Genomic DNA, 115,343 nt, shown 5'->3' on the forward strand with positions numbered 1-115,343 from the left:
GATCGACGTGCGCTTCCTGCCCAACCCATTCTACGACCCCGCGATGCGCGCGCTCACGGGCAATGACGAGACCGTGCGGGACTTCGTGCTGGGCAATGACGTGACAAAGGACTTCATGAAGGCCTGGGAGCGCCTGCTCGATGTTGTGATGCCTGGCTACGTTGCCGAGGGCAAGTCACAGCTCTCCATTGCTGTGGGTTGCACGGGCGGGCAGCATCGCTCGGTGGCCATCGCAAACGCGACGGCGGACTACCTTAAGGGACAGGGTTATCGCACCGTCACGTCCCACCGTGACCTTGAGTTGGCAAGGGGGTAGGGAAGAGTGTCGTTTACCGCCCGGGTAAAGGATGAGCTCTCGCGCATAGATGGTTCCTGCGACGAGTGCGCCTACGTCGAGCTCTCGGCCATCATGCGCATCTGTGGGACCCTGTCTCTCCAGGGCGATGGCACGTACTTCATGCGCATGTCCACCGAGAGGGGCGCGGTCGCGCGCGTCATGATCAAGCTCATTCACGGGCTCTTTGGCCTCGATACGCCTATGAACATGCGACGCACGAACTTGCAGAAAACCAGAAACTATCTCATCGATATTCCCGACCAGGGCAGGCTCGAGGGAGTTCTCTCTCGCTTGGGTATCATCGTGCCGGGTCACGGTCAACAGACGGGGATTCCTGTCCAACTCATGTCCAGACGCTGCTGCCGGCAGGCGTTCGTGCGCGGTGCCTTCATGGCGGGGGGCTTTATCGCCGACCCCACGCGCGATTTCCACCTCGAGATTGCCCTCACGGAGGAGGGGCTTGCACAAGGCATCGCGGACCTTCTCGTCCCCTTTGGCATCGATGCCCGCATCAACCATAGGCGTGGCTCCTCGGTTCTCTATATCAAGAGCTTCGATGAGATCGTCTCGTTGCTACGTCTGATGGGGGCTGAGCTCTCTGTGCGAACCGTCGAGAGCGCCCGGCGGATGAAGTCGCTCAAAAACGAAGTCAATCGTCGCGTCAACGCCGAGCTTGCGAACCAGGCCCGTTCGATTGGTGCTGCAGCTGACCAGCTTAGGCTCATTGAAGACGCCGAGCGTCTCGTGGGGTTCAGAAACCTGCCCAACGCTCTCAAGGAGTTCTGCCTCACGCGCAGACGCAATCCCACCATCTCCCTGGCCCAGCTGGGCAGGCTCTTTGACCCACCCGCATCGAAGTCCGCGATGTACCATCGCGCACTCAGACTCGAGCGTCTCGTGGACGAGGCACTTGACGAGACACACTCCCAAACGCGTGGCGACGTCCGGCCTGGCGACCTCTCGCGCCCCTGACGCGACCCTTCGCAGACGATTATCCCTTTTTGCGTGCGAAGTGGCGAAACTGTGCCCAAAAAAGGTGTAGACTATAGGACAGCAAAGTGCATGGCCAGTCAGGGGACAGGCCCCTCGATGGTCTCACGAAAGGAGATAGTATGGCAGTCAAGGTTGCTATTAACGGCTTCGGCCGCATCGGTCGTCTGGCGTTCCGTCAGATGTTCTCGCATGAGGGCACCGACATCGTCGCCATCAACGACCTCACCTCCCCCGAGATGCTCGCGTACCTCCTGAAGTACGACTCCACTCAGGGCAACTACGCACGCAATCACAAGGTCGAGGCCGGCGAGGACAACATCGTCGTCGACGGCAAGAAGATCACCATCTACAAGGAGGCAGACGCCAACAAGCTGCCGTGGGGCAAGCTCGGCGTCGACGTCGTCCTCGAGTGCACCGGCTTCTACACTTCCAAGGCAAAGGCGCAGGCCCATGTCAACGCCGGAGCCAAGAAGGTCGTCATCTCCGCCCCTGCTGGCAATGACCTGCCCACCATCGTCTATAACGTCAACCACGAGATACTGACCGCCGATGACAACATCATCTCGGCGGCCTCCTGCACCACCAACTGCCTGGCCCCGATGGCCAAGGGCCTCAACGACTTCGCCCCCATCGTCTCGGGCATCATGACCACCATCCATGCCTTCACCGGTGACCAGATGGTCCTCGACGGCCCGCAGCGTAAGGGCAACTTCCGTCGTTCCCGCGCGGCCTCCGAGAACATCGTCCCCAACTCCACCGGTGCCGCCAAGGCCATCGGCCTTGTTCTTCCCGAGCTCAACGGCAAGCTGATCGGTGCCGCCCAGCGCGTTCCCACGCCCACCGGCTCCATCACCAACCTCTATGCCGTCGTCGACAAGAAGGTCAGCGTCGATGAGATCAACGCCGCGATGAAGGCTTACGCTGCGTCCATCCCCGAGACCTATGCCTACAATGAGGACCAGATCGTTTCTCGCGACATCGTCGGCGAGACCCACGGCTCCATCTTCGACGCCACCCAGACCATGGCCCAGGATCTTGGCGATGGCAAGAGCCTCGTTCAAGTCACCTCGTGGTATGACAACGAGAACTCCTACACCTCCCAGATGGTTCGCACCATCAAGTACTTCGAGAAGTTCGTTGCCTAGGCAGCGCCTTTCTGCCAGGTAGGGGAGGGGTGCGGTCGCAGGTCCTATGGCCTGGGGCCGTGCCCCTCCTTCGTGCTACGCGCGCTTTGCAGCTCACGAGTCAGAAGGAGACAACATGGCATTTACCAAGAAGACCGTTCGTGACGTCGACGTCGACGGCAAGCGCGTCCTCGTGCGAGTCGACTTCAACGTGCCCCTGAAGGATGGCGTCGTCACCGACGACACACGTGTTCGTGCGGCCATCCCCACCATCACGTACCTCAAGGAGCACAACGCGGCAATCATCCTGATGAGCCACCTCGGCCGTCCCAAGGGTGATGGCCTCGAGCCCGAGCTCTCACTCAAGCCTGCGGCGGACAAGCTCGCCGAGCTCACGGGTTACGACGTCAAGTTCGTCGATGACACCTATGGCGAGAAGGCTGAGGCTGCCGTGAAGGCCCTGAAGCCCGGCGAGATTCTCGTCCTCGAGAATGTCCGCTTCCTTAAGGCCGAGAAGAAGAACGACCCCGAGGTTGCCAAGAAGCTCGCCTCCTACGGAGACATCTTTGTCCTTGACGCCTTTGGCACCGCCCACCGTGCTCAAGGTTCCGTCGTGGGTCCGGCAGCCTACATCCCCGCCGTCGCGGGCTTCCTGCTCGAGAAGGAGGTCGACACCCTCACGGGCATCTTCGCGGATCCTGCGCGTCCCTTCGTCGCCATCGTCGGCGGCTCCAAGGTCTCCAGCAAGATCGGCGTCCTCGATCACCTCATTGACTCCGCTGACACCCTGATCATCGGCGGTGGCATGGCCTACACCTTCTTCCTGGCCCAAGGCCACAGCGTCGGTAGCTCTCTCAAGGAGGAGGATTGGGTCGAGCGCGCGGGCGAGATGCTCAAGAAGGCTAAGGCAAAGGGCTGCAAGATCCTGCTGCCCATAGATAACGTCGTTGCGGATCACTTTGGCGAGGATGCCACCGGCGAGGTCGTGGACTCCGACAACATCCCCGATGACCGCATGGGCATGGACATTGGCCCCAAGACCATCGAGCTGTATTGCGACGCCGTCAAGGGCGCTAAGACCGTTTTTTGGAACGGCCCCATGGGCGTCTTCGAGATCGACCAGTTCGCGAAGGGCACCGAGGCCGTCGCCCGTGCGATTGCGGACTCTGATTGCACGTCCATCATCGGCGGCGGCGACTCCGTCGCGGCCATCAACAAGTTTGGCCTGGCCAGCAAGATGAGCTGGATCTCCACCGGCGGTGGGGCGTCCATGGAGCTCGTCGAGGGCAAGGCCCTCCCCGGAGTGGAGGCGCTTCTCGATGCGTAAGAGGATGATTGCCGGCAACTGGAAGATGAACGAGACCTTTACCGAGGGCGTCGTCCTCGCGCAGGGGCTTGCCAAGGAGCTTGCGGGCGGCACAGGCGACGTGGACGTCGTCATCTGCCCGCCCGCCGTGGACCTTAAGGGCGTCTCCGAGGTCATCGAGCAGGAGGGTGCCCCCTTCGCCCTCGGTGCACAGAATGTGTACTGGGAGGAGAAAGGTGCCTACACGGGCGAGACCGCCCCTGAAATGCTCTCCAACGTGGGCGCCACCTACTGCATCATCGGTCACTCTGAGCGTCGTGGCTACTTTGGCGAGACCGACGAGGACATCAATAAGAAGGCCAAGGCGCTCATGGCCCATGGCATCGTGCCCATCAGCTGCTGTGGCGAGTCGCTCGAGGTTCGTGAGGCTGGCAAACAGGTGGAGTTCGTGGTCGACCAGATCAAGAAGGACACCGCAGGCCTTACGATCGATGACCCCTCCAAGTACGTGATCGCCTACGAGCCCATCTGGGCCATCGGCACCGGTAAGACCGCGACGGCCGATGACGCCCAAGAGGTCTGCGGCGCCATCCGGGCGACGCTGACCGAGATCTTCGGGAAGGCGACCGCAGACGGCATACGCGTGCTGTATGGCGGCTCTGCCAAGCCTGACAACGTGGCAGGCTTCCTTACGAAGGAGGACGTCGACGGGGCGCTCGTCGGCGGCGCGTCGCTTAAGGCCGACTCCTTCGCGGCCATGGTCAAGGCGGCCATGTAGGAAGGCTAGCTGCGGCGTTGTAAGCTCACTGGCAGATGTTTGATGGCGCGGGCGGGCACAGGGCCTGCCCGCGCTTTTTTGCACCAGCGCCTCACAGAAAGGTGCGCTCTGTAGCGATCGTAATAGGCGGCTTTTCGGGGGTTTGTGTGGGTTGACGCCTCGGCGAAGACGCCAAGCTAGCGGCGGCGCCACTCGCGCGACCCTCGGGGCACAACAGTGTACACGAATGCCCCCAGAACGGCGAAAATGGGCTCTCGGCGCAACCACCGCTCGCATGCAGAGAGTGCAGAGTGCGCCCTTTGGTGAGGCCCACACGCAAAGTGCGCTTTTCCGTGACGCCGCGGCGCCCGGGAGGTGTGGGGCAACCCCCCCGCCAGGCTGCGGGGCACTATGGAGAATGCCTCAACTGGGCAAATGCGCTCGAGCAACCCCCCCCGCCAGGCTGCGGGGCGGGTTGCGCGAGGGTTCGCAGATCTCGGCTTGGAGTCTGGCCTCACGGAAAGGTGCGCTCTGCCCAACCGGTGGGCTTCAGAGTGCGCCTTTCCGTGAGGGCCCGCGCGCAGAATGCGCTTTTCCGTAGAGTGCGCTTTTCCTCACCTGCGCAAACGTGGAGCCACCTCACGCAAAGGCGCATTCTGCGCAGACGGCCTCACGCAAAAGCGCATTCTGCACCCGCCACCTCACGGAAAGGCGCACTCCGCGCAACCGCTCGCATGCAGAGTGCGCCCTTTGGTGAGGCCCACACGCAGAATGCGCTTTTCCGTCACGTCGCGGCGCCCGGGAGGTGTGGGGCAACCCCCCCGCCAGGCTGCGGGGCACTATGGAGAATGCCTCAACTGGGCAAATGCACTCGAGCAACCCCCCGCCAGGCTGCGGGGCGGGTTGCGCGAGGGTCCGCAGGTCTCGGCTTGGAGTCTGGCCTCACGGAAAGGTGCACTCTGCCCAACCGGTGGGCTTCAGACTGCGCCTTTCCGTGAGGGCCCGCGCGCAGAATGCGCTTTTCCGTAGAGTGCGCTTTTCCTCGCCTGCGCAAACGTGGAGCCACCTCACGCAAAGGCGCATTCTGTGCAGACGGCCTCACGCAAAAGCGCAGTCTGCACCCGCCACCTCACGGAAAGGCGCACTCCGCGCGACCGCTCGCATGCAGAGTGCGCCCTTTGGTGAGGCCCACACGCAGAATGCGCTTTTCCGTCACGTCGCGGCGCCCGGGAGGTGTGGGGCAACCCCCCCGCCAGGCTGCGGGGCACTATGGAGAATGGCCCAACTGGGCAAATGCGCTCGAGCAACCCCCCGCCAGGCTGCGGGGTGGGTTGCGCGGGGGTTCGCAGATCTCGGCTTGGAGTCTGGCCTCACGGAAAGGTGCACTCTGCCCAACCGGTGGGCTTCAGAATGCGCTTTTCCGTGACCCCGGCCTTCCAGAATGCGCCTTTCCGTAAAGTGCGCTTTTCCTCGCCTGCGCAAACGTGGAGCCACCTCACGCAAAGGCGCATTCTGCGCAGAAGGTCTCACGCAAAAGCGCAGTCTGCACCCGCCACCTCACGGAAAGGAGCACTCCGCGCGACCGCCCGCATGCAGAGGCAAGGTACAGGTTGCCGTGTAAAAGGGGAGCAAGCAGACGCCCCGGCGCATTTCTGTGCTAAGGTATTCCCTATGCAAAATGCGGGGTGGCGACGCATGATTGTCGCTACCCTCCCGTCAAAGGAGTCTGGGTGGGTATTCTCAATACTGTCGTGCTCGTCATCATGTTCATCTCCGCGCTGCTCACGATCATCCTCGTCCTCATGCACTCGGGCAAGGGAACCGGTGTCTCCGACATGATCGCCGCCTCGCTCTACAATGCGAGTGCCGGCTCGGGCATCCTCGAGCGCAACCTCGACCGTCTGACCATCATCACCTCGGTCAGCTTTGTGATCTGTCTTCTCATCCTCGCCATCACCTTCCCAAACGGAAGCATAGCGGGCGTGTGAGGGGTCCGCACGGCCAAATTGCATGGAGTGCTGCAGTAGTAGTAAAATAGATTGTTGTCTGTAAAGCATCTGTCCTGTCGCGGTGACCCTGCGCACTCTCGTGTGCGCTTCCTGTGAGGAGCGTCTATGGTGCGGTTCGTGTTGTACATAGCCAAGAGGATCCTGCTCTACGTCGCGATGATCTTCGTAGCGACGTCGCTCACGTACTTCTTGGCGTCGGCCTTCATGAGTCCTCGCTCCAACTATGAGTCGCGTACCCCGCGACCTCCTCAGGAGTCTATCGAGAAGTCGCTCAATGACGCCAACCTCAATGACAAGACGCCCATCTTGGAGCGATACGCGATCTGGCTCACCCGTGTCACGACCAGGTTCGACTGGGGGTTGACACCGACCGGAGACTCGGTGAACCGGGAGATCTCCTCGCGTGTGATGGCGTCCATCGAGCTCATGACGCTCTCGACCATCATCTCCATCGTCGTGGGCGTGGGCCTTGGCGTCTACACGGCACAGCGACAGTACCAGCTGCCCGATCGCGTCTGGAGCGGCATCGCCTCGGTGTTCATGGTCATCCCGACGGTCGTTTTGGCCATCCTCGTCGTGTTCTTTGCGATCGAGATAAACATGGCGACGGGTTACCGAATCTTCTACGTTACGGGTCTCTCGAGCTACGATGGCGAGAACGTCCTGCTTGCGCTCGTCGACTTCCTGCAGCACATATTCCTGCCCACCGTGGTGCTCACGATCATCAGTGCCGTGGGCTACCACCTCACCCAGCGCACCTACCTTTTGGACGAGATGCACGCAGACTACGTGCGCACCGCTCGTGCAAAGGGTCTCACCCGCAAGCAGGCGATACGCAGGCATGCCCTACGCGCGTCGCTCATCCCGACGGCTGTGAGCGTCGCCTTCTCGATCGCGGGCATCTTCACCGGTGCCGTCATGACCGAGAAGATCTTTGCCATCCACGGCTTGGGCGAGTACTTTGTCAACTGTATCAACGGCAACAACGTTCACGGGGCGGTTGCGGTCGCCGCCTTCTCGGGCGCCTGTACGCTGGTGGGAGCCCTGCTCGCGGACCTCTTTGCCGCAGCCATCGACCCCCGCATCAAGATGATGGGCTAAGGGAGGGTGTGATGTCAAAGGAAGACGGACAGAGCGGGTCGAGCGTCACTGTGCCACCCAAGGATGGCGGGACTTCCGGCCAAGACGTTGGCGAGGACAAGAGGGTCCTCACCAACGCGGAACTCGAGCTTGAGGCGGATGCCCGTGGCGGCTCCGGAGGCGAGGTGAGACGCATCGGCTACTTCGCGCTACTGGTCAGGCGCTTCGTGCGCCAGAGGAGCGCGATGGTCGGTCTGGGCATCCTGCTCGCGCTCATCCTCTTGGCCATCGTGGGTCCCCTGATCGCGCCGTTCGACTACACGGATCCCGACTTCACGGCACTCAACGTGGCGCCAAACTCGGTGCATTGGTTTGGTACCGACGGGGGTGGCTTCGACCTCTTCGCAAGCGTCGTGCATGGCCTTGGCCGCTCGCTCACCATTGGCATCATCTATGCCATCGCGACGACGATCATCGCGGCAATCATCGGTACGGCGATCGCCTACTCTCGGGGTATCGTTGAGAAGGTCGGCATGTGGTTTCTCGACATGCTGCTTGTCATCCCAAGCTTTTTGCTTGTAGCCATGATAGTGCGCAGCTCGAGCGGGGCCACGGGCTGGGTCGTGCTCATCGTCGGGCTTGCAGCCTTCGGCTGGATAGGCTACGCTCGCACGCTTCGCACCGTAGCGCTGTCGCTGCGCGAGCGCGACTACGTGCGCGCAGCCAGGTACATGGGCGTCTCGCCCTTCAAGACCATCCTGCGCCACCTGATTCCCAACCTGGGTTCCATCCTCATCATTGACGCCGTCCTCAGTGTCATCGCGGGCATTAACTCCGAGACGGCATACAGCTTCCTCGGTCTGGGCATCAAGGCGCCCGACACCTCCCTCGGTTACCTGCTGAGCCAGGGTTCCTCCGCGATGCTCTCGTCCCCGTGGGTCATTCTCATCCCATCTGTCGTCCTTATCGTCCTCTGCGTGAGCATGCAGATGATCGGCGATGGGCTGCGCGATGCCCTTGACCCGTACTCCCGCGCCACGGGCTCGGTCGAGGATGATGAGGGCGAGCAGGACGAGAAGGACGGCGTGGCTGGCATCCCAGAGGGGCACGATCTTCTGACCAAGCCACGAGCCTAACAATTCCAAGGCAGCTTCCCACGTAGATCCGACAGTAACGGAGAGGACATGGCCGACAAGGCACAGGACAGCAAGACCAGCACCTCCAGCGCCTCCAGCGAGGCGACCCAGGCAGAGGGGGCATCATGGGTCCTCAAGGACGAGACTCTCGCAAATGAGCTCCTTGAGGGCAATGGCCCCAAGGGGGTGCCCACGGGCGACCCCATCATGAGCGTGCGTAACCTCAAAGTCTCGTTCAACACGGAGGCGGGTAGGGTCGATGCCGTCCGCAGCGTCAACTTCGACCTATGGCGCGGCCGCACGCTTGGCATCGTGGGTGAGTCGGGCTCGGGCAAGTCTGTCACCGCGCTTTCCCTCATCGGACTTCTGGATGACAACGCGCATGTGACGGGTTCTGTGAAGTTCGCTGGGGAGGAGCTCATTGGCAAGACTGACGAGGAGATGGCGAACTTTCGCGGCAAGTCCATCTCGATGGTCTTCCAGGATCCGCTGTCCGCGCTCACTCCCATGTTTTCCATAGGCGACCAGCTCGCTGAGGCGCTACTCATCCACAACCCCACCATGGGCAAGAGCGAGGTGCGCGAGCGCTGCGTCGAGCTACTTCGCACGGTTGGCATCACGAAACCCGAGGAGCGCCTTGATGCCTACCCGCATGAGTTCTCGGGTGGCATGCGCCAGCGTGTGGTCATCGCCATCGCCATCGCGAACGATCCCGACGTCATCATCGCGGACGAGCCGACGACCGCGCTTGACGTGACAATCCAGGCCCAGATACTGGACGTTCTCGCCGTCGCCCAGAAGGAGACGGGCGCAGCCGTCGTGCTCATCACACACGACCTTGGCGTCATCGCAGGAACCGTCGATGACGTTATGGTCATGTACGCCGGCAGGGCCGTGGAGCGCGCGAGCATCGACTCGCTCTTTGAGCGTCCCTCGCATCCCTATACGATGGGCCTCCTCGGCGCCGTGCCTAAGCCGCACGTGGCCGCCGAGCATCGCCTTGTACCCATCAGGGGCAACCCTCCCTCACTCGCTGCCATCCCGTCGGGCTGCCCCTTCTCGCCCCGCTGCCCGATGGCCATTGACGTCTGCCACAAGACAGAGCCGCTCCTCGAGGCCTTTGACGCAACTGAGGGTCATCTCGTGAGCTGTCACAGGCTTGACACGATACGCGAGCGGCATCTCAGCTTCCAGGAGGTCTACCCCGCACTCGAGCCCCTGCCCGCCAAGTGGGCGGAGGTGCCCCGCGACCAGCGGCCTGTCGTGCTTGAGGTCAAGGACCTCGTGAAGACCTTCCCCATACAGGGCAAGGGCCTGATACGCAGGAACAGGGGCACCATGACCGCCGTCGACCACGCCTCGTTCACGATCCACGAGGGCGAGACACTTGCCCTGGTCGGCGAGTCCGGTTCCGGCAAGTCGACGACGCTCATGCAGATCATGGACCTCGTGAAGCCGGAGAGCGGCAGCATCTCGGTCCTTGGCACGGACGTCGCCTCGCTCAGGAACAACCGCGAGCGTCGCGCGCTCAGGCGTGACATGCAGATCATCTTCCAGGATCCCATGAGCTCGCTTGATCCACGCATGCCCATCTACGACGTGCTCGCCGAGCCGATGAGGGCACAGAGGATGTCGTCCAAGGACATCAACAGCCGCATCGGCGAGCTGATGCACCTCGTGGGCATCAATCCCGACTACGTCGACCGCTTTCCTCCCCAGTTCTCGGGAGGCCAGCGCCAGCGCATCGCCATCGCCCGCGCTCTGGCCACACGCCCCAAGATCCTGTTGCTCGACGAGCCCATCGCCTCCCTGGACGTCTCGATCCAGGCAGGCATCATAAACCTGCTCGAGGACCTGCAGGTGCAGCTCAAGGTCTCGTACCTGTTTGTCGCCCACGACCTCGCGGTCATCAGGCACATCTCTGACAGTGTCGCCGTCATGCACCTGGGAAGGATAGTCGACCAGGGCGACACCGAGGAGGTGTTCTCTAACCCCCAGGATCCCTATACCAAGGCCCTGCTCTCTGCTATCCCGATTCCCGATCCCAAGGTGGAACGGACGCGCGAGCGGCTCGTCTACCAGGATGGTGCCCTCATTCCCGCGAAGTCACTGCTTCCCACCCTGGACAAGAGCTAACGTAACCGACTGTCACATGCTGCGAGCGTGCCGCAGGTCCTCTGCGCACACGGTCCTCGGCTCATCCCATGAACATGGAGGAACATATATGGACAAGCACGAGTTTCCCAGCTTCGAGAGGCGTGAGGAGGTCCCTGAGCGCTACCGGTGGGACACTACCAGACTGTTTGAGAACGATGAGGCCTTCGTGTGTGCGCTTTCGGAGGCCAAGGACCTTGAGGAGGAGTATGAGATCTGGGAGCCGACGGCCATGAGTTCTGGCGCGGGGCTTCTCGGCTACCTGCGCTTCGACGACGACGCCACGCTCGAGCTCGAGCGCCTCTTTAACTACGTCTCTCGCCGTGCCGACGAGGACACGCGCGTGGGCAAATACCAGGACCTGAAGGCCCAGCTGCGCGCACTCATCGCCCGCGTCGGTGCGGCGTCCGCCTGGTTTGTCCCCAGGCTTTTGGCACTCTCTGACGAGACGCTCGACGGGTGGTATGCGGACACGCCCGGCCTTAACCTCTATCGCCGCGCCATCGACAGGATGCGCGCCCTCAAAGACCATGTCCTTACCCCTTCCGAGGAGGCGCTCCTCGCCCAGGCGAGCGAGATGGCCGCCCAGCCCGAGGCCATCTTCTCCATGCTCAACGATGCCGACATGAGCTTCGAGGATGCGGTGGACTCAAAGGGTCACAGTCATGCGGTCACGCACGGCAGCTACTTCCCGCTCATGCAAAGTGGTGACCGGTCGCTTCGCGAGAGCGCCTACCACAGCATCTATGGCGCCTATGGCAGGATCAAGAACACGAGCGCCGCCCTTCTCGGCTCTCAGACAAAGCAGCTGCAGTTCTTCGCACGCGCACGTCGCTACGCCGACACGCTCGAGGCTGCGCTCGCACCCACAGAGGTACCCGTCTCGGTGTACCAGGGCCTCATCGATGCCGTCCATAAAAACGTCTCCGCCCTACACCGCTACATGGAGCTGCGTCGTCGCGTGCTGGGGCTCGACGCGCTGCGCTATTGGGACCTCTATGTGCCCCTCACCAAGGAGGATGACAGGCGCTACAGCTTCGACGAGGCCTGCGACCTCATGCTCAGGGCCCTGGCGCCCCTTGGCGAGGACTATCTGGGCGTCGTGCGCCGCGCCATCGACGAGCGCTGGTATGACGTGTACGAGACGCCGGGCAAGGCGAGCGGCGCGTACTCCTCGGGCGGACGCGGGCTGACGCCGCTCATCCTGCTCAACTACCAGGGCACGCTAGACGACATCTTCACGCTCGTCCACGAGACCGGCCACTCCCTGCACACCCACCTCGCAAGTGAGGCGCAGCCTGGCCGCTACGCGCAGTACGAGATGTTCGTGGCGGAGGTCGCCTCCACGACCAACGAGTGCCTGCTTCTGCGCTACCTTTTGGACAACGCCCAAGATACAGCCGAGCGTGCGCACCTTTTGAACCACCTCTGTGAGCAGTTCAGGGGCACGCTCTTTCGTCAGACGCTCTTCGCGGAGTTCGAGCGCGATGTCAACAAGGCGAGCGCCAGGGGGGAGGGTATGGGCGCCGATGCGCTCTCTGAGCGCTACGCGCAGCTCAACGAGCTCTATTATGGGTCTGCCGTCACGCTCGACGACGAGATAGCGCATGAGTGGGAGCGCATCCCCCACTTCTACTACAACTACTACGTCTACGTCTATGCCACGAGCTTTGCCGCCGCAGTCGCGCTCTCAAAGCGCATACTCACCGGTGACGCGACAGCCCGCGATCGCTATCTCGCCTTCCTTTCGGGTGGTAGCTCAAAGCCGCCCATCGAGCTGCTTGCCGGCGCCGGAGTCGACATGGCCTCGGGGGCGGTCGTGGACGAGGCGCTCGACACGTTCTCGCAGACGGTGGACGAGCTGGAGGGACTGCTCTAGGGCCTGTCGCCGACGCGCGGCGGACCTGAAAGGACAGGTGGGCTTGTGCGTGGGCTCACAGTTCCTGTATCATATAAGACTGGTTTGTGACCGACAGTCCCAAGGAAAGGAAACGAATGGCATACTCAGTCTCTCGTAGGACGTTTCTGGGAGTTGCTGGAGGAGCTGCCGCCGCGCTGGCAGGCCTCGGGCTTGCGGGATGCGCGAAGGAGGGCGGCTCTGGCGGTGCTGGCTCAGCCACCGGCGCCTCGCCTCAAAACGGCGTCCCCGCGACCACACCCCTCAACCAGCTGCCGCTTCCCGAGAAGGGCAAGACCTACAACAATCCCAAGAGTCGCGATCAGATCAAGGACGGCGGTACCGCGACGTTCCCCGTGGCTGAGGTGGGTCCCGACTTCAACTACTTCAGCGTCAATGGCAGCACCGTCTATATAAAGTGGTTCTGGCTCTGCTACAACTCGGCGGTAGTTCCCTTCCGCTGCAATGCCACGGCCAGCAAGTTTGAGCCCGATCCCAATTTCATCGATTCCTCCTCCGTCAAGGAGGTCGATGGCAAGGAGGTCGTGACCATCAACATCGCCGAGAAGGCAACCTTCAACGATGGCACGCCCATAGACTGGCGTGCGGTCGAGGCCGCGTGGACGGTCAACAATGGCAAGAATTCGGATTACACCCCCGCATCCACCGATGGGTGGAGTCAGGTGGAGAGTGTTACCAAGGGCGATAATGACAAGCAGGCTATCATCACCTTCTCTCAGCCCTACTACCCGTATGAGGCCTTGGTCGGCTTTTTGCATCCCAGCGCCGCCACTCCCGAGGTCTTCAACAATGGCTGGAAGATGAACCCCCACAACGAGTGGGGCTGTGGCCCCTTTGTCGTGGACTCCGTAGATGAGGCCCAGATCACCTTCAAGCGCAACCCCAAGTGGTGGGGCGACGTGGCCAAGCTCGAGTCGATCACCTTCAAGCAGATGGAGGCCCAGGCCGAGTTCAATGCCTTCAAGAACGGCGAGATCGACGCCACCGAGCTTGGCCAGCAAGGCACGGGCGAGATGCTCTCGAACTTCCAGGGCATGGATAAGGTCGAGATCCGGCGCTCTGACAGCAAGTCCATCACCTGCCTGGAGGTCAACACCACCCGTGACGTCCTCGTGGATATCGAGGTGCGCAAGGCCTTCATGCAGTGCATCAACACCGAGACCATCCTAGGCATCGTGTACCAGGGCGTGAACTGGAAGGAGGATCGCCTGAGTTCCCTCAGCATCTTGCCGTGGATGGACGGTTACGAGGACAACCTGCCTCAGGATGTCTCGGCCAACGCCACCGCCGATGCCCAGATTGCGGCGGCAAAGAAGACCCTCGAGGACGCCGGCTACGAGCTAGGTTCGGATGGCTACTATGCCAAGGAGGGCAAGCAGGTGGCCTTTGGCTTCACGACCATTGGCGACTCTAACGTCACCAAGAACCGTGCCGCCGCCATCCAGAAGATGGCCAAGGATGCCGGAATGAACATCACGATCGATAACAAGCCCAGCTCCGACTTCTCCAAGACGCTTGTCGGCGGTCAATGGGACGTCTTCCTCCTTGGCTGGAGCGTCAGCAGTGCCACGTACAACAACGGTGGCCAGCTCTTTGGCAGCACGTCTGAGTCCAACTTCACGCATGCGGGCAGCAAGGAGCTTGACGCCAAGTTCCTTGCCGTCACGGGCATTGAGGACCATGCCAAGCAGATGAAGGCCTTCAACGAGGCCGAGAAGGAGGCCCTGAAGTCCTATGCCTTCATCCCCCTGTACAGTGGCGCGGACGTCATCGTCTGCAAGAAGGGGCTTGCCAACTGGGGTCCGGCCCTGCTGCTGGATATCGTTGCCGAAAACGTAGGCTGGGAGAAGGAGTAGTCGCCTCTGCCTCAACGGTCCTTTGGGGCCGTGACAGGTTGAAGGGAGCCTTCGGGCTCCCTTCTTGGTCTTTGGCGTAGCATGTTCCGGGCGTCAGCGGTGTTACGGTCTTGTTCAGAACAACTCTTTCTGGAGTATTTCTCCTATACTCTGACCATATGTGTACGCGCCTGACATTTGGAGGAGACCATGGCACACACCCTCTCACGCCGCAACTTCCTCGGCATCGCAGGAGGGACCGCTGCGCTGGCGGGCCTCGGGCTTGCCGCCTGCGCTGGCCCCACTACGGGAGGCCCGGCCGGCGTCGAGCCCCAGAACGGTACGCCTGCGACCACCGACCTGTCTAGGCTGCCGCTTCCCGAGCGAGGCAAGACCTACAACAATCCCAAGGGTCGTGATGAGGTTAGAGACGGCGGCACCCTGGTCCTTCCGGCAGGTGAGGTAGGTCCTAACTGGAACTACCTCAGCGTCGAGGGTAACACGTCGGAAATGAGTACTTTCTGGTCGTACTACATGCCAACGGTGCTCACCATGGTGGACGCCACGGCCTCCAGCATCAGTCCCAATCCCGACTTCGTCACCAGCATCGAGTCAAGTGAGGAGAGCGGCAGGCAGGTCATCACCTATACCCTCAACGACGCGGCACGTTTCAATGACGGTACGCCACTCGACTGGCGCGCCGTCCAAGCCGCCTGGCAGATCCTCAGCGGCAAGGATGGCTCGTTTGCGCCGGCGGCCACCGACGGCTGGGACAAGATGGTGAGTGTTGAGCCAGGAGCGAGCGACAAGCAAGCGATCATCACCCTCTCCGAGCCCGTCTACCCGGCGGAGATGCTCGTGAACGTCCTCGTGCACCCCGCCGCCGTCAACGCCGACACCTTCGCCAATGGCTGGAACTCCAACCCCCACAGCGAGTGGGGGGCGGGTCCCTACACCATCGACTCCGTCAATGACATGCAGGTCACCTTCGTTCCCAACCCCACGTGGTGGGGCGAGCGCGCCAAACTCGACTCCATCACCTACAAGCAGATGGACGCCCAGGCCCTCTTTAACGCGTTCAAGAACGGCGAGATCGATGCGACGGGATCGAGCTCGTCTGGCTCTGCCGAGATGCTCTCCAATTTCAGCTCCATGGCCGATGCCGAGGTCCGTCGCGGTGACGGACTCTCCCTCGTGTGCATCGAGGTCAACAGCACCCGTGAGGGCCTATCCGACAGAGCGGTGCGCAAGGCCTTCTGCCAGTGCCTGGATGCCGCAACGCTGCGTGACATCGTCTTTCAGGGCGTCAACTGGAAGGAGGAGACCCCAGGCTCCATCCTCATCCCGGCATGGCGGGACGGCTACGAAAACAACATGCCGGCCGACGTGACGGGCCTCACATCGGCGGATGACAAGATCGCCGCCGCGAAGAGGACCCTCGAGGACGCAGGCTACAGCTTGGACGCGAACGGCCACTACGCCAAGGACGGTCGAGGCGTGGAGTTCAACCTCGTCGTCTTTGGCGACTCCAACGTCACCAAGAACCGCGCCGCCGCCATCCAGAAGATGGCTAAGGACGCCGGCATCAAGCTCGAGCTGCAGAACAAGGCCGCCTCCGAGTTCTCCTCGACGCTCACCGGCGGCGAATGGGACACGATCCTGACGAGCTGGGGCTTTGTGGTGACCGCAATGTGGTACGGCAAGATGATCTTTGGCTCACACTCCGTGTCAAACTATACGCAGTGGGGCACGCCCGAGCTCGACGCCGAATTCGATCGTATCAACTCCATCAAGGATAGCGCAGACCAGCTCAAGGCCTACAACGCCGCAGAGAAGAAGGCCCTGGAGTCCTACTGCTTCATCCCGCTCTACGCAGGTCCCGACGTGGTCGTCACCAAGAAGGGGCTCGCCAACTTTGGCCCTGCCCTCTTCCAGACCGTTCTGCCGCAGGATGTCGGGTGGGAGAAGACAGCGTCGTAGCTCGTTCCCTGGGCGAGCGTAGATCGGTCACCCTAGCTACGAAGGTTGCCGTTTGGTAAAAGTCGAGGGGAAAAGGTATGTGATCCATCTGCCCTCATGTAAAATTCCCATGTATTGCGCTGTCATCGCTCGGCGGTGAGGCGTAGCCGGCGTTGTCAGCAACAGGATAAACAGGAGGAACGTATGGCTCATGATCACGCGCTCAGTCGTCGCGGATTCGTCGCGGGAGGGCTCGCGGCAAGCGCGCTTGCCGCCCTCGCCGGTTGCGGAAAGAAGAGCGGCAGCTCAGGTGGTGCGGGTGCCTCTGGGACGGCCGCAGGTGGTACCCTCAAGTACTACATCAACAATCCCGTCGCCATCGATCCCTACAACACTCAGGAGGATCAGGGTACGCAAGTCGAGCACATCCTCTTCGACGCACTGACCGACTACGACTGGGACAAGGAGAAGGTCGTGGGTAAGGCGGCCGAGAGCTGGGAGGCCAATGGTGACAACACCGTCTTCACCTTCCATCTGATGAAGGGCGCTAAGTTCCATAATGGGGACAGCGTGGATGCCGCCTCCTTCAAACGTGGCTGGGAGCGTATCGTCAACCCCAAGATGGCTACCCCGTCAGAGATCAACTACCATCTGTCGCCGGTCAAGGGCTATGATGAGTTCCTTGCGGGGAGTGCGACCGAGCTCACGGGGCTCAGGGCCGTTGACGAGAGCACCTTCGAGGTGACCCTCAAGTCGCCCATGGCCGACTTCCCGACCGTCTGCTCGCATCCCGCGCTTGCGCCCGTGCCCCAGGCCGCCCTCGATGACCCCGACTCCTTCCTCGTCGCTCCCATTGGCAACGGTCCCTTCAAGATGGATGGCAAGTGGGTTGCCGACCAGTACATCAACGTCGTGCGCTTCGATGACTACTATGGCACCAAGGCACGGCTCGATGGCATCAACTTCTCCATCCAGAAGGACCCCGACACCGCGTTTCGCGAGTTCGAGGCTGGTAACCTCGATATGGCGATGATTCCCACCGGTCGCTTCAACGAGAGCATCGAGAAGTACGGCAAGTCCGACGACGGCTACACGGTGACGCCTGACCACCAGGTTCTGACCGGTGCCGAGCTCTCTGTCTACTATCTTGCCATCAACGTCGAGAAGATGCCCAACAAGACGCTGCGCCACGCCATCTCGCTGGCCATCAACCGCCAGAGCATCTGTGATACCCTCTTCGAGGGCACGCGCATCCCAGCGGACAATGTCATTCCCAAGGTCTTGGACCTTGGCCAGAGCAACGCCTGGGCCGACTGTAAGTACGACAAGGACGCGGCCAAGAAGCTCATCGACGAGAACAACTTGGCTGGTACGGAGGTTGTCCTCTCCTATAACTCGGGTGGCGGCCATGAGGACATCATGTCCATGGTCCAGAGTGACCTTCAGGCCGTTGGCCTGAAGGTCACGCAGGAGTCGCAGGAGTGGGCCTCCTACCTCCAGAAGCTCAAGGGTGGCGACTACACGATGGGCCGCTTGGGCTGGATAGCTGACTATCCGACGCTCGACAACATGCTCTATCCCAACTTCTACAGCACTGCCGACAACAACTACTCCAAGTACAACAATCCCAAGGTTGACAAGGGCATCGATGAGGCTCGCCAGGTTGCCGACGAGGAGCAGCGCAAGGCAAGGTTCCGCGAGGTGAACCAGCTCATCGGCGAGGACATGCCCATCGTCCCCCTGATGTTCTATGCCCACAACTGGGTCGGTGGCAAGAGGGTTGCGAGCCTGTATCTGGATCCCCAGACCAAGGCCGAGCTCGCGACGGCGACGCTCAAGGCGTAGGTTGCAGCGTCTGATGTACGTACGTTTGTCTCAAGGGTGGGCATCAGAGGCGATGCCCTCCCTTTGCGTTTGGCCCCTTTTGCCCCGAGGCCATCGGGATGACTTGCCAGGGACGCTCAGAAGGACAGTGGTACTCTTGGAAACCCTGCCTGATGTCACGGGAAGGCAAATGGGAGGGACGTCGCAACTTTGGCGGACGGGTCTGCTCGAGGGGGAAGCTCTACATGGGTAGATACATCGTAAAGCGCGTTCTGCAGTTCATCCCAGTCTTTCTGGGCGTTACGCTCATCCTGTTTTTGCTGCAAAATGTCGTTCCAGGAGATCCCATCAAGCTGATGGCGGGCGAGAAGAGGCTCGATCCGGTGACCGAGGACAACCTGCGTGCCACCTACCACCTCATCGAGACCGATGCTGACGGCAGCATCGTTCGTGACGAAGCCGGAAACACCATCGAGACGCCGCTGTGGAAGCGCTACACACTCTATGTGACGGGGCTGTTCCATGGGGACTTGGGTGTCTCGTATCAGCAGTCCGGCAAAGCCGTCTCGCAGATCCTCGCCGAGAAGTACCCCTACACCATCAGGTTAGCGGCTGTGGCCATAGTGATAGAGGCGCTCATAGGCATACTTGCGGGCATGGTGTCGGCGATACGACGCTACTCGTTCTGGGACGTTCTCGTGACGCTCTCGACGTCTATCCTCGTCGCCATGCCCGCGTTCTGGCTGGGCATGCTCTTGCAGCTCTTCTTTGGCATCATCTTAAAGGATGCGACGGGCGAGGCGTTCTACCTCCCCATCTCTGGTGCGGGTGGGCCGCACGCAGAGTTCGACAGCGGCATGTACTACATCCTGCCCGCCATCACGCTGGCTTCGGTCTCGACGGCCTACACGGCACGCATCATGCGTTCGCAGCTGCTTGAGGTCATGAACCAGGACTACATCCGCACGGCTCGTGCGAAGGGTCTTTCGCGCCGCGCGACCATCCTGCACCATGCCCTCAAAAACGCGCTCATCCCGGTCGTCACCTACATTGGCATAGACTTCGGTGCCATGCTCGCTGGCGCGATCCTGACCGAGACGGTCTTTAACTGGCCAGGTGTCGGCTACGAGACCTATCGCGCCATCACCCAGCGTGACTGGCCCATCGTACTCGGATCGGTGACGGTGATCGTCCTGGTGGTCATGGTCATCAATCTCATCGTTGACATCAGCTACGCCTTCCTTGATCCCCGTATCAGGTATGGCGGTCCCAAGAGCCAGGGCTAGGGGGTAGGTATGACGTCACGCCTGTGTTTCTGGAAGAAGGACGAGCCCGTTGGCATCGAGACGCCCGAGGATGAGCGTAAGGCGGCGCCGGCAGAGGGCAGCGAGCCCGATATGGGTGCCCCCTCACGTACCCTCTGGGGTGATGCCTGGGCGCGGCTCAGAAAGAACAGGCTCGCCATCGTCGCGGCTGTCTGGATAGTCCTCATCGTCGTCGTGGCGCTCACGGCGGACCTCTGGGTGCCGCAGGCCCTGGGCAGCCCGACGGAGCAGCTCTTTGATGCGCGCCTTCCGATGAGTGTCGAGCACCCCTTTGGTACCGACCAGGTGGGTCGCGACGTGCTCTCGCGCGTCATCTACGGGGCTCGCATATCGCTGGCGGTCGGTGTGCTCGCGACTGCCATCTCGACGGTCATCGGCCTCGTGATGGGCGCGCTTGCCGCCTACTACGGGGGCATCTGGGACACAATCATCATGCGCCTGGCTGACATCTTCTTGGCCTTTCCCTACACCCTCTTTGTGATCGCCATGCTGGCGGTTTTGGGCTCGGGCATCCAGAACGTCTTCATAGCCATCGGTGTCCTTGGCTGGCCGTCCATAGCTCGCGTGTTTCGCTCGGCCATCCTCTCCGTCAAGGAGAACGACTACGTGGACGCAGCCCGCTCCATGGGCGCCTCTGACGCGCGCATCATCATGCGCCACATCTTTCCCAACTCCGTGGCCTCCATCGTCGTCTACGCGACGATGAACATCGGCGGCGCCATCCTGACCGAAGCCGCCCTGTCCTTTCTGGGTATGGGCGTCGTCCCGCCTGACCCCTCCTGGGGCATCCTCATCGAGAACGGGCAGAAGTTCCTTGCCACCCAACCATGGCTCATGATCATGCCCGGCCTCGCCATCCTACTTACCGTGCTCGCCTTCACGCTGCTCGGTGACGGCCTGCGCGACGCCCTCGACGTCAAGATGAAGGACGCATGATGCTGTTCAGAAAGAGGCACGACACCAACTACCGCGACCTCAAGGAGGCGCCGGTCCCCGAAGGCCAGCACCTGCTCGAGGTCGATGACCTCAAGATGTACTTCCATACGCAAGATGGCGTGGTCAAGGCCGTCAACGGCGTCTCGTATACCCTTGACAGGGGGGAGACCCTCGGCGTTGTGGGGGAGTCTGGCTCGGGAAAGTCGGTCACGTCGCTTGCCATCATGGGGCTCATCGACATGCCCCCAGGCCGCATTGAGGGCGGTGACATCCGCTACCATGGCGAGTCGCTGCTCAAGATGAGCGATGAGCAGATGGGGCACATCCGTGGCAACGGCATCGCGATGATCTTTCAGGACCCCATGACATCGCTCAACCCGGTCTACACCATCGGACGCCAGCTCGGCGAGGGCCTGAGGCTGCACCGCGGCTACTCGAGGAAGAGGGCCCTAGAGCGCTCGATCGAGCTGCTGCGTATGGTGGGCATACCCAACCCCGAGCAGCGCGTCAAGGACTACCCACACGAGTTCTCGGGTGGCATGCGCCAGCGCGTCATGATCGCCATGGCGCTCGCCTGCGACCCAGACATACTCATCGCCGATGAGCCCACGACTGCCCTCGACGTCACGATCCAGGCGCAGATCATCGAGCTTATGCAGGAGATGCAGGAAAAGAGCGGCAACGCCATCATCATGATCACGCATGACCTGGGCGTCGTCGCGGACGTCGCGGACAAGATCATGGTCATGTACGCCGGCCAGCCCGTGGAGTTCGGAAGCGCCGAGGAGATCTTCTATGGCTCCCTGCATCCCTACACCTGGGGTCTCACGCGCTCCATCCCCGATCCCGCCATCGATGAGAAGCGACCGCTCACGCCCATCAAGGGTAACCCACCCTCGCTCGTGCATACACCCTTGGGCTGCTCGTTCTCGCCACGCTGCCCCTATGCGAGCGACCTCTGCAGGTCCCAGGAGCCCACGCTCTATGTGAGCGAGACGGGCCATTACTCTCGCTGCCACTACTCGCACGAGGCCGATTTCATCGCGAAAAATGCTCCTGAGACTTCCAGGTCACGCAGGGAGACGACTGCTACGGTAGACATTCGTGCGCAGGAGACCCAGGCGGCAGGGGAAGGTGAGGGGCAGGATGTGTAAGGAGAAGGCCGCACGTGGGGAGCCGCTGCTTCGCGTGGAGCACCTCACGAAGGAGTTTCCCGTCGAGTCGGGCGTAATCTCCTCAAGGCGCAGGGGTGCGCGGAAGGTTCACGCCGTCGAGGACGTGAGCTTCGAGATCTACCCCGGAGAGACCTTTGGACTCGTCGGCGAGTCAGGCTGCGGCAAGTCAACGACGGGTCGCACCATCATGCGCCTCACCACGCCCACGTCAGGCAGGGTCATCTTCGACGGTAGGGACGTCGCCGAGATGGGCACGGGCGAGTTCAAGGCCCTGCATCGTGACATCCAGTACATATTCCAGGACCCGTATGCATCACTGAACCCTCGCATGACCATAGGGGAGATCATCTCTGAGCCGCTGCTGATTCACAAGACCCTGCCCGACCGGGCCGAGCGCACGAGGTACGTGCGGCAGCTCCTGGATGTCGTGGGCCTGAACCCCGAGCACATCAACCGCTATCCCCACGAGTTCTCCGGTGGACAGCGCCAGCGGGTGGGCATAGCCCGTGCCTTCGCCATCCGTCCCAAGCTCATCATCTGCGACGAGCCGGTCTCGGCGCTAGACGTCTCCATTCAGGCTCAGGTCCTGAACCTCCTCTCCGATCTGCAAAAGGAGTATAAGACCGCATATCTCTTCATCGCGCATGACCTCTCGGTGGTGCAGCACATATCGGACCGCGTGGCCGTCATGTACCTGGGCCACCTGATGGAGCACTCGGACTGGAGGTCCCTCTACGCCGAGCCCTACCACCCCTATACCCAGTCGCTGCTCTCCGCCGCCCCCGTGCCCGACCCAGACATCCAGCACAGGCGCAGGCGCATCATCCTCGCAGGCGACGTGCCCTCGCCCATCGACCCGCCCTCGGGGTGTCCCTTCCACACGCGCTGCCCCATAGCGCATAAGCGCTGCATCAAGGAGGTCCCCACGCTGCGCGAGGTTGCGGGCGATCACTACTGTGCCTGCCACTTCGCAGAGCCCAACCCCATCAAGGAGAGCTCGGTCAAGCTCTCGTGACGAGACCTTTCGTGACAAGACATGAGAAGGGATCTGACGCAGAGGGGCCTGACGCCCCAATGGCACCAGCCCGTAGTGCCCCAGAGTCTGCGGGGCACATTCGCAAGGACGTTTGCCCAGTTGACGTCCGTCTCACGGTACCTTAGGATCTGCGGGGCACGTTCTCAGATCGTCATATACGACAGCCGTGCGGCACGAGGCTCCCAACGAGCAGATTAGATTGGTTAGTGCATGCAGATTGATACCTTAGCCTTCATCGCCGTCGCCCTGGTGGCCGTTGCGGCAGCCGTTCTCTCAATCGTTGGCTGGCTCCGTGCGGGTTCCTCCTCGTCGGTCCCCGCGCTCATGGAGGGCAAGATCGACTCAGAGCTGAGGCATACGAGGGAGCAGTCCCAGCTGGTCGTCAATGTGCTCGACCGACGACTCGTCGAGATGGCAGGCAAGGTCGGCGATCTGGAGCGCGGGTTGGCGAATTTCCGGATGAGCACGGTCAAGGAGCTCAATGATGTGCGAGTCGCTCAGGAAAGGGGCCACGCCGCCATGCAGACCGCTATTGGCAACACGCTGAGGGGTGTCCAGGACAGCGTGTCGCAACAGCTCGTCGCGATCCGTGATGACAACAACCGGAACCTCGAACAGATCCGCTCCACGGTAGATGAGAAGCTTCAAAAGACACTGAACGATCGCATCAACGACTCGTTTAGGCTCGTTAATGAGCAGCTTGACTCCGTGTCAAAAGGCCTCGGCGAGATGCGCGGAATGGCACAAAGCGTCGGCGACCTGCGCAAGGTACTCTCCAATGTCAAGACCAGAGGCATCGTCGGAGAAGTGCAGCTTGCGGCGATTCTGAAGGAGGTGCTCTCGCCGGAGCAGTACGAGACCAACGTGGCAACCGTCCCAGACAGTCTCAACCGTGTGGAATTTGCAGTCAGGATTCCCGGCAAGGGCGACGAGTTCGTGTACCTCCCAATCGATGCAAAGTTTCCCGCAGAGGCCTACGGACATCTGGAGGATGCCAAGGACGCAGGGGATGACGTGGCCATTCGCGCAGCGTGGAAGGAGCTGGAGACCCGTCTGAAAAATGAGGCAAAGGACATTCATGAGAAGTACGTCGCCCCACCGGCAACAACACCGTTTGCCGTCCTGTTTCTACCCTTCGAGGGCCTGTATGCCGAGGTGGTCAATCGCACCGGACTGGTCGAGAGGATCCAGCGCGAGTGGCACGTGAGCGTAGCGGGACCGTCCACCATGGCGGCGCTGCTCAATGCGCTGCAAATGGGGTTTCAGACGGTGGCTATCCAGAAGAGGGCGGACGAGATACAGAAGGTGCTGGCAGCCGTGAAAGCAGAGCTGCCCAAATACCGTATGGAGCTTGAGAAGGCCCAACGACAACTGAATACCGCCTCAAAGACCATTGACGGCCTTGTGGGGAGGCGTACGCGGGCGATGGAGAGAACCCTCAGTGGCGTGACGGCGACAGCTTCGCTGGGTGAGGCTGACGAGCTGCTTGGCATTGAGGTCCAAGGCGCAGCGCTGCGGCCATAGGGATCACAGGATCCCACTGTGGCCTGGCACGTGACCGGGGTCCCAAGGCGAAGTTCTGATAAGTGCGAGATTCTCAAAAAAGTACTTGCAGCATCCGATTTGTTTGATACTATAGGTTCTGCTGCAGCGCACGCAGCCCATGTCGGAGTGGCGGAATTGGCAGACGCGCTAGCTTGAGGTGCTAGTGACCAACATAACGGTCATGCGGGTTCAAGTCCCGCCTCCGACACCATAGGAAAGAGCAGAGGGCCTCCTTCGGGAGGTTCTCTTTTTCGTCAAGACGGCCGTCTCGCGTCAGCGTCTGGCCATAGCGTGCCGACCGGTAGAAGGAGGGCTGATGGCGCAGGGGATCGTTCGCAGGATCGACGGCATAGGCAAGAGAGACGTCAATGCCGCACTTGACAGCCTCCTCTCCCTAACGAGTGACGCCATGCTTGTCTTTGACGGATCCGGGCGCATCCTTGTGGCAAACGATGTTGCGAACAGGCTCTTCACGCGTAGTGGAAGCCTTGCCGGGCTGGATGTACGCGCGCTCTTCTCACCGAGGGTCGTCACGTTGCCAGACTCCCCCTTCGCGTTCTCTGCCCTTCCCTTTGCTACGGACGGCAGTCCCTCGACGCTCACCTGCACGCGCGCCAACGGAACCTCCGTCGAGCTCTCCATACGTTCCGAGCGAGTGGGTGTTGCGAAAGAGACCTGCATCCTCGTTGCTCACGAGCTCGATGCCAGCCAGTTTGCCCAAAGGGAGCGAGACAGGCTCGTGGGCGAGCTCTCCCGCGTGAACCGCCGTCTTTCCGGGACGCTCAACATCGTGCTCGATACGCTGGGCACCAAGGACGTCTCGCTGCTCTTCGAGAGGGTCATCGAGGAGATCACAGAGACGATGGAGGCCTCAGGAACGGTCTTCTTTGTCGCGGAGGGGGATGGCTATCACCTGAAGGGCAAAAGCGTCTCGCTCGCCAATGTCAAGATACCCCGTTTCGTGGCTTCTGGGCGCATGATAGAGAGGCTCACTACCAGTGCGGGCCACGCCCTGAGGCTGCGGGTGCTCGCCCCAACGCGTGACGCTCTCAGGCAGGGAAGGCTGACGAGGCGAGAGGTGCTCGACGAGGCGACGCACGAGATCCATCGTGTGAGGGCGTCGACCCTGCCACCCTTCGTGAGCTTCATTGCCGTACCCGTCTGGTTTGGCGGGCACGTCATAGCGCTCATCGAGGTGGGTTGGGATCAGGTTCACCCAACGCGTCGCGAGGATGCGGAGCTTCTGGATGCCGTTGCGCAGTACCTCTCCGTGCAGCTCGTGGGCGTCTTCTCGACCCTACGTCAGCGTAAGGCGAGCCATCTGGACAATGTGGCCTCCGAACTGAGGGAGTCACTCATGAAGACTGGGGGCGCAAACAGGACACAGGTTGCGTCATGTCTCGCGAGCGCCTGTGAGGAGCTGGGAGCGAGCATCTATGCCATACATGCCCCGATCCCGGGATCCATTATCCCCACAGTTGAGTTGCCGGGAGGGGAGGAACCCTTGACCGTGAGCCTTGGCCTTTCGGTGCCCATGCAGGCTTGTGGGCGAGACGACATCACCGAGTCGGGGGTACGCGCCATACCCGACGAGGATGAGCTTGCCGAGTGGCTCGAGGGATTAGGCGCGCCGTCCGTGGGTGCCGTCCTCGACCTGGGATGCCTCTGGGGAGAGAGATGTACCTACCTTGTGCTGCGTGAGGCGGGTGCGGAGCCTCTCGATGAGATCGAGCTCTCCTTCCTGCGAGCTGTCGCCCATGACATACGCGAGCTCGTCTTGGGAGATGAGGCTCGCAACCAGGACAAGCGCATCGCGCAGGCACTGCAGACCGGTATGAGAAACGAGCTTCAGAGTGTCGAGGGCATCTCCACACAAGGCATCTACTCGTCCGCAACGGCCGCAGCGGTCATTGGTGGTGACTTTTACGACCTTATACGACTTCCTCACAAGAGGGCGTGCGTCATCATGGGCGACGTCTCGGGCAAGGGCGTCGAGGCCGCCTCAGTCTCGGCTGCGGTGCGCACGGCTCTTGGTGCCTACTCATGGCAGGGCCTTGAGCCGGCACGCATGGTACGCCTGCTCAATGACTTCTTACTCGGCTTCTCTCGTCTGGAGACCTTTGCCACGCTCTTCGTGGGAATTGTCGACAGGCAATCGAGCACACTCACATACTGCTCAGCAGGCCATCCCCCCTCGCTTTTGATTCGTGCTTCCGGGGAGGTAGAGAGCTTGGACGTTCAGTCCGGCGTCGTGGGAGCCTTTCATGAGATGAGGTATAGGAATGGATACGTGAGACTCTCTGAGGGCGACATGCTGCTTCTGTATACCGACGGCACCACTGAGGCCCGCTCGCCCACAGGGGACTTCTTTGGTGACGAGGGGCTTCGCGACGCCATCATGATGCAGGTTCCTCGAGGCTTCGAGGGTTTTCTCGATCGCATGCTCAACGTGCTTGACAACTTCACCGAGCGGAGACTGGAGGATGATGTCGCGATGGTTCTCTTGCGCTTTGATGAGCTTGACGATAGGGACGAGGGCGAAGGGCCCAACGTATCCAACGACTAGCGAGCCATTCTTTGGGGAACATATGAGGCATGGAAATTTGCCCTAACATCGCTGTGGTCCGCCTGGATGGCGACCTTGACGTCACGAGCGTCCCGCGCGTGAAGCGGTTCGTCGAGAAGCTTATCGACGACGGCTGCCGCCGCATCATACTCAATATGTCTCAGGTAGCTGTGATCGACTCTGCTGGCATGGGGCTTGTCTTGTGCGAGGTGCGTCGTATGAGGAGCGTCGGCGGACTGCTCTCGATCACCGATGCCAACGAGCGAGTGCTGAGAGTGATGAGGCTCTCGCGGCTCGTGGACTTCGCTCCTGTCTCAGCCGCGAGGTGTACGCGGCAGGTACAGGAACTCGACCCCTCTGCCGTGCCGCTTTGGCGTTGCATCGTGCGCGTGAACCCCTGTGATCTTGCGAGTGCTCGGGCGTGCATGGAGCGGCGATTGCGCGTTGTGAGGATGACGCCCGACCAACTTTTTGACCTGATCCTAGCCGTGGGGGAAGCCATCGGCAACGCCATCGACCATACGGAAGGCGAGTGCGCACTGGTGGTGCTTGCGTGCTACCGGGATCGCGTGGTGGTGGACGTCACCGACTGCGGCTGTGGGTTCGAGCTGGGACCTAACGAAGACACGCCGCAGGTGGACGAGGCTGCCGAGCGCGGCCGTGGCATCAAGCTCATGCGCCTTTTGGTCGACTCTGTGACCATCGGGCGCAAGCCAACAGGCCAAGGGACTCGGGTGCGTATGGTCAAGCTGCTGGAATGAGGCCATGAGAAGGCGAGATGGGCAGGGACGTGAAGTCCAGGGGGCATCGCAGGCATCATGCGAGCGGGTGTCATTCACCGAAAGAAACCACTAGGAAGCAAAGAGGGGCGACCGCCCTGCGACCGCCCCTTGCTTTCTCTGGAGGCGAGACCCGGATTCGAACCGAGGATAAAGGCTTTGCAGGCCTCTGCCTTAGCCACTTGGCCATCTCGCCCTATGAAACAGGCCGAACTCGTTCGGCCCTTCTTTCAAATGGAGCGGGCTACGGGGTTCGAACCCGCGACCTCCACCTTGGCAAGGTGGCGCGCTACCAACTGCGCCAAGCCCGCGAACGAACAGATACTATACGTGACCCCGTCGCTCGATGCAAGCATGATTTTGAAAAAGCTTGGCTGTCGTGGAGCACTGGTGGACGATCTGCCGACGATGGGTCACCAGGATGTCTGGCGACAATTTCCTGTTGCGTCCAGCCGCTACCCCTGTCGCGCCCAGCTCCCGTCTTCCTTCAGCCCTCCTCAAACCCTGTGCCCCAGTCGCGCAGATGCAAGCGGGCCGACACGGCCTGTCATGCGAGGTTCCCCACTCTGGGCCGGCATGGGGTATGCTCTTCTCGCCTTGCCAGCTCGTCTCGTGCGCAGTATGGAGTCCCATGCTTACCAGTATCCTCACGCTCTTCCTTCTGTTCCTCCTTGTTCGAGCCGTCCTCTTTCTGACACGGGCCTTCTGGCTGTGGCTCGGTCGAGGTAAGGACCTTGAGCGTGCCATCGACCATAAGCAGCTCACACAAGCGACTATAGACTCCCATCTCAGGGGAGTCCGTCTAACGCGCGGGCAGCGCCAAGAGGTGCGCCGCGCCCATGCCGCAGCTCGCGAAAAGTACCTTACTATCATGCACTATGGCTGGTACCAAGGCGTGTTCATCTTCACAATCGGCTCCGTGGCCGGCCTCTTGCTTGAGGAGGCTTGGATGTTCGTGAGCGCGGGCATCATGCAAAGTCGCGTGGGCCTCGTCTGGGGTCCTTTCTCGCCTCTCTATGGCTTGGGTGCGCTTGTCCTTACCAGTGTGGGCTTTCTCCTGCGACGTCGCCACGTGAGCAGCTCGCGGGTGTTCGTGTGCATGGCCTGCGTCGGCGGTTGTCTGGAGCAGCTCGCGGGGTGGGCCATGTTCACGCTCTTTCGCGCGCAATCGTGGACGTACCTGGGTCTTTTCGACCACATTACGCAGTGGGTAGCGTGGCGCACATTGGTGATCTGGGGCATCCTGGGGTTGCTCTGGGTTAGGGTGGTGATGCCCGAGCTGCTCTATCGCATTGGTGAGCCCACGACGAGAAGGCAGGTCACCTTTGCGTTGCTCATTGCTGTCTATCTGGGTCTTGACATCTTCATGACGGTTTCGGCTTTCTACATGCGTGCGAAGCGCACGCTGGGCAAAGGACCCGCGAACGCCTTCGAGGTGCTGATAGACGAGCACTACACCAATGAGTGGATGGCCACGCGTTTCCAGAACATGGTCGTGGGCGAGCAGCTTCCCGACCAGGGCCTACCTGGCGTCAACGGCGACATGAGCCATCACTAGGCTGTGCCATGGATGAGCCAAGCGCCATGGAGGCCTACCTGGACTATGGGGCCGCGACGCCCATGGACCCACGTGTCGTGGACGCGATGAGGCCCTATCTGTCAGAGAGATTTTGGAACCCGTCGGCACCCTATGCTCGTGCCCGCGAGGCCAAGCACGCGCTTGAGGAAGCCCATGTAAGGTTGGCGCGTGTAATCGGTGCCCGTGCGGACGGCATCACGCTAACTGCGGGCGCGACCGAGGCAAACAACCTAGCCTTTGCGGTAACTGACGGCGCCGTTGTGGTCGATGCCATCGAGCACGAGAGCGTGCTCGCCTGCGCGGGGGTGCGCCCGCATGTTGTGGTCGGAGTCGACGCCTGCGGTCGTGTCGACCCCACTGCTGTGGCTGTGGCCCTTACGCCTGAGGTGGGACTTGTCTCGATAGGGCTCGCGAACGGCGAGATTGGCACGGTGCAGCCCGTGCGGGAGATTGCTCGCGTTGTGGCAAGGGAGCGCAGGCGCCGTCTCGAGGTGAGCGAGAGGCGTCCACTCTGGCTGCACGTGGATGCCTCACAGGCCGCCGGTTATCTCTCCGTGAACGTGAGCTCGCTGGGCGCGGACCTCCTGACCCTCTCGGCCGCTAAGGTCTACGGACCCAAGCAGGTGGGACTGCTTTGGGCGGCGGACGGGGTCGAGCTGAGGCCGCTCGTTTTGGGTGGCGGCCAAGAGGGAGGCCTGCGCTCGGGGACCGAGAACGTCGCCGGGGCAGTCGCCTTCGCGTGTGCTCTTGAGCTTGCCGAGAAGATGAGGGGCCAAGAGTCACGTCGCCTCTGCGACCTACGTGACCGCATGCAGGGCAGGCTCTGCGCCGCCTTCCCGTGGGCATGGGTGTCTGGTCCTCGAACGGGCAGGTGGCGTCTGCCAGGACTCTTGCACCTGAGCTTTCCTCTGCTTGACGCGAGGAGGCTCGTGATCCTGCTCGAACGTCGTGGCGTGAGCGTGGGGACGGGGTCGGCTTGCGCGGCGAGCAAGATGCGTGTGAGCCACGTGCTACGCGCGATTGGCATGCCCGACGAGGTCGCTGCGGGAAGCCTGCGCGTCACGCTGGGCAGACCGACGACTGCGGAGGAGGTTGCCTACGCGACGGAGGCTATCGAGGCAGTGGTACGTGAGGAGATGGAGCGCCTGTGCCTCTCGGACAAGCACATGGTAGAGGTGTCGGCGCAGCTTCGTGCGCATGTCCCCTCAAAGGGACGTCAGGCAGGGCTGCCATGAGGCACCGGGTCTTTCTGGGCATGAGCGGTGGGGTTGACTCGGCGCTTGCGGCGGCGCTCCTCGTTGAGTGGGGTTACGACGTGCATGCCGTCTACATGCGCAACTGGAGTCGCGACTTGCCGGGATTTAAGTGTCGCTGGGCAGATGACTTGGCGGATGCCGAGCGCGTCGCCGTGAGCTTGGGCATAGGCCTTGACGTCTGGGACTGCGAGCTCGAGTATAAGAGGACCGTGGTCGACTACCTCGTCTCTGCCTACGCGCATGGCTACACGCCCAACCCTGACGTTATGTGCAACCAGACGATCAAGTTCGGGACCTTTGCCGACCGCGCGTTCGCGGAGGGTGCGGACTACATCGCGACGGGCCACTATGCCCGAGTCGAGAGGGACGCAGACGGCGTAACGCGTCTTCTACGCGCCTGTGATGAGCACAAGGACCAGACCTACTTCCTCTGGCGTGTGGGTGCCAAGGTTCTTGCTCGCACGCTCTTTCCGGTGGGTGACATCGAGAGCAAGGCCGAAGTGCGACGCATGTGCGCCGCGCGCAACCTTGGCGTAGAGGCAAAGCCCGACTCGGACGGCATCTGCTTTGTGGGCGAGGTGGGTATCAGGAGCTTCTTGCTTGATGTGCTGGAACGTCGTCCCGGCGATATCGTTGAGTGGGAGACAGGCGCGGTGCTGGGACAGCATGATGGCGCCTTCCTCTTCACGGTGGGCCAGCGCAGAGGGCTCGACCTCGGAGGAGGGCCTCGCCGCTATGTGGTGTCGACGGATGTGGGCGCAAACGTCGTCTACGTGAGCGCCGATCACGACAGTCCCGCCCTCATGTGTGATGAGCTTGAGCTCGATGATGCACGCTGGATCCTTGGCACGGCGCCTCCCGCAGGCAACTATCTCGTGCGAAGCCGTCACACCGGTCGTCTTACCTTGGCATACGTCCAACCACACTCGGCAGACGACACGCACGAGCTCCCGTGGGCGTATGTGCGTTTTGCCCAGACGCAGCGCCGTGTTGCTCCGGGCCAGAGCGTCGTCATCTACGATGGACAGTGTTGCTTGGGAGGTGGCTTCGTCGCCTCCCCAGCGATGTGACGTCCATCGGCCCCGCTTGAGAGTGGGGTGTGTACTGGCCAGCGGCTTTTCGTCCCCAGGCGAGCGAGGCGCGCCAGGGGTCCACAGGTGGGATACATGCGGATGATGGCGTCGGCATGTGTCTTCGAGTCCCGGTATGGGTATTGCGAAAGTGCAGATTCCGCGTCTTAGACAGGTGGCGAGGCGGCGGGTCCATCTGTTGCGATGCAGGGAGTGGGTACCATCAGGAGGTGCGTAGGACCTGACGTTGCTTCTTGGGACTTGGAGGCATCGAGATCGAGTCGTGGGACCATATGGGGGAGGCGGGGGAGGCGAGCGCTGTATGGCAAAAAAGAGCGTGGACAATAGGCAGAGTTCGCCCACGCGGCCGAAGGGACCAAAGATCAAGGTGGCCGCCAGCGCGTCGGTCTCCAAAAATCAGGCGAAGACCGAACGCGAAAGCCTCTCCAGCGTACGGAACAGCGTCGTCTTCCTCGCTGCGGTCGCTGTCGCATATACGCTCTACCTCGTGCTCTCTGGGCAGATGGGTGAGTTTCTCTTGTCTTTGGGCGGCGTGCAGAAGCGTTGGGTCCTAGCCGGCGTGCTCGTCTACGTGGTCTACTATGTTCTTGGAGTGTCGGCCTATGTCGTTGCGGTCGTCACGGACAAGGAGTCACCGGTAGGCATTCGTGACCTCATGAGCGTCGAGGCCTCGGGGATATTCTTCTCTAACCTCACGCCCAACGGGACGGGCGGCACGCCCGCACAGGTTTTTCGCCTGACGCGAGCGGGGCTTTCTGTGGGAGGGGCCGGAGCGCTGCAGTACACCCGCTTCATCGTTTACGAGGCGGGCGAGGGAATCTTTGCGGCACTCATGCTCCTGCTTCGCTATGACTATTTTGTGGGCACCTATGGCAACGTGTTTGTGATAGGCGCCCTGCTCTTCGGCTTCAAGATAATTGAGGTTGCAGGCCTCGTGGCGGTCTGCCTGTTTCCCAAGTTGGCCATAGCGGTGGGAAACACGGGACTCTCCTTACTGAGGCGCCTCGGTTTCGTCAAGCGCTACGATCACTGGCATGAAGTCGTAAACACACAAATTCTGGAATTCTCGACGGGTTTCAAGGCGGCCTCGACCAATCTAGGTGGCATGCTACTGACGACGTGCATCACACTCGTACAGCTCGGCTGTCTCTATGCACTACCGTTCTTCGTGCTCAACGCCTTTGGAAAGGAGGCTGACCTCCTCACCTGCCTGGCCTGTGGGTCGATGCTCGAGCTTCTGACATCGGCGATCCCGCTGCCTGGGGGCACGGGTGGCGCGGAGGGCGGCTTCGCCTTTCTGTTTGGTGGCATGTTTGGCTCTGAGATCGCCGCAGGCTATGTTATATGGCGTATGCTCGAGTACTTCCTGCCGATCCTTGCCGCCGTGCCACTTCTGGGGTTGCGCTCCTATGGGAACGGGACGCTCCATGTGCGTTGGCAGAGGACTAAGAGGCGCCTGCGGCGTTTTGCGAACAGGGGTCTTGATCGTCTCAGGTGGGGCACCAAGGGCAGCGGCAAAGGTGGTGGGGGCAGCGCGGATGTCGGCCAAGCGCATGCTGGGGAGATACGTATCCCGATGGGTCACAAGAAGGGACGCAGGTAGCGCGAAAGATTGTCTCCATCGCTCGCTCGCACTTCTTTTGGCAAGCCTCTACCGTGAGGAGGACTGTCACCAATGACTCGTTCGTCTCACAGGACCGCCGTTACTCGTGATTCGTGCAAAGCGGGGACTGACCGGGGTAAAGTCTGTTCGAAAGCCAGGTGACAGCCCCATGGGACGTTCTTGTGGAGTAGGGGAGAGTTTCCCTTGCGCCTGTCGCCTGCATCGTTTATAGTAGCTACCGTTGCGCAGCGAAGCGCACATATTCGGGCGTTTAGCTCAGGGGGAGAGCGCTTCCCTGACACGGAAGAGGTCAGAAGTTCAAATCTTCTAACGCCCACCACGAATGCAAGGCCAGAGGGCGTGTCCTCTGGCCTGTTTTGTAGGTCGCGCTCAAAGCTGCGCCGCCGCTCACAGTTATGCCAGAGTCTCACCTAAGGTGGGAATGCTCGGGATGCTCGCGCTCTCCATGCAGAGTGCGTCTTTTGGTGAGGTGCGCAGACAGAATGCGCTTTTCCGTGAGGCAGTGGGCACAGAATGCGCTTTTACGTGAGGCACCGGTTGCAGAATGCGCTTTTACGTGAGGTGGCTCGACGTTTGCCCAGGTGAGGAAAAGCGCATTCTACGGAAAAGCGCATTCTGCGGTCGCGGTGCGACGGAAAGGTGCAGTCTGGGTGACCGCTCGCACGTAGAATGCACTTTTCCGTAAGGGAAGGGCTGATGGGAATACACCGCACCGCCTACATAGACCCTTCTCCCGGCCTTGGCTTCGGCTTGCCTGTCGCGTCAATCCCAGGTTCCGCGAACGAGAGCTACGAGATCCCCCGCGCAGAACTCTCAGCCCCGTGGCTTCTGAACCTCCTATTAACGTGCCTGCCCCTCGCGCCAGCGACGTATCCACGTCTGCTCCGTGCTGACGTCGCGACGCCTCTTGCTGTGCTCCAGCTCGCCCGGCACCTCGGTGGGGTGATATCGCCAGTGCGGTACCTTAGGCCGTTTTGCAGTCTCGAAAAGGTGGGGAAGGGGCTGATGAAAAGGGCCAACAACATCCCTCCGGCCCCTCACAGCCGTTCTCAGATTCTCAGACGCCTCTATTCGGCGAGTAGGGCCTCGACGAGCAGTGCGCGGGCGTAGTTGCTGGTCGAAGTCCCGCGCCTCTTCGCCTCGCTCGCAATCGCCTGCTTCATGGCCACCGGGACCTTTATCGAGAGAGTGACCGTTCCGTCGACGCTCAGCGGGGGCTTCCCGTAGACGATCTCGCTCCGGCTCTTCCAGCCCTCGGGCCACTCATCGCGGTCGAGCGCCTCGCACCAGCCGTCAATCATCTCATCCGTGACCACGGAACCGTCCGCCGCCTTGAATCTCGCCAATTCCGCTCACCCTCTCGCCATGCCGAGTTCCCGCTTGAATTTCTTGGTGGGCGGAACCATCGCATGGAACACGTGCCATCGCCCTTGGCTGTCTTCGAGCGCCACCAGCTCGGCCATGCGTCCGTCGGGAAGCACACCTATCGCGAACCAGGTTGGCGGGTCACATTCCCCGCCGCGCTGCCTACACGCTATCGGCGTACACAAGCGTGGCGGACCTCCTCCTCACTCAGGCCGTGCTTGAGCGCGTGGGGGTCAACTACCACCTCGTCCATCAGACCTCCGTCCAGCGTCTTACAAACGAGTATACCTATTCGCATGCCTTTTTAACAGCAAGATTGTGCTAACCCTATCCTAATACGGCGTGGTAGGCCTTCGGTCGAACTCCGACACCGACTGCCCGAAGAGCCCGTCCTCGAATTCATGCTCCGGGGGGTTCCAAGGCTCAAGCATCTCGCGCATCTTCTCGAGCGTCTCATGCGGCGCAGGTTGCACTTTCTGGCGAGGCCCCTCGGAGCGATCAAAAGGCGCACTCTGTCCTTGGCGTCTCACGTAAAGACGCACTCTGGCTGTGGACACTCACGGGGTCTGTCACCATAGTGCGGGGGAGCCTCCCAGAGGCGGGCTCGCGTGATAGCGCTGCCAAGATGACGATGGCGACGGTGCTTGACGGGCTTGTCAAAGTGGCGTAGGTTAAAAGTCAGATCTGTCAGTAATGCTCCCCAATGTGGTGAGCTTGAGCGCATCGACAAGCTCTGCGTGGCTCCCTGTCTGAGACAGCGCTTGGTATTTTGTCGATGGCGGCTCGCAGATGGATAGGTCCGGTTGTCGTATGGAGGGCCGCATGCCATGGACGTTGACAAACTTCTTTCCGGCGAATCCCAGACGGTTGAGTACAAGGCCCAACGCTCACCTCGTTCCAAGAGCTATGCGAAAACCGTCGTCGCCTTCGCCAACGCACGCGGCGGCACGCTCGTGTTTGGCGCGGATGACAAGACGCGCGAGCTTGTAGGTATTCCTGACGGGCAGGTCTTCCAGGAGATGGATGCCATCACGAACGCCATCATGGACTCGGTTGAGCCCCAGATAATTCCTGAGGTCACGCTGAGATCCGTGCATGGCAAGAGCCTCATCCTCGTTGGGGTACCCGTCGGCAGACAGTGTCCCTATTTTCTCAAGTCCGAAGGACTTGAGAAAGGCGTGTACGTTCGCGTTGGGGCAAGCACGAGGCACGCCGACCTCGAGTGGATTCGTGAGCTTACCCAAGAGTGCGCTCCAGGCGGATTTGACAGGCTTGTGCGTAGGGGCTTCAGCGTGAGTGGTGACGATATCGCTCGGCTGTGTGATCGCATGTACGAAGTCGCCCTATCGCGTTCTATGGGGCCTGAAGTGGCAAACATCCGCAGAGTTACCAAAAGTCAGCTCCTCTCTTGGGGTGTGTTGGTCAACCATGAGGGGGAGACACTGCCCACCAATGCGTTCCTGATTCTGACCGGCAACGACGAGGCGGTGAGGCCTCTGCAGTGCGCCATCTTCAAGGATGACTCTCGCGCCGTGTTTCTCGATAGGCGTGACATCACGGGCGACATCATGACCCAGATAGAGGGCTCCTACCACTACGTGCTTGAGAAGATGAATATGGGTGCCGATCTGGGCGGTGTCGTTCGACGTGACGTGTACGAGCTGCCCACGTGGTCGGTCCGGGAGGTCATCACCAATGCGGTACTCCACCGCTCCTACGTCGAGCGCTCTTCCGTACAGGTGGCGCTTCACTCCGACCGGCTCGAGGTCAGTTCTCCTGGTGGCATCGTGCGTGGCTTCTCACTGGATAGGGCAATGTCCGGCGAGTCTAGGCCAAGGAACGAGGCGCTTGCCCAGGCGTTTCTCTACATGAGGCTCATCGAGGGCTGGGGCAGCGGCATTCCGCGCGTGAGTAGGGAGTTTGAGGAGCGTGGGATGCGGGCACCCAAATTCCAAGACAACGACGGTAAATTTCGGGTGAGCCTCTGGCGCCCGAGTCCCGATGGGTTCGCCTCCTACCTCAGAGATGGGATGTCACGCGCAGACAATAGGGGAGTTAGGCCAGGTTCATTCGATGGACGACCGATGGAAGCTGGTGGCCAGACCATGCCAGTCGATAGACAAGCGACAAGAGTCGATAGAAAGTTGATGGAAGTCGATAGAAGCGCCCTTGTCCTTTCCTACCTACAAGGGCATGGGCCTGTGAGAGCCGCTGATGTCTCGGAGTTTCTTGGCTTGAGCAGGAGCCATACGCGCACCATCTTGCGCGGGATGGCGCAGCAGGGTCTCATCCAGAAGCTTGGCGATAAGCGCTACGCCCGCTACGTGCCTGCGCTGTGATCGATGCTCGCAACAGACACGGCAACCCTTCGCACGCCATGTTGGGCTTCACAGGGCTCGCGACCTTGGTGTACACGTAGGGTTCGCGGAGGTGCCGAAACCTGTGCGCGTGTGGTAGGTCTTGCCCTCGACCACGCCTGTGTCACTCGTAAGCTCGTAGGCGGCGGCGTGCTTCTGGTAGCCGAAGCCGTCGTCCCCGCCGCTGAGCAGGTCGGTGGCCGTGTAGAACCTTACCTGCGGCACCTCCGCCACGCGTGAGGACCACTCCATCACGCGGTTGAAGCGGCTCGGGTTCGCGTAGGAAAAGTCGTCGAGCACGCCCTTGAACGTCGGCGTGATGAACAGGATGCGGCTGCCCGTGGACACCTGGTCCTCGTCCATCGCGGAGATCACGCTGCGCAGGTCCTCGAGGACGTCCTCGGCATCTGCGGAGGCGTAGCTCTCGGATGCTACGGTCACGCCCGTGTGCCCCGCGATCTCTGCGATTGTGACCGGTGCGGACGATGCGCCGCCCGCTGGTTAGGCACCCCGACACGCTCGCATGCTGATAGGCGGTGTCGAGGATAGGTGTGTAGTTCTGCGTGTAGGGCAATCGAGTTGGGCATAGCATTGCCTCCTTACTCTTCGTCTGTGTCGTCCAGACCGGCAATCCTGCGCCAGCGCCTCATGGTCTTGCCCTCGTCGGAGCTCGTGCCCGCGTTGGGCAGCCCCGTCTTCCCGCTCTGCTGCTTGCCGATGGTGTCAAAGAAGAGCCACGGCTTGGCTTCCCTGGGCACGGCCACGTCGCTGCCGTGGTCCGAGAGGATGGCCTTTGCCACCTTCACGTTGCAAACGCCCGCGAGTCGAAGCTCGAACTCGACGCGCTGCTCCTCGCCCTGCGTCTTGAGCTCGGCAATTTCACCCCGAAGGGCCTCAGCAGCCTCGGCGGTCTTGACGGCCTCAGCCACCTGCGCCTTGAGTTCGGCGATGCGACTGTCGCCCCCCTTGACGGCAGACTGACAGCCCGTGCCCTCTGCCTGCACGTCTTCCTGCGCCTGCTGGTTCCCGTCCTCCGGAGCTTGCGTGACTTGCGTCTCTTCTACGCCATAGTTCTCACCAGCCATTCCAAACCTACCTTAGGTTGGACGGCCGACAAGAAACGGCCGCATCCTCAGTACAGCCAGAGAATACGGCCGTGTCACAGGGTGGAAGTCAGCCATGCAGTCATTGCTCCTTCACAATATGTTCGTGCACTATCCCTGATAGATTCAGAGTATGCTATTTGAGCATGCCAACAGCTTCCAGAACTGCCCGCGCCGCGATTCAACGGCATCAAGGCGGTGACATGCGGGTATTATCCCTTATTAGGACAAGAAGATGGAAGAGGCGTCAAGCAATGTTGTTTCCCCCTACGCAACGGGTCATTTACCACGAGAATCCCCTCGTAGAGGTGGTATGTCAGTTCCGCTTCCCCACCATCCTCAAGATAGACGCCGAGATTCCCGTTGCATTTCAAGAGGCAGTTCGGTCGACCTTCCCAGACTATACGCCCACGGTTGAACATGCCCACAACGTCGAATTGACCGACACCAACGGACAGACCGACACGCACACCAGCCATACAACGACTAATCATGCATTCATCTCGGCTGACAGAAGATGGCGGGTCAATCTTACGTCTGGCTTTATCGCACTCTCGACGCTCAATTACAAGCGGTGGGAAGAGTTTCGCGATATGCTTGACGCGCCCCTGCAAGCCCTGATGTCAATCTACGCCCCATCCCATTTCAACAGGGTTGGACTTCGTTACACAGACGCGATAGACAGGATTGGCCTTGGGCTCGGTACCTGCAGATGGACAGATCTCGTAAAACCCGAGATGCTCGGTATGCTCGCATCCGCCACTCTTCCGGAATCCGTCATCACACACGCGACGCAGGTCAGCGAGCTCAGGCTCGATGACGAAACGGCCATGGTCATCAATGCCGGCTTAGGCAGTGTGGAAGGCAAGAGCAATCCGTGCCTCATCGTAGATACTGACACGTTTACCACTGCCACCCATACTGCAACCACAGAGGCCGCACTTGAGGTCCTTGACGGCCTCCATGCCCCCATCAGCAATTACTTTCAGTGGGCCATCCAACCAAAACTGCATGCCGCACTGAGACCCGAAGATATCAAGGAGGTATAGAGGATGCCGCCAGTTGCGTTAACAGACACCAGAACAACTAGCTTCTCTACCCCTTCTAGCTTTACGGGCCTCGGTGACTATTTTAGTCTCTACAGAAACGACCTCTCACGGTTGCTCGTTGGAAAGCAGTATGGTATTTGGTTGCCCAATGGTGGACAGACGTCTCCCATTAGGGAGGATTCACAATCTGTACCGGGTGTTGAGATTCCCCTAGACGCGGTCAGAAAGCGCGTATGTGCAGAAGCCTTTCGCGTCATCGAGAATCTGAAAGCATCAGACGACGCCACGACAATGCGCCAAATACATCTCGCACACTCACTGTTGACGAGTCTCCAGACACAGATTCTTGACGTGCCAAGCTCATATACTCAGTTCAGCACGGTGCGTCTCGGCATCATGGGTGACGGCGAACTTGTCCTCGAATGGTTCTTCGATAGGGGCAGGATTCAGTTCTTCATTGATGCAGAGCTAGAAGATTCGATGGCGGTCTTCCTTGATGGGAGAAATGAAGCACCGCTACCCACTATCGAGAATATGCCGATATCGGCAGCTGACATAGACTCGGTCACTCAGCGCGCCGTCGACTTGGCAATGGAACTCGCATGATGCCCTTTCCAGAATCTGGAGCGTATCATGGTATAGCATCTACCGGGGACTTCGAGAACCTCGAGCGGCGACGCTTGAGTTCGACGGCGTTTATTTTCAACGCCAACCGCGATTCTGAAGACCAGACTATTGAGGAATGCTCGATTAGCTGGGCCGATAGTGATGAAGCTCTGTATATGCTTGCCGATCAGGTTAAGTATGACAAGAAAATCGAGGCTCTTCGGGGGTTCGTGTGGGTTGACGCCTTGGCGAAGATGCCAACCTGGCAGCGGCGCCACTCGCTCAGAGCCTGTCTTCCCGACCGAGCGAGAGGGGCCAGCGAGGGGGCGCCGCCGGCACGCCGTGGCGGTTGAGGCGCTCGTGCCACCTGACGCAGCTCGCGTCGCGATTCGTATCGCGACGCGCGTCGCAACAGTGTACACAAATGCCCCAAAATGGCCCCGAGAGGCCGTTTTCGGCGATCTGTGTACACTATTGCGTCCTCGCATCTGTCCACAACAGCACAACAGTGTACACGAATGCCCCGAAACGGCGCGGAGAGGCCCAATCTTCCCATTTGTGTACACTGTTGCGATCCCAAGGCCACTCACAACCCAAGCTCACGGCGCAACAGTGTACACAAATGCCCCAAAACGGCGCCGAGAGGCCATTTCCACCGATTTGTGTACACTCCTGCGTCGTCGCCCTGGCGGTGAGGCCCACGCCGTCGGGGCGGTGACGCAACCACCCACCCACACGAACTCACGAAGCCTCAAAATCGATGGCCTTAGACCTCAGTTTCTTGGCGGCGTATGTCGAATTCCGCTTGCTAGTCTCGAGAGCCTGAGAGAAACATATTCCGAATGCTTCGACTATAATCGCGACCCCATGAGCTACCAAGGTCGTGCAGGCACGCGTGAGAATAGTCATCACGGAAACCTTCTCATCCTGAATGCACCTGAGGTGTGAGCGTACGCTGGTCGAGAGCCTCGTGGGCTAACGCCACGACGATGGCCCACCTCGCCACGCTGGAAGTAGCGCACGCACGTTAGTCGATGCGCTATACGTTAGGCGCACCCACAGACAGATTCGTGTCACCGTTGTGTCCAGAGGGGGGGTGGAGAGGGTGTTCCGAGATACGAAAACAGGCCAGAAACAATGCTCTGACCTGCGGATTTCTGGTAGCCCGTACCAGATTCGAACTGGTGATCTCCGCCTTGAGAGGGCGGCGTCCTAAACCGCTAGACGAACGGGCCGTTTGACGGATGGTAGCCCGTACCAGATTCGAACTGGTGATCTCCGCCTTGAGAGGGCGGCGTCCTAAACCGCTAGACGAACGGGCCGTATCCGCTTCTCCTGGAATACATGGCTGAGCCGGAGAGAATCGAACTCCCACTGACGGAACCAGAATCCGCTGTCCTACCGTTAGACGACGGCTCAATGTATTCCCCTGCACATATGCGCAGAGACAAACTATACGGGAAACGGCCAGTTAGCGCAAGGAGGAACCACGATTATCTTTTGTCCACAATTCCTTCGTCGTCCTTTGGGCTCTATGCGTGGACGTCGAGGGCTTTGGGGGGTACACTTTGCTGGGTGAGTGCCTTTGGGTGGCCTTGGCCAACGCCGCAGATGATTGAGGTTTCATGTCCAACAAGAGAGACGAGTCGTCGAGACCAAAGGTTGCCGTTAAGGTGTCGGCCCCTCACGTTTCTTCCGGCGAGAGTGCCGAGGCTGTCGCGGATAACAAGGAAAGGGATGCAAGGGCTCGAAAGGGTGCCCTGTTCCTAACCGCCGTTGTTGGTCTGTATGTGGTCTACCTCGTGTTCTCCGGGCAGATGGCGACCTTTTTGGAAGCGCTCTCGTCCGTGGACCTCTCGTGGGTCGCTGCCGCCGCTGCTTGCTACCTCCTGTACTTCATCTTTGGCGTCATGGCCTATGTGATCGCCGTCTACCTCGAGCACGACTCACCCGTGGGCGTGCGCGACCTCGTGAGCGTCGAGGCGTCGGGCGTCTTCTTTGGCAACCTCACGCCCATGATGGCCGGTGCCGTTCCCTCCCAGATCTACCGCCTCACACGTACGGGCATCGATGTGGGGGAAGCAAGTGCCATCGAATTCACGCGCTTCATCGTGTTCCAGCTCGGCGTTGTGCTCTTTGCCGCCCTCATGCTCCTGGCAAAGCTGCAGTACTTCTTCCAGACCTATGGTGACATCATCATCCTGAACCTTATCGTCTTTGGCGTGCATTTCTTGGAGTTAGCGGGACTTTTCGTCATCTGTCTCTGTCCGGGCTTTGTGACACGCGTGGGCAATCGCCTCATCAATTTCGCCGATGCTCGTCGATGGCTCAAGAACCGCTCTCGCTGGGACGAGATGGTCAATGTCCAGGTAGCCGAGTTCTCTGGCACCTTCAGGCGTGCCGCCAAGGACCTGCCCTCCATGGGACTTACGCTTGTGGTCACGATGGTGCAGCTTGCATGTTTGTACATGATCCCTTGGCTCGTCCTACATGCCTTTGGGCGTGACGCAGACTTCCTGGACTGCCTTGCGGCGGGGTCTATGGTGCAGATGGTCGCCTCGGCCGTGCCACTACCAGGTGGGACGGGAGGCGCGGAGGGTGGCTTTGTGATGTTCTATGGCTTCCATTTTGAGGGAGCCACGTCGGCAGGCTTTCTCATCTGGCGCATCGTGACCTTCTTTGGGCCCACACTTCTGGCCGCGCCGATCTTAGGGCTACGCTCCGGTGAGGGGACGAGCATCTATCGTCGCGTGCAGAGGCTCAAGAAGGTCCTCAAAGGCCTGCACCCGCTCAGCGCCATGGGCTCGGACTCACATGGTGATGTCACCTTGGGTGGGACGTCAATTCGCAAGCGTGTGAGGGAGCGTGACAAGAAGGGCGCACAGCCGAGTCGAGCCGAGTCCCGTCCCAGAGACACGCGGCACACCGGGAATGGCCAGCTCGCATCAGCGGGCAACCCCTCAGGTCCTAAAGAGGCTGTAGCGGGCAACTCACCCAGCGAGCGGAAGCGCCCTCGCTAGGCGCGCAAGCGTGGTGTCTCGACCGAGGAGCTCGAGTGACTCGCCAAGCGGGGGCGAGACCGCGTTGCCGCACACCGCAACACGCAGGGCACCGTAGAATGCACGCTTGCTGGTGTCGAGCCTCTCGGGAAGCGGCTCTAGGGCGGCGTCGATGGCAGCGGTAGTCCAGGCACCTGTGGTGATGGACGTGAGTGCCTCTCGTGCGGCCTCAAGGCTCGCTCTCGCCCCCTCCTTGGCAAGGTTCTTCTTCACGGACTTTTCGTCGAGGGTCACATTGTTCCCCTCGTAGAGGAAGCGAGCCTTCGCGACGACTTCTGGAGCGAGCGTCGTGCGCGGCCTCAGCAGAGAGGCGAGCAGGCCAAACCACGAGGGACGCCTGGCATAGGCCTCCTCGACGCTACCTTCCTCGAGGCCAGCCCTGATGAGTTCGGGTATGAGCACCCTCTTGGAGAACATCTCGTTGCTCATGGCCTGTAGGTACTGACCCTGAATCCAGTCAAGCTTCTTGACGTCGAAGGTCGCAGGGTTCTTTGACACGCGATCGAGCGAGAACTCGCGTGCCAACGCGTCGCGCGAGACGATCGTGGTCGTGCCATCAGGTGCCCAGCCGAGCAGAGCGAGGTAATTCACGAAGGCATCGGCATCATAGCCCCGGTCCCGGTACTCCTCGACGGAGGTCGCGCCATGGCGCTTCGAGAGCTTCTTACCGTCCGGTCCCAGGATCATCGAGATGTGCGCGAACGTGGGTGTGGGCACACCCATCGCCTCGTAGACAATGACTTGGCGTGGCGTGTTCGAGAGGTGGTCGTCTCCACGAATGACGTGGGTTATCCCCATCGTGGCATCATCGACCACGGTCGTGAAGTTGTAGGTGGGCGTGCCGTCCGTACGGACGATGATGAAATCGTCGAGCTCGCGGGCGTTGAAGGTCACGTCGCCGTGAACCACGTCACGGATGACGACGTCACCGCGCCCGTCCGGAACCTTGATGCGGATGGTATGGGGTTCCCCGGCGTCGACGCGCCTCTGCGCCTCGGCAGGATCTATGCTCCTGCAGGTGCGCTGATAGCCCTGAAAGGGGTCGTGACGCTCCTCGGCAGCCTTTCTGTCTGCTGCAAGCCTCTCGGGGGTGCAGAAGCAGTAGTACGCCCTGCCCTCCCTGATGAGGCGACGTGCGACATCACGGTAGATGTCAAGGCGTCGTGCCTGCCAGTAGGGGCCCCAGTCGCCACCGACCTCGGGACCCTCGTCCCAGTCGAGCCCCAGCCAGCGCAGGGCGCGCAGGATGACTTGGGTGTTCTCCTCGGTCGAGCGGGCGGGATCGGTGTCATCGATGCGCAGGATAAAGCTACCATGGTTCGCGCGCGCGAAGGCCCAGTTATAGATCGCGGTACGGGCGCCGCCCACGTGAAGCTTACCGGTAGGCGAGGGCGCGAAGCGAACGCGCACGGTATCAGCAATATCAGGTGAATTCAAGGTCATGCCTCTCTGTCTTGTCGGACGTGCACATTCCAGTATAGAGACAATATCGCGGGAGAGTCCGTGCGCCTTGCGATATGAGTGATGCGCGAGCCCTACGCCTGTGCGATCTGTGAAAGCCAGCGTATCTCAGAAAGTATGAAGTGCATGCGCTACCCAGATACGCCGCATCAATATGCCCGTGACAGGCCACGTGGAGTCACCAAAGAGATTTTTTCGAATCATGGTTGAAAAATAATTGACGTAGATTCAAAATGTGTGCGTCAAATCGGTTCTTTGATGGAAAGGTAAGGCGAAAACCCATGCAAGATTCCTTCATTACTGCCGAAGGACTCTCACAGCAAAGCCCTCGCATACAGTCCTACCGTGACGTCAACCTCAAGCTCGCAAAGGGACAGGCACACGCGATCTGTGCAGAGGATAGGTCGGGCAAGACTGAGCTTTTGCTTACGTTGGCTGGCCGCATGCTCCCAACGTCGGGCACCCTGCGTGTTGGAGGCATCGATGTCGGGGGGCTCAGGAGCTTGGCCCGCGTACGCAGGTTCGCGAGCCTGGGCTTCTTTGAGAACGTCAATGACGTTGAGCGAGTCCTTAAGGTTAGCGTCATTACCTCCGCTGAGTTGGGACTTGCGGGGAAGCGGTCGAACGCGATGGCGACCGACGCCTTTCTTGAGAGCTGCGGACTTTTGGATACCGCAGACACACGTATCGAAGCGCTCGATCGCTATACCTTCGACTGGTTGGGCATCGCTTTGGGAATGGCCCATGACCCGAAGCTGCTGGTCGTTGATGACATAGAGTCATCGCTTACCGAGCATCAGTCGCTCAAGCTCGCCCGCAAGCTCAAGGACCTCGCGCGCTCGACAGGCGTCACCGTCGCGTGCGGCGTCAATGACTATGACATTGCTGTGAGCTTTGACAGTGTCAACTGCATCAGTGACGAGGCCCGTGCACAGGAGGCTGCCTGGGGCCGAAAGCATGCCGAGGAGGTTGCATAGTATGAAGAATCCAATCAGGGGCCTGAGGTTCTCGCTTCTTGACTTTCAATCGGCCCGGGCTGGCCTTGGCATGAAGCTTGCCATGGCTGCCATCGCCATCATTCCCGTCATCTACGGCGCACTGTACCTGATGGCCTTCTATGATCCCTACGGCAGCCTCGACACACTGCCCGTCGCCGTCGTGAACGAGGATGTCGGGGCGACCCTTCGAGACGGGAGTGCTGTCCGGGCGGGGGATGACCTCGTGGGTCGCCTCAGGGAATCGAACTCGCTCAAGTATAGCTTCGTCAGCGAGGACACGGCCCAGAGGGGCATAGAGGACGGCAGCTACTATCTCAAGGTCGTCATCCCAAAGGACTTCTCAAAGGACATCGCCTCGGCAGAGGGAAATGACCCCACTCAGGCCAAGCTCGTGTTCGTGGCCAACGAGTCAACCAACTACCTCTCGTCGATACTGGGAAAGTCGGTCTTTCGTGAAGTGACGGCACAGACCAACTATGCCGTGGGAGACAACTACTACGTACAGCTCTTCGATAAGGTCGACCAGTCAGGCCGCGACATCAAGCGCGCCGCTGACGGTGCCTTTGACCTCGAGGATGGGCTCGGCAGGGTCTCTGAGGGTGCAGACCAGCTATCCAATGGCGCCAAGAAGGCACAGAAGGGCTCGACGACACTTTCCGATGGCATCTCGAGTGCAGCGGACGGATCCCAGACGATCACGAACAAGCTGCAGTCGGCAAAGCAGGGATCGGACAAGCTGTCCGACGGTCTCGACAACGCACGCTCCGGCTCGAGCACGCTCACTGGTGGCCTTGCCCAAGCACAGTCAGGTGCCATGACGCTCGGTGACGGTCTGGGTACGCTTGCCGATGGGCTGGAGGCGGGGGAGAGAGGCTCCAAGGAGCTTGCGGCTGGCTTGGGGAGGCTCCAGGATGGCTCCGGTCAGCTCGCACTGGGAGCGAGGAGCCTCGAGACAGCTCTGAGTGCCCAGGGCGCGAGTCTGAACAGGCTCAACACTGGTGCGGCCGACGTGTCCAGGGGTGTCGATGACCTCGTGGGGACCCTCAGTGGCTTTGGTGGCACGCTCGAGGGCCTCTCGCAACAGACGAAGGGTCTTCAGACCAAACTCGACGCGCTCGAGCAGTCCGCCTCTTCGCTCCAAGATGCCGGCACCAAACTCCAAAGCGATGCCTCTTCTGCCAAGAAAGACATTCAGAACGTGAGAGCCTCTCTCTCCGGTATGAGCGAGAAGCTTGGCTCCGTGGGACAGGATGTGGGCGCGGCATCCGCGAAGGCCACAAGTGCCGCGCAGGCTGCAGCTAGGGCGCAAGAGGAGCTGGAGGGGATCGAGCCGACAGCAAATGAGGACGGTAGCTACACGCTCACTGCGACACAGTACGCCACGTTCCGACAGGCGCAACGCGACGTGCGCGACGCCTCTGGAGAAGCCGCAGAATCGGCCCAGGACGCACGGTCAGCAGGCCAGTCGCTCAAAGGTGTGGGCAATGCCGTGGAGGGTCTTTCCGATCAGGGTCTCACGGACAGGCTCATGGCTGTGAGCGATGACCTCACGGCCATTCAGAAGGGCGCACCCGCACTCTTCAGCGGAGCGCAGTCGCTTCTGAGCGAGGCGAGCTCCACGATCTTGGGTGCCCGTACGCTCACTGGAAGACTCTCGAGTGATATGGGCAGGCTGGGTACGCTTCAAGGTGGTGCGAAGCAGGTCTCCGATGGCATCGATGCTCTTACAAAAGCCATGACCACCGACGCATACGATGTTGATGGCAAGGCACTCACGCTCCACGCGGGAGTGAGGCAGCTTGCCGATGGCAGCAGGCGCATGGACGAGAGCCTGCCTGCGTTGGTTGTGGGTGCCAACAAGCTCACCGTTGGCACAAGGCAGCTCGCCGAGGGTGCCAAGAGCGCGAGGGGCGGGTCTGACTCCCTCACGAGCGCGCTTGGCCTCCTCTCCAATGGCTCAAAGACGCTGAGTCTTGGATTGGGTAGCGCCGATGGGGGCTCTCACTCACTCTCGAGCGGACTTGGGCTTCTCGTCGATGGGTCTTCGACCTTGACCTCAGGTCTTTATGGAGCCAAGAGCGGCGCACTTTCCCTCGCGGATGGCCTTGGCACCCTTTCTGCGGGTGCGGGTGACCTGGCCTCAGCCGTCGACACCGCGCGTGACGGATCGGCGGTCCTCGCCGATGGCCTTGAGAAGGGCTACGAGAGCGCTACGGAGCAGACGCAAGGCGCCGACAGGCGGGCGTCCATGATGAGCCAGCCTGTCACCCTCGCGGATGACCCCTACACCACGGTCGCCAACTATGGCACCGGCTTTGCCCCCTACTTCATAGCGCTTGGTCTTTGGGTAGGTGCCCTCGTGATGACCTTCCTGCTCCGACCGCTCAACAAGCGTCTCATCTGCTCGGGGGCAAGCCCGGTGGTTGCGGCCTTCTCAGGGCTCGTTCCCTGGCTCATCATCGGAGCTCTGCAGTCGGTCATTTTGGGGCTGGTCGTGCAGTTCCCCCTGCGACTTGACATCATTCACGTCGCTGCCTACTATGCGCTGATCCTCCTTGCGAGCGTCGTGTTCTGTGCGATGATCCAGATGATTACGGCGGTTCTGGGATTTCCGGGCAAGTTCGTCGCCGTCATCCTCCTGATGCTGCAGCTCACGAGCGCGGCCGGCACCTTCCCGATCCAGACCGAGCCTGAGGTCTTCCAAGCCATTAGCCCCTATGTGCCAATGACCTATGTCGTTCACTCACTGAGGATCGCCATGAGGGGAACCGATCTCGGACTCGTTGGTCCTGACGTTGTGACTCTGGTACTATTTGCCGGGGTTTCGTTCATGATCACCTGCCTTGCCGCACGACGTCGGCGCCTGGTCACGATGAACGACCTCCATCCGTTGGTCGACCTGTAGGAGTGCGAAGATCATGGTGAGGTGATGGGCTATGGGCCCGTGCGAAGAGGACATGCTTTGTGACGAGAGGTGCTCAGATCTTGCCGATGGTATGCGCGTGGCCTCGCATGAGGTAGTGGGAGAGCGACTCGCTGGACATCATATGAGGGAAGGAGCTCGCGCGGCGTTCAAGACGAGGAAGAGTGCCAAGACACGTGGACGTATCATGGAGGCTGCCTCTAGGCTCATGGTCGAGCGCCATGGCATGCACTTCAACATGAGCGAGGTTTCCGAACGCTGTCGCATGTCAAAGGGTTCCCTCTACTATTACTTTCAGGACAAGGACGATCTGGTGGAGGCCATCTTCAGCAGGGAGGTCGAGGGCTTCGTCAACACCCTTGAGATGATGGTGACACGGGCGGCGTCCGCGCATGAGGCGATCCGTGCCCTCTGCTGCGAGTACGAACGGGCCATTGCAGAGAACGGGCCTCTGACCCTGGCCATGGCCCGTGAGCTCATTCATGTCCGCGATGGGACCATCAAGGAGATAGAGGCTCATTTCATGCGGGTCATTGCACTTATTGCCGCTCAGCTCGAGCGCGGCAAAGAGGAAGGGATCGTCCGGCGTGACGTGGACGCGCAACTTGCCGCCATGTCGCTCTGCGGTGCCTTGAGTTTTGCCGCGATGCGCTCATCACTCGCGGGTCCTGTGCGTGGAGAAGTCGAAGGTCTTGGCACGCGCATCTTCACCCAGCTCGCGCAGGGCATTGGTCCTAGCCAGGGAGGGTAACATGGCTGCATGAGACAGCGAGTCTAACCTGACCGCTCGGCAAGGAAGGACATGCCATGCCACACAGGAACTACCTCTTCACCTCGGAGTCAGTGACCGAGGGGCATCCCGACAAGATCTGTGACCAGGTTTCGGATGCAGTTCTCGACGCGATTCTCGAGAAGGAGGCCCGTCTTGAGAGAGAAGGTTATGTCTCACCAACGGGGGTGCCCGCACGGCTCAGTGACGTTCGCGTCGCCTGCGAGACCTTTGCCACGACGGGCACCATCGCCGTCATGGGGGAGATTCGCACCCAGGCCTACGTTGATGTGCAGGCCATCGTGCGAGAGACGCTGCGTGAGATAGGCTATGACCGCGCGAAGTATGGCTTTGACTGTGATACCTGCGGCGTCATCAACATGATCCATGGGCAATCGCCTGATATCGCCCAGGGCGTGGACGGCACCTTCGCCCGCGCGAACGACCATGATGAGGCGGAGCGGATCGGCGCAGGTGACCAGGGCATGATGTTCGGCTACGCCACAGACGAGACCGACGTCCTCATGCCCATGCCCATCCACCTTGCGCATGGCCTCGCACGCCAACTTGCCGAGGTCCGCCGCAACTCGACGCTTCCCTACCTGCGCCCCGACGGCAAGACTCAGGTCACAGTCAGATACGAGGATGACCGTCCCGTCGAGGTTAGCGCCATCGTCGTCTCGGCCCAGCACGACGAGAGGGTCGGGCAACTCCAGATCCACGAGGACGTTACCAGGAAGGTCATCGCCCCCGTTCTCGATGAGGCAAACATCGCCTGGAAGGACGCCACGATATACGTGAACCCCACGGGCCGTTTCGTCGTGGGCGGCCCGATGGGAGATACCGGCCTCACGGGCCGCAAGATCATCGTAGACAGCTATGGTGGCATGGGCCGGCACGGTGGGGGCGCCTTCTCGGGCAAGGACCCCACCAAGGTGGATCGCTCGGCTGCCTACGCCGCCCGTTGGGTCGCCAAGAACATCGTCGCCGCTGGTCTCGCTAGGAGGTGTGAGGTCCAGCTTGCCTATGCGATAGGTGTCGCTCGGCCCCTCTCCATCATGGTCGACAGCTTTGGGACGGGCGCGGTTGATGACTTCGCGCTTGATAGGGCCGTGGCCGAGGTCTTCGACCTCAGGCCAGGGGCCATCATCCGTGACCTTGACTTGCGCCGGCCCATCTTCAAAAAGACAGCTGCCTACGGGCACTTTGGCCGCGTCGATCCCGATTTTAGCTGGGAGGCAACCGACCGTGTGGACGAGCTGAGGGCCGCTGCCGGGGGTCGTGTGCGATAGGGCTCTACGGGAGCCCTGCGGGCGCGCGGGCGCGCCTCCCAAAGGATTTGACATGCCCTCACGGAGCTGCGACTGGTTGTGTCGTCTGCGCTTGCTAAGATTAAGGTGCCGTACCTGATACGATCGAAGTGAGGAGAGCAGCATGGCAAATCCGTTGAGTTCCGATCTTGACTCCCTGCGCAGGGTGATGGAGAAGCTTGCCACCCCAGGTCGCTATGCACAGACGTTCCACCTTGTGCCACCCGTTGGCTGGCTCAACGACCCCAATGGCCTCTGTCAGCTGAAAGATACCTATCATGCCTACTTTCAGTATTCGCCCTTCAACCCCGAGGGCGGCGTCAAGATGTGGGGACACTCAACGAGCCGGGACCTCGTGAGGTGGGACTACGCGGGCATCGCCCTCTATCCGGACCAACCCTTCGACGTAAGCGGCGTCTACTCAGGCTGCGCCTATGTGGAGGACGGCACCATGCACGTCTTCTACACGGGCAATGTGAAGCGTGAGGACAGCGATGGCTATGACTACGTGACGAGCGGCCGGGAGGCCAACACCATACATGTGACGAGCACGGACGGCAAGAACTTCAGCCGCAAGCGCCCCGTGATGACCAACGAGGATTATCCCTCAGATGACACGAGGCACGTCCGTGATCCCAAGGTGTTTCGCCAGGATGGTCGCTACCTCATGGTGCAGGGCGCTCGTCGCAAGGACGACCAGGGGGAGGTCCTCGTCTTTAACTCAGACAACCTCAAGGACTGGAAGCTCGCGAATCGCGTGAGCACCGACTATCCCTTTGGCTATATGTGGGAGTGCCCGGACTACTTCGAGCTTCCCGATACCGGCGAGCGGGCGATCAGCAGGAGGGTCAAGGTGCTGAGCGTCTCGCCCCAGGGACTGAGAGGGCAGGACTGGGATCGTCGCAACGTCTATCAGAGTGGCTACTTCGTACTGCGCGGCGACCTTCTGGGCGAGTCGTACCTGCTTCCCTTCGCGCTATGGGACGCCGGCTTCGACTTCTATGCACCGCAGACCTTCCAGACCAACGACGGTAGGCGCATACTCATAGGCTGGATGGGCATGCCCGACACGAAGGAGTACACCAACCTCACCCTGCGCGACGGCTGGCAGCACTGCTTCACGATTGCGCGCGCGGTCAGCGCCCATAATGGGCGCGTGCTCCAATGGCCCGTACAGGAGCTTGAGGGCTTCCGCACCAACGAGAGGTCCAAGGAAAACGAGCTTACTGCCGAGGGGACGAGGGCCTTTGACCTCATGGTCGAGGGGATAGCCGAGAGGGGCGACGTGCTTCGTGCGCGCATCGCAGAAGAGCTCTTGCTCACCTGGGGTGGTGGCATCTTCGAGCTGCGCTTCTGCGATGAGTCGATGGATTCGGTCGGCGCCGGGAGAAAGGTCCGCTACGAGAGGTTGGACGAGCTTCGCAACGTGCGAATCGTAGGTGATGTCTCCTCCATCGAGATCTTCGTGAATGATGGGGAGCTCACGTTCTCGACGCGCTACTATCCCAAGGAGTACGGCGTGCACGTCGAGAGTCCCGGCTCCAAGATCACGCTCTGGGACATCGACGTGGCTCATTCATAGCTGATGTAGAACCGTGATGGCGAGCGACTTGCCCATTGCCTGTTGTCCCGTCACGCCCCTGTACTCAGCCTGTATCTTACCAGTCTCTGCCAAGAGTCTCTAAGAGTCCCTCAAGAGAGAGGACATGTCCTTCGTGCGCTTCGCGTCCATCGTGCCTGACATAGCCACCCGTGCCATAGACCATGCCTTCGACTACCTCGTGCCCGAAAGGCTCGAGAGGAGCTGTACGGTCGGCGCGACGGTACTCGTGACGTTCTCGCACCGAGACGTCGTGGGCTATGTCATCGATCTGAAGGATGAACCTTCCCAAGGTCTTGCCCCCGAGAGGGTCCTTCCCGTGCGGCGCGTACTCGCAGAGTCTGCCTTCGACGAGCACTCGGCGTGCGTGGCCCAATGGATCTCGCGCGAGTATGCCTGCACGCTGCCCGATGCGATCCGTCCCTTTCTTGCGCCTGGTCAGACCATGAGGGTCAGGCGCAAGAAAGAGGGCGATCCCTGGCAGTTGGTGGTCGAGAGGAGCGGTCCTGTGGACGAGCGCTGGGTGACGCTCACGCCGGCTGCGAGGGACTTCAAGCCTCGTCCCCACGCGAGCAGGCAGCGCCTCGTCTTGGCCGCCCTCAGGGACGGGGCGCAGCGCATGGCAGAGCTTTCGGCGACGCTGCCCGGAAGCGCGGGCACGGTGAGCACGCTCGCAAAGAGGGGCGTCGTGCGCGTCGAGGCCAGACGTCGTGTGCGCGGCGGGGACGTAACGCGCCTCTCCTCCGCCAAGGCCAAGCGTCCCAGGCAGCTGACGGCGGATCAAGAGGGGGCCATCGAGGCCATACGCGCAGCGAGATGCCGGGGACACGGAGAGGTCGTGCTCGTGGATGGTGTCACAGGCTCGGGGAAGACGGAGGTCTACCTGAGCGCCATCGAGGAGTCACTCAGCGATGGGAAGGGCGCCATCGTACTCGTGCCCGAGATCTCGCTCACGGCCCAGACGGTCGGACGCTTTCGCTCACGCTTCGGTGACGACGTCGCCATCCTGCACTCCAGACTCTCGTCTGGCGAGCGCTTCGACCAGTGGGATCTGGTGCGAGAGGGCCACGCACGCGTTGTGGTGGGAGCCCGCTCGGCACTCTTTGCGCCCCTCTCCACGCTGGGCCTCATCATCATCGATGAGGAGCACGAGGGATCATACAAACAGGACTGCGCGCCGCGCTACCACGCCCGTGAGGTTGCCGCCCGCCTAGCCCAGGAGCGGGGGTGCGCGCTCGTGCTCGGTTCGGCGACGCCCTCTCTCGAGAGCCTTGAGCGCTGTGGTCAGGGCAGCTGGGGTGGATCCAACTGGGTGCATGTGTCGATGCCAAGGCGCGTGGGCACGGCACGGCTGCCCGAGATCCGCGTCGTGGACATGACCCGACAGTTCGCCGCAGGGGGTCGTTCTGTCTTCTCGCGCCCGCTTGCCGAGGCGCTCGAGGGGATGGCGGCGCGACAAGAGAAGGCCGTGCTCCTACTCAATCGGCGAGGTTTCGCGAACTTCCTGATGTGTCGTGAGTGCGGGGCCGTCCCGGAGTGCCCGCACTGCTCCTGCGCCCTCACCTACCACGAGAGGACGCACGCCCTCATGTGCCATAGCTGTGGCAGGAGCTGGCCCGTGCGCGCCTACCCGGACCCCGCGACTCGCTGCCCCAACTGCAAGAGCCGCTACATGGGTGCCTATGGGGTGGGCACCCAGCGCGTCGAGGACGAGCTCAAGGGGCTTCTGGGTGACTCTGCCGAGGTCATTCGCATGGACGCTGACTCCACCAAGGGGAAGGGCACCCACCAGAGGCTGCTCGAGCGCTTTGACGGCGCGAGTTGCGCCGTGTTGCTCGGCACGCAGATGATTGCAAAGGGTCTTGACTTTCCCGAGGTGACGCTCGTGGGGGTCATCAATGCCGACACGACGCTCAAATTGCCCGACTTCCGTGCGGCCGAGCGCACCTATGATCTCCTCGAGCAGGTGGCGGGACGCGCCGGCAGGGGAGAGCGCGCCGGTGAGGTCATCATCCAGACCTACTGGGCGGGGCATCCTGCCATCCAGGCCGTGCTTAAGCATGAGCGCGACGTCTTTTTGGGTCCGGAGCTCAGGGAGCGGAGGGAAGGTTCCTACCCACCCTTTGGCAGGCTCGCCAACATCACGCTCTGGGGGCTGAGCGCAGAGGCAGTCCGATGCGGCAGCAGTTCCGTTGCTGCCATCGTGCGCGAGAAGGTCGGGTCCTCACGTGGCTGGGAGGTCTTGGGGCCCGCCGATTGTCTCAAGGCCCGTGTCAAGGATCGGGTACGTAGGCATGTGATGGTGAAGGCCCCTGTCAACGCAAGCGTCGGAGAGCTACTCGCGCACTCGGTAAGGGAGGCCGCCATCCCTCGCGGCGTGAGCGTCGCCATCGATGTCGATGCCTACGACCTGATGTGAGCGTATGGGCACGCCTGATGACGCGGGCTCGAAGAGCGTTGCACACGTCATTGGCCGAAGCGGCCGCAGGGACTTGGGACCTCGGGTTGTCCTGTCAGCTCTGCCGCGTCTTACGAGAGGCGGATGCTTTCACCGGTAGGTTTTCTTGCAACGCGACTACCCCTTCTGCTCTACAAGGAACTCGCGCATGGACGGAAGCTCAAACCCCACAGACCTGCTGCCTCGCATACCGATGATACCGTGTTCAAGGAGTCGGTTTTTGTACTGGGTGGCGTATGAGTTCGTTTTACCCAGACGCCTTGCGATAGTGCTCAGCAGGCTGTCTCCTTCGTCCTGCAACATCGCTTGCAGGAAGCGTCTGTCCATGGGTGAGAGCTCCTGGTAGCTGGGGAGCAGGATCCGCGTCTTGAACTCCTCTGTCGCAAGACGGATTCCCCTGCGCGCCCGTGCGTCCTTGATGTCTTTGGAGGTCCCTCCCTCCTCCCACATGTTGAAGCCGACGAGCTGCATCATGAAGGGAAAGCCGCCGATGGCATGCACGGCCTCCTCGATGACACCGTCGCTGACCGAGCGACCCGACTGGGCGAAGGTATCGCGCAGCGCCCGCTCGATTTCGTGGTCAGCTATCCTGCCAAGGCGGATGGACTCCGCCCTGCGCAGGAACGAGACCGACTTGTCGTTCAGAAGCAGCGACACGTTATGGGGAAGTCCCGCCATGAGGAGCGCGACCCTGCGCTCCTCACGTACGAAGAGCTGGTAGGCAGAGGTAAGCTGGATGAGCTCGTCAAGGCGTGGCGTTATCTCATCGATGGTCATGAGCAAGCCCACGCCCTTCTCGGCAAGACGGTCAAGGAGGACGCTCATCCTCGTGCGCCAGCCGGGCGTGGTCGTCTCGCTGTGAGAGATGCCCACCGACATGGGGCCGATGCCCAAGCTCGAGATGCGTTTCGTCCGCAGCGTCATGTCGATGACGTGATCTGCTTGCCGGCAGGACTGCTCATACGCCTCCTCAAGCAGGCCAGGAAGGGAGACAAGGCTCACCGAGACCCAGCCTCGCTCTCGTGCCTGGGCTTCTGCGAATGTGAGGAGGGCGGTCTTTCCAGTTCCTCTGGCACCGGAGATGACAGATGTCAGGATGGGTCTGCGTGAGGCGGACGAGAAGGACCTGCCGAGTTCTTGGATGACCTGTGCACGTCCCGCCATGATGAGGGGAACCTCACCAAAGCTCGGCGTGAAGGGATTATCCCCGACATGTTCATAGGCCATGGACTCCGCCTCCTTGATCCCTTTTATACCTCTTGATTTCTTTTATACCCTGCGACAGTCTCGAGTGGACATGTGACAGGGGATCGATGGCACAAGGAGGTCGGGGTCTGCCGACGACCACGTGGGCAGGACGGCTGCTCATCGAAGCCTGCGGTGACTGAGCGACCCTCTGCGTACCCGTGCTCGAGAGAAGCCATGCCTTTCGCATGGACCTGCACCAATGCGAGGCCTCTCTCAGTCATGGGAGGGTAGAAATATGGGCGTGACAACGGCAAGGACACTCTGCGGGCGCACGGGCTAAGCCTCGCGCCCGGTATGATCGGAAGGTGACCCATGGCTGGTCTGAATGACATCGTCTGCGCTCCCGATGACAGGCTTCAGACGGAGTGCGAACCCATCGAGAAGGTCGGCTCGAAGGTCAAGGCACTCGCCAAGCGCATGCTCAAGGACATGTACGCTGCGGAGGGTTGTGGCTTGGCAGCGCCTCAGGTGGGGGAGCTCGTCCAGCTCATCGTCATAGACGTCGATTACTCCGGGGGGACCAAGAACCCCTACGTGCTCATCAACCCGAGGATCGTCACCGCTGATGGCCCCGAGCGCGAGACAAGCGAGGGTTGCCTGTCATTTCCGGGCATCAGTGTCAGCGTCAAGCGCCCGAGCCACGTGATCGTCGAGGCACGTGACCTCAAGGGGGAGCTCATGCGCTACGAGGCCCAAGACAACCTCCTCACCGTCTGCCTGCAGCACGAGATCGACCACATACACGGTATCACGATGATCGACCACCTCTCGCCCGCAAAGCGCGTCGCTGCGATGCGTGAGTACCAAGAAGCGTTGGCCGCAGGTGCCCGCCCCGGCGACACCAAGGTCACGAAGGAGGGATAGAGCTGCCATGCGCATCGTGTTCATGGGCACGCCCGACTTCGCCGTCCCCTCGTTTCAGGAGCTTGCTCGCACCCATGAGGTCTCCCTTGTCCTCACGAGGCCTGATGCGGTACGCGGCAGAGGCAGGCGGCTTGAGCCCTCGCCGGTCAAGGCTGAGGCGCGCCGTCTTGGTGTCCCCGTCATCGAGGCCACGCGCATATCGCGTGACGTTCTTGAGGCCGTTCGCGTCGCGTGTCCGGACGCCATCTGCGTGGTGGCGTTTGGCGCCATCCTGCCCGACGAGCTCCTTGCCCTGCCTCCGCTCGGCTGTCTGAACGTCCATGGGTCCCTTCTGCCTCGCTGGCGTGGGGCAGCCCCCATACAGCGCGCCATTCTCGCGGGTGACGCACGCGTGGGCGTCTCCATCATGCGCATAGTCCACGAGCTCGACGCGGGCGCCTATTGCGCCCAGGCCTCGGTCGAGCTGGGGGAGAGAGGCTGCGCCGAGCTCATGGGCGAGCTTGCCCGCCTCGGCGCCCGCGAGCTTGCGGACACCCTAAGGAAGCTCGAGGGTGGCGATGACCTGCGTTGGGTCGAGCAGGACGAGGCCAAGGCCAGCTATGCAACCAAGATCGACAAGTCCGAGATGCTCCTTGCGCCTGACGAGGGCGCGCTCGCCAACAGGCGTCGGGTCCAGGCGTCCCTTGACGCCGCGCCCGCTCGCTGCAGGGTGGGCGAGCGCGGCGTGAGAGTGCTCGACGCCCGCGTGAGCGACGAGGATGTGAGAGCGGGCATCGTACAGTCTGCTAAAGGGCACGTGCTTTTGGGCTGTGCCGAGGGTTCCCTTGAGCTCCTGTCAGTGAAGCCCGATGGCAAGCGCCAGATGAAGGCAGCTGCCTGGGCATCCGGACTCAGGGGCGAGCTTAGCTGGGACGCCGGCTAGCATGGCCGCACCGGCTCCTGCACGTCTAGCCGCGCTTGAGCTCCTCAGAAGGCAGCGCACGAGAGGGGCGCGAATGCGCGAGCTGGCACGCTCGTCTGCCTGCCTCGATGCGTTGGATGTGCGCAACCGTGCCTTTGCCATGCGTCTTGCGATGGGTGTCACCGCCGCACGCGGCACCCTCGACGACATACTGGACGCCCACCTCCGCCCTGGCCTTCACCTGGAGCCTCGCCTGCGCGATGCCCTGAGGCTCTCGACCTTCGAGCTGCTCTACCTCAGCACCCCTGCCGCAGTGGCCGTGAGCCAGGGCGTTGAACTGGCCCGCCGCGTAAGCGCTCGCAGTATAAAGCTTGCGAATGCTGTGCTCAGACGCGTGGCAGCCGATGACGTACTGCGTCTTGAGGCTGCGCGTGCACGTGTGGGTGGAGGTGGCCACGCTGTCTGTGACCTTGCTTTGGTGGGCGCCCTGCCACTCTGGCTGGTACGAGAGCTCGTGGCCTCGCGCGGGACTGGCTTCTCCCGAGACCTCGTGCTCTCGCTCGCCGATCCAGCACCGGTGTGCGTTGCCGTGAACACACGTCTGCGCCCTCGCGAACAGATGCTGCGCGTCCTTGCAGACGCGGGCCTCTCACCCCACGAACTTGGGGTCGCAGGCGCCGTCAGGCTCGACGAGCCTCAGGGGCTTGCGTCATCAGGTCTCGTGCAGCGCGTCGAGGTAATCCCCGCCGACCTCTCCGCCCAGCTGGTCTCGCTCGTCGCTCTTCCCGACCCAGGCGGCACGGTTCTTGAGCTGGGGCAGGGAAGGGCGACGAAGACCCTGCTTCTGTCCCTTGCGCTGCGCGAGAGGTGCCAGTCGTCACAGCTCATATCGGTTGAACTCAACGAGCGTAAGGTGGCTGCGGCAAAACGGCGCCTCGAGGTCTCTGGGTTTGGCGCAGGTTGCAGGTGCGTCTGCTTCGATGGCCGCGAGCTGGACTCGACCGGCCTCCCGGAGGCGCTCGACCAGTGCTTCCAGACCGTTCTTGTCGACGCACCCTGCTCGGGGGTGGGCACCCTGCGCCGCCACCCCGAGATTGCCTGGAACCTCGATCCCACGTGTATCCGGCCCTCGGTTGACGGGTCGCTCCCTGCGCTGCAGCTCTCCCTCCTAGTGGCGGCCGCCTCGCGTGTCAGTCGGAGAGGCTCGCTCGTCTACAGTACCTGCTCCCCACTTCGCCAGGAAGACGAGGACGTCGTCGAGGCGTTTCTTGCATCCGATACGGGACAGGCCTTCAGCTTGGCGCCAGCGCTTGGGGCCTTTGGGCTTGCCTCGGCCGATGATGTCACACGCGAGTTCGCGAGCCGTGCCGCGCAGGAGGACGGATCCCTTTGCTTTGGGCAGACGCTCGGAGGCGGCGACGCGCACTTCTGTGCCCGCCTCATACGTGAGACGGTGCCATGAGAGGGTTACGGAGATGTCGTGAGAGGGCTACGCAATCGGGGTGATTACGGAAAGTTACAGAAAAAACGCATTCTGCGATCCTCAGAACCGTCAAACTGTGGGTTTTGATGATGGGGTGAGGGAGAGTGCGTCTTTCCGTGAGCCGCCGGGTACAGAATGCGCTTTTCCGTGAGGCCAGACTCCGAACCGAGATCTGCGGACCCTGACACCACCCGCCCCGCAGGCTGGCGGGGGGTTGCCCCACACTTCCCGGGCGCCGCAGCGTGACGGAAAGGCGCAGTCTGTGCGATCTGGAAATCGCAGAGTGCGCCTTTCCGTGAGTCGATCAGGACAGAATGCGCTTTTCCGTCACGACGCGACCGCAGAATGCGTCTTTCCGTGAGGCCCAACGTACAGAATGCGCTTTTCCGTAGAATGCACCTTTCCTTACCTGCGCAAACGTGACGCCACCTCACGGAAAAGCGCAGTCTGTGCCCACCGTCTCACGGAAAAGCGCAGTCTGTACCGAATCCCTCACGGAAAGGCGCACTTTGCCCAACCGGTGGGCTGCGGGATGCGCTTTTCCGTGAGAGTGACACCCCCAGAGTGCGTCTTTCCGTCGTACCGCGACCGCAGAATGCGTCTTTCCGTGAGGTCAGACTCCGAACCGAGACCTGCGGACCCTGGCACAACCCGCCCCGCAGGCTGGCGGGGGGTTGCTCGAGCGCATTTGCCCAGTTGAGGCATTCTCCATAGTGCCCCGCAGCCTGGCGGGGGGGTTGCCCCACACCTCCCGGGCGCCGCGACGTAACGGAAAAGCGCAGTCTGCGGGTGAGGTCTCACGGAAAGGCGCAGTCTGTGCCGACTCCCTCACGGAAAGGCGCACTTTGTCCAACCGGCGGGCTGCAGGATGCGTCTTTCCGTGAGGCCCAACGTACAGAATGCGCTTTTCCGTAGAATGCACCTTTCCTTACCTGCGCAAACGTGACGCCACCTCACGGAAAAGCGCACTCTGGCCCCGGTGCCTCACGGAAAAGCGCATTCTACGGGCGAGGTCTCACGGAAAAGCGTACTTTGATCTGCTCGTTCACAGCGCTCCTCACCAAAAGGCGCACGTTCCTCACCAAAAGGCGCACGTTATGGAACTCTTCATGAGTCCACCTTGTGTAGCTTAGGGCTCAGTCCTTCTTGGCCTCTTTCGGGGTCTCCTTCTTGGCCTCCTTGACCGTTTCCTTGCTTCCCTTCCTGTCCCCGCGCTCGTCGGTGTTGTAGAAGCCCGAACCGGTAAAGACGATACCAGAGGGATTGAAGACGCGCCCAGCCTCGCCTCCGCAGTTGGGGCAGCTGGCCGTGGGGTGCAGTCCCATGGGGCGCTCCAGTTCGAACTCGTTTCCGCACGTGTCGCACCTGTAGTCGTAAAGAGCCATGAATCCTCCGTCCATACCCAGCTGAGCCGCTGGCGGCCGCTGTGTTCCTGTGTCTCACGATTGCCTGTTGTACCCGGCTTTGGTATCGTGCAGCCTGGTGCATACCCGCCTCATCGGTGCTACCATAAACACGTCAAAATGGAGGCATGTGAGCAAGGAGGGGGTATGTCCGTCAAGGGGGCCATATTCGACCTGGACGGAACCATCGTGGACTCGATGTCCATGTGGCATGACGTGACGGTACGCCTGCTCGAGGAGCAGGGCGTCAACAATCCCGAGGAGGTCTTCAGAGAGACGGAGCCAGAGCCACTCAGCGTGATGTGTCGGCTGCTTCACGAGCGCTATGGCGCCCCCGATGGGAGTGAGACCCTGCGCCTGAGGTTTCTTGCCCTGGTGCGTGATGCGTACTCCCACAGCGTCGACATCTATCCCGGTTGTAGGGAGTTCCTGCGGGAGCTAGTGGATGCAGGCGTGAAGCTCTGCGTGGCCTCCTCCACGAGCGAGCCTGAGGTGCGCTGTGCCCTTGAGGCACAGGGGGTTGAGGATCTCTTTGACTTCGTGCTGAGCGCAGATGAGCTGGGAGTTAGCAAGGAGAGGCCCGACGTCTACCTCGAGGCGCTCCGACGCCTGGGCACACCCATGGAGGCGACCTGGGTGTTCGAGGACTCACCCTTTGGTCTGCGCTCCGCCCATCGCGCGGGCTTTCCCACGGTATGCATCTTCAACGGCCATGATGGCAGAGACGAAGCCCTCTGCAGGGCGGAGTCCGACATCTTCTCGCATGACTACATCGAGCTCTCCCTAGCACTCCTCAAAGACTTCGCTGCAGCCCCCAAGCTGACAAAAGGCGAGCTGAGGGCGCTTGTCGTCGATGGGTCACCCCAGGTGAGCTCTGCGGCCCTCGTCTCCTCCCTTGCCCAGGAGTCAGACTATGTGATCGCCGCTGACAGGGGTGCAGAGGCGCTTCACGAGGTGGATATCGTACCAGACGTCTTCTGTGGTGACTTTGATTCCGTGAGTGAGGAGACGCGCGTTTGGGCCGAGGCGAGTGCTCCCGTACGGATCGCGTTTCCCTCGCAGAAGTACGCGACGGACTTGTCGAGCGCCATCGAGTGTGCCCGACACGAGGCGGCGCGCAGGGGCGAGCACCTGCACCTGAGCGTGACCTGTGCGACGGGCGGCAGGCCAGACCACTCCTTGGCCGTGCTCGGGCTTCTCGCCGCCCATGCGGATGCGTGCCCGCGTCTCGTGGAAGATGGCTTCGAATGCCGTATGCTCTCGCCTGAGGGTACCTCCAGGTGGACACTCGGCCCACATGCCGTCGGAAGCACCATCAGCGTCATCGCGCTCGCACCTGGGAGTTGCGTCTCGGAGCAAGGCCTCAGGTGGGAGCTTGACCACAGGAAGCTCCCACTACTTGGCGACGAAGGCGTCTCGAACATCGTCGTATCCGCAGACGCCGTAATCGAATGCCATGCGGGCATTGCCGCCGTGTTTATCATCGGGTCGCCCCAAGCTGAGCTTGAACGCTAAGCTGAGCCTGAACGCTAGGAAGCAACTCGGAAGCCACAGGACAGATCAACATGACCATACGCTCCCGAGACCCCCCTCCTAGACGTTTCGGAAAGCCCAAAAGTCTCGTTGTGTGATCGACCGGTATGGCCAGAGACCACTAGGCCTGAGCGGCGCTGCGGGCGATGTTGCCCTTCTTGAGGCAGCGCGTGCAGACGTTCCTCTTCACGCTGCGTCCATTCTCGTACACGGTGACGCGCTGGATGTTAGGTTTGAACGTGCGGTTGACGGTGCGATGAGAGTGACTCACTGAGCGACCGGCGACGGGATGCTTGCCGCAGATATCACAGACCTTCGACATGGTAGAACCTCCAAAGAGCAGCGCGCGAAACAGGGACGGCGCCATATTTCCAAAGCCGTGCAAATATAGCACAGGGACTGGGTCTATCAAGGTCTGGACCTCCGCTTTTGTGGCGGTTTTATAGTGGCCGAGTTGCGCCCCGCGCTTTCGCGGCTGTGCCTGTGGCAAGAAGCCATGGGGCTATCCCAAAAAAGTGACCTCGCCGCTTATCCGTCCCGCTTGACAAAGCTGCGCATTATCACGACACAACGATGACAAACTGCGCTAATATAAACAGGCGTTTAAGCTCCGGTCCGATGCGGCCGAGCGAAAGGAGGGACTATGGCTCAGGGTATTTCTGGAAGCCTCAAGGTGTCTAACGATTGCATCGCCGACCTTGCGGGCTACGCCGCTCTTGAGTGCTATGGAGTGATCGGCATGGCGGTAACAGACCAGCAGGAGGGCGTGGTGCACCTGCTACCCACATATAGGCTTAGGAGAGGCGTTGGCGTCTCGACAGAGGACGGGGTGGTGATGATCGACCTGCACGTGATCGTCGAGCAGGGCGTCAACATGTCATCCGTCTGCAGCAACCTCTCGAGTGCTGTGAAGTTTCTGCTCAAGAGGATCGCTGAGCTCGATAACGTAGCCGTGCGCGTACACATCGAGGGCATGCGCGCCTCAAAGTAACGTTTCATCCGCCCACCAAAGAGGAACCGAGGTTCTCGAGACTATGATTGCCGACATCGTTCGCAGCTGCTTCCCCGTGGCGGCCAAGGTCGTTGCTGACAAGGCAGACGAGATCAACAAACTCAACGTCTTTCCCGTTCCCGATGGAGACACAGGCACCAACATGTCCCTTACCTTGGGTACGGTGGTCAAGGAGATAGAGGCGCTTCCTGAGGGCGCCTCCATGGGCGACATCGCGAAGGCAATCACCCATGGCTCGCTCATGGGCGCGCGCGGCAACTCTGGTGTCATCACAAGCCAGATACTGCGCGGCGTTGCTGAGGGGCTCACGAACGCCAGGGGCGTGCGCGTCACTACGTCCGACATCGCCTTCGCGCTCAGAAACGGTGTCAAGGTCGCCTTCAAGGCCGTCCGCAAGCCTGTCGAGGGCACCATCCTCACAGTGCTCAGGGATGTCTCGACAAAGGCGGACCAACTTGAGAAGGCTAAGGCCACGCCGCGAGAGACCCTCGATGCCATCGTGATCGAGGCCTACGAGTCGGTTGCGCGTACGCCCGAGCTGCTTCCCGTTCTCAAGGAGAACGGCGTCGTGGACTCCGGTGCCTTTGGACTGGCGACCTTCATCGAGGGCTTCGTGAACGCGTGCGAGGGCAAGGCGGGCGAGGTGAGCGACTTCAAGACGACCGTCGCGACCGGTGATGACGCAAAAGCGCATGTGGCCAATGTCGTCGATATCGAGATAAATGACAATTGGGAGGGTTCCGAATACCGTTACTGCACGGAGTTCCTCTTTCATGCTGACAGTGCACAGTTCGACGAGGACGCCTGTCTCAAGTACTTCTCGACTATGGGCGACTGTGAGCTTCTGGTGGGTTCCAATCCAGACTATAAGTGCCACGTACACACCAACAGACCCGACAGGGTGCTGCGCCACATGCTGCATCGCGGCCAGGTCTTCAACGTCTTCGTGCACAACATGGACCTCGAGGCGCAGGAGCGCACCGAGTCTATCCGCGAGGACAAGGATGCTGCCAAGGCGACGTCAGCCCCTACCGCCCCCACGAAGAAGCTCGGCTTTGTGGCGGTCGCCGCCGGGTCGGGGCAGGCAGACATTCTCAGGTCGCTCGGCGTGGACGTCATTGTCTCGGGTGGCCAGACCATGAACCCTTCGACGGCAGACATTCTTTCGGCCATCGAGGAGGCGGGTGCCGAGAACGTCATCGTGCTTCCCGATAACAGCAACATTCGCATGGCTGCCGAGGCGGCCGTTGCCGCCTGCGAGGACGTACGGGCGGCGATCGTTCCCACCAAGACCGTGCTACAGGCCTTCTCGGCCATGTTCGCGGCCGATACTGAGGCAGATCTCGAGGCTAACGTAGATGCCATGACGGAAGCCATCTCGGAAATCCGCGACGGAGAGGTCACGACTGCCGTGCGCGACTCAGTAGCAGTCGATGGCACGCCCATCCATGCCGGTGACGTGATGGGCATCATGGGCGGGGCCATCAGAGTCGTGGGATCTGACGTCGAGCAGGTCACCCTCGATGTCATAGCACGGATGCAGGATGAGGGGGAGGGAGATACCCTCACCATTCTTGCTGGCGCAGACATGGATGATAGGAGCTTCCGACACCTGCTCGATGCCATCGGAAGGACCCAGCCCGACCTCGAGCTTGACCCCCATCGTGGGGAACAGCCTCTCTACCCGGTCATTTTCTCCATTGAGTAAAGGGTAGGCGAGGTGCCGGCGCTATCAGGCTTGTCCGTAGCTGAGGTAGGGGGACGACTTGATCGGACCTGCCGGGAGGACACGGACGTCGAGCAGCTCAGGTACGTCTTTGGACAGAGGCGGGATGCGCTCGTGCGAATGGGCGTGCACACGGTACGTGACCTCTTCCTCCACGTACCCTATCGCTATCTTGACTTCTCTCATGTCACTGATATCGCCCACGCGGATGTGGGCAGCGATGCGACCATCATCGCGACAGTGGATGAGGTGACGACAAAGTACCCACGTCCGCGGCTGCATGTTACCGAGATCTCTGTGCTTGACCAGACAGGTGTTCTTCAGGTCTCGCTTTTCCAGAGACCTTGGATCGTTGAGCAGCTCAAGCCGGGTGACGTGCTTGCGCTCTCAGGGAAGATCAGCTTTGCCTTTGGTTTCAAACAGATGCGCTCCCCCTTTATGGAGAAGCTTGATGGTAGCGAGGATCCCTCGACGTTTGCGCGCATCCTGCCCGTGCATCCTGCCGGTGAGGGCGCATCTCCCGCCTGGATGCGCCGGATCGTTGCCGCAGCCCTTGCCGACGGGGGGGACGTAGCCGACTTTCTGCCTGCTCGCATCGTAGGCACCCACAAGCTCATGACCTTAGGCAGAGCGCTCAGGGAGGTGCACTTCCCACGGTCTTTCAAAACTAAGGAGGCCGCGAGGCGCAGGCTTGCCTTCGACGAGCTCATCTGCCTGCAGCTTGCCCTCCGCACCAGGCAAAGCATCGAGCAGCGCGGCATAACGCCCACCACCCACGTCATCTCGGGGCCGAGGATGAGGGCCCTCCTTGCTGCCCTCCCGTTCTCGCTGAGTCCCGAGCAACGTCAGGCCGCAAACGAGGTGCTCGCCGACATGGCGTCGAGACGCGTCATGAACCGGCTCCTTCTTGGTGACGTCGGCTGTGGCAAGACGGCCGTCGCCGCCGTCGCGCTCGCCGCCGTCTGCGATACGAGAAGCCAGGCCGCTATGATGGCACCGACCTCGGTGTTGGCACACCAGTATGCCGAGAGGCTTGGGCCACTGCTCGACGCTGCGCAGGTCAGCTGGGCGCTCCTCACGGGCTCCACCTCCCAGACGGAGCGGGTGCGTGCACGTGAGGGCGTGGCCAAAGGAGAGATCTGCGTCATCTTCGGGACGACGGCGCTCCTGTCGGGCTCGCTTGAGTTCAGGCATCTCAGCCTCATTGTGATAGACGAGCAGCATCGCTTTGGGGTCGACCAGAGGGCGTCGCTCAGACGCAAGGGGGCGGGCGCGGATCTCCTCGCCATGACGGCGACGCCCATACCGAGGACGCTCGCCCTCTCGTTCTACGGAGACCTCGACTGTTCCCGCATCACGAGGCGTCCGAAGCCCGGCGCAGGGATCGAGACGAGCTGCATCTCGCCTGAGAACCTTGACCTCGCCTGGGGGGCCATCCGCGAGGCCTCCGAGATGGGACGGCAGGCCTACGTCATCTGCCCCCTCGTGGATGACGCAGATGACGGGAGTGATCTTGATGACGTCCCGGACCAGTCGCTCTCCGCCGCTAAGCAGCTGCACTCCGCGACCTCCACCGCGCGCGAGCTCTCACATACGCTGAGGGGACTCTCCATAGGCCTTCTGCATGGGCGCTTGTCTTCTGCCGACAAGGATGCGGTCATGGATGACTTTCGTCAGGGCAAGCTCGACGTCCTCGTCTCGACAACGGTCGTTGAGGTGGGCGTTGACGTCCCCAATGCCACGGTGATGCTTGTTTTGGATGCGGATCGCTTTGGCCTCGCGACTCTGCACCAGCTTCGCGGGCGTGTGGGGCGCGGAGACGTCAAGGGCACCGCCTTTCTCTGTTGTGCCGCCAAGAAGGGTACACCCGCTCGTAGGCGCCTCTCTGCGCTTGAGGAGACGTCCGACGGCCTTGCGCTGGCGGAGCGGGACCTCAGCCTGCGTCATGAGGGTGAGCTCCTTGGATACAGACAGTCGGGTGGGATCACGCTCAAGATTGCCGACCTTGCCGCAGACGGGGACCTGGTCCGGCTTGCGCATGCCGACGCGCGTGAGATCTCGGCCCAGGACCCGAGGCTTTCCGAGGACGACCACATCCCGTTGGCCCTCGAGGTCAAAGGGCGCTTTGGCGGCTACTTTGACGAGCTGGAACGTGCATGAGTCGGATGAGAATAGTGGGTGGCATGTGGCGTGGGCGTACCATCGCGTCCCTGCCGGGCGCGCGTACCCGTCCCACGACTGACCGAACGCGCGAGTCGCTCGCTTCGATGGTACTCTCATCCTTTGGCCTTGACCTCTCGGAGGTGTGGGTTCTTGACGCCTTCGCCGGCTCTGGCGCGCTTGGCCTCGAGTTCCTCTCTCGTGGCGCTAAGGGCTGCACCTTCGTGGAAAGGAACAGGAGGGCAGCGCAGCTTGTAAGGGACAACTGCAGGACGCTTGGCGCGGACCCGGCCAGCGCGCGGGTGGTCGAGTCCGACATCTATAGGTTCGTCCGCAACGCTGCGCTACCCGGCGCTCCGTTCTCTCTCATCCTGCTCGACCCTCCGTACGCGATGGCGGGTGAGAGTGTCTTGTCACTCGTCGGACTACTTCGTGTCTCAGGTCAGCTCAGCGACGCCGCGAGGGTACTATACGAGCATGGAAGGGAGCATGCTGGCCTCGCGCTTGGCGGGGCGCAGCTCGTGGGGAAGAGGGAGCACGGCATCAGCGTCGTGGAGCTGTGGGAGATGGGGAGTACAGATGAGTGACACGATAATCCGGCATGTGGTGGTGCCTGGCACCTTCGATCCCGTGACCCTAGGACACCTCGATGTCATCGCCCGAACGCGCAGGATGTTCTCCCAGGTGACGATAGGGGTTGCGGCGTCGCTCACCAAGAATGGCTCGGGGCCGCACTTCTCTCTCGAGGAGCGCACCCAGATGCTGCGCGAGTCCATTGTCGAGCTGAGGATCGATAAGGGGGTGGAGATTCGTCCCTTCTCGGGGCTTTTGATGGACCTCTGCCGCACGATTGGGGCAGACGGCGTGGTCAAGGGCTTGCGCGCGATGACCGACTTCGAGTACGAACTGCAGCAGGCAGATCTCAACTACCGTCTTGCACCTGAGGTCGAGTCGATCTTCGTTATGGGCAGTCCGAGGCATGGCTACATCTCGTCCTCAATCGTAAGGGAGCTCGCACTCATGGGCGGGGATGTCTCGTTTTTGGTTCCTGCCTGCGTCAAGAGAAGGCTCGACACCCTCAATGAGGCGTGAGCCGAGCACATCCGTGATGCCCCCTCCGTCGCCCTCTTGGTCAGCTTGTCGAGGGGTCGGTGGTTCTCCCGCTACCCCAGCGGTCTTTTGCTATCATCTAGCTCGTGGTGTGTTGTAGCGTCCGCGCGACGCGCGGAGAAAACTCGGCGAGCTTGTGATGAGGGACTTTTTTTCCAACAGGTATGTGAGGATGCTTGGCGCCTATGTCGGTATCGGCGTCGCGGCTGTGATCGCCTACTCGCCGGGGTTGATGGCGCTCTCGCCCATGGACCCCAGCATCCTCAGGGCGGGCGCCTCCTTGATAGCTGGCGTCCTCATGTGTGCGGGGCTGGGTGTCTCGACCCATATGGCAATGAGGGACGAGCGTCGCTATGTGCCCTTGGGTACCGGCGCGCAGAGCGTCGATCCCCAGGTCGTCACCCGTGCCTTGGAGGCGAACGAGGCGGATGAGGTACTCGGGGCGCTCGCGCGGCGAGGGGTGGGTGCGCTCCGTGATGGCGCGAAGAAGGTAGAGACGCTCCGCACGTTGGTCTTTGCGCGCTTCTCACAGGGAAGCATGACCAGCGAGCGGTTCATGTCCGCCGTCCAACTCTCGGCAGACACGGTCGCTCGCAACTGCGCGGTGTTAGCAAACCTTATGACAGGCTTCGACTCGAGGGACTACCTGCAGCTCCGAGCTCTCATGCAGGGCGGCGCGTACAGACACGATGACATACCTGATGACATTCAACTGAAGAAGTTTGACCTCTACCAGGAGCAGTTGAGCACGATGGGTGGCATCGCCACGGCAAACGAGAGGCTCCTCCTCGAGATGGACCGCTTTTCCACGACGCTGGCCACGCTCGACGTCGCGGGTGAGGGTAAGAAGGAGCAAGCCCTGCTCGATGAGATGCGCCAGCTCACGGAGCAAACAAAGTACTATCAGTAGGGAGAGCGGCTGGGCCGCATGGGAGGGAGAGAGATGGATACAAAGAACAAGATCCTGATGGGAGCGGGTGCCTTTGTCGTTCTCTGCATCGTGGTGTTTGGGGGGCTCTACCTGACACGCAACTTCGGTAAGAGCGACAAGCAGGTGAGCAGCGAGACCGCCTTGGCCACCATAGACAGGCTCTACGACAAGGTTAAGCCTTCGGTTGCCCCACCCATCAAGTCATCCATCGAGTACAGCGACAGCAAGTCGGCCGCAGATGAGCTTCCCGACATTGACTCGTCCTACCCCACCGTCGTTCGCGCGGGCACAGATCTGAGCGTGGAGCTGTGGTCATCTGGAGAGAAGGCGGGTACGGGTACGGATGGGTGGCTCACCGAGATGGCACGTCGCTTTAATGCGGCAGGCGTCAGCGTGAACGGAAAGACGGCTTCCGTCACGCTCAGGAGCATCCCATCGGGCACCTCGGTTGACTACATAGCCAGCGGCAAGAGGGTGCCCGATGGTTATACGCCCTCCAATGCGCTCTGGGTGAGCATGCTCAACGCCAAGGGCGTGCAGACCACGACAGTCACCGAGCGGCTGGCGGGCAACGTCGCGGGCGTCGTGATCAAAAATGACAAGTATGACGAGTTGGTACAGAAGTACGGCAGCATCGACATGAAGGCGGTAACGCAGGCGGTGTCCGATGGCGCGCTGCAGTTTGGCTACACCAACCCGTTCACCTCGGCGACCGGTCTCAACTTCCTCATATCGACGCTCGTGCGCTACGACACGTCAAACCCCCTCTCTGACGTTGCGACGGAGGGCTTCAGGTCCTTCCAGCGAAACGTGCCCTTCGTCTCCCTCACAACCCAGCAGATGCATGACGCGGCGCAAAGAGACACGCTCGACGGCTTTGTGACGGAGTACCAGGTGTACCATAACGACCAGCAGCTCCAGGGCGCCTACAAGTTCGCGGCCTTCGGTTATCGCCATGACAACCCCCTCGTCGCAGTCAGTGGGGCAAGCGATGACGCGAAGGCGGTGCTTGACGCGTTCGCGCAGTACTGTGCGAAAGACTCCTCCCAGCAGCTTGCCAGCGAGGACGGCTTCAACGGCTTAGACGACTACGTCAGTGAGAGCGCCGCCTTAGACGGACAGACCATCATCCATGCCCAGGAGCTCTACAAGAAGAACAAAGACAGCGGCAATCCCGTCGTCGCGGTGTTCGTTGCCGACGTCTCGGGTTCGATGGGAGGAGAGCCCATCAACGCGCTCAAGTCATCGCTCATCAACAGCATGTCCTACATCGGTACGGAGAACTACATAGGCCTCGTGTCCTATTCCGATGACGTGACCATCAACGTCCCGATCGAGCGCTTCGACATGGACCAGCAGAGGCTCTTCAAGGGTGGTGTCGAGAGCCTGAGCGCAGGGGGTTCCACGGCCACCTTCGATGGGGTGATCGTTGCCATGAAGATGGTGCAGGACAAGCTCAAAGAAATACCGAACGCTCGTCCGATGATCTTCGTGCTCTCGGACGGCGACACGAACCGAGGCCATGACCTCAACGACATCCGCAGCCCCATCGAGGCCCTCGACGTCCCCATCTATACGATTGGCTACAATGCCAACATCAGTGCCCTCAAGCAGATAAGTAGCGTGAGTGAGGCAGCGACGATAGACGCCTCGACGGACGACGTGACGTATCAGCTCAGGCAGCTCTTCAACGCGAGCATGTAGCTCGTTTCGCGAACACGCTGCGCGAGGCGGGGAAGGTAGGTTTCGAAACCCATGTTGGACTTCTTGTTCAAGCTGGTCATCACGGGCTTGGGCATCGTGATACTGTTCTTTATAGTCTTCGCCATCGTGGTCGTGGTGGTCATCGTCCGCTTAGTTCGACGTTTCCTTGAGAGGAAGAGACCCGAGATCAGTGGTTTTACCCAGTGGAACCATACGATGGGAGAGATACGCAGGCTCAGGCGGAGCAATGTCTGGGGTGACAGTCACTTCGACAACGTGATGGACAGGACGGAGGCCTGCATACGCAGCGCGAAGGATAAGGCCACGCTAGGTGAGGAGACGTTGGTGCGGCTATTCGAGAAGGGAAGCATCACCTATGACAAGTTCGCGAGCGCCCTCGGGGTACTAAACGACACGGTCCGAGAGAACACACAAACCATACTGACAGCGGCCAAGCTCTATGTGGGCGTGCGCCGCGACACGCATGTGGTACAGGGGTCAACGCTACGTTACGGTGAGGACGAGTCGGAACGCAGGCAGCTCGTCGAGGTGCAGCGCAAGAGGATGGACGAGGCACTCGAGCAGAACGAGGCACTCCTCCTCAAGACCGACACCCTCATCTCCAGCCTACAGGACGTGGGGGAGAGCAACAGGGCAGATGAGCTCCTTGAGGAACTCACGCGCCTCGCCAAAGAGGCACGGTACTACAAGCGCTCAATTAGTGGCTAAGCCCATGCCACGTATCTATGGGCACACTGAGATGGACGTTGCTACGTTAACAGAGCAGGCGGGGCAACCGGCGACGCAGGACGTGTAATGCCGCGCCCAAAAAAAGGAGGATGCCATGGCGTTTTCACTCGAGGTCCCCGACGAGAACGAGGTCAAGGCGATCGTAAGGCAGCAGGTCGAACCTACTGAGGAGCGGAGGCGGACTATAGCGGGCGCCACCGAGGGGCAGGCGGGCCAGATCATGTCCGTCGATCTCGACTCGTTCGAGAGTCGCCGTGAGATCACCTCAGCCATCGAGAGCATGGGCAACGATCTCGCAACGAAATCAACGGCCAAAAACGAGATACTCGCACGCCGCATAGGCGAGCTAGGCCAGGGTGGTGGTCAGACGGGAGAGGTCGCACGGGGCCTCGCGGACCTTTCCATACAGATGAGGGATCTCGACCCGTCTACCATCGACTTCGCAAAGAGCGGTGGGCTGGGCAAGTTCTTCAATCCAGTACGTCGCTACTTTGAGCGTTACAAGACGGCCGACGCAGAAATCGCCGATATCGTGCGGTCCCTTGACCGGGGCAAGGCGACGCTTACGGCGGACAACACGACCCTTGAGCTCGAAGAGGCCGCGATGCGCGACCTCACCAAAAAGCTCAGCGAGAAGGTCGACATTGCCATGCAGCTCGATCGCTCCCTCACCACCGAGATCGAGCGCCGCAAGGCACAGAACGAGGACGAGAAGCTTGTCAAGTTCGTCGAGGAGGAGGTACTCTTCCCGCTCAGGCAGAAGGTGATGGACTTCCAGCAGCTGCTCGTGGTAAACCAGCAAGGCATCGTGGCCATGGAGGTTATCAGAAGAAATAACCTCGAGCTCATTCGTGCTGTCGACCGCGCTCAGAGCGTCACCGTCTCGTCCTTGCGTGTCGCCGTGACCGTTGCCGGCGCGCTCTACAACCAAAAGATCGTCCTCGACAAGGTGAAGGCTCTCAACGCCACTACCGAGAGCATGATCGCGTCCACATCGCGTATGCTGAAGGAGCAGGGAACCGAGATCCAGCGCCAGGCGACGGAGGCGACAGTGAGCCCCGAAACGCTTAAGCAGGCTTTCGCCGACGCCCTCGGAGCGCTCGATGACATCAGCACGTACAAGCAGGAGGCATTACCCAGGATCGCCCAGACCATTCAGGAGTTCAAGCAGATCGCCGAGAAGGGTGAGGCGAGGCTCAAGCAGATGGAGGATGCTGGCGCTTTTGACAGGTGACCGTAGAGCGCGGGATGTGATGTGTCGAATGGCGTATTTAGGAGGAATCGAGACAACGTTAGGCCAGCGACAACGTGAGAGGCAATCGACCCCCTCCAGGCGGGAGGTGCTGGCTTTGTGCGGCGCCGCAATGGCAGCCGGGCTTATGGCCCGCATCGTGACCATGCCTGTTAAGGCTCGTGGGAATCCCATTGGCATCACGCATGAGATTCTCGACTCCCTCTCGGACATACAGTCTCGTTACACGCAGGCGCAGGAGACCCTCACGCGGCTGGGGGAGCAACTCGAGTCCCTTGCCAGGCAACAGGAGGAGACCCAGGCGCATATCGACGAGACCCAGGCGCAGATAGAGGCCACCCAAGCGCAGATTGACCAGCGACAGGCGGAGGTCGAGGCCACGCAGGGCGATCTCGCCGCAAGCATCGTCGCGTCGTACAAGTCTGGGTCGATGTCCTTCCTCGACCTTGCCGTAGGCGCGACATCCGTAGACGACCTCATATCGAGCATCTACTACGCCAACAAGGTCAACCAGAGCGAGAACGAGAAGATAGGGCGCATCAAGGCTCTGAGGGATCAGCTCAAGCAGACCAAGTCGGCCCTCGAGGACCAGAGGGCCTCGCTGAGCGACCTTCAGGACTCTCTCGCACAACAGGTGTCAGACGCGCAGGAGATGCAGGCCGAGACGCAGGCGGTACTCGACGGACTCGATCAGGAGATTCGCGATCTCATAGCCACCCATAGCGCCGAGATACAGGCCAGCTATCAGGAGGAGCTCAGGGCCATGACCAAGGCGGTCGAGGCGGCGGGGCTCACAGATGCGCCGACGAGGGTGGCACTCTGCAGCGCCGCCCTCTCTCTTCTGGGGGTGCCCTATGTGTGGGGAGGCAGCTACCCCGATTCGGGTGGGACGGACTGCTCTGGGCTCATGCAGTGGTCGTATGCCCAATGTGGCTTCTCCATCCCACGCACCACCTATACGCAACTTGACGCCTGCAATGCCGTCGGGCACCTTCACCATGATGTGTCCCTGCTCCTGCCGGGAGACCTCGTGTTCGTGAACGAGGGCGGACATGTGGGCATGTATCTTGGCAACGGTCGGGTGATCCATGCACCCCATCCTGGTGGCGTCATCATGGTGTCAGGCCTCGACCGCTGGCCATCCATATTTGCGATTGGCTATCCCATCGCGAATGGTCCCGCCGGAGACGAAAACGAAGACGGGAGGGTGGAGGACTGATGGCACGACAGCGGCTGCGACAGCTTTTGAAGACCTTGGGAAAGGGGAAGGCGCATGGCCCGTCACGAGAGGGCACGTCATCGTGTCCGGGTCAGGCTCGTAGGCATAGGTCCCGGGTCATCCTGATCTGCCTGGCCCTGGCGTTCGTCATCGATCTGCTTACCTTTGACCTTCCTACGCTCACCACCCTCGGCCGCACGGCCCGCCAGCTCACGGTCTCATCGACAAGCTATGACCCCGACACGGGGGTCCAGACTTGGCAGATAGACGGTGTCGACGATTTTGTGGACGACATCATGCTCCAGGTTGGCGAGCAGGCCTATGGCGTTGGGATACAAGGCGTCGAGTCGCCCGCGCATCTTCGCTTCACGGTGTCGCTGACCGATGAGGGTAACGCCCTTCCCGTCAGCGTCGGTGAGCTCACGACCAGTCGCTCCCGGCCTGACGGAACATGGAGAAAGATAGTCACGTATGGTAGGGTGTCAAGCCTCACGATCACCTCAGAGTCCAGAGTGGTTGGCAAGGCCGATGCCGATGCTGATACCGGCATCCTGTGGGCCTTCGCGCTGCCTGAGATCGCGAACGTCAGGGTCTGCATCAACGGGGCCATTCCTCTCGATGTTAAAATGACGATGCTCCGCTCACTCGTGATCTTCGTGACCCTCCTCGGGTGCTGGGCGCTCAGGCCACGCTCGGGCCTGCACGCCATGAGCTTCGAGCCCTCCCGCATCGTCTCGGTGCGTCTGTGGATCGGGCTGATGTGCGCGCTTACGATGGTCTTCTCCATCGCCGGTCTACCGGGGGGCCTCGTGACGGAGCCATCCTCCTATGACCCCCACCATGCCATCGCATTTTACCATGAGTACTTCGAGCTGGCACGGGCGCTCTCGAAGGGTGAGGTCAGCCTCGACATCGAGCCCTCGAAGGAGCTCCTCGAGCTAAGCAATCCCTATGACCATAACGTGAGAGACGCGCGGCACATCGACTTCTACTGGGACCACGCCCTCTACAAGGGCAGGTACTACGTCTACTTCGGTGTCCTTCCCTGCCTTTTATTCCATCTGCCCTTCTATCTGCTGACGGGTGGGGAGTTTCCCACGTGGCTTTCGGTCTACATCTCGCTCGCGGCAGCCGCAGCGGGTCTGATCTACCTGCTCAACAGTATCGTTCGCAGGTGGTTTGGGCCCGTCAGCGCAGGCGGGTACCTCGTTGCCCTCGCAACGCTCTTCCTCGGCAGCTGGATGCCGCTTCTGGCTGCGTCGGCGACTACCTACTTCCTTCCCATAGCCGTGGGGCTGGCGCTCGCCGTCTGGGCCCTGGGCCTTTGGGTGACGTCGACAGCCCAGGGGACCATCTGCGTGCGACGGGCGGCTCTCGGGGCATTCCTTGCTGCGCTGACCCTTCTGAGCAGGCCTCAGTTCGTCATGATCGCACTTTTGGGGGCGGCGTTGCTCGTGGATGCGATCAGGCGGGACAGGCGTAACTTGTCGCCCAGGCTTGGCCTCGTCTTTGTTCCGGTCGCCATCGTGTGCCTCGTCTTCTTCCTGTATAACTTCCTCCGCTTCGGCGACATCCTTGATGTGGGCGCCAGCTACAACCTCACGACCAACGACATGACCCACCGTGGGTTCAGCCTCGAGCGCACCCTCGTGGCGCTCTGGTGGTACCTCCTACAGCCGGCCACGTTCGGCCTGAGCGACAGCCTGATCCAGGGCGCCACACCGACCCTGCCGTTTCTCGGCCTCATCATCTCGGAGAAGATGCCGGGGGGCGTGCTGACGACGACCCCGCTCCTTCTGGCCCCCCTGCTGCTCGCACCGCTGTATGGGGGGCGTGCTCGGCGCCGTCCCCTCCTCACGGCCATGCTCGTGCTCTCCCTTGCGAGCGGGGTGCTCCTCGCCGCATTCGACGGGGAGGCGTCAGGTGTGCTGCCCCGTTACTTCGTGGACTTTGGCATCTTTCTATCCGTGGCGGCCATCATCCCGATGCTCTCGATTGACAGCGGGAGCCGTAAGGGCGAGATCGCGCCAGAGGCCGTGGCCCAGGCCCGCTTCCTCTTGATGCTCGCCTTTGGGCCGTCGGTACTGGCGCAGGGCCTTTGGCTGCTGCTTGTCTTCTGATGGTCGGGCAATCTCGCGTGGGCGTCGAAGCTGGCACTTCCTGCGCAACCGCTCGTCTGCAGGGGCCGCCTGCGCCCTACGCGCGCGTGCCCCTGGTGGCGTAGGTCACGTACTCGAAGGCTATGCCCTCGTCGGTGACGCCACCAAAGGAGCGCTCGACGAGCTGCCAGCCTGGGTCCTCGTCGAGGTCCGGGAAGAACGCATCGGCGGGTACCACGACGTCGCTCTTCGTCACGAGCACGCGTTCGCAGCGGGGCAGGAGCGTCCGATAGAGGCTCTCCCCCCCGATGAGCCATGCGCGCGCGGCGTCTCTGTCCCCAAGCGCCGCGAGCGCGTCTCCGGGTGTCACATAGACCTCGTAGCCGGCCGAGCCCTTCGATCCCTCACGGGGGAACCCATCGCGCACGTAACCTCGATCATGTGACACGACGATGTTACGGCGACCCTTGAGCGGACCCTTGGGAAGGCTCTCGAAGGTCGCGCGACCCATGAGGATGGCGCATCCTTGCGTGAGCGTGGCGAAACGACGCATGTCCGCCTTGTTGCGCACGAGCAGACGGCCCCTATTGCCGATGGCCCAGTCACGTGTGACGGAGACGATGGCATCCATGGCGACCCCACTCCCTTCTTCCCCCCGTCGCCATCAGCTCACGCTAGATGGCGACGGGGATGTCTTTGACCTGAGGACCATGCGTATAGTTCTCAACAACGAGGTCGTCGGTCGTGAAGTCATAGAAGTCCGTGACCTTGGGGTTGAGTGACACCCGAGGGGCAGCGAAGCGAGGCCGTGCGATGAGCTCCCTCACGATGCTGACATGACGGTCGTAGATGTGTGCGTCCGCTATCATGTGAACGAGCTCGCCGGCGACCATGTCGCTTACCTGCGCCACCATCATGAGAAGGAGGGCATACTGGCAGACGTTCCAGTTATTTGCCACGAGCACGTCCTGACTGCGTTGGACGAGCAGCATGTTAAGCGTGGGTCTCGCCTCGCCAGGCACGTGCACCGCGTTGTAGATGACGTTGTAGGCGCAGGGATAGAGGTTCATCTGCGAGAGGTCGGCGAAGGTGTAGAGGTTCGTCATGATGCGACGCGAGTAGGGGTCGTCACGAAGGTCCTTCAATACGCGGTCCATCTGGTCGAAGTCCCCGTCGACATAATGGGAGACCTGTGCCACCTGGTAGCCGTAGGCCTTGCCGATGGATCCCGTCTCGTCGGCCCACTTGTCCCATATATGGGGCTTGAGGTCGCGGACGTTGTTCGATTTCCTCTGGTAGATCCAGAGAATCTCGTCCATGCAGCTTTTGAGGGCCGTTGGGCGCAGTGTGAGCGCGGGAAACTCCTTACGTAGGTCGTAGCGGTTGCACACCCCGAAGCGCTTGATCGTGTAGGCGAGCGAGCCATCCGCCCAGTGGGGACGGACCCTCTGTCCCTCAGTGGTGGTCCCTTGCTCGATGATCTTTGTGCACATGCGCACGAAGATGTCATCGGCCATGCTCATGAGCGGCACCTCCCTGCGACCATCTCAAGCCACATCATCGATAGTCGATCATGGCACGCTGCCTCATGTCGTCGCTTGAGCCGTAGCCATATCTCTCATAGTTTTGATAGTCTTGTAACATCATGCTGTCGTTGTGGTCACTCCACTTAGAGGCGGATACCATGCTCTGAATCGATGCGATCGCCCCTGCCAAGAGGAGTGTCAGGACAAGCACCACGCCAATCGCCACAACGTAGACCGTACATCCCGAACTGCTGTTATCGGGTGAGGTGGTGGCTGAGGCGGTCTCAATCGATGGAGCAATCGACGCAGGCTGAGTGAGATTGTCCATGGGCAATTCCTTTCTGTCGTCTCGTATGATAACAATCGGTCGTCTCCCCAAGGCAGTGACATCTACGTATCATCTACGCATGCTCAAGCCGCACGATGGCATAGGATTGGTGAGCTTCGCCCCTCAGGTCAACGACCCATGCGCCTTCTTCCGTGTGTATGCGTGGCACGATCGTATCGCCAAGGAGAGCCATTGTCTTGTACTGCACGCAGATACGGTGGGGCAAGGTGAGGTCTCCCTCGACCTCGCGGATGGCATCGAGGGCAATCTGAATATAGTGGACGTTATTCATGTGCCGGTTCGTGTCCAGCTGCCACACGCCTACGGTGACGGGAGGGGCTAGATCAAAGTCACCCGTTACGTGCAGGCGACGCCGAACCTTGGGAAGATCGATACGTGGGTCATCTGAGAGGTACACACGCTGACTTTTGGGGATGCGGATGGGTCTTCGCGCCTCGGTGTCATACACGAACCAGAGCGAGCCAGCCCTGGCATAGCGCGAGCCATCCGGTGAGCCCAGCGTGAAGTCACGTTCGACCATAGTGCGCCTGAGTTCCGGACACCACGTGCCGATGCGTATGGGATCACCCAACCTCGGTAGGCCGGTGATCTCTATCTGCCAAGCCGTGATGAGCCAAGCATAATGGTGCGCGACCATGTGACTCACTCCAAGGCCGATGCTCTCGGAGTGGAAGGTCGAACAGTCCTGCAGGTAGTTCACAAGTGCACACACCGAAAGCGTGGCACCCTCGTCACACTCGCTGTAGCGGACCCTACTGTCAAAGGAGTACATGGTCGTCCCTAGCGCATTAGGGCATGGCGCAGGTGGCGCCCGTGCCAACTGTCTCGCCGCTCGTGCCGACACCGTCCGCTGGCGCATAACGACTCGTTCGATCGACGATGAGTCGATTGCAGGCAGGGAGCACCTGTGCATGAAAGCCACAGGTCACCCCACGGGTTACCTCACCATCCACCTGCAGTGGCATCGCCTTGGTCGAGCTTACGTGGATGTCACGTCCCCGCAGGTGCTCGATGTGGGGCCTGTCGATGTTCTTGCCCGTCCTGTCGAGCAGCCCTGCGAACATGGGTCTGATGAGGCCTACGGTCTCAGACGCCTCGAGAACCATGAGATCGAGCATGCCATCGTCCATGCGACAGTTGGGGACGAGTTCGATGCCACCCTGCATCATGGCGTTATTGCAGGCGACGCAGGAGATTCCGTCGTACTCGAAGTGCCTGCCGTCACAGTCTACAGAGAAGTGTGCGACGTCTGGATGCATGTTCGAGAGGGCGGCGGCGAAGTAGGCGGCCTCGCCCATGCTCCTCTTGTTGGGTAGCGCCGCCTTCATGATCTGGGCATCAAAACCCATCCCTGCCATGAGCGCAAAGCCACGAGTATGGGACACGCCACTCTCGTCCTGCCAGCTCATCTCACCGAGATCGGTCCTGGCAAAGACCCCACCATGGCAGGCGCGCGCAAGCATGCGGGGCTCCATGGCGTTGCCGAGATTGGCGAAGAGCAGGTTAGCCGTGCCTGAGGGGAAGATACAAACGGAAACCTCCCTTTCGCGCAGGGCGTACAGGACGCTCGCCGCCGTACCGTCACCACCTGATATGACGACGACGTCGAAGTCCTCGGCATCACGCACGGCCTCGCGCCCTCCTCCCCTCCGGGGAAGAACGCGCAAAAAACAGTCGTCACCTTCGTCTAGAAGGAAGCGCTCAAACTCAAAAATGGCGTCCGAGCCGAAGCCCGATCGGCTGTTGTGGACTATGAGGCTATGCATGCATCGCTCGCTCTCCTTGCTATCATGTTCTCTGCGCGAAGGGGTGATTTCGAGCCTCGCATCTCGCGTGCACACTTGATGGTAGCGTTTTTTAGCTTGAGAGGAATCGAGATCACGTGTACATTTCTGATACTGCCGAGCTTGCCCGCTTCTGCACGCGAGCGAGTTCGGCGAGGGTCGTCTCTGTTGACACCGAGTTCATACGAGAGCGCAGCTACTATCCTGAGCTTTGCCTCATACAGCTGGGAACCGCAAGCGAGTGCGTGAGCATCGACCCCATTCTCATAGATGACCTCAGGCCCCTTGAGGCCCTCCTCACCAACGAGCGAATCATCAAGGTGCTCCATGCCTGTTCCCAAGACCTCGAGGTCATCCAGAATACGATGGGATGTGTGGTTTCCCCCGTCTTTGACACGCAGCTCGCGGCTGCCTTCTTGGGGCTACGCCAGCAGATCGGCTATGGGGCCCTCGTCGAGACCTATACGGGAGTGCACCTGCCCAAGGCAGAGTCGCTCACCGACTGGTCCCGCCGCCCGCTCAATCCAGAGCAACTTCGGTATGCGGAGGATGACGTACGCTATCTTCCGGGTATCTATGACTCCATGATGGCCCAGCTCACCGAGAAGGACCGTCTCTCGTGGGTACGACCCGAGATGGACGAACTCACCGATCCCACTCGCTTTGCGCACGTGCCGGAGCTAGCCTACCTGCACCTCAAGCGTGCAAGCTCACTTACGCGCAAGCAGCTCGCCTGCGCTCGCGAGGTCTGCGCCTGGAGGGAGCGCCTTGCTGCCAAGCGTGACATACCAAGAAGGTGGGTCATCTCGGATGAGATTCTGCTCGAGGTCTGCAAGCGTACCCCCCACTCCGTCAAGCGTCTGCGCGCCATCCGCGGCATCGCCAACATTGGGGAGCGGGACGCCGAAGATATCGTGAAGGCCGTCGCGAGGGGCGCTGCCTGTGATCCCGCAGACTACCCGAAAAAGACCCATCACGAACGCCCGCCTCAGGAGATGGAGGGCGTGCTCGACCTCATGTATGCGATGCTGAGAGTGGTTTCAGAGAAAAGCGGAGTCGCCCCGCAGCTCATCGCCACCAAGGATGATCTCCTCGACTTCGCGAGCGGTCGCAGAGAATCCAAGCTCAGGACCTCGACTTGGCGCTTCGATCTGGTGGGAAGGCAGCTTGAGGAGTTGCTTTCGGGGAAGGTTGGGCTCACCGTCGTGAACGGACATATAGAGCTGCTCTAGGGGTCCCCATGATGGCTGGGCTGCCCTCGGATGTTTCCTTCGTGGCATACGTGCCGCTGGGTCCCGCGCGGATGGTGACGCTGCACCTTTTGGGTACAAGCTTTCCCAACTGCCCCTTGACGAGCAAGGAAGGTCATCATGTACTATTACGGCTATGGCTTGGACCTGGGCTACCTGGCAATAGTCTTCGTCTCGCTTGTGCTGGGCGGTCTTACCCAAGCCTACATCAATCGTAGCTACAGAAGGTGGTCCCAGGTGAGCGCAACCGCAGGCGCCACGGGCGAGGAGGTCGCGCGCAGGATGCTCGACAGCGAGGGCGCCTCAGCCGTGGGTATCACGCTGGTCCCAGGTCACCTCACCGACTACTACGACCCACGCGACAACAACTTGCACCTCTCTGAGGAGAATCGCTCAGGCGGTTCGGTCGCCTCGGTGGCGGTCGCCTGCCACGAGGCAGGACACGCCATCCAGACTGCTAGGGGTTACCTTCCCTACAGGCTGCGAAGCGCGCTCGTGCCCGTCGTCAACTTTGCGCAGCAGACCTGGGTGATCGTGCTCGTCGTCGGTGTGGCGCTCAGGCTCGCGGGTCTCACGCAGCTGGCCGTCATCCTCTTTGCCTTTTCCGTTCTTTTTCAGCTTGTCACACTCCCGGTTGAGATTGACGCCTCGCGCAGGGCCGTGGCATACCTTAAGGGCGCCGGCACCGTCATCGACGAGAGGGGTGCTCGACAGGTACTGACGGCGGCCGCCCTCACCTACGTCGCGGCTGCGCTCGTGTCGGTCATGCAGCTGCTCTACCTGCTCAGCCGTATGAACCGTAACGATGACGAGGAGTCCTAGCGTGGCGAGGACGATGTCAGGGCAGGCTCCCCTCGCCGTGAGCGAGGCCGTCTCCATCGCCCACGATACGGTTGCGTCCATTCCCGCACTCACCGTTATCGGTGAGGTCAGTGGTTTTCGTGGTCCCAACGCGCGCTCAGGCCACTGCTACTTCGAGCTCAAGGACGAACAGGCCTCAATGTCGACCATCGTCTGGCGTGGCATATACGAGAACTGTGGCTTCACGCTTAAGGATGGTCTCAAGATTCAGATGACGGGTAGTTTCGACGTCTACCGAGCAAGTGGGAGGCTGTCGTTCAAGGCGCAGAGCATCAGCTTGCAGGGCGAGGGGCTCCTGCGCCAGCAGGTGGCCGAGCTTGCCCGCAAGCTCGAGCGCGAGGGCCTCATGGATCCCGCGCGCAAGCGGTCCATCCCGCGCTTCTGCACCCGCGTCGCTGTCGTGACGTCACTCTCGGGCAGCGTCATCGATGACGTCAAGCGTACCTTGGCTCGCAGAAACCCGCTTGTGGAGGTCCTCATAGCGCCCTGCGCGGTGCAGGGCACGGGCGCGAGCGCCACCATCATCCGTGCGCTTGCTGTGGCTGCGGAGGCAAGGCCCGACGTCATACTGCTCGTGCGCGGCGGTGGGTCGTTCGAGGACCTCATGTGCTTCAACGACGAGGCCTTGGCCCGCGCCGTGGCCTCCTGTCCGGTTCCCGTCGTGACGGGCATCGGCCACGAACCGGACAACTCCATTTGTGACATGGTCTCGGACAGGAGGCAGTCGACGCCCTCGACGGCGGCAGAGTCGGTGGCGCTGCCTCTCGACGAGCTCGTCTCGACGATCAACGAGCGTGAGAGGCGCCTGTGTGCCGTGCTGGACCGACGTGTCTCAGACGGCCGCGCCACGCTGGACGCTGAGGAGCGCGTCATGGTGCAGGCCATCCGGACCCAACTCGATGCCAGTCGCTCGTATCTTGAGTCACTGGGGAGCAGACCCTGTCTCATGAGCCCCTTGGGCGCGCTCCTTGAGCGCGCTGAATCGTTGGACCTCACCGAGGAACGACTGCATGCAACCCTGCCGAGAGTCATCTCGCACAGGGCTGAAGGACTCGATGAGGTGACGCGTCGCGTGGAGGCACTGCCTTCGCGCATGCTCAGACCCTTCGAAGAGCGATTGGTGCGATCGGCGAGCACGCTCGAGGCACTCTCTCCGCTCAAGGTTCTCTCACGTGGCTACTCCATCGTACGTGACGGCATGAGTGGGCGTGTGGTTCTTGATGCCTCGACGCTTAGTGTGGGCGATGAGATAGACGTCCTGCTCGGGACGGGGGAGCTCAGCGCGACGGTAAACAGCGTCAGGTCAGGTAGATAAACTTCAGGTCGGCGCATTGTGCTGCTATCGATGGGAGGATGCAATGACAGAGGTTCCGTTTAATCGAAGGATAGAGGACATGAGCTTCAAGGAGGCATCAATCGAGCTCGAGCAGGTGGTTCGCGCCCTCGAGGGTGGTGACCTTGAGCTCGAGGATTCGCTCAGCTACTATGCAAGGGGCGTTGAGCTGCTCAAGAGCCTGCGCGAGCGTCTGGCAGGCGCCGAGCAGAAAGTACAGCTCCTGATGGAGAGCGCCGCCAAGGGGACGGACGCCGCCATGATTGACACCAGCTCGGCCCCCACCACAAGTTACGTCAACGAGTAAGAAGGGATCGTGGATCATATGTCAGCAAGGGATGACTGCCTCTTCTGCAAGATAGCGCACCATCAGCTGGAGTCAGACTATGTGTATGAGGACGATGAGGTCTGCGCCTTTCGTGATGTCTCACCGCTTGCGCCGACGCATGTGCTGATCGTGCCCAAGGAGCACTATGACAGCGTGGTGGATGGCATACCTGCCACGACCCTCGCGGCCATGATCCGCGTCGCAACCGAGGTCGCCAAGGACGAGGGCATTTTCGAGCGGGGCTTTCGCCTGGTTACCAACGTTGGCGAGGACGGCGGACAGACCGTCAGGCACGCTCACGTGCACCTGCTCGGAGGGCGCAGGCTCTCCAAGGACATGGGCGAGACCCCCACGCGCGAGCGGTCTTTGTGACGTCATAGGCGCGACGGTTGACGGCCCCCGCGCGCAGCGGAGGCCGTTGTTGTGTAGGGGTTGCAATGAGGCGGTCATTCCTCGCTCGGTCGCCCAGCCTTTTGTTAGCCCAATGCGCCTGAGCGTTGGCTCCGACTCATATGGTATCATGGTAGTCCTGCGTGCCTCAGGGTTCTGATCAACCCTGCCTGAGAAAACAGCAACGAGAAGATAGGAAGAACATGAGAGTCCTCGTCATCAACGCAGGTAGCTCGTCGCTCAAGTACCAGCTGCTTGACACGAAGACCAAGGAGATCTTCGCCAAGGGAAACTGCGAACGTATCGGCATCGATGGCGCCTTCATTGGTCACGAGGAGCATGACGGTGGCAAGCAGAAGCTGGAGGTTGCCCTACCCGACCACCGGACGGCCATCAAGCTCGTTTTCGAGATCCTCGCTGCGGCGGGGTTCGACAGCGGCGCCATCGAGGGCATCGGCCATCGTGTCGTCCAAGGTGGTTGGTACTTTCCTGAGTCCAAGGTCGTGACCAACGAGACCTTGGGCTGGGTCCGCGAGGTCGCCCCCTTGGCGCCGCTTCACAACTACGCCGAGGCTGACGTCATTGAGATCTGCCGCGAGCTGTTTCCCTCCATCGGTAACGTGATCGTGGCCGATACCTCGTTTCACTACCACATCCCTGAGAAGGCGTGGCGCTATGCCCTGCCTCGCGATGTCGTTGACAGGCTGCATATCCGCAAGTATGGGGCGCATGGCACCTCTCATCGCTACATCTGGAGGACTGCCAACGAGTTTTTGAAGGGCGAGGTGCACAGGCTCGTCTCCTGTCACCTTGGCTCCGGCGCGTCCCTCTCGGCCATCAAAGATGGTCGAGACATGGACACGACTATGGGACTTACGCCGCTCGACGGCCTTATCATGGGTACCCGCTGTGGCAGCATCGATCCGGCGACCGTATGCTATCTTGTGCGCGAGGGCGGTTATACGATAGACGAGGTTGACACCATGATGAACAAGCAGTCTGGGTTACGTGCCCTCTCTGCTGTCTCCTCTGACTCCCGCGACATAGAGGAAGCCGCCGAACGGGGCGACAGGAACTGTCAGATGGCGCTCGACATGTTCTGCTACCGTGCCGGCCAGCTCATCGCCGAGATGGCTCAGTCCATGCATGGTTTTGACACGATGGCCTTCTCCGCCGGTATCGGCGAGAACTCTGACGTCCTGCGCGCCGGCGTTGCAAGGGAGTTGGAGTGGCTCGGCGTTTCGCTCGATCCTAAGAAAAACGAGCTTCGCTCGGACGATCCGCGCGTCATATCGACAGACGATTCCAAGATCAAGGTGCTCGTGGTTCCCACAAACGAAGAGCTCATGATCGCTCTTGACGTCGAGGAGCTGCTCCATAGCTAGAAGCGTTTCGTATGCACGCGGGCAATCAACGCCCTGTCATCAGCCAATATGAGATAGTAAGTAGCATTTGTGGGACGTAAGGCTCAGACATGAACTTTAAGGGGGTCATATGATACACGATCAGCTTGCCGCCTGTGGACTCGACGGTTGCAGGGGCGCGATCCTTGTCGATGCCTCTCCAGCCGTCTTGGTGGAGAAGGCACTCAACTCCAACGAGGGCCACATTACATCAACGGGGGCTCTTGCGGTCAGGACGGGACGCTATACCGGGCGCTCTCCCGAGGACCGTTTCATCGTCGACACGCCCGACGTCCATGACAAGATCGCTTGGGGCAACGTCAACAAGCCCTTTTCAATGGAGGACTATGCGAAGGTCAAGGAGGCTGTCGTCCATTACCTCGAGTCCCGCGACATCTACATCGTCCATGCCATTGCCGGTGCCGATCGACGCTGGTGTCGCAAGTTCCTCGTCGTATGCGATCGTGCGAGTCAGGCGCTCTTTGCGCGTCAGCTCCTCGTGCGACCCTCGAAGCGCCAGATAGCCGACTTCGAGCCCCAGGATTTCTCTGTGCTCGCGGCACCGGGACTCAAGCTCGATCCTAAGCGACATGGCACCCGCTCCGAGGCGGCCGTCCTCATCAACTTCCAAGAGCGCGAGGTCTTGATCTGCGGAACCCGCTACTCTGGCGAGATCAAGAAGTCGATCTTCTCGGTCATGAACTATCTCATGCCCATCGAGGGGAACGTACTTCCTATGCATGCCTCGGCCAACATGGATCCGACCACCGGCGAGACAGCCATCTTCTTTGGCCTTTCCGGTACGGGCAAGACAACGCTCTCGGCCGATCCGCAGCGTATGCTTATCGGCGATGACGAGCATGGCTGGGCCGAGAACAGCGTCTTCAACTTTGAGGGTGGCTGTTACGCCAAGGCCATTCGCATATCGGCCGTCACGGAGCCCGAGATATTCAATGCCATCCGCTTTGGCAGCATCTGCGAGAACGTGGTCATCGATAACGTGACGCGTCTTCCCGACTACTTCGACGGCTCGATCACCGAGAACACCCGCGTTGCCTACCCCATCGACTTCATCGCAAACGCCCAGGTCATGGGTCAGGGTCGCTATCCCAATGTCATCATCTTTCTGACGTGTGACTCCTTCGGCGTGCTGCCTCCGATCTCCCGTCTTAGCCGTAATGCGGCAATGTACCACTTCCTCTCGGGCTTCACAAGCAAGGTTGCTGGTACCGAGCGTGGCGTCAGCGAGCCACAGCCCACGTTCTCGACGCTCTTTGGCGAACCCTTTATGCCCCTGTCGCCACTTTTGTATGCCGACATGTTTGGCAAGAAGATAGACCGTGCCGGAACTCGCGTCTACCTCATCAATACCGGTTGGACTGGTGGCCCCTACGGCACTGGCAATCGCATAGACCTCACCTCAACGCGCCACATGGTAAGTGCTGCCCTCAACGGACTGATCGAGAACGCGGACTTCAAACATGATCCCGTGTTTAACGTGGACGTTCCTCTCGAACTCGACGGTGTCGCCAGCTCCATGCTCAGTCCTCGTGACACCTGGGTCGACAAGGAAGCCTATGACGAGGCTGCCCGTGCGCTTGCCCAGATGTTTGTAGACAATGCGAGCGAAAAGTATCCCGATATGGGCTTTGCCGTACGGGAGGCTGGTCCGCACCCAGAGGCATAACGGACACGTTGGAGCGATTTGAGACGGGTACGGTGCCGTCGCCAAGATCATCAAACTCCGGACGCGCAGGTCACTCTTGGTACTGTGCGCGTCCGGAGTAGTTTTGTCTATGATCTTGCCGCGTGAATGACGGTGAGGCAAGGTGTGTTGACCTACTGACCTACGTAACGGGGACGGTCCGTTCAGCGTCAATCTGGGTAACTTTGTCACGACGACGCTGATACTTCTCATCGGTAAGAGGTTCAGTCTTCATCCAGGCTCTGACGGTTGCCATCGCGAGCACCGAGCCTATCAGTTTGCCGCCAAGGCACAGGACATTAGCGTCGTTGTGCTGGCGCGCGAGCTTTGCGCAGACCGGATCCTGACAGACGCAGGCAAAAATGCCCCGAAACTTGTTGGCGATCATCGCCGAACCGTATCCTACGCCATCGACGAAGATGCCCCGTTCGCACTCGCCGCAGGCGACGGCCCTCGTAGCGGGAACGATGAAGTCCGAGAGGTCGCAGGAATCCCTGTCGTGCGTGCCAAAGTCGCGTACCTCATGCCCCTGCCCCTCGAGCCATGCCTTGATCTCACGCTTGAGGTTATAGCCTGCGTGATCATTTGCCACTGCAATACGCATCGCCTACTCCTATCGTCCGATATCCATGCATCCTGACATGTTTGTGTTGCTGTCTGTATAACCCGTCTATCGGGAGAGAGCTTCCGTTAAAGATACACGTAAGCTATACCAGACATTTCCTGAGGGCGGGAGTCGGCTCTATGACTTTGCCGCAAGCTGCTGGGCCTGACAGGCGGTGATGGCAATGACACCCACGATGTCATCGGCGACGCAGCCGCGCGAGAGGTCGTTGACGGGCTTGGCGATGCCTTGGACCAAAGGACCGTACGCCTCGGCGTCACCAAAGCGCTGCACCAGCTTGTAGCCGATGTTGCCGCTCTCGAGATTGGGGAAGAGCATGATGTTGGCATGCCCTGCGAGTGTTGAGTTAGGAGCCTTGTTCTGTGCGACCTCGGGAACGATGGCAGCATCCAATTGCAGGTCGCCGTCGAGCATGAGCTCGGGATACCGCTGATGGGAAAGCTCAGTTGCAGCCTGTACCTTCTCGGGCACCCTTCCCTTCGCGGATCCCATCGTCGTGAACGAGAGCATGGCGACCTTGGGCTCATCGAACATGAATCCCTTCCAGGTCTGTGCCGTGGAGTGGGCGATCTCGACGAGCTCCTCTGCAGTCGGATCTATGTTGAGCCCGGCGTCGGCAAAGATGAGCGTGCCCTTCTCGCCGTACTCCTCCTTAGGCGTGCACATAACGAAGAATGCAGATACGAGCTTGGCATCCGGGGCGGTCTTGAGGATCTGCAGCGCAGGACGCAGGGTGCTGGCTGTCGAGTGGCAGGCACCGGAGACCAAGCCGTCAGCGTCGCCCATCTTGACCATCATCATGCCGAAGTATATGCGGTCGTCCATCGTCTCGCGCGCTTGGACTATCGAGACGCCCTTACGGGCGCGGAGTTCGGCGAACCTCTTGGCGTACGCCTCGTGCTTGTCAGAGTGCCGAGGATTTATGATGGTCGCACCGGGGACGTCGATCTTATCCGGATCGCCGAGGATCACGATCTCGGCAATGCGCTCATCGATGACCTTTTTGGCCGCCTCAATGACGCGAGGATCGTATCCCTCGGGAAGGACGATGGTCTTCTTGTCGGATTTCGCTGTGTTCTTGATGCGTTCGATCCATTCACTCATGCGCACTCCAATCGATAGGTGGTGAGACTCAGGCCACGTCACCCAAGACTTTGGTGTACATCTACTGGGTATTTAGGCCTAACCACTCTCATTATACTAACGCGTGATAAAATCAGCGAGTCCGTCGAGGCGACGGCATGAATGAAGTAAGCGAGAGCATGAAGCTGGCCGAAAGCTGGCGTCCCGTTACATTGCTTGCGCCTGATGGTGTCTTCAAGCGCAGTTGGACGAAGGAGTCTAGAGCATGAGCATCAGCCAGGGCCTTCCCGGTAGGTTCAATCCCCAGTCCTATGACGCCATCGTGGTCGGCGCGGGCTTTGCGGGAGCGGTCTGCGCTCGTTGCCTTGCAGAGGCCTGTGGCTATAAGGTCGCCATAGTCGAGAGACGTGATCATGTAGCTGGCAATGCCTACGACCAGCTCGATGATGCTGGCATCCTGGTTCATCGCTATGGCCCGCACATCTATCACACGAATGATGAGCGCGTTCATGAGTACCTCTCTCGCTTTACGCAGTGGTCGGATTACTCTCATCGGGTGCTTGCCAACATCCATGGCACGCTTATGCCAGTGCCCTTCAATCACGAGTCACTCAGGCGTGCCTTTGGAGAAGAGAGAGGCGAGGCGCTCTATCGGAAGCTCGTGTCTACCTTCGGTCAAGACAAAAAGGTCCCCATCATGGACTTGCGTGAGAGGAATGACTCGGATCTTGCCGAGCTTGCCGACTATGTCTACCAGAACGTCTTTCTCTATTACACGATGAAACAGTGGGGCAGGACTCCAGATCAGATTGATCCTGCAGTCACAGGTCGCGTGCCGATCTTCGTTGGTGATGACGATCGCTACTTCCCACAGGCACAGCACCAGGGCATGCCCAAGGATGGCTATACGGCTCTTTTCGAACGTATGCTCGGTCATGACCTCATTGATGTCTTTACCGGTGTCGACATCCGTGACATCATGGAGGTGGGGGAGCGGCAGGTCTCAATCTGTGACAGACCCTATGGCGGCGAAGTTATCTATACGGGTGCCCTCGACGAACTCTTTGGCATGGATAGGGGTGCCTTGCCCTACCGCACGCTCGACATGGTATTCCAGACGCTTCCCCAAGATCGCTTCCAGCCGGTAGGTACCGTGAACTATACCGTGAGCGATAACTTTACCCGCATCACTGAGTTCAAGAACATGACGGGACAGGTCGTCCCCGGAGTTACCACCATCATGCGCGAGTACTCCCGTGACTACCTGCCAGGTTCTGGAGAGACCCCCTACTACGTCATCAATGAGCCCCAGAACCAAAAGCTCTATCAGAGCTACCGCGAGCGTGTTCACGGCCTTCTTAACTTCCACGTAGTGGGTAGGCTTGCAGAGTACCGTTACTATGACATGGATGGTGTCGTAGCCTCCGCCTTGGAGCTCTCGGACGAGCTGATCTCCAATCACTAGGCAAAAGATGATGACAGAGGTGCGCTAAAGACATGCAGAAGATCATCAGCTTCGGCATACCCTGCTATAATTCTGCCGACTACATGGACCACTGTATTAGCTCGATCGTCTATGGATCTGGCCAGGCGGAGGACATCCAGGTTGTCATCGTTGACGACGGATCAACAAAGGATGACACCCTCGGAAAGGCACAGGCATGGCAGGAGCGCCATCCATCCATCGTAAAGGTCGTCCACCAGGATAACGGTGGCCACGGTGTGGCCGTTATGACGGGTCTCGAGCAGGCTGACGGCATCTACTACAAGGTCGTTGACTCCGATGATTGGCTTGATGCCAGCGCGCTTAGGGTTCTCATCGACAAATTACGCGAGTTTGTTCGCATGGAGCTTCGCGTGGATCTCGTGGTGACCAACTACGTCTACGAGCATGTCGAGGATGGTAAGCAAGTCCCCGTAGACTATGGCTTTGCCCTGCGCAAGGACAGGATCATGGGTTGGGACAAGATAGGCCACTTCAACCTTGCGCAGAACCTTCTGATGCATGCCCTGACCTATCGCACGGACGTGCTGCGCGATGGTGGCGTGCCGATGCCAGCCCATACCTTCTATGTGGACAACATCTACGCTTACGTCCCGCTTCCGCGCTGCAAGACACTCTACTATCTTGATGTCGACCTCTATCGCTACTTCATCGGTCGCGAGGATCAGTCTGTGAACGAAAGCGTGATGGTGAGTCGCATTGACCAGCAGCTGCGTATTACTCGCATCATGATGCACGCCTATCATCTCTATGACGATGTTGAGAGTCCCAAGCTCCGAAGCTACATGGTCGGATACTTCACACTCATGATGGCGGTGTGCTCCATCTTCTCTAAGCTATCGGACAAGCCTGATGCGATGGATAACCTAAACGCACTCTGGGAAGAGCTCAAGGAATTTGATCCGCGCATGTATCGCAGGGCGCGCAAGGGATTTGTGGGCATCGGGACCAATCTGCCGGGCAAGGGCGGCGTGAAAACGACGCTCTGGATCTATCGTATGGCCCAGAAGCTATTTAAGTTCAACTAGTACAATATCCACAAAGTAATTGAACTGCATGTGTGGTATTGGTATAATCCCGTTGACGAAGGGTGAGGACGGGAGGCACAACTTGGCGGGGTCGAAGACGGCGGTGGCGCTGGGAGAGAAGGACAGGGAGAGGCTCGAGCGCCTGGCCCGCATGCGCACTGCCCAGGCCCAGACCGTCACCAGGGCCCGGATCCTGCTGCTGCGCGACTCCGGCGAGACGCTGGTCTCCATCGCCGAGAAGGTGGGGCTCGCGGTCAACAGCGTGCGCCTGTGCGTGACGAAGTATCTCGAGGGTGGCGTCGAGCACGCCCTGTCGGATGACGCCCGCAGCGGCCGGCCGCGCGAGGTCGACGACGCCGACCGCGCGTTCGTGGTTGACCTCGCGTGCCAGAGGCCCGCCGACCTGGGCTATGCCACTAAGCTCTGGACGAACGACCTGCTTACGGCCCACGTCAGGAAGACGGCGGAGGCCGCCGGCCACCCGAGGCTCGCGACGGTGGCCACCGGAACCGTCCACAACATCCTGGCGAATGCCCAGCTCAAGCTCCACAAGATGACCTACTATTGCGAGCGTCGCGACCCCAACCTCGAGGCCAAGACGCGCGACGTTCTTCTGCTCCACGAGCAGCTGCCCTTCCGCTTCGACGAGGACGGAAACCTCATCCCCTGGGAGGAGGGCCAGGAGGCCCGCGTGCTGTCCTACGACAAGAAGCCGGACACCCAGGACGCGCGCGAGCACTGCCCCGACCTGCGGCACGAGGCGGGTGGCAGGGGCACGGTCGGGCGCGACTACGAGTACGGGAGGCTCGAGACGCTCTCTCTCCTCGCCTCGATCGACCTGCTGACCGGAGAGGCGACCCCCCTCGTGAGCGAGACGCACAAGAGCTCCGACTACGTCGAGTTCCTCAAGATCCTGGACGGCAAGTACCCGAAGGGCGACCTGATACGGATCGTGCTCGACGACGTGTCGGCGCGTACCTCCGCCGAGACGAGGCACTACCTGACCACCGTCCCGGGCCGCTTTGAGTTCGTGTCCGCGCCCAAGCACGGCTCCTGGCTGAACCTGGTCGAGGGTCTCTTCTCGAGGATGACCCGCCAGATGCTGCGCGGCATCCGGGTGTCCAGAAAGGACGAGCTCAAGGAGAGGATCCTGCGCTACTTCAGGGAGGTGAACGCCGAGCCGGTCGCCTACAGGTGGAAGTGGAACCTGTCAGACATAGATCCGACGACCGAGGAGCTCGTCGTGGACACCCTCCTTTCGGACGAGGCAGACAAGGCACGTTAGTTGTTGGATGCTATACCGGGTGGTGACCACCGTATCCACGTAAGATTAAGCCAGATCGCGAGCCGCAATATAGCCATAGGCGCTCTCGGCGTCACGAACGCCGCTCACGATGGCATGCTCAAGGGCCGCTGTGGCGAGTATGCCCACAGCGTCAACGCCTGCCTCAACATCTCCCGTCGCCATCACAAAGATCGCGTCACCGTCGTTGGTCGTGTGGGTGGGGCAGATGGTATGGGCATAGGCATCTGCGGCCATCTGGGCCACCTTGGTGGCCTGCGCCTTTGTGAGGCTGGCATTGGTCACGACACAGGAGATGGTCGTGTTGGATCGGATGAGCGGATCTGCCGCGAGGGCGAGGTCGAGCGCGGCTTTGGCAGAGAGGGTCGTTGTGCCCCGCTCATCAAGGACACCAGCAACCACCTCGCCCGTCGCAGGATCAATGACGTTTCCGCCAGCGTTCACGGCAGAGACGGCCCCGCAGACTAACTGCGCGTTTTGGCACAGCCCCATGCCAAGTCCACCCTTCATCGCGCGGGTGAGACCGGCGGACTTTCCCACGGTGCAACCCGTGCCCGCGCCAAAGTTGCCCGTCTCAAAAGGTTCGTGATCGTCGAGGGCACGACGAGCTGCCGCAGCGCCCATAGAGACATCAGGGCGGGTACGTGCGTCTCCGCAGGCCAGATCGAAGACGCAGGCCGAACCTACGATAGGAACGACCCCAACGCCGACATCGAGGCCTATGCCATGCCGCTCGAGCTCATCGGCAACTCCACAGGAAGCAGCAAGACCATAGGCGCTGCCTCCCGAAAGGACCACAGCGTGGAGTCGCTGCACGGTCTGCTCGGGCCGCAAGAGATCCGTCTCTCGCGTTGCGGGGGCACCTCCACGCACGTCGACAGCACCTGTTGCCCCCTTAGGGCAAATGATGACGGTACAGCCGGTGCCCGCACTGGCATCCTGTGCATTTGCTCGGAAGATGCCAGGAATCTGGTTGATGTCCGTAAGCTCAGGCATTGTTGCAAGACCCTCCTTCGAGCAACATTTCGGTCAGGGTGACGTCTTTCCCTCGCGACCATATCCCATTGAGCTCCTGTACAACTCGAAAGATGGGAAGACCCACGATGTTGTCGTAATCCCCGCAGATGGACTTGACAAAGAGACAACCCAAGCCTTGGATGCCATAGGAACCCGCCTTGTCGAGCGGCTCCCCACTCCTTACGTAAGCTGCTATCTCCGCTGAGGTGATTCTGCGAAAGCTGACGTCGGTCGTCTCGACAAAAACCCGCTCTGCCCCCGGACCTTCGCTTGCGTTACCCGTGAGGTCGAGGATGCATACCCCTGTTGAGACGTGATGGGTGCGACCCGACAGTCTCTCGAGCGTCATGCGGGCCTGCCTGGGGTCGGTGGGCTTGCCCATCACCCTGCCGTCGTCCATCCAAACGATCGTATCTGCAGCCAAAATGACGGTCTGTGTCACAGTGCCGAGAGCCTCGCGGCAGGCATGGACCTTGCCGCACGCCAGTCTCGCCACCAACTCACAGGGCGTCTCACCCTCATGTCTGGTTTCATCGATGTTCGCAGGCATAAGCTCGAACTCGAGTCCCAGACGTTCGACAAGCTCCCTTCTCCTCGGGGAGGCCGACGCCAACACCAACGTCGGTGTCGGCCTCATGACACGACTCTCCTTATGAGGAGCAAGACCTCGGTGAGATCAACCCCTCCTAAGAGTGCGCTTCTGCGTCCTTTCTGTGCCATCCGGTGCTAGTCGAGTGCGATGGCGCTGACAGGGCAGCCGTCGCTAGCCTCCTGGGCGCTGTCCACTGCGTCATCAGGGACCTCGTCCACAATGACGGTCGCAATACCCTCGTCACCGATCTCGAAGACCTCCGGACACGTGCTCTCGCAGACGCCGCAGCCGATGCATTCCTCGCTTACGCTTGCCTTCATGGTACTTCCTCTCACTTGAGGGGTCCTGAGCCCCTTACCCAAGACATCCCTTCTTCCTTTGTACTCTTATTTGGCCCGCAGCGCCAGTAGTAATGCTCCAAAAGGTGAAAAATTGTCTCCTATAGTGTTTTTCTTCCCAACAGACACGCGGATTTGTGGCGTCGCGGGACTCAGCATGAGGACCCCGGAATCTGCGGGGCTCTTCCGCACGGATGGTTGTTCAGTTGGTAAGTCCCCATACGCACCCGCCAATCTGGCAGGTACGAGCCACGAGAAACGCTGATTAATTCGACTCCTCGGGGGTTTGTGTTGGTTGACGCTTCGGCGAAGACACCAACTTGGCGCCGTTACTCGCGTAGAGCCTGCCTTCCCGACCAAGCGAGAGGCGGCTACCGAGGAGGTGTCGCTGGCGCGCCATGGTGGTTGAGGCACTCGTGCTACCCGACGCTGCTCGCGTCACAACTCGCATTGCAACTCGCGCGACCCTCGCGGCGCAACAGTGTACACAAATGCCCCAAAACGGCGACGAGAGGCCATTTCCACCGATCTGTGTACACTCTTTTGTCCCCACGGTCGCTCGTGCGACCGGAGCGCCGGGAGATTCTCGGAACAGCGTGCACTGCCACTCGGCGGTGAACGTGTGGGTGTGAAACGTTCAGGCCCGAGTGGCAGTGCCACCCACACGAGGCCGTACGCTCAGGGTCGAGTGGCAGTGCAGCTTACACTGCCAAATGGCATCGAGCGTACCGAAGCGGTACGCTTGGGGTCGAGTGGCAGTGCGATCGGTACGCTCAGGGGCGAGTGGCAGTGCAGCTTACACTGCCACTCGGCGGTGAACGTGTGGTAGTGGAACGTTCAGGCCCGAGTGGCAGTGCGATCGGTACGCTCGGGCCCGAGTGGCAGTGTCACCCACACGAGGCCGCACGCTCGGGGTCGAGTGGCAGTGTAGCTTACACTGCCAAATGGCATCGAGCGTACCGAAGCGGTACGCTCGGGGTCGAGTGGCAGTGTGATCGGTACGCTCAGGGGCGAGTGGCAGTGCGTCTCACACTGCCACTCGGTGGTGAACGTGCGGGTGTGAAACGTTCGGGGTCGAGTGGCAGTGCCACCCACATGAGGCGGTACGTTCGGGGTCGAGTGGCAGTGCCACCCACACGAGGCGGTACGTTCGGGGTCGAGTGGCAGTGCCACCCACACGAGGCCGCACGCTTGGGGCCGAGTGGCAGTGCAGCTTACACTGCCAAATGGCATCGAGCGTACCGAAGCGGTACGCTCGGGCCCGAGTGGCAGTGCGATCGGTACGCTCAAGGGTGAGTGGCAGTGCAGTTTACACTGCCACTCGGCGGTGAACGTGTGGTGGTGGAACGTTCAGGCCCGAGTGGCAGTGCGATCGGTACGCTCAGGGCCGAGTGGCAGTGCAGGTCCGGGCGACCTTCGGGCCGGCGGGCGCAGCGCCCAGTGCCGGGATGCGCCCCAAGAGGGGTCATCCCGAGCCTTGCCCGGAACGGTCTCTCCGTAAACAACGGAGCCTTTAATCAGGGCCTCTTAGAGAGAGGTCAGGGCCGTGATGATGCCAAAGATGATCCCCGGCATGTTTGCGGCTGCCAGCGGCATGTCTCGCTTCTCCTTACAGAGGCCGTATATTACCCAGAGGGTGCAGTTGACGGCCGCGACGGCTGGCTGGATGAAGTTCCCCTTATTACCTGCCAGGTTGTTCATTATTTGTGGGATGTAGGAGACATACATCATAACAGACATAAACGTTGCCACCCATCCGAGGGTAGTGACCTGCTTCTCTGTCATAGTGTATTCCCTTCTACTTGAACCTCGTGTTTTCCCTGCGTCTTATTGCTCCATCAGATGGGCTGACGTTCACTGCGTGCATGCGTGCCATCTGATATGGCCTCATCCAGTATAACGACATACTTACGCGCTACAAATCACAGCTTATGTTGATTGGAAGGGGTCAACGCAAGGAGGATAAGGGGACCCTCATCGCCGCGCCAACAGGGCCACGCACTCCACATGGAAGGTCTGGGGAAAGAGGTCGACGGGGGTTATCGCGAGGGGGAAAAGGGAACCGGCTTCCTTGAAGCGGGCGAAGTCTCGAGCAAGCGTGGCAGGGTCGCAGGATACATAGGCGATGGCCCGCGCGCGCTGGTCTGAAAGCTTTTCCACCACCTCCTGGGCAAGGCCCGCCCGCGGCGGGTCAACGACGATGATGTCGGCCCCACCTGTGGGAAACTCGCGGTTGGCGTCACCCCCAATCACATCGACGTCATCGAGCCCTGCTCCCTCTAGGTTGCGCCTGAGGTCGCGTACGGCCGGACCAGAGGACTCCACGGCGCTCACCCACGACGTCCTACGGGCGAGCGGCAGGGTGAAGGTCCCGACGCCCGAGTAGAGGTCCATCGCGACCTCGTCCTCGGTGGGGGAGAGACCCTCCATGACCAGGTCCACGAGCACTTCGGCACCCTTCGTGTTGACCTGGAAGAACGAGGGCGCACTGAGCCGCATGCGCTCTTTGCCCACGCGCTCGGACCACGAGCCGCGCCCGAGGAGACGCTCGACGCCGATGACCCGGCGAGCACCTCGAGGTCCCTTCGTAAGAACGCGGACGATGGAGGTGGCCTGACCCTTGGTGGCGTCAGAGAGCACCTTGGCGACTTGGCCGCGCGGGAAGTCACCAGGTCTCGTCCAGAGGGCGACCTCGATTTCGTCGGTGCGCGTGGAGGCGCGGATGGCGACCCTCTCAAGGCCGAGCTCACGCGTACCCGTAAGGTACGAGAGGGCGCCCACGATCGACCTGGCGAATGTGTCATGGCGGGTATCGAGCAGAGGGCAGCCCCTAAACGTGGCGATACCCCTCCCAAGGCGATCGTGCATGCCTATCGTCGTGCGTCCTTGCTGGGTCGCCACGGCAAGCTCGATCTTGTTGCGGTAGCCCCAGGGCTTTGGGGAAGCCACACAGGTGGCCACGAGCGCCTCCGCCCGCTCCTGTGGGAAACGGCCGATACGCACGAGCGCATCCGTGACGTTCGCGCGCTTTGCCGTGAGCTGGGCCTCGTAAGCCAGATTTGCCCAGGGACAGCCACCGCATTGCTCGACGTAGGGGTGGGGGGCATCGACGCGAAGGGGAGACGCCTCCACGACGGACTCGACCGTCCCGTGGGCAAAGCGCCCCTTCTCCTGCGTGACGCGCACGTCCACGACGTCGCCGGGGACTCCTCCCGACACGAAGACCACGCGCCCGCCATCGTCATGGGCGATGGCGTCGGCCCCGTATGCCATACGCTCGATTCTCAGGCAGGGGAGGATGCTCTCATCCTTGGGAGCGCCCACTACCTGTCCCCCTCGTCGCCCTTCGAGAAGAGCTCCCTGAGGCCGAGGCCAATGAGGTGCAGGCCCCTTGACAGCTTGCTCCTCCGAGGTTCGCCAGCCGTTGCTCCTTCCTTGCTTCCCTGGGACGCCGTGCCCCCGCTAACTGTGGACGAGGCCCTCGTCTCCCCGAGGACGAGCTGCGTGGCGATATCACGAGCCGCGCTCGAGGGTGCACGTCCCCTCGTCCCCTCGTCCGTATCGGTCGTCACGTCACCGCCCGCTGTGACCGCCTCGTCATCGATGCCATAGGTCGAGATGCCCGGCAGCGAGACGAGGGCCCGTATCTGGTCGGCGGACATCGTGGGATAGATGACCGAGATGGGGGAGAGTGCCTCTACCTCGGCACCCTGGGCTGCCCTCGATCGGCGATAGGCCAGCGCCAGCAGCAGGTCTTGACTGTCGACGCGCGGCGTGCCCTCTGCGCGCTCAAGGCGCTCCCAGGTACCCTCGGCGGTGAGCTGCCGCGCCTTTGCGTTGTCCGCGAGCTGCAGGTTCATGTAGCTCACGACGAATGAGCGACAGGTGGGATCGAGCACGGGATAGGCTATCTCGACACGGCGCTCGGTGTTTCTCGTCATCATGTCGGCGCTCGAGAGGTAGACGGTGTCGGCGTCTACGCCAAAGGCATAGACGCGGGCGTGCTCGAGGAAGCGACCGACGATCTGGCGTACCAGGAGGCCGTCGGTGCGTCCGGGGACGTTGGCCCTGATGCAGCAGATGCCACGGACTATCATGAGCATGCGCACACCGGCCTCGCAGGCGTCAGAGATCTTGTCGATGACGTCGCGGTCGGTGAGCGAGTTCATCTTCATGAAGACCTGCGCCGGCTCGCCGCGCCGCGCCCGCTCTATCTCGCGGTCGAGGCCGTTCATGACGAGGGGCTTCAGACCGGAGGGTGCTACACCGAGTTGCTTGTAGGTCCCGCTCAGGTTTCCGAGCGAGAGGTTGCGAAAGAAGGTGTTGCCATCCTCCGCGATGACACTGTCGGCCGTAAGGAGCATGAAGTCGGAGTAGAGGCGTGCGGTCTTCTCATTGAAGTTTCCCGTGCCCAGACAGGTGATGCGGTTGATGCCGCTCTTGTCATGGTAGGTGATCTGACAGATCTTGGAGTGGCACTTAAAGCCCTCGGACCCATAGATGACGGTGCAGCCAGCATGATCGAGGCGATCGGCCCAAGCGATGTTGTTCGCCTCATCGAAGCGGGCGCGCAGCTCCATCAGCACCGTGACCTCCTTGCCGTTCTCGACGGCAGCGATGAGGCTCTCGCAGAGTCTTGACTGCTTTGCGACGCGGTAGAGCGTGATCTTGACGGAGATGCACTTGTCATCGGTCGAGGCCTCGCGCAGGAGCCTGAGCAGTGGAGACATGCTCTCGTAGGGATAGAAGAGCAGGATGTCGTGGTCGAGCACCTGCTCGCGCATGGGTACCCCCTCGTCCACCATGGGCGACGCCTGGGGCTCAAAGGGGTCGAAGAGCAGGCTTGCGCGCGCAGGTGCGGGGATCTTCCCCTCGAGCGAGTAGACGTAGCCAAGGTCGAGGGGAATGGAGGTCTGGGTGACCTTGTTTTGGGGCAGGCCCAACTCGCCAACCATGAATGAGACGAGCTTGCCGTCGAGCTTGCCCTTGAGCTCCAGACGCACCGGCTGCAGGCGCAGCCGTTTCTTGAGGACCTTCTTCATGTGCTGGCGGTAGTCCTCCTCCTCCTCGACGCCCTCGCCATCGGGGTCGACGTCGGCGTTGCGCGTGACCCTGATGACGGCGGACAGGACGGGCTGGAACCTGCCAAAGCAACCCGGTAGCCTAGAGAGAATGGCGTCCTCGAGCAGGATATAGCGGTAGGTCCTCTCGCTGCCGGGCAGCTCGATCACCCGGGGCAGGCTCGTCGGCACCTCGACGATGCCGAGCAGGCCCCGCTCGCCGCTGCCCTCGAGCGAGCAGACCACATAGAGCTGGGCGTTCCTGAGGTTGGGGAAGGGGTGGCGTGGGTTCACGATCATGGGGGAGAGTATCGGCTGGACGTTCTGATCGAAGTAGCGCGCGAGCGCCGCCGCGTCGGCATCGGTAAGCTCCTCGGCACCGACACGGATGAGGCCGCTTGACGCGAGACGTGACTCGATTTCGTCAAACGCCGCCTCCTGTCGCCGGATGAGGCCGGGAAGCATAGAGAGGACGTTGTCTATCTGCTCAGCGGGCGTCTCGTTGGACTTGTTGTCCCGGGGCTGGTGCTTGAGCCGGGCGATGTCTGAGAGGCCGCCGATGCGTATCATGAACCACTCGTCGAGGTTGCTCCCGAATATCGACACGAACTTGAGTCTCTCGAAGAGCGGGACCGTCTCATCGTAGGACTCGTCGAGCACGCGATCATCAAACCTCAGCCAGCTCACCTCCCGATTCTGGGTGTAGGAGTAGTCGTCCTTATGGTCGATGCCCCAGGACTCCTCCTCCTGACCGGAGTTGAGGTCATCCGTGGTCGGCTCGTCTGCCCTCAGGTCCTGACCCTTGCCGCCTGCGGCGGTCGCACTCGTCGCGTCGTCCCTCTTCTGCTCTCTCTTCTTTCCCATGACTGCGCCATCTCCCGGGCTCGAACGTTGGCCATGGCAAGATTTTACCAGCTTGATGAGGATGGGCAGGGAAGAGTACTGGGTGGTTAGATAGAATTAAAGTTATCAAAGTACTATTAATATAGTATAATTATGTAAGAAAGGACGATATTGCGCCCCTCTGTGCAATCAGATTCACAGCCGTTGACTGACCATACATGAGTAATACGAGCTTTATAAATCAGCAGATAAACATCATTATGATAAAAGCATAAGCGGTAGGATCTACCGCTTATGGCCGGTTTGGTACCGTTCCCCTAGAAGAGGGACCATATCGGAAAAAAAGAAAAAATATTGTATATATTAGACTCAGTTTCCAAAAGGCCCTCATGGGTGAGCGACGGCTCAGTCAAATCTGCAGGGCCTTTTTCAGCAATGCGCCACCGTGGCGCGTACGAAGTAAGGAGGAACCATGGCCAACGGACTCTACGTCCACAGTGAGATCGGCCCCCTCAAGAAGGTGTTGTTGCATCGTCCCGGCAAGGAGCTTTTGAATCTCACCCCGGACGACCTCAGCCGCCTGCTTTTTGATGACATCCCGTTTCTGGAGGTCGCCCAGGCGGAGCACGATCGCTTCGCGGACATCCTGCGAGAGCAGGGCGTTGAGGTCCTCTACCTCGAGAGGCTCACCGCCGAGGCACTCGATGCGGCGGGCTCGCGCGAGGAGTTCACCAATCAGTGGCTCGACGAGTCGGGCCTGCGCGGTCACGTCACCCGCGCCACCGTTAAGGAGTTCATGGACTCGATCGAGGACACGCAGGAGTTCGTCGAGAAGTGCATAGCCGGCATACGCAAGAACGAGCTCGACCTGCCCGCCAAGTCCTCCCACCTCCTTGCCGAACTCGTCGGCTATGACCAGGACTCCGAGACCGACCTGCTGATCGACCCCATGCCCAACGCGTACTTCACTCGTGATCCCTTTGCGATCGTGGGCAAAGGCGTCAACCTGAACCACATGTTCTCCGTCACGCGCAACCGCGAGACTCTGCTCGGGAAGTACATCTTCCGCGACCACCCCGACTACAACGGCGCCCCGCTGTGGTACCGCCGCGACTCTGCCTACCATACCGAGGGCGGCGATGTCCTCAACCTTGACGCCCACACCTTGGCGGTCGGCATCTCCCAGCGCACCCAGGCGGCGGCCATCGACGCGATGGCCCAGCATATGTTCTGGGACAAGGGTGACGAGTGCGAGATCGAGGCGATCTATGCCTTCAACATCCCCGTGTCCCGCGCCTTCATGCACCTCGACACCGTCTTCACCCAGATCGATGTCGACAAGTTCACCATTCACCCGGGCATCATGGGCACCCTGCAGGTCTTCAAGCTCACCAAGGGTGGCTCGAACGGCGACGTCAGGATAGAGGAGATGAACGACACCCTCGAGAACGTGCTCGCCAAGGCGCTGGGCCTCGACTCGGTCCGGCTCATCAAATGCGGCGGCGGAGACCCCATCGCGGCGGCTCAGGAGCAGTGGAACGACGGCTCCAACACGCTGTGCGTGTCTCCCGGCAAGATCTGCGTCTACCAGCGCAACTCGGTGACCAATGACGTGCTCTACAAGGAGGGTCTCGACCTCCTCGTGATGCCCTCCGCCGAGCTCTCCCGCGGACGTGGCGGCCCCCGCTGCATGAGCATGCCCTTTGCCCGCGAGGACCTCTGATCGCACGGTACCATCCCCAAACCCCAAGGGGGTACACCCCTTGGGCGCATCGACCGATTCGCACACAGATTCGCACACACGATGAAAGGAACCAGATATGGGCGTCAACATCCGCGGCCGTCATTTCCTCAAACTGCTTGACTTCTCGACGGAGGAGATAGAGTACCTGCTCGACCTCTCCGCCAACTTCAAGCGCATGAAGCACGTGGGCATCCCCCATCGCTACCTGGAGGGCAAGAACGTCGCCATCATCTTCGAGAAGACCTCCACGCGCACCCGTTGCTCCTTCGAGGTCGGGGCCTACGACCTCGGCATGGGCGTCACCTACCTCGATCCCACCGGGTCGCAGATGGGCCATAAGGAATCGATCGCTGACACGGCCCGCGTCCTCGGCCGCATGTACGACGGCATCGAATACCGTGGCTTCGAGCAGGCGAAGGTCGAGGAGCTCGCCAAGTACGCGGGCGTTCCTGTCTGGAACGGCCTGACTAACGAGTTCCACCCCACGCAGATGCTCGCAGACATCCTGACCTTCAGGGAGAACTTCAACGACAACATCAGGGGCAGGACACTCACCTTTATGGGTGACGCCGGCAACAACGTGGGCAACTCCCTGATGGTCGTCTGCGCCAAGTTGGGCGTGAACTTCGTGGCCTGCGGGCCGAGCGAGAACATGCCCGACGCCGCGCTCGTCGAGACCTGCAGGAAGCTCGCCTCTGAGCATGGCTCCACGGTCACGCTCACCGAGGACGTCCACGAGGGCGTCAAGGACGCGAGTGCGATCTACACCGACATCTGGGTCTCGATGGGCGAGCCCGACGAGCTCTACAAGAGGCGCATCCCACTCATGGAGCCCTATCGCGTGACCGCAGATGTCATGGCACAGGCGCAACCCGGCTGCATCTTCCTGCACTGCCTGCCCTCCTTCCATGACACCAACACCACCAAGGGGGCTGAGGTTGCCGAGAAGTTCGGCATCAGCGAGATGGAGGTCACCAACGAGGTCTTTGAGTCTGCGGCCTCGAAGGTCTTCGACGAGGCCGAGAACCGCATGCACACCATCAAGGCCGTCATGTACGCGACCTTGAGCTAGGCTCGAGGCGCTCTTTAGGCTCCTTTGCGCGCGTCGCAAAGGAGCCCTTTTCATGCTGACATCGTGTGCCTCCCGGCGCCAACTCACTCGTGAAAGGGTACGGTCAATGTCTTCCAATGGAAAGGTCGACAATCCCAGGGGCGTGGGCCTCTTTGGGCTGATAGGCCTCGTGGTCTCGTCCTGCATCGGCTCGGGCGTCTTCGCGCTCACCGGACAGCTCGCCAATGTGGCGTCCCCCGGCGCCGCGATCGTGGCGTGGGTCGTCTGCGGCCTGGGCTTTCTGTTCCTCGCGCTCTCACTTGCAAACATAGGGGGCAAGAAGCCCGAGCTTGACGGCATCGTCGCCTATGCCGAGGAGGGCTTCGGCCCGTTCGCGGGCTTCATCTCGGGTTGGGGCTACTGGCTCTCCGCCTGGCTCGGCAACGTTGGCTTCGCGACGATGATCGCGCAGGTGCTGGGCTCCAGGTACTGTCTGGGAACACTGCTTCCGGGCGTGTTCTCTGACCCCGTGAGTGGCAACCCGGCCATCATCGGCGTTGTCGTGGTCTCGGCGCTACTCTGGGCTATCACCTTCCTGGTCATCCGCGGCGTCGAGAGCGCGGCCTTCCTGAACGCCGTCGTCATGGTCGTCAAGGTGGCGACGATCCTGCTCTTCATCGCCTTCTCCATCGTCAGCTTCAGGGCCGGCATCTTCACGGCCGACTTCTGGGGCACGGCCGAGCGCAACGCAGTCCTCATGGCCACTGCGGGCGGTGACGGACTGGGCAGCGTCTCCAACCAGGTCACGCAGTGCATCCTGATCATGATGTGGGTCTTCATCGGAATAGAGGGCGCCTCGGTCATGTCTAACCGTGCCAGGAGGCGCTCGGAGGTCGGTTCGGCCACCATCTTGGGTCTTGTCCTGCTCCTTGCCCTCTACATCTGCGCCTCCGTGCTTCCCTACGGCGTCATGGGCTTCGAGGAGCTCGTCCAGGCACCCAAGCCCGCCACGATCACGGTCCTCGAGACCATGGCCCCCGGTTGGGGAGGCACCTTCATCTCGTGGGCCATCATCATCTCGGTCACGGGGTCGTGGCTCTCGTTCACGATGCTTCCAGCCGAGACATCCTCGATGCTGTCCGAGCACCACCTGCTGCCGACCAGCTGGAACAAGATGAACGAGCACAATGCGCCGCAGATGGCCCTGCTCATCGTAGGCGCCCTCACCGAGCTGTTCGTCATCGTCGCGACCTTCTCGGCCGACGCCTATACCTTTGCCATCTCGATGTGCACGGTCACGATCGTGATCACCTGGGCCTTCGGGGCTGCCTTTCAGGTTAAGTTCTCGGCGCTCCGCCGCGAGGGCACCCAGGTCGCCATTGGCGTCCTTGCCCTGCTCTTCCAGGTCGTGGGTGTGCTCTTCACGGGCTGGGGCTACCTGCTCTTGGCCTGCCTGGGCTACATCCCCGGCTTTGTCTTCTACGCACAGGCGCGCAGGGAGGTCAAGCTCCCTCTTACCCGAACCGAGATGGCCATCGCCGTCGTGATCGCCATCTTGGGCCTTGTCTCCATACCGCTCACGGCCGTCGGCATCATTCCCGTGTTCTGAGGGCGCAAGGCAACGTCAACTTGACCGGCGGGTGGAAGCAAGGACGCCCCACCCGCCCCCCACAAGGAGGGATTCTCATGGACATGCCGACCATCGGCGTCGAGGAGTGGCTCAACGTCTGGGAGAGGAGCGCCACGACCGACATCGCCCAGTCGACCATAGCCTCGCTCACGATGGCCGAGCTGAGGGCTCTCGATGGGGCAGACGGGGCAGAGTTCTATGAGCTCCTTGACAGGGAGACCATGAACTATGGCTGGATAGAGGGCTCTCCCGCGTTCAAGCACGAGGTCAAGGGCCTCTATAGGAAAGACATCGACCCAGCCGACATCCTCCAGACCAATGGCTGCACCGGGGCAAACCTGAATGCCCTCATGGCCCTCGTCAGCCCAGGCGACCACGTCATCGCCGAGTGGCCCACCTACGCCCCCCTCTACGAGATCCCCCGTGCCTTGGGCGCCGAGGTCGAGTACTGGCAGATCAAGGAGGAGCTTGACTGGAACCCAGACATCAAGGATCTCGAGCGTCTCATTCGTCCTGATACGAGACTCATATGCATAAACAATGCCTCAAATCCGATTGGCACGATCCTCTCGACAGATACGCTCCACCAGCTGGCAGAGATTGCGGCGTCCGTGGGCGCCTACGTCCTCTGTGACGAGGTCTACCAGCCCATGGATGGTGAGGCGGAGTACGAGAGCATCGTTGACGTCTACGAGAGGGGCATCGCCACGAACTCCGTCTCGAAGACCTACTCGACGCCCGGCGCCCGCTGCGGCTGGGTCATCGCGCCGCGGGAGGTCTCCGATCGCATCCGCGTCTGTCGAGACTACACGATGATCTGCGGTGGCGTCTTCAGCGACGCGCTCGGGACCTACGTACTCAGGCACAGGGACGCCATACTCGCGCGCAACAGGGACATCCTCCTGCGCAACAGGGAGCTGGCCCAAAGGTGGATAGATGCCCAGCCCCGCGTCTCATGGGTGGCGCCCAAGGGCGTCTCGACGGCCTTCGTCAGGCTCGACATACCCGAGAAGGACGAGACCTTCTGCAGGAGGCTCTTAGAGAGGCGGGGCGTCCTGCTCGTGCCGGGCAGCCGCTTTGAGCTACCGTGCGGGGCGCGTCTGGGCTACTGCGCGCAAACCGAGGTGCTGAGGCGTGGTCTCGCCCTTTTTGGCGAGGAGCTTGCGGAGTTTGACCGATGAGCCGTGACGATGGTCCCGCTCAGCGTCCGCTCACCGACGTATTGGATAATCTCAGCGGTTTCACCTTGTTGGGTGTTCTCACTACTGTTAAATTTAGATTGAAACTACATGATTTTTATATGTAGCAACAGATAGAGACCTTTGGGTTCAAAGGGCGCGAAAGCGTCAGGAAGGAGTTGCGCTATGTCAGAGACAGCGCAGCCAAAGAAGAAGAGGGAGATGCTGAGCTCATTTTCCATCATCTTCATTCTTCTTGCGGTGGTGGCGATCATAACGATCGTCCTTAATGGACAGACCTATGTCTTGGATGGTGTAGAGAAGGTCGTCACGGGCGCGACACTCGGCGACTTTCTGATGGCTCCCGCGAAAGGCTTCGTCAATGCCGTCGACGTCTGCCTCTTCGTGACCGTCCTCGGCGGTTTTCTCGGCATCGTCAACAAGACCGATTCTTTGAACACGGGCATCAAGGTGTTAGTCAAGAGGCTGGGTGGCAACGAGCTCGTCCTCATCCCCATCCTGATGTTCCTCTTCGCCATCCTCGGCTCCACCTACGGCTTCTGCGAGGAGACTGTGGGTTTCTATGCCCTTCTGGCAGCGACGATGATGGCTGCCGGCTATGACTCCCTCACCGGTGCGATGATGATCCTCTTGGGTGCCGGCGTCGGCTGCCTTGGCTCGACGGTCAACCCCTTTGCGACGGGCATCGCCAGCTCGGCCCTCACCGACATGGGCATACAGGTCGATCAGGCCGTCATCATCGGCCTCGGCGTCGTGCTCCTCATCGCCTCCTACCTGGTCGCGGTGCTCTTCACCTTGCGCTATGCCAAGCGCGTCAAGGCTGATCCCTCGCGCTCGCTCATGAGCGCCTCCGAGCGCGACGCCGCCGAGGCCGAGTATGGCATCGAGCGCAAGGAGAGCGAGGAGGTCAAGCTCACTGGTCGCCAGAAGGGCGTCCTGATCATCTTTGCCCTGGCGTTTCTCGTCATGATCGTCGGCTTCGTGCCCTGGGAGAAGTTGGGCGTCAACGCCTTTGTGGCGGGCTCCGCCTCGCATGAGGAGACTGTTGAGGTAAGTGCCGCCGACATAGAGGCTCAGTACGACAAGGACGAGCTCGGCACCCTCAAGCTTCCCGAGTCCACAACCGGAACGCTGACCTCCGAGGTCAGCGATGACGCCGGCTGGTCTGCGTTTCTGACGGGCACCCCGCTCGGCCAGTGGTACTTCGCCGAGTCGACGACCTGGTTCTTACTCCTCGCCATCATCATCGGCATCGTGGGCGGTCTTTCCGAGAGGGAGATTGTCGACGAGTTCATGGCAGGTGCCGGCGACATGATGTCAGTCGTGCTGATCATCGCCGTCTCACGTGGCGTTTCGGTCCTCATGAGCAGCACGGGTCTCTCGAACTACTTCTTGACTTGGGCTGCAGGGGCTTTGGCTGGGACCTCGGGCATACTCTTCTCCATCGGCTCCTACGTCCTGTACTTCGTGCTGTCCTTCCTGATACCCTCGACCTCCGGCATGGCGACGGTCTCCATGCCCATCATGGGGCCCTTGGCGCAGCAGCTCAACTTCAACCCTGCCGTCATGGTGATGGTGTTCTCGGCCGCCTCAGGTGCCGTGAACCTCATAACGCCCACGAGCGGCGCCATCATGGGCGGCCTTGCCCTGGCCCGCGTCGAGTACGGGACGTGGGTGAAGTTTGCCGTCAAGGTCGTTGCCGCGATCGCGGTCGTCTCTATGGTCATCCTCGCCATCGCAATGGTTGCCATACCCGCGTAAGCTGCGATCCCTCGCCTGGCCTTCGTTCAAGTGCGGGGCCCGTCACCTCGATCTCGTTCACATCGCGTCTCGTGTTGAACCGATCGGAAGTGGCGGCCCCTCGTGCAATGAAGCGTACGTTCAGGTATGAAGGAAACGTGGACGTCTACCATCCATCCGATGAATCGAACCGCTCGTCCACGCGAATGCCCCCTAGCTATCCGTGGAGCTATTCTTCAGCTGTTCGTACAGCACATGGATGGGAGGTAAGATGTGATGGGACACGTAAGACAGGCCCGGAATGCGGCTGGTGGGGGAGCGTGGGCCCGTGCCATGGCATGCGCGTGCGCAGTTGGCCTCGCCGTCCTGTTCCCGCAGTTGGCGTGGGCTGACGCGGGCACTGGCCAGGTGGAGACGACCACTGAGCAGGCGGAGGCTGCGGCGCAGGGGAAGACGCCAGGGGCGGTATGCGCCCCATCCGAGGTTGCCCAACCCGTGGAGGCCGTCACTGGTACGGGCAGTGCCGATCTAGCCGATACTCCAGTCGTAGGGCCGACCGCAAGCGGGTCCTCTGTCAGCAAGGCGACCGAGGAGGCCATGACGGTCAAGGGGTCTGAGGCTACTGACGGGTCAGTTGCCCGAGAAGCCACTGTAGCCGAGGAACCAGACGAGCCTGAGGGGACCGAGGCGGCTACCAACCCTGTGATGGCGCCCGATGAGTCCGTGGCAGGCAAGAAGGCTGAGGCTATTGATGGGTCATCCGCTCGGGGCGCTACCGTGACAGAGGTAGCTAACGAGCCTGAGGCGGCGACAGCAGGCCCCGCTGCCATCGACATGCACGATGCCGAAGTGGGCCTATCGGGTGACTACAGCTACACCGGTGAAGCTATCACCCCGTCCGTGAGGGTCTCACTCGCTGGCCAAGAGCTCAGGGAGGGGATCGACTACGAGGTCTCGTACCGGGACAATGTTGAGCTTGGCACAGCTACCGTCACCGTCACGGGTCTGGGCGACCATGTCGGTGTCGCCACCGCCAGCTTCGACATCAAGGCCACCCAGGAGGTCCTGCGCCTCTACAACAGGTGGACGGGAGAGCACCTCTACACCACGAACAGGGCCGAGTACGACAGCCTCGGTAGGCGCGGCTGGTCCGGAGAGGGTGTCGCCTGGACAGCTCCCGGCTCGAGCTCGAGTCCGGTCTGGCGCCTCTACAACCGGTGGAGCGGCGACCACCTTCTCACGAGCAATCGCAAGGAGTATGACGCCCTCGGCAGACTCGGTTGGAACCGAGAGGGCATCGGGTTCTACGGAGGCGGCAGCGCGTCGGTCTGGCGTCTTTACAACAAGTGGCTCAAGGCGGGCACCCACCTCCTCACGACGGACAAGACGGAGTACGACAACCTGATCAAAGACGGCTGGTCCGGCGAGGGCGTCGCCTTTGGCGCCGTGAGCGCGCGCAAAGGCCAGACCGACTCCCAGCGCAGGGAGGCCGAGGCGCGTCGCAGGAAGGGCGAGATCAGGGCCGCCATCGACAGAAACCCGAGGAGCGTGAACGACGGTGACGTCGTGACGGTCACGGGAAAGGTGGTCTATCTTCGGCGTGACACCCACGACTCGTACAGCGTGAAGCTCGAGCGACCGCTGTCCATCCACAACATCAGAGCCTCTTGGGATAGGGGTCACACCCAGACGGTCGACACCCTTGTGGTCGTCAAGTGGATCCATGATGGAGGGAGCTTCACCGGCTGGAGTGACGAGTATATGAATGTGCGCACGAGGTGGTTCGCTAACTACGTTGGTAAGATGGTGACGGTTACTGGGACGGTATACGTGGGAGGCAGTAGGCTGATAGCGCTCGGTCCGTGGCTCGGCAACCCAAGGCTCATAAAGGTCTGGTAAGGTCGCGCGCCTCGTGCCAGAGCAGGTGTCTATGATGTGGGCGCACCCCCAAGCGTGGGGGTGCGCCTCGTCTTTGTGGCCCTCACATCGTCCAAGGCCACTTTGCTCGAGGTTCTGCTGTCGGCGCGTCCCCTCAGTACACCATGCCCATGGCCTCGCGGACCTCGTCTAAGGTTCTCTCGGCTATCTCGTTGGCCCGGCGGTTACCCTCGTGGAGGACATCGCGCACGAAGTCAGGCTCACCCTCGAACTTGCGGCGCCTCTCGCGGATCGGCGCGAAGTACCCGTTCACGGCCTCGGTCACGTAGCGCTTGAGCTGGCCTGCGCCGCCCGCGCCTATCTCGGCCGCGATCTCCTCGGGAGTGCGACCCGTGCAGATCGCGGCGGTGGTGAGCAGAGCCGAGACACCGGGGCGGGCCTCGGGATCAAAGGTAATGGTGCGCTCTGAGTCCGTCCTTGACCTCTTGATGAGCTTGGCCGTCTCGGCCTCGCTCATGCCGATGGAGATGGCGTTGCCATAGCTCTTGCTCATCTTGCGCCCATCGAGGCCGGGGATGAGCGGTGTCGAGCTGAGGAGTCCGGCGACGTCCGGAAAGACCTTGCCGTAACGCTCGTTGAAGCGGCGCGCTACCTTGCTCGCCATCTCGATGTGGGGAAGCTGGTCACGTCCCACAGGCACGATGTTTCCCTTGCAGAAGAGGATGTCGCAGGCCTGGTGGACAGGATAGGTGAGCAGCAGACCTGTAAGCGCGTGGCCCGAGGCGGCTTGCTCGGCCTTCACGGTGGGGTTACGGCTCATCTCGGCCTCGGTCACGAGTGAGAGGAAGGGAAGCATGAGCTGGTTTGCCGCAGGTACGGCCGAGTGCGTGAAGATCATCGTGCGTGCGGGGTCAATACCGCAGGCGAGATAGTCCGTCACCATGTCAAGGACGTTATCGGCGATGTGCTCGGTGCTGTCACGGTCGGTGATCACCTGGTAGTCTGCGATGATGACGTTGGTGCTTACGCCCAGATCCTGCAGGCGGATACGTTCCTTGATCGTACCAAAGTAGTGACCGAGATGCAGGCGACCGGTGGGACGGTCACCCGTAAGCATGGTGTAGTCCTCGGGATGGACGAGAAGGTCCCTCTGGATCTGGTCGGAGCGCCTGAGCGCCGCCTCGAAGCTTCCTTCGTTTGGCATACCTGTTCTCCTTGGGTAAGTCGGTTTTGTGCAGGGACATGGTACGACACGTGTGGCCCGTGCCGCTAGCTGAGGGGAGGGTGTGCGTCGAGGTACGCCTGCGCCCTTCTCCATTGGGGATAGTGGTGGTCCATGAGCGCATGGAAGCGCCCGTTGTGGCTCGGCTCCAGAAGGTGGCAGAGCTCGTGGACGACGACGCACTCCAGGCAGGCGTGAGGGCGAAAGCATAGCTCATGGTTGATCGTGATGGTTGCCGTCCTCACATTGCAGGAACCCCAACGGCTGGTCATCCTGCGGATGCGCAGCTTGGCGTGACGGACCCCAATGGCACGCTCAAAACGCGCGAAGAGGGCCTCGACCTCGGACCTGAGCAGGCGGCGAGCCAGTGGTGAGACGATGCGGCGGACGTCCTCGACACTTAGTCCGTCCTCCTTGGCCCTGACGAGAAGGACGTCATCCACGACGTGCGCCGACTCCCCTGTCATCGGGGCACAGGTGATGCGAAGGGCATAGGACCTCCCGAGAAGCGTGACCATGGACCCGTTCTTCCAGCGCTCCCTCTCGCCCTGTCGTTGAGCACTAAGGCGTCCCCTCTGCCTCTCGATCCATGGCGTCCTCTCGCGCACGAAATCCTCTATGGCCCTTAAGGAAACCCTCGTGGGAGCGCTTACGCGTACGCTGCCGTCGGCCCTCACGCGCAGGTTGATCCTCCTCACGCCACCACGATGGAACTCTACGCGAACACCTCCCACGTCGAGGGTTGGCTGGTCCCCAGGGCTGTGTCGTGTGTCCGTCCCTTGTCCTGCCATGCTAGGCATGGGCAGCTTGCTCGCGCTCCGTGCCTATGGTGGGCCTGTGCCCGGCGTTGCTGGCGCGCCTGGTGTTGCCGCTGCGCTGCCTGTTGGGCGAACTAAAGGTAAACATCTGTGTCATGACACCTCCCTCGTGCGAGTGCTATGGTACTGTGCATCTGGTACCATAGCGAACCGAGCGAGCAATGCACACGAATCACCCGAAACCACCCTTGGCCCCACAGTCCCTCGACTTATGCGCGGTGTCTTCCCATCTGCGCGCACCGAGGGAGGGCGGACCTGTGGGTAGGGACCATCGGGGTCGCATAACTCGCATATGTCGCCCCCTCGGGCCTTGTGGGTCTGCCACCCCGGTGCGTGGGGCGGGCGGCGCGGGTAGCGTGGTGCTGTGGCACGGCCGCAACTCAGGTTGAGGACTATCTATGTCCTAGCCCATGCTACGCTATCGTGGGCAGACGGATGAGGAGGGGAGGACCGGTGGCGAGTTCCTACGGCGAGGACGCCAGCAAGAGCGCCCTGAGGGATGGATACCTTGCCGTTCAGCATGGCATGACCCCCTCACACAAGAGACGGGTGGATGCGGATATCCTGCGTCACCTCAGCTCGTTTCAGGCGTATCGTAGTGCTCCCCTCATTCTTGCCTACTACCCGTGCAGGGGCGAGATCGATGTCATGCCCATCATCAAGCGGACTCTCGCGGATGGCCGCAGGGTGGCGTTGCCGCGTCATGTGGGCGGAGAGAGCTCTTTGGAGTTTCGCGTGATCAGCACGCTCGACGGACTGGTGGCGGGCGCATGTGGTGCGCTGGAGCCTCCGGCATGGCTCGGTGAGCCCGTCGTCGATGTCGGGGAGCTGCGCGATGCCGTCTGTCTCGTGCCAGGTCTCGTGTTCGACGCGCGAGGATATCGCATCGGCTATGGGGCGGGCTACTATGACAACTTCCTTGTGGGCTTCGGTGGCCTGAAGCTGGGACTGGTGAGGGCGCTGCAGATCAGTGGCAACCCACTGCCCATCGATGGGCATGACATCGCCGTCGACGTGCTCGTGAGCGAGTCGGCAATTTGGAGGTGTCACAGGGACTGAACGTCCCCGCTATCCGAGGCGCTTAGGAATGTCCAGGTTCTTCCTCAGACGCGCCGCTCGCCCCCTGCCTATCGGGGGTCTCGATCTTGAGGTGAGCCGCCATGTCGCGAATGGCCTTGGCATAGCCCTCGATCCCTAAGCCGCTGATCGTCTTCAGGCAGGCCTGGCGCACATAAGAGGTCTGCCTGAAGTCCTCGCGCTCGTCCACCTTCGAGATATGTACTTCGATGGCGGGTATCGAGACGGCCTTGAGCGCGTCGAGCAGGGCCACCGAGGTATGGGTGTAGGCAGCGGGGTTCAAGATAATGCCGTCGAAGCTACCATAGGCGTCCTGGATGGCATCGACGAGATCGCCCTCATGATTGGACTGGAAGCACACGCAGCCCACAAAGCCCGCCTCTTTGGCAGTTCGTTTGCAGAGCTCGAGCAGCTGAGAGAAACTCGTCTTGCCATAGACGTCAGGCTCGCGGATACCGAGCAGGTTGATGTTGGGCCCGTTAATGACAAGGAGCCTGGAACCCGTGGCTTCCTTCGAAACTACGGGCTCTTGAGTAGACAGGGTCAAAGCTGCTCCTTCTGATTCTGGCCGTACCTCGAGGTTCAGCTCATCATCCTCCTCACTGAGCCTGAGCATGCGGGCGAGAAGGTCCTTCGTCTCTATCGCACCCTCGGCTGCGGGATCGCTCGATTCATACGCCGAGGCACGACGTGTCGTCACGTGCTGTTCGTCCATCGCAGGGCCGAGAATTTGGACCCTCAGGCTTCCACCCTGCCTGTCTGGCCTTTCGGTCGCATCTTCCTCATGATCCGGATCCTTACCCGTAAGCTTGCAGAGAGCCTCGTAGACGGTACCGACAGCGTTTGAGCTGAAAACGACCTCAATTCCGTTGACTCCCCTACCCACCGTCCCGAGGACGTCGGGTATGGCTGAGAGAGACTCCTTGTCGACCAGGTTGGGGTTGGCCACAGCCAAGCGAAGCCGCGTCATGCAGAGCGTATTCGACACAAGGTTAGTGATGCCACCAATGCTCTCAAGCACGCTGGCGGCGATGTCGTCTGTGGTCATGGTGGGGGACTCCCAAGTTCGTTACGCGTGCGCTTTCTCATTCTTGTCCGAGTATAGGCCTACTGTCCGAGGCATCGTGCATCTCAGATGAACGGATGGGCGAGCGTACGAGAGGGACACGCAAAGCAAACCAGCTCGATACGCTAAGAACGTCCTGCTGGCAAAAGGTACCCTGCTTCAGAGACTTCGTGAGTTCGTGTGGGTGGGTGGTTGCGTCACTACCCCGGCGACGTGGGCCTCACCGCTAGGGCGATGACGCAGGAGTGTACACAGATCGGCCAAAATGGCCTCTCGGTACCATTTTGGGGCATTTGTGTACACTGTTGCGCCGTGGGCTTGGGTTGTGGGTGGCCTTGGGATCGCAATAGTGTACACAAATGGGAGGATCGGGCCTCTCCGCGCCGTTTTGGGGCATTTGTGTACACTGTTGCGACGCGAGTCGCGATACGAATTGCGACTCGAGCTGCGTCAGGTGGCACGAGCGCCTCAGCCACCACGGCGTGCCGGCTGCGCCTCCTCGCTGGCCCCTCCCGCTTGGTCGGGAAGACAGGCTCTGAGCGAGTGGCGCCGCTGCTAGGTTGGCATCTTCGCTGAGGCGTCAACCCATACGAACCCCCGAAGAGCCCTGCTTCATGGAGGGGTCGCCCGAGCTCGCACTGCCACTCGGCTCTGAGCGTTCCTAGATCGCACGTTCACCGTCGAGTGGCAGTGTGAGATGCACTGCCACTCGGCCCTGAGCGTGCAGTCCCGCGTGGTCGGCACTGCCACTTGGCCCTGAGCGCACCGTTTCGGTACGCTCGATGCCATTTGGCAGTGTGGATGGCACTGCCACTCGGGCCTGAGCGTACAGTCCCGTGTGAATTGCACTGCCACTTGGCCCTGGACGTACCGTTTCGGTACGCTCGGCGTCGAGTGGCAGTGTAAGGGCGTGCTACCCGTGCGTTCACCGTTGAGTGGCAGTGTAAGGGCGTGCAGCCCGTACGCTCGACGTCGAGTGGCAGTGTGGGTGGCACTGCCACTCGGGCCTGAGCGCACCGTTTCGGTACGCTCGACGTCGAGTGGCAGTGTGAGGGCGTGCAGTCCGTACGCTCGACGTCGAGTGGCAGTGTGAGATGCACTGCCACTCGGGCCTGAGCGTACCACCACCGTACGTTCACCGTCGAGTGGCAGTGTAAGCTCTGCCCTCAGGCGCAAGACCTCGAGGACCGGGAACTTCGGGACCTGCGGGAGTGGGTGCGCTGGCAGGTGTGCGCGGGCATGACAGAAAGCGGTCACTTTCTGGATGTCAGAGACCGAGAAGCGAGCGGACCAGATGGGCGTCGGACATCGCGTTTCCCGTGCAGTCGATAGCCAGGTCGGCCCATGACTCGTAGAGGGGACCCCGCTCACTCGCGAGCCTCTCGAGGCCCCGTTCCTGCGAGATGGGCCTTCCATCCAGCGGGAGCTGATCGAGCGGGCGGCGCAGGAGCACGATGGTGCCGTTCTGGTGTAAGAGAGGCCAGTTCTCCTTACGCGTGACGATGCCGCCACCGCAGGCGACGACCAAACCGGATCGGGCACCGTACTCAGCTGCAACCTTCGTCTCGATCGCGCGGAAGCTGTCCTCGCCATATGCACGTAGGTAGCTCTGTACGCTAAGGCCGCAGCTCAACCGAAACGCATCGTCAAGATCGACAAAGGGCCTACCCAGAAGATGCGCGAGGCCCCTGGCGGCACTCGTCTTGCCGACCCCGGGCATACCGATGAAGAAGACGTTGGTACAGCTGTCCTTGAGCCAAAAAACGAGCTTCTCTATCCGCTCGTCCTCGACGTTCATG

At 61.1% G+C, this 115,343-nt stretch carries 92 protein-coding genes and 7 tRNA genes (2 of these 99 only partly in view); 69 read left to right on the forward strand and 30 right to left on the reverse strand.

Going from position 1 to position 115,343, the window contains the following annotated elements; translation table 11 throughout:
- The 21 genes from rapZ to ADJ70_RS05225 form a co-directional block, all read left to right on the forward strand.
- Positions 1-316, forward strand: the final stretch of a protein-coding gene (gene rapZ / locus ADJ70_RS05125; protein ID WP_050344086.1) for an RNase adapter RapZ. It extends 602 nt beyond the left edge of the window; only the last 316 of its 918 coding nucleotides appear in the window; its start codon lies off the left edge, out of view; the stop codon is at positions 314-316.
- 6 nt (positions 317-322) lie between these two features.
- Positions 323-1,309: a DNA-binding protein WhiA gene (gene whiA / locus ADJ70_RS05130; RefSeq protein ID WP_050344087.1), complete on the forward strand. Its 987-nt coding sequence runs from the start codon at positions 323-325 to the stop codon at positions 1,307-1,309.
- Positions 1,310-1,449: 140 nt separating this feature from the next.
- Entirely contained in the window at positions 1,450-2,475 is a 1,026-nt protein-coding gene (gene gap, locus ADJ70_RS05135) for a type I glyceraldehyde-3-phosphate dehydrogenase (protein WP_050344088.1), read from the forward strand.
- 115 nt (positions 2,476-2,590) lie between these two features.
- Positions 2,591-3,781, forward strand: a complete 1,191-nt coding sequence (gene pgk / locus ADJ70_RS05140) for a phosphoglycerate kinase (protein WP_050344090.1) — start codon at positions 2,591-2,593, stop codon at positions 3,779-3,781.
- Positions 3,774-4,538, forward strand: a complete 765-nt coding sequence (tpiA, locus tag ADJ70_RS05145; protein WP_050344093.1) for a triose-phosphate isomerase — start codon at positions 3,774-3,776, stop codon at positions 4,536-4,538. Before pgk ends, tpiA begins: the two co-directional genes overlap by 8 nt.
- 1,709 nt (positions 4,539-6,247) lie before the next feature.
- A complete protein-coding gene (gene secG, locus ADJ70_RS05150) occupies positions 6,248-6,505 on the forward strand; it encodes a preprotein translocase subunit SecG (protein ID WP_083443830.1) in 258 nt (85 codons plus the stop codon).
- Between the two features lie 126 nt (positions 6,506-6,631).
- Positions 6,632-7,627, forward strand: a complete 996-nt coding sequence (locus ADJ70_RS05155; protein ID WP_050344094.1) for an ABC transporter permease — start codon at positions 6,632-6,634, stop codon at positions 7,625-7,627.
- An 11-nt stretch (positions 7,628-7,638) separates the two neighbouring features.
- Positions 7,639-8,742 (forward strand): ABC transporter permease, encoded by a 1,104-nt coding sequence (locus ADJ70_RS05160; protein WP_083443831.1) that lies wholly within the window; start codon positions 7,639-7,641, stop codon positions 8,740-8,742.
- 48 nt (positions 8,743-8,790) lie between these two features.
- Positions 8,791-10,878 (forward strand): ABC transporter ATP-binding protein, encoded by a 2,088-nt coding sequence (locus ADJ70_RS05165; protein WP_050344095.1) that lies wholly within the window; start codon positions 8,791-8,793, stop codon positions 10,876-10,878.
- Between the two features lie 88 nt (positions 10,879-10,966).
- Complete coding sequence (gene pepF / locus ADJ70_RS05170) at positions 10,967-12,775, forward strand: oligoendopeptidase F (protein ID WP_050344097.1); 1,809 nt, start codon at positions 10,967-10,969, stop codon at positions 12,773-12,775.
- 116 nt (positions 12,776-12,891) lie between these two features.
- Positions 12,892-14,670: an ABC transporter family substrate-binding protein gene (locus tag ADJ70_RS05175; RefSeq protein ID WP_050344099.1), complete on the forward strand. Its 1,779-nt coding sequence runs from the start codon at positions 12,892-12,894 to the stop codon at positions 14,668-14,670.
- 189 nt (positions 14,671-14,859) lie between these two features.
- Positions 14,860-16,629, forward strand: a complete 1,770-nt coding sequence (locus ADJ70_RS05180) for an ABC transporter family substrate-binding protein (RefSeq protein WP_050344102.1) — start codon at positions 14,860-14,862, stop codon at positions 16,627-16,629.
- A 183-nt stretch (positions 16,630-16,812) separates the two neighbouring features.
- Positions 16,813-18,453 (forward strand): ABC transporter substrate-binding protein, encoded by a 1,641-nt coding sequence (locus ADJ70_RS05185; RefSeq protein WP_050344105.1) that lies wholly within the window; start codon positions 16,813-16,815, stop codon positions 18,451-18,453.
- 224 nt (positions 18,454-18,677) lie between these two features.
- The gene (locus ADJ70_RS05190; protein ID WP_050344794.1) at positions 18,678-19,718 is read left to right on the forward strand and encodes an ABC transporter permease; all 1,041 of its coding nucleotides are present in this window, start codon (positions 18,678-18,680) and stop codon (positions 19,716-19,718) included.
- A 9-nt stretch (positions 19,719-19,727) separates the two neighbouring features.
- A complete protein-coding gene (locus ADJ70_RS05195) occupies positions 19,728-20,693 on the forward strand; it encodes an ABC transporter permease (protein WP_050344107.1) in 966 nt (321 codons plus the stop codon).
- The gene (locus tag ADJ70_RS05200; protein WP_305727889.1) at positions 20,690-21,847 is read left to right on the forward strand and encodes an ABC transporter ATP-binding protein; all 1,158 of its coding nucleotides are present in this window, start codon (positions 20,690-20,692) and stop codon (positions 21,845-21,847) included. The genes ADJ70_RS05195 and ADJ70_RS05200 overlap by 4 nt, the downstream gene beginning before the upstream one ends.
- A complete protein-coding gene (locus tag ADJ70_RS05205) occupies positions 21,840-22,883 on the forward strand; it encodes an ABC transporter ATP-binding protein (RefSeq protein WP_050344108.1) in 1,044 nt (347 codons plus the stop codon). The genes ADJ70_RS05200 and ADJ70_RS05205 overlap by 8 nt, the downstream gene beginning before the upstream one ends.
- A 231-nt stretch (positions 22,884-23,114) precedes the next feature.
- On the forward strand, positions 23,115-24,428 hold the full coding sequence (rmuC, locus tag ADJ70_RS05210; protein ID WP_050344110.1) for a DNA recombination protein RmuC: 1,314 nt from the start codon (positions 23,115-23,117) through the stop codon (positions 24,426-24,428).
- 141 nt (positions 24,429-24,569) lie between these two features.
- Positions 24,570-24,660, forward strand: a tRNA-Leu gene (locus ADJ70_RS05215).
- Between the two features lie 105 nt (positions 24,661-24,765).
- Complete coding sequence (locus ADJ70_RS05220) at positions 24,766-27,015, forward strand: GAF domain-containing SpoIIE family protein phosphatase (protein ID WP_050344113.1); 2,250 nt, start codon at positions 24,766-24,768, stop codon at positions 27,013-27,015.
- Between the two features lie 29 nt (positions 27,016-27,044).
- Positions 27,045-27,776 (forward strand): anti-sigma factor antagonist, encoded by a 732-nt coding sequence (locus tag ADJ70_RS05225; RefSeq protein WP_050344115.1) that lies wholly within the window; start codon positions 27,045-27,047, stop codon positions 27,774-27,776.
- A 139-nt stretch (positions 27,777-27,915) separates the two neighbouring features.
- On the opposite strand, the gene ADJ70_RS05230 is transcribed toward ADJ70_RS05225, so the two are convergent.
- Together ADJ70_RS05230 and ADJ70_RS05235 are read right to left on the reverse strand one after the other, a co-directional pair.
- Positions 27,916-27,990 (reverse strand) — tRNA-Cys (locus ADJ70_RS05230).
- Positions 27,991-28,029: 39 nt separating this feature from the next.
- Positions 28,030-28,105, reverse strand: a tRNA-Gly gene (locus ADJ70_RS05235).
- 320 nt (positions 28,106-28,425) lie between these two features.
- Between ADJ70_RS05235 and ADJ70_RS05240 the strand changes: the two genes are divergently transcribed.
- From ADJ70_RS05240 to ADJ70_RS05260, 5 genes are all read left to right on the forward strand, one after another.
- A complete protein-coding gene (locus ADJ70_RS05240) occupies positions 28,426-29,352 on the forward strand; it encodes a putative ABC transporter permease (RefSeq protein ID WP_050344797.1) in 927 nt (308 codons plus the stop codon).
- 8 nt (positions 29,353-29,360) lie between these two features.
- Positions 29,361-30,608: a cysteine desulfurase family protein gene (locus ADJ70_RS05245; protein ID WP_253273241.1), complete on the forward strand. Its 1,248-nt coding sequence runs from the start codon at positions 29,361-29,363 to the stop codon at positions 30,606-30,608.
- Positions 30,605-31,699, forward strand: a complete 1,095-nt coding sequence (mnmA, locus tag ADJ70_RS05250; protein WP_050344119.1) for a tRNA 2-thiouridine(34) synthase MnmA — start codon at positions 30,605-30,607, stop codon at positions 31,697-31,699. The genes ADJ70_RS05245 and mnmA overlap by 4 nt, the downstream gene beginning before the upstream one ends.
- 322 nt (positions 31,700-32,021) lie before the next feature.
- Complete coding sequence (locus ADJ70_RS05255; protein WP_050344121.1) at positions 32,022-33,323, forward strand: flippase-like domain-containing protein; 1,302 nt, start codon at positions 32,022-32,024, stop codon at positions 33,321-33,323.
- Positions 33,324-33,588: 265 nt separating this feature from the next.
- Positions 33,589-33,663: transfer RNA gene (locus ADJ70_RS05260), tRNA-Val, on the forward strand.
- 748 nt (positions 33,664-34,411) lie between these two features.
- On the opposite strand, the gene ADJ70_RS05265 is transcribed toward ADJ70_RS05260, so the two are convergent.
- On the reverse strand, positions 34,412-34,690 hold the full coding sequence (locus tag ADJ70_RS05265; RefSeq protein ID WP_050344123.1) for a hypothetical protein: 279 nt from the start codon (positions 34,688-34,690) through the stop codon (positions 34,412-34,414).
- 846 nt (positions 34,691-35,536) lie between these two features.
- Between ADJ70_RS05265 and ADJ70_RS05280 the strand changes: the two genes are divergently transcribed.
- Positions 35,537-37,048 carry an RNA-binding domain-containing protein gene (locus tag ADJ70_RS05280; protein ID WP_050344127.1) on the forward strand — a complete coding sequence of 504 codons (1,512 nt, stop codon included), beginning with the start codon at positions 35,537-35,539 and terminating at the stop codon, positions 37,046-37,048.
- A gap of 48 nt (positions 37,049-37,096) precedes the next feature.
- On the opposite strand, the gene ADJ70_RS05285 is transcribed toward ADJ70_RS05280, so the two are convergent.
- Together ADJ70_RS05285 and ADJ70_RS05290 are read right to left on the reverse strand one after the other, a co-directional pair.
- Positions 37,097-37,507, reverse strand: coding sequence for a hypothetical protein (locus ADJ70_RS05285; RefSeq protein WP_050344129.1), 411 nt, complete (start codon positions 37,505-37,507; stop codon positions 37,097-37,099).
- A 158-nt stretch (positions 37,508-37,665) separates the two neighbouring features.
- The gene (locus ADJ70_RS05290; RefSeq protein WP_050344131.1) at positions 37,666-38,151 is read right to left on the reverse strand and encodes a hypothetical protein; all 486 of its coding nucleotides are present in this window, start codon (positions 38,149-38,151) and stop codon (positions 37,666-37,668) included.
- A gap of 272 nt (positions 38,152-38,423) precedes the next feature.
- On the opposite strand from ADJ70_RS05290, the gene ADJ70_RS05295 reads away from it, so the two are divergent.
- The 3 genes from ADJ70_RS05295 to ADJ70_RS05305 are packed head-to-tail and all read left to right on the forward strand — an operon-like array spanning position 38,424 to position 40,177.
- A complete protein-coding gene (locus ADJ70_RS05295) occupies positions 38,424-39,218 on the forward strand; it encodes a TIGR04255 family protein (protein WP_050344132.1) in 795 nt (264 codons plus the stop codon).
- A 3-nt stretch (positions 39,219-39,221) separates the two neighbouring features.
- Positions 39,222-39,824, forward strand: coding sequence for a hypothetical protein (locus tag ADJ70_RS05300; RefSeq protein ID WP_050344135.1), 603 nt, complete (start codon positions 39,222-39,224; stop codon positions 39,822-39,824).
- Complete coding sequence (locus ADJ70_RS05305) at positions 39,821-40,177, forward strand: hypothetical protein (RefSeq protein ID WP_050344139.1); 357 nt, start codon at positions 39,821-39,823, stop codon at positions 40,175-40,177. Before ADJ70_RS05300 ends, ADJ70_RS05305 begins: the two co-directional genes overlap by 4 nt.
- An 805-nt stretch (positions 40,178-40,982) precedes the next feature.
- Here ADJ70_RS05305 and ADJ70_RS05310 read toward each other — a convergent pair.
- The 3 genes from ADJ70_RS05310 to ADJ70_RS05320 all read right to left on the reverse strand — a co-directional run bounded on the left by ADJ70_RS05310 (position 40,983) and on the right by ADJ70_RS05320 (position 41,243).
- Positions 40,983-41,059, reverse strand: a tRNA-Glu gene (locus tag ADJ70_RS05310).
- 10 nt (positions 41,060-41,069) lie between these two features.
- Positions 41,070-41,146, reverse strand: a tRNA-Glu gene (locus ADJ70_RS05315).
- A 23-nt stretch (positions 41,147-41,169) separates the two neighbouring features.
- Positions 41,170-41,243: transfer RNA gene (locus ADJ70_RS05320), tRNA-Gln, on the reverse strand.
- Positions 41,244-41,449: 206 nt separating this feature from the next.
- Between ADJ70_RS05320 and ADJ70_RS05325 the strand changes: the two genes are divergently transcribed.
- On the forward strand, positions 41,450-42,844 hold the full coding sequence (locus ADJ70_RS05325) for a lysylphosphatidylglycerol synthase transmembrane domain-containing protein (RefSeq protein ID WP_083443833.1): 1,395 nt from the start codon (positions 41,450-41,452) through the stop codon (positions 42,842-42,844).
- Here ADJ70_RS05325 and gltX read toward each other — a convergent pair.
- The gene (gene gltX, locus ADJ70_RS05330) at positions 42,815-44,326 is read right to left on the reverse strand and encodes a glutamate--tRNA ligase (protein ID WP_050344140.1); all 1,512 of its coding nucleotides are present in this window, start codon (positions 44,324-44,326) and stop codon (positions 42,815-42,817) included. The two genes, ADJ70_RS05325 and gltX, sit on opposite strands and share 30 nt — an antisense overlap.
- Before the next feature lie 299 nt (positions 44,327-44,625).
- On the opposite strand from gltX, the gene ADJ70_RS05335 reads away from it, so the two are divergent.
- The 6 genes from ADJ70_RS05335 (at position 44,626) to priA (ending at position 54,363) form a co-directional block, all read left to right on the forward strand.
- Positions 44,626-45,321 carry an ATP-binding cassette domain-containing protein gene (locus ADJ70_RS05335; protein WP_050344142.1) on the forward strand — a complete coding sequence of 232 codons (696 nt, stop codon included), beginning with the start codon at positions 44,626-44,628 and terminating at the stop codon, positions 45,319-45,321.
- Between the two features lies 1 nt (position 45,322).
- Positions 45,323-48,247 (forward strand): YhgE/Pip domain-containing protein, encoded by a 2,925-nt coding sequence (locus ADJ70_RS05340; protein WP_050344143.1) that lies wholly within the window; start codon positions 45,323-45,325, stop codon positions 48,245-48,247.
- A gap of 31 nt (positions 48,248-48,278) precedes the next feature.
- On the forward strand, positions 48,279-49,016 hold the full coding sequence (locus tag ADJ70_RS05345; RefSeq protein WP_050344144.1) for a TetR/AcrR family transcriptional regulator: 738 nt from the start codon (positions 48,279-48,281) through the stop codon (positions 49,014-49,016).
- Positions 49,017-49,072: 56 nt separating this feature from the next.
- Positions 49,073-50,326: a methionine adenosyltransferase gene (gene metK, locus ADJ70_RS05350; RefSeq protein WP_050344146.1), complete on the forward strand. Its 1,254-nt coding sequence runs from the start codon at positions 49,073-49,075 to the stop codon at positions 50,324-50,326.
- 142 nt (positions 50,327-50,468) lie between these two features.
- Positions 50,469-51,926: a glycoside hydrolase family 32 protein gene (locus ADJ70_RS05355; protein WP_050344148.1), complete on the forward strand. Its 1,458-nt coding sequence runs from the start codon at positions 50,469-50,471 to the stop codon at positions 51,924-51,926.
- A 124-nt stretch (positions 51,927-52,050) separates the two neighbouring features.
- Positions 52,051-54,363, forward strand: a complete 2,313-nt coding sequence (gene priA / locus ADJ70_RS05360) for a primosomal protein N' (protein WP_050344150.1) — start codon at positions 52,051-52,053, stop codon at positions 54,361-54,363.
- Between the two features lie 156 nt (positions 54,364-54,519).
- Here priA and ADJ70_RS05365 read toward each other — a convergent pair whose 3' ends face one another.
- Positions 54,520-55,629 carry an ATP-binding protein gene (locus ADJ70_RS05365; protein WP_050344152.1) on the reverse strand — a complete coding sequence of 370 codons (1,110 nt, stop codon included), beginning with the start codon at positions 55,627-55,629 and terminating at the stop codon, positions 54,520-54,522.
- A 333-nt stretch (positions 55,630-55,962) separates the two neighbouring features.
- Here ADJ70_RS05365 and def point away from each other — a divergent pair, with 333 nt between their 5' ends.
- From def to ADJ70_RS05380, 3 genes are all read left to right on the forward strand, one after another.
- Positions 55,963-56,514, forward strand: a complete 552-nt coding sequence (def, locus tag ADJ70_RS05370; RefSeq protein WP_050344155.1) for a peptide deformylase — start codon at positions 55,963-55,965, stop codon at positions 56,512-56,514.
- Between the two features lie 7 nt (positions 56,515-56,521).
- Positions 56,522-57,436: a methionyl-tRNA formyltransferase gene (fmt, locus tag ADJ70_RS05375; protein ID WP_050344157.1), complete on the forward strand. Its 915-nt coding sequence runs from the start codon at positions 56,522-56,524 to the stop codon at positions 57,434-57,436.
- 73 nt (positions 57,437-57,509) lie between these two features.
- On the forward strand, positions 57,510-58,877 hold the full coding sequence (locus ADJ70_RS05380) for an RsmB/NOP family class I SAM-dependent RNA methyltransferase (RefSeq protein ID WP_050344158.1): 1,368 nt from the start codon (positions 57,510-57,512) through the stop codon (positions 58,875-58,877).
- Positions 58,878-60,034: 1,157 nt separating this feature from the next.
- Here ADJ70_RS05380 and ADJ70_RS05385 read toward each other — a convergent pair.
- Positions 60,035-60,283 carry an FmdB family zinc ribbon protein gene (locus tag ADJ70_RS05385; RefSeq protein ID WP_050344159.1) on the reverse strand — a complete coding sequence of 83 codons (249 nt, stop codon included), beginning with the start codon at positions 60,281-60,283 and terminating at the stop codon, positions 60,035-60,037.
- Between the two features lie 165 nt (positions 60,284-60,448).
- Between ADJ70_RS05385 and ADJ70_RS05390 the strand changes: the two genes are divergently transcribed.
- A complete protein-coding gene (locus ADJ70_RS05390; protein ID WP_050344161.1) occupies positions 60,449-61,816 on the forward strand; it encodes a thiamine diphosphokinase in 1,368 nt (455 codons plus the stop codon).
- Between the two features lie 139 nt (positions 61,817-61,955).
- Here ADJ70_RS05390 and rpmB read toward each other — a convergent pair whose 3' ends face one another.
- Positions 61,956-62,156: a 50S ribosomal protein L28 gene (rpmB, locus tag ADJ70_RS05395; RefSeq protein ID WP_050344164.1), complete on the reverse strand. Its 201-nt coding sequence runs from the start codon at positions 62,154-62,156 to the stop codon at positions 61,956-61,958.
- A 321-nt stretch (positions 62,157-62,477) separates the two neighbouring features.
- On the opposite strand from rpmB, the gene ADJ70_RS05400 reads away from it, so the two are divergent.
- The 11 genes from ADJ70_RS05400 to ADJ70_RS05450 all read left to right on the forward strand — a co-directional run bounded on the left by ADJ70_RS05400 (position 62,478) and on the right by ADJ70_RS05450 (position 75,818).
- The gene (locus tag ADJ70_RS05400) at positions 62,478-62,825 is read left to right on the forward strand and encodes an Asp23/Gls24 family envelope stress response protein (protein ID WP_050344166.1); all 348 of its coding nucleotides are present in this window, start codon (positions 62,478-62,480) and stop codon (positions 62,823-62,825) included.
- Positions 62,826-62,868: 43 nt separating this feature from the next.
- Complete coding sequence (locus tag ADJ70_RS05405) at positions 62,869-64,554, forward strand: DAK2 domain-containing protein (RefSeq protein ID WP_050344168.1); 1,686 nt, start codon at positions 62,869-62,871, stop codon at positions 64,552-64,554.
- A 12-nt stretch (positions 64,555-64,566) separates the two neighbouring features.
- On the forward strand, positions 64,567-66,732 hold the full coding sequence (locus ADJ70_RS05410) for an ATP-dependent DNA helicase RecG (protein WP_050344170.1): 2,166 nt from the start codon (positions 64,567-64,569) through the stop codon (positions 66,730-66,732).
- Complete coding sequence (gene rsmD, locus ADJ70_RS05415) at positions 66,729-67,319, forward strand: 16S rRNA (guanine(966)-N(2))-methyltransferase RsmD (protein WP_050344172.1); 591 nt, start codon at positions 66,729-66,731, stop codon at positions 67,317-67,319. Before ADJ70_RS05410 ends, rsmD begins: the two co-directional genes overlap by 4 nt.
- Complete coding sequence (gene coaD / locus ADJ70_RS05420; protein WP_050344175.1) at positions 67,312-67,824, forward strand: pantetheine-phosphate adenylyltransferase; 513 nt, start codon at positions 67,312-67,314, stop codon at positions 67,822-67,824. The genes rsmD and coaD overlap by 8 nt, the downstream gene beginning before the upstream one ends.
- Positions 67,825-67,981: 157 nt before the next feature.
- Positions 67,982-68,752, forward strand: coding sequence for a hypothetical protein (locus tag ADJ70_RS05425; protein ID WP_050344177.1), 771 nt, complete (start codon positions 67,982-67,984; stop codon positions 68,750-68,752).
- 33 nt (positions 68,753-68,785) lie between these two features.
- Positions 68,786-70,477, forward strand: coding sequence for a VWA domain-containing protein (locus ADJ70_RS05430; protein WP_050344180.1), 1,692 nt, complete (start codon positions 68,786-68,788; stop codon positions 70,475-70,477).
- A gap of 51 nt (positions 70,478-70,528) precedes the next feature.
- On the forward strand, positions 70,529-71,206 hold the full coding sequence (locus tag ADJ70_RS05435) for a hypothetical protein (RefSeq protein WP_050344182.1): 678 nt from the start codon (positions 70,529-70,531) through the stop codon (positions 71,204-71,206).
- A 115-nt stretch (positions 71,207-71,321) separates the two neighbouring features.
- A complete protein-coding gene (locus ADJ70_RS05440) occupies positions 71,322-72,461 on the forward strand; it encodes a toxic anion resistance protein (protein WP_050344186.1) in 1,140 nt (379 codons plus the stop codon).
- A 130-nt stretch (positions 72,462-72,591) separates the two neighbouring features.
- The gene (locus ADJ70_RS05445; RefSeq protein WP_050344188.1) at positions 72,592-73,698 is read left to right on the forward strand and encodes a C40 family peptidase; all 1,107 of its coding nucleotides are present in this window, start codon (positions 72,592-72,594) and stop codon (positions 73,696-73,698) included.
- The gene (locus tag ADJ70_RS05450) at positions 73,698-75,818 is read left to right on the forward strand and encodes a hypothetical protein (protein ID WP_050344190.1); all 2,121 of its coding nucleotides are present in this window, start codon (positions 73,698-73,700) and stop codon (positions 75,816-75,818) included. The genes ADJ70_RS05445 and ADJ70_RS05450 overlap by 1 nt, the downstream gene beginning before the upstream one ends.
- 76 nt (positions 75,819-75,894) lie before the next feature.
- Here the strand turns inward: ADJ70_RS05450 and ADJ70_RS05455 are convergent, their stop codons facing one another.
- The 5 genes from ADJ70_RS05455 to ADJ70_RS05475 form a co-directional block, all read right to left on the reverse strand.
- Positions 75,895-76,428, reverse strand: coding sequence for a dihydrofolate reductase (locus ADJ70_RS05455; protein WP_050344196.1), 534 nt, complete (start codon positions 76,426-76,428; stop codon positions 75,895-75,897).
- A 43-nt stretch (positions 76,429-76,471) separates the two neighbouring features.
- Positions 76,472-77,320: a thymidylate synthase gene (thyA, locus tag ADJ70_RS05460; protein ID WP_050344198.1), complete on the reverse strand. Its 849-nt coding sequence runs from the start codon at positions 77,318-77,320 to the stop codon at positions 76,472-76,474.
- A 34-nt stretch (positions 77,321-77,354) separates the two neighbouring features.
- The gene (locus ADJ70_RS05465; RefSeq protein ID WP_050344200.1) at positions 77,355-77,651 is read right to left on the reverse strand and encodes a hypothetical protein; all 297 of its coding nucleotides are present in this window, start codon (positions 77,649-77,651) and stop codon (positions 77,355-77,357) included.
- Between the two features lie 73 nt (positions 77,652-77,724).
- Positions 77,725-78,444 carry an acyl-[acyl-carrier-protein] thioesterase gene (locus ADJ70_RS05470; RefSeq protein WP_050344202.1) on the reverse strand — a complete coding sequence of 240 codons (720 nt, stop codon included), beginning with the start codon at positions 78,442-78,444 and terminating at the stop codon, positions 77,725-77,727.
- A 16-nt stretch (positions 78,445-78,460) separates the two neighbouring features.
- Entirely contained in the window at positions 78,461-79,438 is a 978-nt protein-coding gene (locus ADJ70_RS05475; protein WP_083443838.1) for a diacylglycerol kinase family protein, read from the reverse strand.
- A 116-nt stretch (positions 79,439-79,554) separates the two neighbouring features.
- On the opposite strand from ADJ70_RS05475, the gene rnd reads away from it, so the two are divergent.
- From rnd to pckA, 7 genes are all read left to right on the forward strand, one after another.
- Complete coding sequence (rnd, locus tag ADJ70_RS05480; RefSeq protein ID WP_050344206.1) at positions 79,555-80,688, forward strand: ribonuclease D; 1,134 nt, start codon at positions 79,555-79,557, stop codon at positions 80,686-80,688.
- Between the two features lie 138 nt (positions 80,689-80,826).
- The gene (locus ADJ70_RS05485) at positions 80,827-81,528 is read left to right on the forward strand and encodes a zinc metallopeptidase (RefSeq protein WP_050344208.1); all 702 of its coding nucleotides are present in this window, start codon (positions 80,827-80,829) and stop codon (positions 81,526-81,528) included.
- Position 81,529: 1 nt separating this feature from the next.
- Positions 81,530-82,882, forward strand: coding sequence for an exodeoxyribonuclease VII large subunit (gene xseA / locus ADJ70_RS05490; protein ID WP_253273242.1), 1,353 nt, complete (start codon positions 81,530-81,532; stop codon positions 82,880-82,882).
- 43 nt (positions 82,883-82,925) lie between these two features.
- Complete coding sequence (gene xseB, locus ADJ70_RS05495; RefSeq protein ID WP_050344212.1) at positions 82,926-83,207, forward strand: exodeoxyribonuclease VII small subunit; 282 nt, start codon at positions 82,926-82,928, stop codon at positions 83,205-83,207.
- Positions 83,208-83,225: 18 nt separating this feature from the next.
- A complete protein-coding gene (locus ADJ70_RS05500) occupies positions 83,226-83,600 on the forward strand; it encodes a histidine triad nucleotide-binding protein (RefSeq protein WP_050344214.1) in 375 nt (124 codons plus the stop codon).
- 221 nt (positions 83,601-83,821) lie between these two features.
- A complete protein-coding gene (locus tag ADJ70_RS05505) occupies positions 83,822-85,003 on the forward strand; it encodes an acetate/propionate family kinase (protein ID WP_050344216.1) in 1,182 nt (393 codons plus the stop codon).
- A gap of 109 nt (positions 85,004-85,112) precedes the next feature.
- The gene (gene pckA, locus ADJ70_RS05510) at positions 85,113-86,708 is read left to right on the forward strand and encodes a phosphoenolpyruvate carboxykinase (ATP) (protein ID WP_050344218.1); all 1,596 of its coding nucleotides are present in this window, start codon (positions 85,113-85,115) and stop codon (positions 86,706-86,708) included.
- A 160-nt stretch (positions 86,709-86,868) separates the two neighbouring features.
- Here the strand turns inward: pckA and ADJ70_RS05515 are convergent, their stop codons facing one another.
- Both ADJ70_RS05515 and pta read right to left on the reverse strand, forming a co-directional pair.
- A complete protein-coding gene (locus ADJ70_RS05515) occupies positions 86,869-87,330 on the reverse strand; it encodes an RpiB/LacA/LacB family sugar-phosphate isomerase (protein WP_050344220.1) in 462 nt (153 codons plus the stop codon).
- 138 nt (positions 87,331-87,468) lie between these two features.
- The gene (gene pta, locus ADJ70_RS05520; RefSeq protein WP_050344222.1) at positions 87,469-88,455 is read right to left on the reverse strand and encodes a phosphate acetyltransferase; all 987 of its coding nucleotides are present in this window, start codon (positions 88,453-88,455) and stop codon (positions 87,469-87,471) included.
- A 244-nt stretch (positions 88,456-88,699) separates the two neighbouring features.
- Here pta and glf point away from each other — a divergent pair, with 244 nt between their 5' ends.
- From glf to ADJ70_RS05535, 3 genes are all read left to right on the forward strand, one after another.
- A complete protein-coding gene (gene glf, locus ADJ70_RS05525) occupies positions 88,700-89,899 on the forward strand; it encodes a UDP-galactopyranose mutase (protein ID WP_050344224.1) in 1,200 nt (399 codons plus the stop codon).
- 32 nt (positions 89,900-89,931) lie between these two features.
- A complete protein-coding gene (locus ADJ70_RS05530; protein ID WP_050344226.1) occupies positions 89,932-90,966 on the forward strand; it encodes a glycosyltransferase family A protein in 1,035 nt (344 codons plus the stop codon).
- An 82-nt stretch (positions 90,967-91,048) separates the two neighbouring features.
- Positions 91,049-92,251, forward strand: a complete 1,203-nt coding sequence (locus tag ADJ70_RS05535; RefSeq protein ID WP_050344228.1) for an IS630 family transposase — start codon at positions 91,049-91,051, stop codon at positions 92,249-92,251.
- Between the two features lie 45 nt (positions 92,252-92,296).
- Here the strand turns inward: ADJ70_RS05535 and ADJ70_RS05540 are convergent, their stop codons facing one another.
- The 6 genes from ADJ70_RS05540 to ppk1 form a co-directional block, all read right to left on the reverse strand.
- Positions 92,297-93,265 (reverse strand): P1 family peptidase, encoded by a 969-nt coding sequence (locus tag ADJ70_RS05540; RefSeq protein ID WP_050344230.1) that lies wholly within the window; start codon positions 93,263-93,265, stop codon positions 92,297-92,299.
- On the reverse strand, positions 93,258-93,923 hold the full coding sequence (locus tag ADJ70_RS05545) for a nucleoside triphosphate pyrophosphatase (protein WP_253273243.1): 666 nt from the start codon (positions 93,921-93,923) through the stop codon (positions 93,258-93,260). Before ADJ70_RS05545 ends, ADJ70_RS05540 begins: the two co-directional genes overlap by 8 nt.
- 89 nt (positions 93,924-94,012) lie before the next feature.
- Complete coding sequence (locus tag ADJ70_RS05550) at positions 94,013-94,198, reverse strand: ferredoxin (protein WP_050344233.1); 186 nt, start codon at positions 94,196-94,198, stop codon at positions 94,013-94,015.
- A gap of 1,545 nt (positions 94,199-95,743) precedes the next feature.
- Positions 95,744-96,001, reverse strand: coding sequence for a SemiSWEET family transporter (locus ADJ70_RS05555; RefSeq protein WP_050344235.1), 258 nt, complete (start codon positions 95,999-96,001; stop codon positions 95,744-95,746).
- A gap of 189 nt (positions 96,002-96,190) precedes the next feature.
- On the reverse strand, positions 96,191-97,489 hold the full coding sequence (gene rlmD, locus ADJ70_RS05560; RefSeq protein ID WP_050344799.1) for a 23S rRNA (uracil(1939)-C(5))-methyltransferase RlmD: 1,299 nt from the start codon (positions 97,487-97,489) through the stop codon (positions 96,191-96,193).
- 50 nt (positions 97,490-97,539) lie between these two features.
- On the reverse strand, positions 97,540-100,140 hold the full coding sequence (gene ppk1, locus ADJ70_RS05565; protein ID WP_083443839.1) for a polyphosphate kinase 1: 2,601 nt from the start codon (positions 100,138-100,140) through the stop codon (positions 97,540-97,542).
- Between the two features lie 451 nt (positions 100,141-100,591).
- Here ppk1 and ADJ70_RS05570 point away from each other — a divergent pair, with 451 nt between their 5' ends.
- The 6 genes from ADJ70_RS05570 to ADJ70_RS15075 all read left to right on the forward strand — a co-directional run bounded on the left by ADJ70_RS05570 (position 100,592) and on the right by ADJ70_RS15075 (position 109,382).
- Positions 100,592-101,842, forward strand: coding sequence for an arginine deiminase (locus ADJ70_RS05570; protein ID WP_050344237.1), 1,251 nt, complete (start codon positions 100,592-100,594; stop codon positions 101,840-101,842).
- A gap of 97 nt (positions 101,843-101,939) precedes the next feature.
- Positions 101,940-102,935 carry an ornithine carbamoyltransferase gene (argF, locus tag ADJ70_RS05575; RefSeq protein ID WP_050344239.1) on the forward strand — a complete coding sequence of 332 codons (996 nt, stop codon included), beginning with the start codon at positions 101,940-101,942 and terminating at the stop codon, positions 102,933-102,935.
- Positions 102,936-103,041: 106 nt separating this feature from the next.
- Positions 103,042-104,523: an amino acid permease gene (locus tag ADJ70_RS05580; RefSeq protein ID WP_050344241.1), complete on the forward strand. Its 1,482-nt coding sequence runs from the start codon at positions 103,042-103,044 to the stop codon at positions 104,521-104,523.
- Between the two features lie 77 nt (positions 104,524-104,600).
- On the forward strand, positions 104,601-105,725 hold the full coding sequence (locus tag ADJ70_RS05585; RefSeq protein WP_050344245.1) for an aminotransferase: 1,125 nt from the start codon (positions 104,601-104,603) through the stop codon (positions 105,723-105,725).
- 183 nt (positions 105,726-105,908) lie between these two features.
- On the forward strand, positions 105,909-107,504 hold the full coding sequence (locus ADJ70_RS05590; RefSeq protein WP_050344247.1) for a YfcC family protein: 1,596 nt from the start codon (positions 105,909-105,911) through the stop codon (positions 107,502-107,504).
- A 312-nt stretch (positions 107,505-107,816) separates the two neighbouring features.
- Positions 107,817-109,382, forward strand: coding sequence for a hypothetical protein (locus ADJ70_RS15075; protein WP_062393098.1), 1,566 nt, complete (start codon positions 107,817-107,819; stop codon positions 109,380-109,382).
- Positions 109,383-109,515: 133 nt separating this feature from the next.
- Here ADJ70_RS15075 and trpS read toward each other — a convergent pair whose 3' ends face one another.
- From trpS to ADJ70_RS15490, 3 genes are all read right to left on the reverse strand, one after another.
- Positions 109,516-110,565, reverse strand: coding sequence for a tryptophan--tRNA ligase (trpS, locus tag ADJ70_RS05600; RefSeq protein WP_050344251.1), 1,050 nt, complete (start codon positions 110,563-110,565; stop codon positions 109,516-109,518).
- Positions 110,566-110,630: 65 nt separating this feature from the next.
- Complete coding sequence (locus ADJ70_RS05605) at positions 110,631-111,383, reverse strand: M48 family metallopeptidase (RefSeq protein WP_083443840.1); 753 nt, start codon at positions 111,381-111,383, stop codon at positions 110,631-110,633.
- Complete coding sequence (locus ADJ70_RS15490; protein WP_256381306.1) at positions 111,376-111,498, reverse strand: hypothetical protein; 123 nt, start codon at positions 111,496-111,498, stop codon at positions 111,376-111,378. The genes ADJ70_RS05605 and ADJ70_RS15490 overlap by 8 nt, the downstream gene beginning before the upstream one ends.
- A gap of 356 nt (positions 111,499-111,854) precedes the next feature.
- Between ADJ70_RS15490 and ADJ70_RS05610 the strand changes: the two genes are divergently transcribed.
- Positions 111,855-112,460: a 5-formyltetrahydrofolate cyclo-ligase gene (locus tag ADJ70_RS05610; protein WP_050344255.1), complete on the forward strand. Its 606-nt coding sequence runs from the start codon at positions 111,855-111,857 to the stop codon at positions 112,458-112,460.
- Between the two features lie 22 nt (positions 112,461-112,482).
- On the opposite strand, the gene aroQ is transcribed toward ADJ70_RS05610, so the two are convergent.
- Positions 112,483-113,526 (reverse strand): type II 3-dehydroquinate dehydratase, encoded by a 1,044-nt coding sequence (gene aroQ, locus ADJ70_RS05615; RefSeq protein WP_050344258.1) that lies wholly within the window; start codon positions 113,524-113,526, stop codon positions 112,483-112,485.
- A 1,285-nt stretch (positions 113,527-114,811) separates the two neighbouring features.
- On the reverse strand, positions 114,812-115,343 hold the end of the coding sequence (locus tag ADJ70_RS05620; RefSeq protein WP_050344260.1) for a shikimate kinase. It continues 749 nt past the right edge of the window; the window shows 532 of its 1,281 coding nt (coding positions 750-1,281); its start codon lies beyond the right edge, outside the window; its stop codon occupies positions 114,812-114,814.

This window comes from Olsenella sp. oral taxon 807, from assembly GCF_001189515.2.
Classification (GTDB): Bacteria; Actinomycetota; Coriobacteriia; order Coriobacteriales; family Atopobiaceae; genus Olsenella_F.

Bases quoted from the DNA above. Each gene is read 5' to 3' on its own strand.
- ADJ70_RS05155 (WP_050344094.1), top strand. From the start codon at position 6,632: ATGGTGCGGTTCGTGTTGTACATAGCCAAGAGGATCCTGCTCTACGTC.
- ADJ70_RS05255 (WP_050344121.1), top strand. From the start codon at position 32,022: ATGGCAAAAAAGAGCGTGGACAATAGGCAGAGTTCGCCCACGCGGCCG.
- ADJ70_RS05545 (WP_253273243.1), bottom strand. From the start codon at position 93,923: ATGAGGCCGACACCGACGTTGGTGTTGGCGTCGGCCTCCCCGAGGAGA.
- ADJ70_RS05305 (WP_050344139.1), top strand. From the start codon at position 39,821: ATGATGCCCTTTCCAGAATCTGGAGCGTATCATGGTATAGCATCTACC.
- ADJ70_RS05380 (WP_050344158.1), top strand. From the start codon at position 57,510: ATGCGCGAGCTGGCACGCTCGTCTGCCTGCCTCGATGCGTTGGATGTG.
- ADJ70_RS05340 (WP_050344143.1), top strand. From the start codon at position 45,323: ATGAAGAATCCAATCAGGGGCCTGAGGTTCTCGCTTCTTGACTTTCAA.
- ADJ70_RS05335 (WP_050344142.1), top strand. From the start codon at position 44,626: ATGCAAGATTCCTTCATTACTGCCGAAGGACTCTCACAGCAAAGCCCT.
- coaD (WP_050344175.1), top strand. From the start codon at position 67,312: ATGAGTGACACGATAATCCGGCATGTGGTGGTGCCTGGCACCTTCGAT.
- ADJ70_RS05580 (WP_050344241.1), top strand. From the start codon at position 103,042: ATGTCTTCCAATGGAAAGGTCGACAATCCCAGGGGCGTGGGCCTCTTT.
- ADJ70_RS05345 (WP_050344144.1), top strand. From the start codon at position 48,279: ATGGGCCCGTGCGAAGAGGACATGCTTTGTGACGAGAGGTGCTCAGAT.
- rsmD (WP_050344172.1), top strand. From the start codon at position 66,729: ATGAGTCGGATGAGAATAGTGGGTGGCATGTGGCGTGGGCGTACCATC.
- ADJ70_RS15075 (WP_062393098.1), top strand. From the start codon at position 107,817: ATGGCATGCGCGTGCGCAGTTGGCCTCGCCGTCCTGTTCCCGCAGTTG.
- ADJ70_RS05455 (WP_050344196.1), bottom strand. From the start codon at position 76,428: ATGGATGCCATCGTCTCCGTCACACGTGACTGGGCCATCGGCAATAGG.
- ADJ70_RS05280 (WP_050344127.1), top strand. From the start codon at position 35,537: ATGGACGTTGACAAACTTCTTTCCGGCGAATCCCAGACGGTTGAGTAC.
- ADJ70_RS05435 (WP_050344182.1), top strand. From the start codon at position 70,529: ATGTTGGACTTCTTGTTCAAGCTGGTCATCACGGGCTTGGGCATCGTG.
- ADJ70_RS05475 (WP_083443838.1), bottom strand. From the start codon at position 79,438: ATGCATAGCCTCATAGTCCACAACAGCCGATCGGGCTTCGGCTCGGAC.
- rpmB (WP_050344164.1), bottom strand. From the start codon at position 62,156: ATGTCGAAGGTCTGTGATATCTGCGGCAAGCATCCCGTCGCCGGTCGC.
- ADJ70_RS05245 (WP_253273241.1), top strand. From the start codon at position 29,361: ATGGATGAGCCAAGCGCCATGGAGGCCTACCTGGACTATGGGGCCGCG.
- ADJ70_RS05585 (WP_050344245.1), top strand. From the start codon at position 104,601: ATGGACATGCCGACCATCGGCGTCGAGGAGTGGCTCAACGTCTGGGAG.
- gltX (WP_050344140.1), bottom strand. From the start codon at position 44,326: ATGACCTTGAATTCACCTGATATTGCTGATACCGTGCGCGTTCGCTTC.
- ADJ70_RS05300 (WP_050344135.1), top strand. From the start codon at position 39,222: ATGCCGCCAGTTGCGTTAACAGACACCAGAACAACTAGCTTCTCTACC.
- ADJ70_RS05465 (WP_050344200.1), bottom strand. From the start codon at position 77,651: ATGGACAATCTCACTCAGCCTGCGTCGATTGCTCCATCGATTGAGACC.
- ppk1 (WP_083443839.1), bottom strand. From the start codon at position 100,140: ATGGGAAAGAAGAGAGAGCAGAAGAGGGACGACGCGACGAGTGCGACC.
- thyA (WP_050344198.1), bottom strand. From the start codon at position 77,320: ATGAGCATGGCCGATGACATCTTCGTGCGCATGTGCACAAAGATCATC.
- glf (WP_050344224.1), top strand. From the start codon at position 88,700: ATGAGCATCAGCCAGGGCCTTCCCGGTAGGTTCAATCCCCAGTCCTAT.
- ADJ70_RS15490 (WP_256381306.1), bottom strand. From the start codon at position 111,498: ATGACACAGATGTTTACCTTTAGTTCGCCCAACAGGCAGCGCAGCGGC.
- ADJ70_RS05175 (WP_050344099.1), top strand. From the start codon at position 12,892: ATGGCATACTCAGTCTCTCGTAGGACGTTTCTGGGAGTTGCTGGAGGA.
- ADJ70_RS05180 (WP_050344102.1), top strand. From the start codon at position 14,860: ATGGCACACACCCTCTCACGCCGCAACTTCCTCGGCATCGCAGGAGGG.
- ADJ70_RS05550 (WP_050344233.1), bottom strand. From the start codon at position 94,198: ATGAAGGCAAGCGTAAGCGAGGAATGCATCGGCTGCGGCGTCTGCGAG.
- ADJ70_RS05400 (WP_050344166.1), top strand. From the start codon at position 62,478: ATGGCTCAGGGTATTTCTGGAAGCCTCAAGGTGTCTAACGATTGCATC.
- ADJ70_RS05225 (WP_050344115.1), top strand. From the start codon at position 27,045: ATGGAAATTTGCCCTAACATCGCTGTGGTCCGCCTGGATGGCGACCTT.
- pepF (WP_050344097.1), top strand. From the start codon at position 10,967: ATGGACAAGCACGAGTTTCCCAGCTTCGAGAGGCGTGAGGAGGTCCCT.
- ADJ70_RS05570 (WP_050344237.1), top strand. From the start codon at position 100,592: ATGGCCAACGGACTCTACGTCCACAGTGAGATCGGCCCCCTCAAGAAG.
- ADJ70_RS05485 (WP_050344208.1), top strand. From the start codon at position 80,827: ATGTACTATTACGGCTATGGCTTGGACCTGGGCTACCTGGCAATAGTC.
- rmuC (WP_050344110.1), top strand. From the start codon at position 23,115: ATGCAGATTGATACCTTAGCCTTCATCGCCGTCGCCCTGGTGGCCGTT.
- ADJ70_RS05440 (WP_050344186.1), top strand. From the start codon at position 71,322: ATGGCGTTTTCACTCGAGGTCCCCGACGAGAACGAGGTCAAGGCGATC.
- ADJ70_RS05450 (WP_050344190.1), top strand. From the start codon at position 73,698: ATGGCACGACAGCGGCTGCGACAGCTTTTGAAGACCTTGGGAAAGGGG.
- def (WP_050344155.1), top strand. From the start codon at position 55,963: ATGGCTGGTCTGAATGACATCGTCTGCGCTCCCGATGACAGGCTTCAG.
- trpS (WP_050344251.1), bottom strand. From the start codon at position 110,565: ATGCCAAACGAAGGAAGCTTCGAGGCGGCGCTCAGGCGCTCCGACCAG.
- ADJ70_RS05190 (WP_050344794.1), top strand. From the start codon at position 18,678: ATGGGTAGATACATCGTAAAGCGCGTTCTGCAGTTCATCCCAGTCTTT.
- ADJ70_RS05445 (WP_050344188.1), top strand. From the start codon at position 72,592: ATGGCAGCCGGGCTTATGGCCCGCATCGTGACCATGCCTGTTAAGGCT.
- ADJ70_RS05165 (WP_050344095.1), top strand. From the start codon at position 8,791: ATGGCCGACAAGGCACAGGACAGCAAGACCAGCACCTCCAGCGCCTCC.
- ADJ70_RS05500 (WP_050344214.1), top strand. From the start codon at position 83,226: ATGTCAGCAAGGGATGACTGCCTCTTCTGCAAGATAGCGCACCATCAG.
- ADJ70_RS05470 (WP_050344202.1), bottom strand. From the start codon at position 78,444: ATGTACTCCTTTGACAGTAGGGTCCGCTACAGCGAGTGTGACGAGGGT.
- pckA (WP_050344218.1), top strand. From the start codon at position 85,113: ATGATACACGATCAGCTTGCCGCCTGTGGACTCGACGGTTGCAGGGGC.
- argF (WP_050344239.1), top strand. From the start codon at position 101,940: ATGGGCGTCAACATCCGCGGCCGTCATTTCCTCAAACTGCTTGACTTC.
- ADJ70_RS05590 (WP_050344247.1), top strand. From the start codon at position 105,909: ATGTCAGAGACAGCGCAGCCAAAGAAGAAGAGGGAGATGCTGAGCTCA.
- ADJ70_RS05220 (WP_050344113.1), top strand. From the start codon at position 24,766: ATGGCGCAGGGGATCGTTCGCAGGATCGACGGCATAGGCAAGAGAGAC.
- ADJ70_RS05195 (WP_050344107.1), top strand. From the start codon at position 19,728: ATGACGTCACGCCTGTGTTTCTGGAAGAAGGACGAGCCCGTTGGCATC.
- ADJ70_RS05530 (WP_050344226.1), top strand. From the start codon at position 89,932: ATGCAGAAGATCATCAGCTTCGGCATACCCTGCTATAATTCTGCCGAC.
- mnmA (WP_050344119.1), top strand. From the start codon at position 30,605: ATGAGGCACCGGGTCTTTCTGGGCATGAGCGGTGGGGTTGACTCGGCG.
- ADJ70_RS05365 (WP_050344152.1), bottom strand. From the start codon at position 55,629: ATGGCCTATGAACATGTCGGGGATAATCCCTTCACGCCGAGCTTTGGT.
- aroQ (WP_050344258.1), bottom strand. From the start codon at position 113,526: ATGACCACAGACGACATCGCCGCCAGCGTGCTTGAGAGCATTGGTGGC.
- gap (WP_050344088.1), top strand. From the start codon at position 1,450: ATGGCAGTCAAGGTTGCTATTAACGGCTTCGGCCGCATCGGTCGTCTG.
- ADJ70_RS05605 (WP_083443840.1), bottom strand. From the start codon at position 111,383: ATGCCTAGCATGGCAGGACAAGGGACGGACACACGACACAGCCCTGGG.
- ADJ70_RS05425 (WP_050344177.1), top strand. From the start codon at position 67,982: ATGAGGGACTTTTTTTCCAACAGGTATGTGAGGATGCTTGGCGCCTAT.
- pta (WP_050344222.1), bottom strand. From the start codon at position 88,455: ATGAGTGAATGGATCGAACGCATCAAGAACACAGCGAAATCCGACAAG.
- ADJ70_RS05390 (WP_050344161.1), top strand. From the start codon at position 60,449: ATGTCCGTCAAGGGGGCCATATTCGACCTGGACGGAACCATCGTGGAC.
- pgk (WP_050344090.1), top strand. From the start codon at position 2,591: ATGGCATTTACCAAGAAGACCGTTCGTGACGTCGACGTCGACGGCAAG.
- xseB (WP_050344212.1), top strand. From the start codon at position 82,926: ATGACAGAGGTTCCGTTTAATCGAAGGATAGAGGACATGAGCTTCAAG.
- ADJ70_RS05160 (WP_083443831.1), top strand. From the start codon at position 7,639: ATGTCAAAGGAAGACGGACAGAGCGGGTCGAGCGTCACTGTGCCACCC.
- metK (WP_050344146.1), top strand. From the start codon at position 49,073: ATGCCACACAGGAACTACCTCTTCACCTCGGAGTCAGTGACCGAGGGG.
- tpiA (WP_050344093.1), top strand. From the start codon at position 3,774: ATGCGTAAGAGGATGATTGCCGGCAACTGGAAGATGAACGAGACCTTT.
- ADJ70_RS05555 (WP_050344235.1), bottom strand. From the start codon at position 96,001: ATGACAGAGAAGCAGGTCACTACCCTCGGATGGGTGGCAACGTTTATG.
- ADJ70_RS05355 (WP_050344148.1), top strand. From the start codon at position 50,469: ATGGCAAATCCGTTGAGTTCCGATCTTGACTCCCTGCGCAGGGTGATG.
- ADJ70_RS05540 (WP_050344230.1), bottom strand. From the start codon at position 93,265: ATGCCTGAGCTTACGGACATCAACCAGATTCCTGGCATCTTCCGAGCA.
- ADJ70_RS05405 (WP_050344168.1), top strand. From the start codon at position 62,869: ATGATTGCCGACATCGTTCGCAGCTGCTTCCCCGTGGCGGCCAAGGTC.
- rlmD (WP_050344799.1), bottom strand. From the start codon at position 97,489: ATGGCATACGGGGCCGACGCCATCGCCCATGACGATGGCGGGCGCGTG.
- ADJ70_RS05290 (WP_050344131.1), bottom strand. From the start codon at position 38,151: ATGGCTGGTGAGAACTATGGCGTAGAAGAGACGCAAGTCACGCAAGCT.
- ADJ70_RS05240 (WP_050344797.1), top strand. From the start codon at position 28,426: ATGCTTACCAGTATCCTCACGCTCTTCCTTCTGTTCCTCCTTGTTCGA.
- ADJ70_RS05205 (WP_050344108.1), top strand. From the start codon at position 21,840: ATGTGTAAGGAGAAGGCCGCACGTGGGGAGCCGCTGCTTCGCGTGGAG.
- ADJ70_RS05505 (WP_050344216.1), top strand. From the start codon at position 83,822: ATGAGAGTCCTCGTCATCAACGCAGGTAGCTCGTCGCTCAAGTACCAG.
- priA (WP_050344150.1), top strand. From the start codon at position 52,051: ATGTCCTTCGTGCGCTTCGCGTCCATCGTGCCTGACATAGCCACCCGT.
- fmt (WP_050344157.1), top strand. From the start codon at position 56,522: ATGCGCATCGTGTTCATGGGCACGCCCGACTTCGCCGTCCCCTCGTTT.
- ADJ70_RS05325 (WP_083443833.1), top strand. From the start codon at position 41,450: ATGTCCAACAAGAGAGACGAGTCGTCGAGACCAAAGGTTGCCGTTAAG.
- ADJ70_RS05295 (WP_050344132.1), top strand. From the start codon at position 38,424: ATGTTGTTTCCCCCTACGCAACGGGTCATTTACCACGAGAATCCCCTC.
- ADJ70_RS05430 (WP_050344180.1), top strand. From the start codon at position 68,786: ATGGATACAAAGAACAAGATCCTGATGGGAGCGGGTGCCTTTGTCGTT.
- ADJ70_RS05515 (WP_050344220.1), bottom strand. From the start codon at position 87,330: ATGCGTATTGCAGTGGCAAATGATCACGCAGGCTATAACCTCAAGCGT.
- ADJ70_RS05385 (WP_050344159.1), bottom strand. From the start codon at position 60,283: ATGGCTCTTTACGACTACAGGTGCGACACGTGCGGAAACGAGTTCGAA.
- ADJ70_RS05200 (WP_305727889.1), top strand. From the start codon at position 20,690: ATGATGCTGTTCAGAAAGAGGCACGACACCAACTACCGCGACCTCAAG.
- ADJ70_RS05185 (WP_050344105.1), top strand. From the start codon at position 16,813: ATGGCTCATGATCACGCGCTCAGTCGTCGCGGATTCGTCGCGGGAGGG.